The following is an 86,778-nucleotide window of genomic DNA, read 5'->3' on the forward strand; positions in this document are numbered from 1 at the left end:
ATCAGAAAAGTCATCTATACAACTAACTTAATCGAAAATCTTAATGGCAAGATTAGAAAGTACACCAAGAACAAATTATCGTTCCCAACCGATGATTCTGTGATGAAATCAGTATATTTAGCCGTTAGAGAGGCCACAAAGAAGTGGTCAATGCCTATCAGGGACTGGGGCATAATTTTAAATCAGTTCCTAATTATTTACAAAGAAAGGGTCAGGCTATAACAATAACCCAACCCAAGCTTAATTTACTTACACACTTCCTGAGACAGTGTCGCTCATTTTGGCTAAGCATCTATTATAATAAGAGGGTTATATAGTTTATTGCTATCTAACCCTCTTACTGTTCTATCATTTTATTTCAAACTCTATAGTGTTGAAGCCCTTACTCTACTTAGTGTTTCGGGTGTGATATTCAAATAGGAAGCGATATGTATTAGAGGTGCTCGCTTGATTACCTCTGGTTGAGTTTCGAGGAGTTTAATGTACTTCTCATTCGCAGTATTAAATCTCCATTCATATGCTTTTTGCTGTGAAACAATCAGTGAAAACTCCAAGACCTTTCGATAAAACATGTTTATTTCCCAGTCTTGTTTTGTCTGCTCTAATAAATCTTGGTAGGTTAGCTTATACATCTTAAGATCTTCTAGAGTTTCAGCAAAAATTGCGTTAGGCTTGCCCAATATTGTGCTTTCAAGGGAAAACACCAAGCATCCTTCGTATGAGAAGTGTTCGGTAATGCTTTTCCCATCTTTTATATAAACCTGTCTTAGTAGACCTTTGCCAACTAAATATAGATCCTTGCAAATTTCACCAACCGGCATAAAAGTATCACCTTTTTTGATTTTAATTGGTTCTACCAGTTGCATTAAGCGTCTTCTTGCCTGTACGCTCATCTCTTTGTATCTGGAGTTGGCAACCTTGTTTACTGTTTCTTCAAGAAGGATGTCATTAATCATAGTTTAAACTCTTTGAATTTGTTTTACCCCTTTTACCCCTTTTAGCTTTTTAATAAGAACGTTGAGCTTGCTTGTATCGCCTACCATGATAGTTAGGTTTCCCGAGAATAAACCATCGTGTGAGTCTATACCCATAGCTCGCAATAAGATGTTTGGCTCTTTGGATATAATTGAGGTTATATTAGTTACTATACCGATATCATCGTGACCTATAACTCTTAAGGTTATAGGATATTGTGTACCAATAGATTTTCCAGCCCACTGGGCTTTAATTATTCTATAGCCAAATCGGTTAAACAATTGATAGGCGTTAGGACAGTCCGTACGATGTACTTTGATTCCTCCAGATACCGTTATGAAACCGAATACTTCGTCTCCATATATTGGGTTGCAACATTTGGCGAGGCTATATTTAATTCCTTTTAGGTCTTGATCGATAACCAAAACATCTTCTCTTGGTGCTTTTTCGTCAAGTTGATACTGTAAATCGAAATTTTCAGCACTTCGATGTACTATCTCATCTGCTATACTTTCTTGCTTATGAAGCATCTCGTTATACTTTTCAATTACCTGATTGATATCGAGTGTTTCATTGGCTATGTCCTGTAAAAATAAGGTGTTAGTCTTGTAACCTAGCTTTTTGATAAGTCGCATCATCACCGACTCGTCATATTCTATTTTCCTATTTTTAAACTTGCGATTCAAAGTCTCTTTGGCAAACTCAACTTGCAAAGACTGATCTTCTTTGAGTGTCTTGCGTATCTTATTTTTAGCCTTTGAGGTAGTTACTATCTTGAGCCAATCTTGTTTGGGCTTCTGAGCATTGGATGTTAGTATTTCTACTTGATCTCCACTCGTTAGCTTTTGTCGGATTTGTACATTGCGTCCATTGACCTTAGCCCCAATACATTTACATCCTACATTGGAGTGAATATGAAAAGCAAAGTCAAGTACAGTTGCACCTTTAGGTAGTTTAAATAAATCCCCCTTAGGAGTGAAAACAAACATTTCATCGTCATATAGGTCCATTTTAAATTGGTCCATGACTTTCATAGAGTCGTTATTTTCTGAGCCTTCAAGAGCCTCACGAACGGAAGTTAACCAATCGTCTAAACCTGATTCACCCTTGACTCCTTTGTATCTCCAGTGAGCAGCAAGTCCGCGTTCAGCCACATCATCCATGCGCTGAGTTCTTATTTGTACCTCTACCCATTTACCTTGAGGCCCCATAACTGTGATGTGGAGCGACTCATAGCCATTGCTCTTGGGTATAGAAAGCCAATCACGCAACCTTTTAGGGTTGGGTTGATACATATCAGTAACAATGGAGTAGACTTGCCAGCAGTCTTGCTTTTCTTTAGCATATTCGGCATCTAAGATGATTCGAATAGCAAAGAGATCGTATATATTCTCAAAGGGTGTTTGCTGTTTCTTCATTTTATTCCAGATGGAATGAATGGTTTTCGTTCTCCCTTTTATTTCATATTTCAACCCTGTTCTAGCTAATGCCTCGTCAATGGGTTGAATAAATTCTGCAATATATTTATCACGTGAAGACTTGGTTTGGTTGAGCTTATCCCTAATGTCATAGTAAACTTCACTATCTCTATATTTCAAGGATAAGTCTTCAAGTTCTGATTTTAGTTTATAGAGGCCTAGTTTATGTGCCAGTGGGGCATAGAGATATGCAGCTTCAGTAGCTACTTGAAGGCGTCTGTCCAAATCATTCGTATCTCTAACCTCACGCATCACATTTACTCTATCGGCAATCATAATTAAGATTACACGCATATCCTCAGCAAATGATAGGAGTAAGTTTCTGAAATTTTCCGACTCAACCACAGGACTTTTATCGTATAGTTCGCTCGTTTTTACCAGACCATGGATAATCTTAGCTACATCTTCTCCATAATACTTTTCTACAACATCAAAGGTTATATAGCCTGATTTTACGGCATTATGCAATAATATACCGATTAGGCATGAGCCCTTAATCCCCACCTCTTCAGAAACAATGTAGGCTGTACGCATAGCGTGCAAAATTGGGTTCGCGTTAAAAGGAGTTCTTCTTAAAACTCCAGACTTTGCGATATTGATTAGTGTCTCTTTTAATCTTTTTACAGATTGTAGTGAAACACTATTACCAGCCGAAAGACGTAATTCCTTGTATAGACTAAGAAACTCTATGCGTTCTTCCGGGGTAAAAAAAGTAAGCTTTTCCATGATTATCTTTGCATTTTGATATGTCCGCTTGGTAAATTTAATCTTTTTAATTGGGTGCTCAACCTAAATTTAAAATTTAAATTTGTAGTTTTGGTTCTATCAACTATAAAAACACTTTAAATTATGATTAACACTCAAGATGAAATATTTTTAAGAAATAAAGGTATTTCTATGCACACCGTAAATAAGCAACTTGATCAATTTAAGTCAGGTTTCCCGTTGTTGAAAATTAGTCGTGCTGCTTCAGTTGACGATGGTATCCTTCAGTTAACTGAAAGTGAAATTAAGCATTACCAAGAAATTTGGAATAATTATGTAAACAACAAACACAGAATATCCAAATTTGTTCCTGCCTCGGGTGCGGCAAGTCGGATGTTTAAAGATCTATTCGAGTTCTTAGATGCATCTTACGATGTACCTCAATCTCAATTTGAATTGGAGTTTTTTGATAATATTGAACGGTTTTCATTCTATACTACTCTCAATGCGATCTTGCTTAAATACCTATATAAAGATATTCCCACTTTGAAAAAAGAGGGGCAGTTTAAACCCATTATTCAGTATCTACTGAACGAAGAAGGTTTAAACTATGGGCAGCTACCTAAAGGGTTACTATTGTTTCATAGATATGAAGATGGTGTGCGTACAGCTATTGAAGAACATCTTGTGGAGGGTGGACAGTATGCTAAAATGCATGATGCCGTTGTTAACCTTCACTTTACGGTTTCGGGTGAGCATAAAGAACTATTTGAAGCCTTACTTGATAGATTGGTCCCCAAATATGCGGAGAAGTTTCAGGTGAGCTACAATATTAGTTTCTCAGAGCAAAAAAGCAATACTGATACGATTGCTGTTGATCTAGAAAACCAACCTTTTAGGGTTGATGGTGAAATATTATTCCGTCCTGGAGGTCATGGTGCATTGATCGAAAATCTTAACGACTTAAGGAGCGAAGTTGTATTTATTAAAAATATAGATAATGTTGTTCCTGATCATCTTAAGCCTGCGACTCAGGTTTATAAGCAAGTTATCGCTGGTGTACTGGTGGAGCTGCAACAGCAAATATTTTCTTATCTGGAGCTTCTTGAAAGCGGTAAATACACCCATGAGCAGGTATTAGAAGTTTTGCAGTTTACGCAGAAAAGTTTGCACTGTAAAAACCCCGAAACAAAAGACTTAGACGATTCCGAATTGGTTATTTACTTGATCAGTAAGTTGAATCGTCCGATACGTGTTTGTGGAATGGTTATGAATGTTGGGGAGCCAGGTGGAGGACCCTTCTTTGCTTACAATAGTGACGGCACTGTATCACTTCAAATATTGGAAAGCTCGCAAATTGATATGAATAATGTTGATTATGTACGAATGTTTAATGAAGGCACCCATTTTAATCCTGTAGATTTGGTTTGTGGATTATATAATTATAAAGGTGACAAGTTTGATCTTCAAAAGTTCGTTGACCCTAAAACTGGCTTTATCTCTTTGAAGTCAAAAAATGGTGAGCCTCTTAAGGCACTTGAGTTACCAGGACTTTGGAATGGTGCAATGAGTGATTGGAATACTATCTTTGTAGAGGTTCCTCTAGCAACTTTTAATCCTGTAAAAACGGTAAACGACTTACAAAGAAAAGAGCATCAACCTGAAGTGAGACTTTAGTTGAGTTTTGTGTGATTTGATATTAAGCAGCAGTTTCAGAATACAGGAATTGTTGCTTAGTTATTCTTACTAATTTGTAAAGTAATAATAATCGAAACCTCTTTCGAAATATAGTAAGTAAAAGTGGTTTTAAATGAAACTATTTTGTTGGCAATTTTACAAAACTATCCAATATTCATAAAATAATAAGGAGTTATATAGTAGTCATATACGGTGGTGTTGTGCTACTTATACAGGGTTTAAAGTATAAAATACTAGAAATTTAACTTTCTTAATCATTTATAAGTGTAAGTTACGATTGGTTTCGTTTTATTGTTTATAGATTTGTAAATATGCATTACGTTAATGAACTCTATTGAATGGTGTTTGTTAGAATAATATTGTGTGCAATAACTAGAATATAATATAAAATGCTATGTCGAAATTAATAGGACGCATTTCTCAGGTGATAGGACCTGTTGTTGATGTTTATTTTAATATAGGAGAAGGGGAAGATGATAGCTTGCCTAGCATTCATGATGCGTTAGAAATTGAGCGTCCTGATGGTAAAACTCTTATTGTGGAGGTTCAACAACACATCGGAGAGAACACAGTAAGAACTGTGGCTATGGATACAACAGATGGTCTTCAAAGAGGGTTGCCAGTTAAAAATACGGGTAGACCTATAACAATGCCAATTGGTGATCAAACCAAAGGGCGTTTAATGAATGTTGTAGGTGCTTCTATTGATGGCTTACAAGCTTTAGGACGTAAAGGTGCTTATCCCATCCATCGTGACCCACCTAAGTTTGAAGATTTAACGACTGTACAAGAAGTTCTTTTTACAGGTATTAAAGTAATTGACTTATTACAGCCTTATTCTAAGGGTGGTAAGATCGGATTGTTTGGTGGTGCTGGTGTTGGTAAGACAGTTCTTATTATGGAGCTGATCAACAATATAGCAAAACGTCAAAATGGATTTTCGGTTTTCGCTGGTGTAGGTGAACGTACTCGTGAGGGTAATGACTTGCTTCGTGAAATGATTGAATCTGGCGTTATTCGTTATGGTGAAGAGTTTAAGAAAAGTATGGAAGAGGGACATTGGGACCTCTCTAAAGTAGATTATAAAGAGGTTGAAAAATCTCAAGCAACTCTGATCTTTGGTCAGATGAATGAACCTCCTGGCGCACGTTCTTCTGTGGCATTATCTGGTTTAACTGTTGCTGAAGCTTTTCGTGATATGGGTGGTAAGGACGGTGGTTCTCGAGATATCCTTTTCTTTATTGATAATATTTTCCGTTTTACTCAGGCAGGTTCTGAGGTGTCGGCTCTATTGGGTCGTATGCCTTCAGCTGTGGGATATCAACCTACTCTTGCTTCTGAAATGGGTGCTATGCAAGAGCGTATTGCTTCAACAAAGAGCGGTTCTATTACTTCGGTTCAGGCAGTGTACGTTCCTGCCGATGACTTGACTGACCCTGCTCCTGCAACAACATTTACTCACCTTGATGCTACCACAGTATTAAGTCGTAAGATTACTGAGATGGGTATCTATCCTGCGGTTGATCCTTTAGAGTCTTCTTCTCGTATTCTAGATCCACACATTGTTGGTAAAGAACACTACGAAACAGCTCAGCGTGTGAGTCAAATCCTTCAGCGTAATAAAGAACTTCAAGATATTATTTCTATCTTGGGTATGGATGAACTCTCTGATGAGGATAAACTTACCGTAACTCGAGCTCGTAAAGTTCAGCGATTCTTCTCACAGCCTTTCTCAGTTGCAGAACAGTTTACTGGTGTTCCTGGAGAGATCGTTTCTATTGAGGATACCATTAAAGGGTTTAATATGATTTTGGAGGGTGAAGTAGATTACCTACCTGAGTCAGCCTTTATGAATGTAGGTACCATAGAACAAGCTATCGAAAAAGGTGAACGCCTGATAGAAGAAGCTAAAAAATAATCCATTATGATGAAGTTGAGTATATTATCTCCCGAAAAAGAGCTCTTTAAGGGTGAGGTGAGAGAAGTCCACCTACCCGGAACTAAAGGGAACTTCATGATTTTAAATAATCATGCTCCAATCATCTCATCTTTGCATGAGGGTGTGGTTAAATATTTAACCACTGATGGGGTGGAGCATACTCTTGAAATCGAAGAGGGATTCGTTGAAGCACATAACAATATTATATCGGTATGTGTTTCTTAAGATAACTGAATATGAGAAAAATATTGGGTCTGAAATTAATCCTGTTTACAGCAGTGATTACAGGAATAGGTTGGCTTGCCTTGTCGTATTTTCAACCAGGTTTTAGCTTTAAATTATTTGTTACTGTTCCTCTGTTTTTAGGTCTTATAGAATCTGGTGTTATCCTATTTATTAATAAGTATCTTCAAAATAATGGAGAAGGTGCGGAGCGTTATGTCTTTATAAATAAACTTATTAAAGTTGCTTTATCTTTAGCATTCATTTTGATTGTATATATGAGATTAGGGCTTGATAAAACATTCGTTATCGTATTCGTAATATATTATTTTGCGTATATCGCATTTGAAAGTTGGCTCTTTATACGTTGTAACAGAGAGTTGATTCAAAAAACAGAGTAACATGAATAGATCAATAAAACATAGATATCGGCTTTTGTTTCTGACCGTATTATCACTTTTGTTTATACTTCCTCAAAAAGGAGTAGCACAAGACGATAAGCAGCAGTTGGATATGGAAGAAATTGTTTTCGGACATATGGGGGATTCTTACGAGTGGCATGTTGCTACGCTGGGCGAAAACCTAGAATTATCAATACCCCTACCGATTATAGTCTATAGCTCTACCACAGGTTGGAATATGTTTCTTTCTTCTAAGTTAGAGCATGGACAAACTTACAAGGGCTTTAAGATTTCAGAAAAAGGAACTGACCATCAAGATAAAATTGTTGAGAAGATTGATGGGATTTGGGTTAGGCCGACTCTCGATTTATCGCTGACTAAAATGGCCTTAGCTTTGATCTTAAATGCATTATTACTCGCAGTAATTGTGTTGGGGGTTGCAAGGTGGTATAAAAAACACGACCCTAAAAAGATTTCTCCAGGCGGCTTTACTGGTTTTATGGAGATGTTTATCATGATGGTTCATGATGATGTTATTAAAGATAGCGTTGGAGAGAATTATAAACGATTTGCTCCTTATTTGCTAACCGTATTTTTCTTCATCTTTCTGAGTAATGTTTTAAGTTTAGTACCCATTTTCCCTGCTGGGGTAAATGTAACAGGTAATATTGCTATTACAGCAGTTTTAGCTCTTTGTACGATGCTTGCTGTTAATCTGTTTGCCTCTAAGCACTATTGGAAAGAAGTTTTTTGGCCAGATGTTCCTATCTTGCTTAAAGCTCCAATTCCGCTGATTCCTCTTATTGAGTTTATGGGTATATTCACTAAGCCTTTTGCATTGATGATTCGTCTATTTGCAAATATGCTAGCGGGGCATATGGCTATTATTATTTTCGTTTGTTTGATTTTTATAGCAAACAGTATGGGAGCAGCTCTTCAAGGAGGCTTATCTGTGATCTCAATACTATTCACGCTATTTATGAATTTACTAGAACTCTTAGTTGCCTTTATACAAGCTTATGTATTCACGCTGTTATCAGCAGTTTTCATAGGTTTGGCCCAAGATGGGAAAAAGAAAAAGGCAAAAAACTAGTTATATATTAGAATTTACATATTTAAGAAAACTTAAAAATTAAGATTATGTTATTTCCTGTATTATTGGAAGCTGCAGCTTCTATTGGATTGGCTGAATTAGGCGCAGCACTAGGTGCTGGGCTTGCAGCTATTGGAGCTGGTATTGGTATTAGTAAAATTGGTGCTTCAGCAATGGATGCAATTGCACGCCAACCTGAAGTAGCGAGTACGATTCGTGCAAATATGATTATTGCAGCAGGTCTTGTAGAGGGTGTTGCTTTATTTGCACTTATTATTTGTTTCTTAATTTCTCTATAAATTTAACTTATGTCAATATTATTACCAGAAGTAGGACTCTTATTTTGGATGGTAATATCTTTTGGTATTGTTTTTGTAATTCTGGCAAAATATGGTTTTCCTGTTATTACCGACATGGTCGAAAAGAGGAAAAACTATATTGACGACTCTCTAAAGGTAGCTGAGGAAGCCAACGTTAAGTTGGTACAGCTACAAGATGAAGCATCGCGTATTGTGAACGAAGCTAACCGTGAACAAGGTCGTATTCTTCGTCAAGCTCAAGAAGAGAAAAACAGTATTATCCGAGAAGCTCGTAAAGAGGCTAAGATTTTAGCAGAACAAGAGCTTGAGGAAATTAAAGATCAAATTCAAAAAGAGAAAGATGAAGCTATTCGCTCAATTCGTAGACAAGTAGCTATTTTATCTGTAGATATTGCTGAGAAGGTTATCCGTCAAAACTTAGATACAGAGAAAGAGCAAATGAGTATGATTGATCGAATGCTTGATGAAGTGTTAGCTCATAAAAAATAATAGTAATGGAAGCAGGAGCAATATCAATGCGTTATGGCAAGGCCTTGTTTAATTATGCGATTGAACATAAATGTGAGGACAAAGTTTATGAAAATGCACTTGTCTTAGCTGATAATTTACTCAATCAACCTCGATTCAAACAAGTTTTAATAAGTCCTATCTTAGCAAGAAAAGAAAAGAAAAGTCTGATTATTGCTGCATCGGAAGGAAAAGATGAGATTTGTGATGAGTTCGAGCGTTTTGTTGATCTTGTATTAGAGCAACGACGTGAGGATTACTTGCAGTTTATGATGATGATGTATTTAGATCTTTATCGTAAGCATAAACACATCAGTATTGCTACGCTAATTACTGCTATTCCTGTGAGTAAGGCTATTGAAGACCGAGTAATCAGTTCCTCGTCACACTTGTTGCGAACAAAAATGGAGTTAAAAACTGTGGTAGACCCGAGTATTGAAGGTGGTTTCATATTCGATATCAATGATTATCGCTTAGACGCAAGTATTGCCACACAGTTGCGACGGGTTAAAAAGCAGTTTGTTGATAAGAATAGAAGAATCGTTTAATAGAAAATTAATATGTCTGATAATATAAGAGTGAGTGAGGTTTCCGAAGTTCTTCAAAGACAACTAGAAGGAATTGAAACTCGTATCCAGCTTGATGAAATTGGTACTATCCTACAAGTTAGTGATGGTGTAATACGTATTTATGGTCTTAGAAATGCTGAGGCTAACGAACTTCTAGAGCTTGAAAATGGTATTAAAGCCATTGTGATGAACCTTGAAGAAGATAATGTTGGTGCTGTACTTTTAGGGCCGACGGATCGTGTCAAAGAGGGCGATATTATTAAGCGAACTAAGAAAATTGCCTCAATCCATGTGGGTGAGGGTATGCTCGGTCGTGTGATAGATCCTCTAGGACAACCGCTAGATGGTAAAGGTCAAATTGGTGGCGAGTTATTCGAAATGCCTCTTGAGCGTAAAGCTCCAGGAGTTATTTATCGTCAACCCGTAACTGAGCCTCTTCAAACGGGTATCAAAGCAGTTGATGCAATGATACCTATTGGTAGGGGACAGCGTGAGTTGATTATTGGTGACCGCCAAACAGGAAAAACAGCTATTGCAATTGATGCAATCCTTAACCAACGAAGTGCATATGAAGCTGGTGAGCCAGTTTATTGTATCTACGTGGCCATAGGTCAGAAAGCATCTACTGTTGCTTCTATCGTTGAGACTCTCAGACGCCATAAAGCAATGGAGTACACCGTAATCGTTGCTGCTACTGCAGGTGAGCCTGCTGCACTGCAATACTATTCGGCTTTCTCTGGAGCTGCTATTGGTGAGTATTTCAGAGATACTGGTAGACATGCTTTGGTTGTTTATGATGATTTATCTAAGCAAGCTGTTGCTTACCGTGAGGTGTCGCTTATTTTGAGGAGGCCTTCAGGGCGTGAAGCTTATCCTGGTGATGTTTTCTATCTTCACTCTCGTCTTTTAGAGCGTGCAGCTAAGATTATTAATCAACAAGAGGTTGCTGAACAGATGAATGATCTTCCTGAAAGTCTTAAAGGTATTGTCAAAGGAGGTGGTTCGTTAACAGCTTTGCCTGTGATTGAAACTCAAGCAGGTGACGTATCGGCTTATATTCCGACCAACGTAATTTCGATTACTGATGGTCAGATCTTCTTGGATACTGATTTGTTTAACCAAGGAAATCGTCCAGCTATTAATGTAGGTATCTCTGTATCTCGTGTAGGAGGTAATGCTCAGATAAAATCAATGAAGGCTGTAGCTGGAACACTAAAAATTGACCAGGCACAATATCGTGAGTTAGAAGCGTTTTCCCAATTTAGTAGCGATATGGACCCTGTTACTGAAATGACACTGGATAGAGGTAAGAAGAATACAATGCTTCTTGTTCAGCCTCAATATGAGCCAATGGCCGTAGAAAATCAAATTGCAATTCTTTATTGTGGTATCCATAATCTTTTAAGAAACGTTCCATTCAACAAAGTAAATGAGTTTGAAGAGGCTTATTTGAGTGCGCTTGAACGTAATCATAGAGAAGATGTCCTTGATGTACTAAAATCGGGTGTTATTAACGATAAAGTTAAACGCACAATAGAAGAAACTGCTAAAATGATAGCGAGTCAATTCATTGAATAAACTTAATTAAGATATGGGATCATTACGCGAAGTAAAGAACAGAATCAGTTCAGTTAAGAATACTCGGAAGATAACATCTGCCATGCGCTTGGTGGCATCCTCTAAGTTGACCCGTGTTGAAGGAATCATAGCAAATATGGTTCCTTATCAGGTTAAGCTTGATGATATCGTTGGCAAGTTAATGGCTTCTGATGTATCTGTACAATCTCCTTTTATCCAGAGTAGGGAGATTAAGCGAATTGCTGTTGTTGTGATTTCCTCAAACACAACCTTGTGTGGAGGATTCAATAGTAATGTGGTTCGTGCAGTCAATAGCTTGTTTGCAAAGAGTACTATTGATCCCGACTCTATGCTTTTCTATCCAATTGGAAAGAAGATTGAAGAGTATATTCTTAAAAAAGGCTTGCCAGTTGCAGGTTCTTACCAAGAACTAGCCGACAAACCCAACTATAAGGGAATGCGGGAAATTGCTTATGAACTGATGCGAAAGTACAAGAATAAAGAAATTGATCAAGTACTTTTAATCTATCATCACTTCAAGAGTTTAGGTTCACAAGAGTTGACTGAAGAGATTTATCTACCTTTTGATATGGATAAATATAGACCAACAGAAGAGGTAGAAGTAGTAAATAGTGATTATATTATTGAGCCCAGTGAAGCAGAGCTAATTGCTGAATTACTACCAAAGGTGTTGAGTCAAAAACTATTTACAGTATTAATTGATTCTAATGCTTCAGAACATGCGGCTCGCTCATTAGCGATGAAATCAGCAACTGATAATGCTAATGATTTGATAGATGATTTAACTTTGCAATACAATAAATCACGTCAGCAGGCGATAACTAATGAATTGCTAGATATAGTTGGTGGAAGTATGAGATAAGTAACGCTAATTTATTAACTTTAATACTCAAAATGATAATGCAGATGAAAAGAAAATTTATAATCCCTGTTGTGATGTTAGTTTCTTTATTCTGGAGTTGTTCTTCGGGTAAAAAAACAGAAATTAGTCGAGCTTTAACAGCTAAGATAGACTCAGTAGAACCTTGTACTCAGCAATTATCGGTCTCCTATCCAGGTAAAATAAAAGCTTCATCTGATGTAAACTTAAGTTTCAGGGTTAGTGGCCCTTTGAAACACGTTTACGTCAATGTGGGAAGCAAAGTTCGTAAGGGCCAGCTATTGGCTGAGATTGATCCACGTGATTACGAGACTCAACTCTCAGCTACTCAAGCAGAATATGATAAAGTAAAAGGCGAAGCAGAGCGTATTATGGCTTTGTATGAAAAGAGAAGTGTCTCTAAAAATGATTACGACAAGGCCAAGTTCGGCCTTGAGCAAATAACAGCTAAGCTTAAAGCACATAAAGATGCTCTCTCAGACACAAAGCTATATGCTCCTTATGATGGTTTTATTCAGAAGAAGCTTTTTGATCGTGACGAAACTGTAGCTGCTGGAATGCCTATTGTGTCGATGATTAATAACAAAATGCCTGACATCGAAATTAATATTCCTTCCACAGAGTTTTATCAAAGAGACCTATTTGATACCTTCACATGCTCTGTTGATATTTTCCCTAATCAAACTTACAATTTAGTACTTAAAGGGATTACGCATAAAGCAAACTTAAACCAGCTTTATACTATGCGTTTCACTTTTGATGAATCTAACTACGCCAATCTGCCTACTGCAGGGATGACGGCTACGGTCAATATAAATAAAAAGACATCCGATTCTAATCTTACAATAATCCCGTTATCTGCTGTATTCAATTTGCCAGAGTCTCAAGAACCAATGGTTTGGATTTATGATCGTGATACCCAAACAGTGTCTCCTCGAGTGATTGAGCTCTCCGGGATTCAGCGTGATGGTAAAACGATTGTTTCCAAGGGGCTTACAGTTGGTGAGCAAGTTGTAGTCGCTGGTGTTCACTCCTTGAAAAAGGGCGATCGTGTGGTTCCTTTGCAACCCAATAGCAAAACTAATGTAGGAGGGCTATTATGATGGATTTAGGAAAATGGGCTTTAAACAACCGTTACCTAGTTCGTTTCCTTATCGCAATACTTGTCGTTGGTGGAATGAAAGCTTTCTATGATATGAGTAAGCTCGAAGATCCTGAGATTAAAGTTAAGGAAGCAATGGTAGTAACAGCTTATCCTGGGGCATCGGCCTATCAGGTTGAGCTAGAAGTCACAGATCTACTTGAGAAGAGTATTCGTACGATGAACTTTATCGACAATGTCAAGAGTAGATCACTAAATGACCTTTCAATTATAACCGTAGAGCTTTCCAAATTATTACCTGACGAGGAAGTAAACCAGTATTGGGATATTCTTCGCCGAAAGGTAGGGGATGTTCAAGGCAGTTTGCCTAGTGGGGCCATTCCTTCGGTTGTTAAAGATGACTTTGGTGATGTTTATGGAATGTTCTATGCCATAACTTCTGATGGAATTTCTGATTCTGAGTTGACGAAATACGTTAATATGATACAGCGAGAAGTTCAAGATATCGAAGGAGTTACTAGTGTTGAGGTTTTTGGACAGCAAGACGAATGTATCAATATTGAGCTTGTCGAAGACCGTATGGCAAATATGGGTGTTCATCCAACAGAAGTTTTATCTACACTCAACGGGCAAAACAAAACAGTTTACTCAGGCTATTTTGATGCAGGTGGACATCGTTTAAGAGTTTGGGTTGATGACAGATACCAATCGGTTGATGATATTGCTAACCTTATCATACAAGGCCACGAAGAAGATCAAGTGCGTTTGGGTGATATAGCAAGTGTCAGCATTGGGTTTGAAGATCCAGCACGCTATCAAATGCGGTATGACAAGCAAAAAGCTTACGGTATTGCTATTGCCGGAAGTTCCTCTTTTGATATTACTAAAGTAGGTGATGTTGTTGAGAAAAAGCTTGCCGAGCTTAAAGAAAATAGACTACCCGTAGGGATTGATTACCACCAAGTATTCAACCAGCCCGAACGTGTTAGTGAATCTTTAAATACTTTTCTACTCAATCTTCTTGAGTCAGTTATCATCGTTGTAGTTGTACTTATGTTTACCATGGGATTTCGTAGTGGAATCATTATTGGTACGAGTTTGCTAGTGATTGTTTTTGGGTCATTCTTAGTGCTCAATATGTTTGAAGGTACACTTCAACGCGTATCTTTAGCTGCATTTATTCTGGCTATGGGGATGCTGGTAGATAATGCGATCGTTATTACTGATGGAATCTTGGTAGATCTTCAAAATGGACTTGAGCGTAATAAAGCGTTAACTAGTATTGGGCAACGTACGTCTATGCCTTTGCTAGGTGCTACTCTAATCGCAATTCTAGCCTTCTTCCCTATATTTTTGTCGCCAGATACTGCTGGTGTTTATGTCCGTGACCTCTTTATTGTGTTGGCTGTTTCGCTATTAATTAGTTGGCTATTAGCACTTACTCAAGTTCCTTTGATGGCGAGTTGGATTCTTAAAAAGCCAAAAGGTTCTTCCGCCGACTCACTTAATAGTAAGCCTTATCAAATTCTACGTGCTGTAGTATTCTGGGGCTTAAAGCATCGACTTTTATCTGTGGGGATTAGTATAGTTCTTGTGGGCTTAAGTGTGTTTTGCTATCAGTTTTTACCACAATCTTTTTTCCCTGATATGAGCTATAATCAGCTCTACATCGAATATAAGATGCCGGAAGGCACTCAAAATAAAAAAGTATCAAGTGATCTAGCAGAGATTGAAGATTATTTATTGGCTCGTGATGAGGTAACACACGTAACAACAGCTCTGGGAGGTACACCTGCGAGATATAACTTAGTTCGTAGCATAGCTACGCCATCTTTATCGTATGGTGAGCTCATTGTTGACTTTGAAAGCCCTAAGCAGCTTGTTGATTCGATGTGGGTGATTCAGAATTACCTAACGGAACACTATCCTGATGCTTATGTAAGACTCAAAAGATACAATCTGATGTATCAACCTTATCCGATTGAAGCACAATTTACTGGCCCCGATCCTGCAGTGTTGAAGTCGTTGACTGACCAAGCTGAAGAGATTATGGTAAAGAGCAGTAAGAATATGCTTGTAAGGAACAGTTGGGAGCCTCAAACTCCAACGCTTATGGTAAAATATAATCAACCTGTAGCTCGTAATATCGGATTAACCCGTGAAGATATTTCTCTTTCGCTGCTTACCTCTACTGGAGGTTTACCTGTTGGATCATTCTATAAAGGAGACCAGCAAAAGAATATCTACATAAAAAGCACTGATAATAAGGGGAATCCGATTGAGGAGCTCAACAGCGTACCTGTTTTTAGTCTGCTACCTGCTATTCAAAACTTAACAACAAGTACTGTTCTTGAGTTCTTAAATGGTTCACTTTCCCAAGAAGATTTGTTGGCAGGTGCTTTACGCACTGTTCCACTCAATCAAGCTTCGGAGGGTATAAGTGTGATGTGGGAAGACCCCTTAGTTCTCAGATATAACGGACAGCGTGCACGAAGTGCGATGAGCAATCCTGTGCCTGGAGTTAGTGCCGATGAGGCAAGGCAAGATATCTTAGCGCAGGTTGAGGCTATTGAGCTTCCGGAGGGATATAATTTGATGTGGCAAGGCGAATATAAGGCAAGCACAGAGAGTATGAAATACCTTTTTGGTAACTTTCCTTTAGCTATTATTCTTATGATCGCTATTTTGATATTACTATTTAAAGACTTTAAGAAGCCACTTATTATATTCTGTTGTATGCCTTTGATTTCAATTGGTGTAATCTTTAGTGTGCTTTTGTCGGGTAAAGATTTTGGTTTCGTTGCCATTGTTGGAGCTTTGGGTCTAATTGGTATGATGATCAAAAATGGTATTATACTAATGGACGAAATATCACTCCAAATCAACGATGGTGTCGAGCCTGTTAAAGCCTTGCTTGATAGTTCAGCCTCTAGGTTTAGAGCTGTAATGATGGCTGCCTTGACTACAATACTGGGGATGATACCACTACTAAGTGACGATATGTTCGGCTCTTTAGCTGTAACTATCATGGGTGGTCTGTTAGTTGGAACACTAATTACATTGGTGTTTGTTCCGATTCTTTATGCCCTGTTTTTTAGAATTAAAGTCAATAAAGAAAATGAGTAAGATGAGATACATATCTATTTTATTATTGGTGTTTATCAGTTTGGGAGCTTCTGCACAGCAAAAGATATCCCTCTCTGATTGCAGAGAAATGGCTTTAAAGCATAATAAGCAAAATAGGGTTTCTGTTTTGCAGATTGATAAAGCCAGTCAAGATATTATAACCTATCGTTCAAAGTTCTTTCCTCATCTGTCTGCTGAAGGAAATTACCTATTCAACTCGAAAAAGTTGAAAGATGCCATCCCAAGTATGACAATTCCAACTTTAACTGGAACAACCCCTCACGTACCCAACGGTGGAGTTTTAATCACTCCCGACATACCGTTTAGTTTTAATCTAAACAACAGTTGGATGGCTGGGGTTATGCTTAAGCAGCCTTTATATACAGGAGGCAAAATCCGTTCTGCTTATAAAATGGCTAAACTAGGCAAAGAGATGTCAATCTTAAACCACAGTATGACGAATGCAGATGTTATCTATCAAACCGATCAAGCATACTGGACACTAATCAAGGTTGAAGAGATGCTACTTGTTGCTCAAAAATATAAAGAGGTTGTTGAGCACCTACTCAAAGATGTTGAGAATGGTTATGAGGTAGGCATGTTATCGAGAAATGAGATACTTAAAGTTAAAGTAAAGTTAAATGAAGCCAACTTGCAATATCGTAGAGCTGAAAATGCTGTAACTTTATCCAAAATGAATCTTTGTCATATCATAGGTCTTCCACTGCTCGAAGATATTGATATCTTAAATCAAGATATTAATCAAGTAACTTCTTATAAAGTTATTCATGACGTATACCTGCGTCCTGAATACCGTATTTTAAGTAAAAATCTTGAATTAAAGCAACAAGAGATTAAACTTACACGTGGTAGTTATTTGCCACAAGTAGGAGTTATGGGTGGTTGGAACTATTATGATGCGTTAAAATTTAATGACAACAAACTCTTTAAAGGTGGATCCTTTTCAGCGATGTTCTCAGTAAGCGTACCCTTATTTCAGTGGGGTGAAGGTATTAGTAAAGTCAGAGCCAAGAAGGTTGAACACCAAATGGCCGAATTACAACGTGATGATGCTACCGAGAAAATGATCCTTGAGATGACAATGGCTTTAAACGAGATTGATGAGTCTAAACTAGAGGTTGACATGACTAGTGAAGCACTGGTTCAGGCAGCAGAAAATCTCAAGATAAGCACCGAGCAATATGAGGTTGGTTTAGAGACCCTAACCGATCATATGGAAGCTCAAACACTTTGGCAAAAAGCTTGGGCACAGAATGTGGAATCTAAAGCTCAGTTACGACTCAATGAAACCAATTATCTGAAAGCATCAGGGCAACTTGAAATGAATGCAAAAAATTAAAATTATAGGCATAAGTATAAGTATACTGATAATCGTTTTATTGGTTACGATATACTTATGCTCTTTTTATGTAGGCTATGTTGCTCGTGATCGAACATATAGCTCCCTCTCAGATATCCCATACAATCGTGTAGGAGTGGTGCTTGGAACCTCAAAATCTCTTGTTTCGGGTGCACCCAATCCTTATTTTACTTATCGCATTGATGCAGCAGCAGCTCTTTACCATGCCGGAAAGATTGATCGCATTGTCATTAGTGGCGATAATCGCGAAAAATATTATAACGAACCTCTTGATATGAAAAAGGCATTGATAGCTCAGGGTGTACATCCTGAGCATCTTTATATTGATGCAGCAGGTTTGCGTACACTCGATTCTATTGTCCGTATGAACGAGATTTTCGGACAAGATCAGTTTACTGTTATTTCACAAAAATTCCATAATGAGCGAGCCATATTTTTGGCCAAATCGTACGGTCTTGATGTTGTTGGATACAATGCTCAAGACGTATCTCTATCCAAAGGACTTAAGGTTCAAGCCCGTGAGAAATTGGCTAGAGTAAAAGTGTTCTTAGATATTATTTTTAATAAGCAACCTAAACATTTGGGCGAGTCTATAGAGATTCGATAGATGGGATTAGGCTGATAGCATAGTTTGACAATGAGACAAGTAAATTACTATTTAAACATGCTCTTGTGCATGTTAGTATTACCAGCAATATTTATTGCTTGTGATAACCTCCCTAATCAGAGTGAAGAGATTGATCCAACTCCAGAGTTCTTGCCTTATGTGTCTGGCTACTCGGGTGGAATCCAGTCTATACATACTCCCATAACTATTGAGTTAGCCAATATCTACCCCGATGCTACTCCTGGTCAAATGATTAAACAGAATCTGTTTAGTTTTAAGCCAAGCATTGATGGTAAGGCTGTTTGGTTAGATGAGAAGACCATTCAGTTTACCCCTTCAGGTTTTCTTGATCCTAGTACCCAATATATTGTTAATTTCCACTTAGGTGAACTTTATGATGTGAGTCGAGATTTACAGCATTTTGAGTTTTCGTTTAGAACTCTGAAAGCTGATGCAAAGTTGAGTTTTATCGATTATATTCAGCCCAAAGCTGACGATAAAAAAGTATCACTAACCTTTAAGCTTGAGTTAAGCGATGCCTATGATATGGCTAAGCTCAATGAAGCTATAAAAATATCAAGCTCAACGGGAGACAAGCTAGCCTTTGAAATCAATTCAACATCACCCAACTCATATAATATTATAATTGATGATATAGAGAGACAAAAAGAGCCAAATGAGATTAATTTATCTATTGACGGGCCTTTAGTGGGGCTTCCCGAAAAGCTAAATTCATCATTTGTAGTACCCTCAGTGAGTGATTTTGAAGTTCTATATGCAGATAAGCATCGTTCAAACAGCAGTAAAGATATTGATGGTTATAAAGTAGTCTTTTCTGAGTCTCTTGATCCTAATCAAGCTTTTAATAGTTTTGTGATATTAAACAATCACGAGCACTTTGCAAGTCGAGTAGTCGATAACCAACTCTTTATATATAGTGATAATAATAAGTTGGACTCAGTTAAGCTACAGATTTTCCCACACTTAACATCAATTAATGGTAAAAAACTGGACCAAAAATCGACAATCGTTGTACAGTCTGATTTAATTACTCCCAAAGTAAATATAACGTCCAAGGGTTCAATCTTACCCGATAGCAAAGAGCAGGTTATATCTTTTACTGCGCAGGCTTTAGAATATGTAGATATACAAGTAGTTAAGGTCTATACGAACAATATTCTTGAGTTCTATCGCGATGCTTCCTTAATCCGAGAATCAATGCTTAAGCGTGCTGGCCGTTTAATCCTTAAAAACAGGATTAATTTAAAAGACTTGGCCTCTAAACCTCTCAATGAAGAACAAACTTTTAGCCTTGATTTAGCGCCACTTTTCAAGCAAGAGCCTGGTGCTCTTTATTATATTGCGCTATCATTTAAGCCCGAATATACCACATTACCTGAGTTTGCAAAGGAAAGAGCAAAGCTAGGTCTTACACAGGTAAACGAAAATTTAGAATTCAAAGAATCTTCATGGGATTCTCCATTCGATAGCTATGATTTATTACGTTTTTCTTTGCCTTACGTTTGGAGTGCTTATGATTGGAAACGTGTAAAAGACCCAACTCACGTAACATTCTATATGAATGATGTCAATGTATCTTCAACTACTAGTGTTTACTCTTCGTCGATAGGGCTAACTCTCAAGCAGAATGATGGAAATAAATTGTGGGTAGCTGTCAACGATATGCTCACTACTAAACCAATAATGCGCGCGAGAGTCAAAGTTTACTCTTACCAACTACAGTTATTGGCTGAGCTCTATACCGATAAAAATGGTTTTGCCGAAATAAGTCATAAAGGAGTTCCCTTTTTGGTTGTAGCGGAGTACGATCAAGATAAAACCTATCTACGTGTAGCAAAGGGTGAGCAACTCACTACTAGTCGCTTCGATGTGGGGGGAGTTATTCCAGAAAATGGAATGAAAGGTTTTGTCTATGGTGAACGTGGTGTCTGGAGACCTGGAGATGATATTCACTTGACTTTTGTGTTAGAAGATCGTGCCGGAAGACTCCCCAAGAATCATCCCGTGTCGCTTGAATTGTTTAACCCTAAAGGGCAGTTTTATACCAAGGTTTTAGCAACCAGTCACGAAAACGGCATGTACTACTTTAAGCTAAAGACGCAACAAGATGACCCTACGGGGACTTGGAATGCTTATGTACATCTTGGTGGTAGCACATTCCATAAGGCATTGATGATTGAAACCATTAAGCCCAATCGTCTAAAAGTTAATTTAGATATCGAGCAACCCGTATTGTTTACTGGCAAATATGCTCCAGCTAAACTCTCCTCGAATTGGTTAATGGGGGCACTTGCTTCGGATCTTAATGCTAAGATTGAGATGACGTTATCTGATTTTAGATCGGCATTCCCAGATTATGACAACTATCTATTCACCAATCTTAGTAAGAGGTTTAAACCAATTACCAAAACCTCACTGTTTGATGGGAAACTCAACAGCATGGGAGAGGTTAATTTATCTTTGTCGATACCTGCTGTTTCAAATGCGCCTGGAATGCTTAAAGCTCAAATCACGACAAGGGTTTACGAACCAGGTGGTGACTTTAGCATTTACACGCAAAGCATACCCGTTTCGCCTTACAGCTCTTATGTGGGTATGGCTTTAGATAATAAAAACTCGGATTATATCGAAACCGATTCACCCATTGTTTTTAATCTGATTTCTTTGGATGCTCAAGGCAAACCCTTGAGTGGAAAGAACCTTAGTTATGAAGTTTACAAACTGGGTTGGAGTTGGTGGTATGACCAAGAAAACTTGTGGACTAAGTACATAAACAATATGTCTGTGACTCCTCTACATAAAGGAAGTCTAAAATCTGATGCTCAAGGTAAAGCTAGTTTTAGCTTTCAGGAGAACTATCCTGACTATGGAAGCTTTTTGGTTTATGTTAGAGATGTAGATAGTGGCCATGCAGTGAGTCAAACTGTATATGTAGATTGGCCAAGTTGGAGAGGACGTGCATCACGTTCGAACCCCGGTGGTTCTACCTATTTAAGCTTTAGTCTCGATAAAGCTAAGTATGAAGTAGGTGATATGGTTGAGGTAACTCTACCCAACTCATCCAATGGACGTGCTTTAGTAACTATTGAGAACGGAAGTGATATTTTAATGCACGAATGGGTTGAAGTCCACGAAGGTATTGATACTAAATACCGCTTTAAGACGACCAAAGAGATGAGTCCGAATGCCTATGTTTTTGTAAGCTTGCTGCAACCACATGCTCAAACGGTCAATGATCTACCCATCCGTATGTATGGTGTAGAACCTCTAATTGTTAATGATGAGTCAACACGCTTGACTCCGAAACTAGAAATTCCTAAGGTTGTTGAGCCTGAGAAAACCTTTACCGTAAAGGTAAGCGAGCAGCATAAGAAACAAATGACTTATACCTTAGCTATTGTTGATGATGGTTTGCTTGACCTGACCTCTTTTAAAACTCCAAATCCGTGGAGTTACTTCTACAGTAAAGAGGCTTTGGGTATTCAAACTTGGGATATGTATGACGAAGTAATTGGTGCCTTAGGGGCAGTATATTCTCAAAAGTATCGTGTTGGGGGTGATGAAGTGCTCAATGCTACCGAGCCAAAAGCCAATCGTTTCAATCCTATTGTTAAATTCTACGGTCCGTTTACACTTCAAGCAGGTAAGACTGATAAACATGAGATCACTTTGCCTATGTATGTGGGTTCAGTTCGTGCCATGGTCGTTGCTTCTGATGGATCAGCCTTTGGTAGTGCTGAAGAAAATACTATAGTACGTTCTCCCTTGATGATAATCCCATCCTTACCTCGTGTACTAAGCATCGGAGACGAGGTTTTGGTGCCTATCAATGTATTTGCAATGGATGAGTCTGCCAAGAAAGTACAGGTTAAATTGTCAACCTCAGCCAATGTTAAAGTTGATGGGGCTAGCAGCCAGATACTCAACTTCGAGCAGACTGGAGATAAAATTGTTTACTTCAAACTTAAGGTCGGCAGTAAGACAGGGGTGGAGAAAATAAAAATAGAAGCCCAAAGTAATGCCTTCAAGGCTACCGAAGAGATTGAAATTGATGTGAGAAACCCTAATCCGATCTATACAAAAGTCGATGATGTGGTGCTTACTCAAAATCAAACAAAGCAGTTTGATTTCTATAATGCCACCAATGGTGCAGTATTAAAGAGTAATCTAGAAATCTCACGTTTGCCTGCTGTCAACTTGACCTCACGTTTTCAATACTTGTCTAGTTATCAGCACTCTTGTACTGAGCAAATCGTATCAAAGGCTTTGCCACTACTCTATGTTGAGTTTTTACAAACCATTGATAAAGATACACAGTCCTTAAACAAGCAGACTATTCAGCGAACTATACAAGAACTTTATAGTCGTCAGTTGAGTGACGGAAGCTTCGCTTACTGGCCTAATGAAAGCTCTTCGAACCCTTGGTCTACTGCCTATGCAGGGTTTTTCTTAACTAAGGCCAAAGAGATGGGGTATCAAGTCAATGCTAATGTTCTTAGTAGATGGAGTGGATACCTACTTAAGGTAGTACGTATGTGGAATCCATCGAATGCCAACTGGACCTACAGTAATTATATGCAAGCTTACAATTTATATGTACTTGCTGTGGCCAATCAAGCAGATCTGCCAGCTATGAATAGACTTAAAGAGTTCGAAGGAATGGATACGCAGAGTCGCTGGCTCTTGGCTTCGGCTTATGCTATTATAGGTAAGAAAGACATTGCAAATAAATTGGTGTTCAATGTTAAGGCAAACTTAAATTCTTACTATGCTAGCTATTATGGCTCTCAAATCAGAGACGTAGCTTTCATGCTGCAAGCTTTAGTTGCACTTGGTCAAGATGGTAAGGCTTTTGATATGGCAAAAAAATTGTCTACTCTGCTCAACGATCAAACCTATTATCAAACTCAATCTACTGCAATGGGAATTATAGCCTTAGCCGACTATGCTCGAGGTATGAAGCATCAGGGAATGGACTTTTCTATTCGCATAGGAAGTGATAAACCAGAGGATATTAAATCGGTACTGCCTTTATATTCACATTCAACGTTAGGAATAGAAACAGATAAAAAGATTGAAGTGAAGAATAATATTAGTGATGTGCTTCATACGCAGTTTGTGCAGATTATTCAACTTTACAACGATACACTACCTGCTATTCAAGATAAGGGATTGATGATGAATGTTGCTTATACTGACTTGCTAGGGAATAAGTTAGATATCAAAAATCTTAGTGTAGGGCAAGATCTATTAGCAAATATAACATTGAGCAATCCTACGTTGGAATCGTATCAGGATATTGCTCTTACTCATATCATTCCTGCTAGCTGGGAGGTTTATCAAGTAGTAGGTGAGCCCCGTGCTAACTCTCAAACCAATGTGAGCTTGCGTTATCAAGATGTGCGTGATGATCGTATTCTGTCTTACTTCGATCTGCCAGCTCAGCGTATCATAAGACTTAAAGTACGTCTTCATGTGACTTATGCTGGTGAATATACCCTGCCAGCCATCCAAGCATCATTGATGTATGATCCTGAGATATTTAGTAGAACTAAAGCTGAAACAATTATTGTCGAAAGATGATTAAACTAAACAAAGCATTTAAGAAGCCTAGAAAGTACCTTTGGTATTTTCTAGGCTTCTTATTCTTACTCTTTATCTTCTGTTTACCCAGTAAGTTATTCAACTCGCCTTACTCCACTGTTGTACTGGCTAAGGACGGGCAGATGCTTGGTGCGCGTATTGCTGCTGATGGCCAGTGGAGGTTTCCTTTGTCTGAGTCTATTCCTGAAAAACTGAAGACCTGTCTGGTTTATTTTGAAGATGAATACTTCTATTGGCATTGGGGAGTAAATCCCATCTCTATGGGCAAGGCTTTTATTCAAAACCTTAAAGCTCGAAAGGTGGTTCGTGGAGGAAGTACCCTGACGATGCAAACTATTCGACTTTCTAGACAAAAGCCTAGAACTATCCTCGAGAAGGTCATTGAATCTATCCTTGCTACACGATTAGAGTTTAGCTATTCTAAAGATGAAATACTCAATCTTTATGCTTCGCATGCTCCCTTTGGTGGTAATGTTGTGGGCTATACTGCTGCTGCTTGGCGATATTTTGGTCATACAGCGAGTTCTTTGTCGTGGGCAGAGGCGGCAACCTTAGCGGTGCTTCCTAATGCACCTTCAGCCATACATCTGGCTAAAGCACGTACACAACTGGAAACCAAAAGAAATGGACTTCTTAAAAAACTGTACGATGATCAGGTAATCGATGCGGATGAATACGAGCTTGCTTTAGCTGAGCCCTTGCCTTCTGCACCGTTAACATTGCCACAGATAGCTCCACACTTGGTAAGTAAGATTGCGATGTCAAGGCCTAGTCAAGAAGTTATAACCACCATTGATTTTGGGCTTCAACATCAAGTAGAGGAGTTGGTTAACAGTTGGAATAACCATTATAAGCAACACAATATCCACGATATTTCGGCTATTATTATCGATGTGCAGACCAGTGAGATTTTGGCCTATCATGGCAATTCGGGTTTCCAAACTGGTAGAGTGGGGAGTCAGGTTAATATCTTAGATGCTCCTCGAAGCACGGGTAGTATCTTAAAGCCTTTTCTTTTGGCTTCTATGCTCGATGAGGGAGAGTTACTCCCCAATCAGCTCTTGCCCGATGTGCCTATTAATATTAGTGGCTTTTCACCCCAAAATTTTAGTTTAACCTACGAAGGAGCTGTTCCTGCATCGCAAGCCATTATACGTTCATTAAATATTCCTTCGGTCTATATGCTTAAGGCCTATTCAGTTCCTAAATTTTATGAAAAACTCAAAGGGTATGGGCTATCGACCTTAAATAAGTCTTCGGGACACTATGGTTTATCCTTAATTCTGGGTGGTGCTGAAGCTAAACTTGCCGAGATTACAGCAGCGTATGTGAGGCTTGCTCAGTCGGCTCTCAGTTTAGAGTCGAAAGAGGTATATTTCTTGCAAGATGCTAAACCAATCACGCTGCCAAGCGTAGTCTCAAAAGGTGCTGCTTGGCAAACCTTAGATATTATTAAGGAGGTTTATCGCCCTGGTGAGGTAGCTTGGAAAATGATGGGCTCTATGCAAAACATAGCTTGGAAAACAGGTACGAGTCACGGTTTTCGTGACGGTTGGGCTGTTGGGGTAACTCCTCGATATGCAGTGGGAGTTTGGTTGGGCAATGCCACAGGTGAAGGTAATGCAGAGCTTGTTGGTACCCGAACAGCAGGGCCTGTACTGTTTGATCTCTTTAATATCTTGCCTAAGTCCGATTGGTTCGAACGGCCCAAAGAGAGTTTGGTGGAAGCTGAAATCTGTAGGCAGTCGGGTCATCTTAAGGGACGATTCTGTCAGGATGTAGATACCCTCCTTATTTTACCTAAAGGGATGCAAACTACCGCCTGCCCTTATCATCACCCAGTTTACTTAACAGCAGACGGAAAAAACAGGGTTTATACCTCTTGTGTTGAGGCTGAAAATGCTGTTGAGCAATCTTGGTTTACCCTGCCTCCTGTTTGGGAGTGGTATTATAAGAATTCTCATCCCGATTATCGGGTTCTACCGCCTTTTAAGGCTGGTTGCGGTGAAGATAGCAGGACACCCATGCAGTTTATCTACCCACAGCAAAATAGTAAGATTGTCTTGACAAGGCAACTTGATGGAAGTTTGGGAGGTCTAACCTTAGATTTAGCACATTCGGATGACCGTGCGATTGTTTTTTGGCATATGGATGGTGAATATCTAGATCAGACAGAACATATTCATAAGCTTACGCTCTCGCCTGGTGTAGGAGAGCACCAGCTAACTGTTGTCGACAATTATGGCAACACGGCGAGCATACGTTTTTATTCATCTATACTCAACGAATAAGTTCTTAGTCTTTGTATAACTTTCGACGAGTAAGTGAAGAGGCGTGCTTAGGGAATAAAAAGATTGGTAAGGTTGCACCTACTGCAAGCATAAAAATGGCAGTACTACTCACAAGCCCGTTGGTGAAAAATAGCTCTAAGTATTTGGCTCGCTCTACAGGCTCATCCATCGTTTGAAGGAACATCAAGAGTGAGAAAATAGCGTTATATGCAATTTTACCAGGGATCATCGGTAGCAAAGCTGGGATATAAAGCACAGTAATCGGGCAGTAGCATTTTTTGCCAAGCCATAAACTTCCAAAGCCAATTAGTGAAGAGGCGCAAAGTGATGCTGTCGAAATATCGAATCCGAAATAAGTCATCAAAGAGTAGCGTAAAGCATGACCTAGGGCAGCCAAAAGTGCTATATATTTGAATGCTCTTCGTGGCGGTCTTGATATGGCTCCAAAGCCTATACCTGCAATGGCTGCAAAAAATCCATCTATAACTATATCTGATACCATTGTCATAATAGTCCGTCGTTAATTAAGTAGAGTGTGAAAGATAAACCAGTGGCGATACAAATCACGATTAACACCGCTTCGGAAAGCCGAGAAAACCCCGTCAATGTATATCCTTCGACTACATCAATTACCCCGTTGATTAGCGGTACACCTGGCACCAAAAAAAGTACGCTTGTTGCAAGTGCTATGTCAGAGGTTATGTCGAATAGTAGAGAAGTAGAAGCAGCCAATGAGGCCACAAATGCTGTAATGATGCAGGTAATAAAGTGATTTACTTGTTTTGTTGTCAACTGTTGTTTAACAAAGAATCCTAAGATTGTCGAACAAAAGATTATCCCCATGGCATACCAATCTCCTCCAAATAGTTTGCAAAAAGAGGCATTTGCGCATCCTACTAATCCTAAAATTATTAAGGGAGACATCTTTGGGGAATCAAGAATAGTTTGGTACTTCTGTTTTATACTTTCAAAAGAGAGTTTTTTATCGTAAGCCTCCCAGCTGAGTCCGCTTAGCTCAGAGTTATACTCAAAGTCTATGGGTAGTTTGGGAATGTCGACTACTTCGCTATGGGTATTGTCATCGTTATCAGAGCTTGTCAAAATTATGCTTCGCTGAAATACGCCCAATGTGACATCTAAATCAAGTGCCTGCCCCAATCTTTTAGAGTTTCGTATTACACGTGAGGTATTTACACCGCAACCCATGAGCCGAGAAGCATATTCTGCTATAAACTCAGTTTTGGTACGCAACAAATCTTTCATTTTACTTTTGCTTAAAAGAGCTTTTATAGAAGTCGCAAAAGTACTAAAAGGAAGATATTCCTGCAATTTATAGCGGTTGAATATGTTGTGTTTCTTCAAGAATACGGGCTAATAGCGAGCCATTGATTGGGAGATTTAAAATGACTAGGGTGGAAATGTTTTTTGACTTACTCGGACTATGATTGGGAGTAAGTCGTTTGGGGTGGATAAGCTGGTTGCGACATCCTCTCATAAAGTGCGTAAGTTAAAATCATTGGCTTGGATAACGACTTTACTCAAGCCATCATTTTATAATAAAAAACTTAGACATGTATGAAAGCAGAATATTTAATCCTCAATGAGTTCTTTAAACAGTTCAAAATAGGTAAAGAGCTAAACAACTTCCTTAAGTCCATTCAAAAGCGTGCTACCCCAGAAAATGCTCGCAGGTGAGCTAGATGCTTATTTAGATTATATCATTCCCTACTAATGATTCTGTGATGAAATCAGTATATTTTGCTGTTAGGGAGGCCACAAAGAAATGGTCAGGCTATAACAATAACCCAACCCAAGCTTAATTTACTTACACACATGCATGCTGAGACAATGTCTTTTTTTTGCATGAAATTTATTAGTTCAGTGAGTCTTTTTTTGTGATAACTGAGTGCCATTGCCTCTCAGTTTATTTTTTCTTATTATCTTCATTTCTCTTTAAAATTTCATCTAAGAATTCTCCAGTCTTAAATTTCTTAATAATTTTGACCAATTCTTCTTTTTGTGGAGTATTTGGAAATTTCTCTAATCGACTCAAAATATTATCCAGATTTTGATATGTCGGTTGCATCTTTTTTTCATAATTAGTCTTTCTGCTAGCGTCAACTATATGTAAACACTTTGTGAAGAACTTCAGCACTTTAGGAAGTATAACTAAAAACCGCAAGGCTTTATCAAACTCCTTTATCGGGTTTAAATTGTGTAGCATATTATATACTCTTACAATTCCTTTATCAAGATGCACTGATAATTGTCTCTGAGCTCCACATTTATTAATTTCTTCTTGGAATATATTAAGTTCTTCAGTTAATGTACTAAACTCTTCATATGTGGATTTATTATTATCTTCTAATGCAATTGGATGAATATATTTCTTCCAGAACGAATCATCTTTATTGTTTTCAAATCCAAATAGTTTGTTAAAGCCTTCGTAAATAATTGTATTAATTTGTTTCAACGATAATTGCTTTTCTATGGTGTATTCAGAACTAATAAAAGCTCTGGTTGCAGATGCCAAATCAATATACAAGTATGTTAATTGAATAGCCGATTTACCAACTTGCATAAATTGAGATATAAAAAAACTCAAGTCTTGATCTATATCTTTCAAATGCTGATTTATTTTTGCAGGAAAACCTTGTTGCAAAGTAAACTGATCCAATCGCATAGAATTATTCTTGATTACTCCTTCTAAAGTAGCGTAAAGTGAATCTTTCTTATTTTGAAAAATATCAATATTTGAGAAAGGAAAAACATACTTTAAGACAGATTGTGTATCTATATGAATGTAAGCGTTATACTTTTCAATATATTTATGTACAAAAAAAGATATATTTTGGAGTAAATCTAAAAAGTGGATCATTCGTTGAGCCTCGGTCTCTTCACTTAATTCTGTAAGCATTTCATAAACAGATATAGGCTCAGGATCGTAATGGAAACTTAAATTACGTTGTTCATGATCTGTTATATTATTTTCTCCAAATTCTATAATCTGATTTTCTAAGTCCTTATAATCTTTTTCAAACTCTTGTTCTTGAATAATAGCTAGCAAAGGTTTGATTTTTGATATCCATAAAGATTTTTTTCTTTTATATCCATATAGATACTTATACCCTTCAAGAATTACACAGTTGATATATTTAATATTATATCGTTTTTCGGCAGGCAAATCTGCACGATGGCAAGCTCTTTGGAGAGATGATAATTCGATACTCATATATTGGAAATAGATATTAAGACTGAGTAATGCCTCCAATATTTTGTTTCTATCATTTTGTATATTAGTATCTAATGATTCCTTCCGCAGAATATTTATTTTGAGAATAGGAGAAAAATCTTCAATCACTTTTCCCATATTATAATACAATTTTTCTAAAGTTTCAGGAGATGCAGGCTGACTCATAATATTAAAAGATTTTAGCTATGTAAAACTGCCAATACAAAGATATATGTGCAATCTTTTTGCGTAGCATCTATTATTGGCGAATATATTCCAAAGATATTTTTATTTTCGGATTGTAATTCAATTAATAGATAAATATAATACTGAAAAATTATCTCTGAAGTTGCTAACTTTGTTCGGGTGTTAGTTAAGTCTAATAATCTTATTTTTGAATTATGAGTAAAAAATACAAATCTATGATGTAGTCTTTAAGCGCCAAGCTGTTGATCTAGCTAGTCAGCGAAAGAACAAATCAGAATTAGCTCGTGAGTTAGGTATTTCTGCATCGCTGTTGTATTAGTGGTGTAAAGAATTCAATTAATTTAGAGAGTCTAGCTTTCCTGGTAATGGACATTTAAAGCTGACTCCTTGCTCAACAACGAATTATGGAGTGAAATGCAGCTAATAAGTATATTGATGTTTGCTATTAAAGGAAGTAAAGCTTAAACACCCTTATTCAGCATCACCATCAAATCCATTAACTCACTTGTCTCATCAAACTGATACATTCCTTGCTTCGCTTCACTTTCAGAGAAGAACTGCACTTTGTCGGGTTCTAAGCTTGGGTGGCAGACCGTAAAGGGGACTGAGCCAGGTTGGTGAGTTTTGGTTGTAGTCGAAGTGATATGATCGGGTAGGAGAACGATTAGGGGAGGATTTGACCAGCCTTTTGTCTCTCTAAGAATTGGAGCTAAAACTTGTGCATCAATATCTTCTATGGTTTTAAGCTTAAGCTCTAAATTGCCTTCATGGCTTGCTTCGTCGGGAGCCTCTATATGCAACAACACAATATCATTGGTTTGTAAAGCTTGTATCGCGGCTTTAGCTTTACCTTGATAATTGGTATCTGCAAGCCCTGTTGCACCATCGACATTTATAATCTCAAATCCAGCAAGTTTACCAATGCCTTTAATAAGATCAACAGCTGAGATAACAGTACCTTTCTTTAGGGTTGGGTAGTTTGAGTTTAAAGTAGGTAGAGTTGAGGCTCCACCTGGTGCCCATAAGCTAATGGCATTGGCTGGCTTAAGCCCTCTGCTTATTCTAGCTTGGTTAATGGGGTGATTAGCTAGTACCGTTTGTGCCTGATCTATTAGTTGATTTAAGGTATAAATCAAGGATTTATCATCCTTGTCAGACGACTGGATGTATAGGCAGGATTTGTCGGCATCGATATGATTATGAGGTAAAATGCATTTCAGCATCCTGCTAAACTGATTTATTTTCAGAATATGACGATACGAATTACCAGTATAGAACTTAACAAACTCACTTTTTAACTCCACGTTTAGTGCATCAATTAAGACTTTTGCTTCAGCAGATGAAATATGGTCGGCGGTGAAGCTACTGATTTTATCATCTTCAAGTGTAATCAAATTACATCGCATGACCAGCTCCTCTTCATTAATGGTTATATCCATTTGTGCAGCTTCGAGAACAGATCGGGCAGGGTAGTGCTTATTTACATCGTAACCCAAGATAGAAAGACAGGCCACATCGCTACCGACTTCCCAACCTTCGGGAGTAGTTCTTAGGAGTCCATTTTGCCCCAAACGAGCTATAGTGTCAAGATTAGGCTTGAGAGCAACTTCTAATGGAGTTTGGTGATTAAGCAAAGCGATAGGTTCATCGGCCATTCCATCAGTAATAATTAGAAGTACACTCATAATCTAGGTTTCTTTTAGTTTCGTTTTTACTTACAAACTTCAAATATCTAAAATATTAATGTAAAACTAGATTATCTTTTCATTAATGAGCTCTAAAATAAAAGATTCTGCTTCTTATGTTTGCTAAAAGATGCTAACTTTGGGTTGTTATTGGTGCTTAACCTCATTTTGAGGATAAGGTTAAAAGAGAATTAGGTGTAAATCCTAAACAGATCCGCTGCTGTAAGCTTAGTAACAACGCTAAAAAACAGAAGTCACTCTCGAGTTTTGAGGGGAAGGCATTTTTAGTGTGAGTAAGTCAGAAAACCTGCCAATAATATCTTTTGTTTTTAAGAGCTCGAGAATTAGGCTTAAAAACTATGTTTTTATGTTGAATATATTCAACCCTAATCTTTGTAGCCAGTAAGTACAATTCATAATAGACATGAAGCGTTATAATATGGCAAACACAGTTACATTTGTATCTTTAGGTCCTGGTGACCCTAGTCTAATTACCTTAAAAGGACTAAAACAACTTCAAGAGGCAGACATAATTTATGCACCCTCCACGCAACTAAAAAGTGGGAAAGTATCTTCCCGTGCATACGACATCATAACCAGCTTGGGTATTGACTCAGCAAAGATTAAACTATTCAATGTTCCGATGAGCAAGAATAGAGATTTGGCTGTTAATGCCTATCAAGAAGTGTCTGAACTAATATATCAAGCCCACCTTGAGGGGTATCAGATTGCTATTTCTGCTGAAGGTGATGCTGGATTTTATTCCTCTAGCCATTATGTAACCGAATATCTTAAGCTTAAAAATATTGAGGTAGATAAAATCCCAGGTATTCCTGCGTTTATAGCTTCGGGTGCTTTAGCGCATCTACATATTGCCAAGCAAGAGGAGGAGTTACATGTTGTTCCTGGCATTCTCTCTTTAGCAGAGTTAACAGATAAATTAAATGCAGGGCATGCTGTTGTTGTTATGAAGGCTTCGCAATGTGAAGAGGTCATTAAGGCGGCAATAAAAGAGTTTCCTGAAACATCTTTTCATTACTTCGAGAATGTAGGATTACCTACTGAGTTTTACACTCAAGACACCTCGACTATTTTGGCGCGCTCTTTCCCTTACTTCTCTTTACTAATTATCAAAAACGAAGCAGAATGAGGAAATTAAGTCTATTCTTTGTTTTATTCTTGACCTTAGTTATCCAAAGCTGTTCTTTCTCCTCTAAGAATAATAAGGCTCAAACAGAAAATCCTGTTCAGGTCGACACCCTAGAAATTAAGTATGCTAAGGGTTTTAGTATTCGTGATTTTGGAGATTATAAGCTGGTAGATGTTCAAGACCCTTCGGGTGAGAACCAGCTTAAATATCATTATGCCTTAGTGCCCAGGGGGTCGAACCCCAAATTGCCCAGCGATTATATTAAGATTGAAACTCCCGTCAACAAGCTGATTTGTATGACCTCACTACAAATATCCAATTTCTACAAGCTAAACGCAGAAGATCGTATCGTAGGAATTACAAGTACACGCTTTTTGTTTAATCCTCAGATTAATGAGCAGCTTAAAGAGGGCAAAACCAAAAAAATAGGTATTGAAGGTGAGTTTGATGCTGAATTAGTTATGGCCTTGAATCCTGACTTGGTTTTAGTCTCACCATTTAAAAGAGGAGGCTACGAGTCCATTCGAAATTTAGACATTCCTCTCGTTAGTTTTTTGGGATATAAAGAAGTGTCACCTTTGGGGCAAGCTGAGTGGATTAAGTTTACAGCGGCACTTTTAGGAAAAGAGGAGCTGGCCAACAAAGAGTTTGATGAGATAGAAAAGAAATACTTAGCCTTGAAGGCTCAAGTGAAGGATCTTGAGAATCGCCCTACCGTATTGAGTGGTGAATTGCACTCTGGCAATTGGTATGTTGTGGGAGGAGAGAGCTATTTGGCTCAACTCTTTAGAGATGCTGGAGCACAATACTTCATGAAGAATAATAATGAATCGGGAGGCTATTACGTCGATTTCGAAACTGTATATTCTCAAGGTGCTAATGCTGATTTCTGGCGTATTGTCAACAGTCATAACGGAGATTACGACTATGAGGTGTTGGAGAAAACTGATGCCCGTTATACTGATTTCAAGGCTTTTAAAGACAAGAAGGTAGTTTATTGCAATTTAAGAGATGTACCCTTCTATGAGCAGACTCCAGTTGAGCCTGAAGTAGTTCTAGCGGATCTGATTAAGATTTTTTATCCTTCCGAGCTACCCAATCATAAGCCTGTGTATTACGATTTATTAACCCCAACAGATAAATGAAACAATTCAAACACTTCTATATCTTCTTATCCATCTTTGTTTTCATCTTTATTCTGTTTGGTTTGAATTTGACCTTGGGTACAATCTCAATTCCTTTGGGTTCAATTTGGGATATTCTGTTCGGTCGAGAGGTTGATTCAGAAATTGCAAAGAATATCATTTGGAAAACTAGATTTCCGCAAACCCTGACTGCCTTAGTTGCGGGAGCAGGATTATCAATTAGTGGACTTCAAATGCAAACGGTCTTTAGAAATCCTTTGGCAGGTCCTTCTGAGCTTGGAATTAGTTCAGGTGCGAGTTTAGGTGTAGCTTTTATTATTCTTCTTTCAGGGAATATTGGTGGTGTTGCTTTAAGCCGAATTGGCTTTATGGGGGAAGTTGCCGTATCGGTAGCTGCTATTATAGGAGCTCTTTTTGTGATGCTTATCATTGTTGGTATATCCCAAAGGGTGAAAGGGAATGTGATTCTACTTATTATTGGAGTGATGATAGGCTATATCGCCACAGCCATTATTGGTGTGTTAAAGTTTTTTAGTAACGACGAAGATGTTCGTGCTTATGTGATTTGGGGACTTGGGAGTTTCTCTAAGGTTTCCGAAGCTCAAGTATATACTTTCGTTACGTTAATGGCTATTCTTATCCCGCTCTCATTTTTACTGATTAAGTCTTTAAATTTGATGTTGTTAGGAGAGAGTTATGCTAAGAACTTAGGATTAAATATGAAGCGTTCTCGTTTTTGGACAATTTGTTGTTCGTGTGTAATCACAGCGATAGTAACTGCTTATTGTGGTCCTATTGTATTCTTAGGATTGGCTGTACCTCATCTTTGTAGGACATTATTCTCGAGCTCTGATCATCGTGTTCTTATGCCCGCTGTAACCCTAACTGGTGGAGCTTTAGCTTTGCTTTGTAACCTAATTGCTCGAATGCCTGGTTATGAGGGAGCCTTGCCCATCAACTCGGTAACTGCCCTTATCGGTGCACCGATTGTGATATCCGTATTGTTTGGTAAACGAAAAAATGCAAGTTATGAAGACTAAGAAACAAACCATTATACTTCAAGACCTATCTATTGGCTACTTAAGTAAAAAGAGTAAGAAGGTCGTTGCATCTGATTTATCTTGTTCGGTTTGGAGTGGTGAGCTTACTTGCTTAATCGGTTCGAATGGTGTAGGTAAATCGACCTTATTACGTACCTTATGTGCTTTTCAGCCCAAACTAGGGGGTAATGTTTTAATAAATGATAAGGATATATCTAGTTATAAAGAAAAAGAGTTAGCAAAACTCATTAGTGTGGTTTTAACTGAGCGATTTTCTATTCGAAACATGACTGCAAAAGAATTGATCAGTATGGGTAGAAGCCCTTATACTGGTTTTTGGGGGATGCTAGATGATAAGGATAATCAAATTATTGATGAGGCTATTCGTCTCGTTAAAATTGAAAAGTTATCCAATCGCCTAATTGATACTCTGAGTGATGGTGAGCGACAAAAATGTTTGATTGCTAAAGCTCTAGTCCAAGATACGCCAATTATTTTGCTTGACGAGCCTACAGCTTTTTTGGATTTTCCAAGTAAGGTTGAACTTATGCAACTTCTGCATCGCTTGTCGAGAGAGACCAATAAAACGATATTCTTATCTACACACGATTTGGAATTAGCGCTTCAAATTGCCGATAAAATTTGGTTAATGGACGAAAAGGCAGGTGTGCAGATGGGAACTCCCGAAGATTTAGCACTCAACAACCTAAAAAGCTTCTTTGCTCAGAAAGACATCATATTTGACCCAACTTCGGGACTCTTTAGAGTTGAAAATGATTATCAGCGTGAAATCCGATTGGAAGGTCATGGAGTCATCTACGCAATGATCCGTAAAGCACTTCTTCGTCATAAAATTTTAGCCAGCCGACAAACAGAATCTAAAATCTGCATCCGTGCTGAACAAGGGGATTTTAGAGTGTATAGGGATGAGAAATTATTGGATAGTGCTACGACTATCGAAGAGTTAATCGATATTATTAATAAGCTATGGTCCTAATTTTTGGAGGTACTACCGAGGGTAGAATCTGTGCTAAAGTCTGCGAAGAGGCAGGTAAGGTTTTCTATTACTCAACAAAATCAGCTTATCAACAAATTGAGCTGCATCATGGTGTGCGTGTAAGCGGTGGTATGAATGCTCAGCAAATGAAAGATTTTATCAGAGCACACGATATAAGGATGGTTATTGATGCTGCACATCCCTTTGCTGAAGAATTACATCGCAATATTGATTTGGCTACTCAGGCACTTGAAATCCCAGTGATTCGGTATGAGCGAGCCTATCCACAATCAGAATCTCATTTGGTTTGGTTTGATACTTATGCCGATGCTGTAGAATATCTCAATCGGCAGCAATTTAATAAGCTGTTGGCTTTAACGGGTGTAAATACCATCCAAAAATTAAAACCCTATTGGCAGAATCATAATACTTGGTTTAGGATCATCAATCGTAGTGAATCAAATGCTATTGCTAGGGACTTGGGCTTCCCCCAAGAGAAGATTATTTATTTTGATAAAGAGGATGATGAACTAGCGCTTTTGCATAATCTAAAGCCAGATGCAGTGATCACCAAAGAGAGTGGGGAATCGGGAGGTTTTCAAGAGAAAGTTGATGCTACTCGAGCGATGAATCTCCCACTATTGGTCGTTAGAAGACCAAAACTATCTTCTTTGTTCATTTCAGTTTACGGCATCTATGGCTTAAGGCGTACAATAGAGCAATTACTACCTTCGTATTTCGAACTTCGAATCGGTTTCACTACGGGTAGTTCGGCTACTGCGGCTACTAAGGCTGCATTACTTGCTCTAATTACTCAAACAGCGATGGATGAGGTTATAATTCATCTGCCTAGTGGAGAGCCTATCACTATTCCTACCCAGGTGACTTCAATCGGAGAGTCAGAAGCTTCGGCATTTGTGATTAAGGATGCTGGAGATGATCCCGATGTTACTCACGGCCATGCGATAGCCTCAACGGTAAGTTATACGGGGGAGCATAGTGGAGTTCGTTTTCTACAAGGTCAAGGTGTAGGAAAGGTTACCCTTCCAGGACTTGATATTCCTATTGGTGACCCCGCTATAAATAAGACGCCTCGACTCATGATACAGCATGAGATTCAAGAAGTTTTATTGGAGTGTGGTTTGAGCATTGATAGTGCCCAAGGTATTGATGTGAAAATATCCGTACCTGAAGGAGAGCAACTTGCTGAGAAAACATTTAATCCTCGCTTGGGAATTGTAGGTGGCATCTCTATCATAGGTACTTCTGGAGTAGTTAAACCTTTTTCTTCTGATGCCTTTATTGGTTCTATCCGACGAGAAATTCAAGTAGCCAAAGCCTTGAAGGTAACGCATATTGTATTCAATTCGGGAGCAAAGAGTGAGCGATATTTAAAGGAGCTTTATCCTGATTTTATTACCAATGCCTTTATTCAATATGGTAATTTTATTGGTGAGGCACTAAACCTTGCCCACGAAGAGGGGATTCAAGAGGTTACTTTGGGTGTAATGTTGGGTAAAGCAGTCAAATTGGCTGAGGGACATCTCAATACGCATAGCAAAGAGGTTGTGATGAATAAAGAGTTCATTCTGAATTTGGCTCAAGAGCTAAATTACAGTGATTGGGTGATAGAGGAAATCAAAAAAATGACTTTAGCCCGTCAGCTGTGGCAAATCATTCCAAGTGATGACCTAAGACTATTCCAATTATTACTGAAGCACTGCCAATTGGTATGTAAACCTCAATTCCCTAATGGTAAACTAAATATCTACTTGATTACCGAAAAAGGAGAGATAATAGGGGGTTAGAAACGATGATGAATAATCTGACCATACTCAGTCTTTAATTCGAAAGCTTCCTCTATTTTTATGTGCTCGAAATAGACATTGGCACATGAGCAGACTCCGCCGTGGGTGAATATAATTACATTTTCGTAGGGTTTTTCTCGTAGTTCATCGATAAATTCAGATACGCGTGCAAGCATTAATTTGAATGATTCGCCGTTGGGTACTGCTTTGCCAATCCAATCTTCTTCCCAAACCTTGAAATCTATTTCCCCCCATTCTTTCATCTCCCAATCACCGAAGTCTAGCTCTTTGAGTCGGTCATCAAAAGTAATCTCATCTTTGGCATCTATGCAATAATGAGCAAGCCTTTTGCATCGTGTGAGCGGACTAGCATAGACTTTATCAAACGGAATAGTCGACAACCCTTTTTTAACGATTTCTGCTTCTACCTCAAAAGTGGGTTTTAGTGGTACATCTGATTGGCCGTAACAAACACCTTTGGGCACATCGACTGCTGTATGTCTTATAAAGTAGATATTCATAGTTGATTATTTATGGTAATTAAGATACCTAAATATACCGATAATTCGCAGAGAAGGAACATTGCACCGCAAGAATCTCCTGTATAGCCTTGAATTCTTTTTTTCAGTAGCGCTACTATGAGTACAAAGATTGCTATAGGGAAAAGAATAATCCACCAGCTTTGATAAGGAATGATGAACATAAAAGGAAATAGTCCCAATGGATACACCAGTAATGCAGTTTTCCAGTTCATCTTATCGTAGACAACCTTAGCCTTACTGGTCTCTTGTGTACGAGCATAAGGCAGAACTTTATTAATATGCGAAGCAACGAGTTTAGCCAACGGATCTGATATAAATATCATAGCCATTGCCATATCAGTATCCACACTATAAAGACAGGAAAATAAGAGTATAAAGTAAATCACATGAGTAAGTACTCCGTAAGTTCCAATATGTGAGTCCTTCATAATCTCCAATACACGTGTTCTAGTGCTACCTCCTCCTAATCCATCCATGAAGTCGGATAGTCCATCTTCGTGTAAAGCACCCGTTATAAGTACTCTAGAGGCAATAGCTAAGATTATAGCGACCGAGTAAGGCAGAATCATACTCGTAAGCCCAAGAGTTAATGCCATGACTCCACCAGTCAGCCAACCAGCCAGAGGCCAATAATTGATGACCTGTTTAAAGTATTGTGAAGGTATATTGAAGCATTTTAATTTATAAAAAGGGAATCTAGTAAAAAACAGAAGTGATGCGGCAATCTCTTTTAGCATATCAAAAGTATTTTGTGACCTCTACAGTCTTAAATGAACTCATCTCATTAATCATACGCACAGCAGAATCTACGATTGGATAAGCACAAAGTGCACCAGTTCCTTCTCCTAAGCGAAAACCGAGATTAAGAATTGGACAAGCATTTAAAGCTTTTAATACCGTACGGTGACCTGTCTCATTTCCTTCGTGTCCGTATATGGCATAATGTAGGACATTCGGATTGATTTTCGAAGCCATTAACATACAATTCGTCATAATGAACCCATCTACTAAAATAACCATTTTATTTTGTGCCGCCTCTAACATTGCACCAACAGTCATTACCATTTCGTAACCACCAAAATACTGCATAACAGATAGAGCCGATCCATCTCCTGCGTAATTTTCGATTGCCCTAGATAAAACATCAAACTTATGGTCTAGGATATTCCCAGTATGATCACTTCCTGCACCTATACACTCCTTGAGTGGCACTCCTGTTAGGAGATGCATCCACAGTGCCGATGAAGAGGTATTTGTTATTCCCATTTCACCCAAGGCCAATATATTTGACCCTTTATCAAAGCACATCTTGGCGCACTCAGCTCCAAAACTAATTGCCTCATCCATTTCTTGGCTTGTCATGGCCGATTCGTAGAGATAGTTTTTAGTTTGCTTACTTATTTTATGCTGTATGAGCGAAGGATTGGTGAAGCTCAGATCATAGTTAATCCCTGCATCCACTACATATAACTCAAAGCCATGTTGGCGAGCCAAGAAATTGACACCTGCTCCACCAGACAAGAAGTTTAACAGCATTTGATAGGTTATCTCCTGTGGTGAAAGACTTATATTCTCTACTGCTACACCATGGTCAGCTGCAAAAACAAGGTGATGAGGTGAGCGAAGACTTGGGCTTAGCGTATTTTGTATCCAGCCTACTTGTAGGGCTAGGTCTTCGAGTTTACCGAGTGAGCCCAAAGGCTTAGTCAGGTTATTGATTTTATCTTGAAGTTGGGGAATGATTTTATCGTCTGGTTTCTTAATATTAAATTCCTTCATGTTTACTTTATTTTGACGGGTATGCCCGAGACCATTAGTGTGACTTCATCTGCTCTCTGAGCGATGTATTGGTTTAGCCAACCTTGGAGATCGGCGAATTTGCGTTGGATGGTATTTATTGACATTTCACCCATGCCAATTTCATTAGTGACAAAGATGAAATGGGCATCTTGCTGAGTCAATTTATCAAACTCAGCTTTGAGCCCTTCGAGCGATGCACTAACATCCGAATCTAGGTCGTAAAAAAAGTTTGTAGCCCATAGGGTAATGCAATCAATCAGTACAACTTGATTCGAAACATCGTGTGTGCTCATAAATTTCTCTTCTTCGATATTAATCCAAGATTGAGCAGCTCGATTGGCCTTATGTAAAGCTATACGTTGGCGATGCTCTTCGTCCCAAACTCTCGATGTAGCTAGGTAGATAGGTTTTTCTGCTAGAGATAAAGCCAACTTTTCGGCATGAGAACTTTTACCTGAACGTTGGCCTCCTGTGATTAAATGTATCTTTCTCATTTTCTGAATAGATGCTTAAATTGGTGAGCATAAAGTTTTGATAGTCCTTTGCGGTTATCAATGGCTTCACCCACAACAATCATTGTGGTTAATGTCAAATTATTCTCGTTAATAATCTTTGCTAAGTCTTTTAACTCCCCTCTAAAAATGCGTTGATCTTTCCATGTTAGCTTATAACATGCTGCTACAGGTGTGTTTTCAGGATAATGCTCTAGCAATTCATCTTGCACTTTTTGAGCAATAGTAGCACTCAAGAAGATACACATCGTACTCTGTGACTTGGCTAGCATATGAAGTTGCTCCTTTTCGGGCATTGGAGTTCTACCTTCACCACGAGTTAAGATGATTGTCTGAACTTTTTCGGGAATAGTAAACTGAGAGCGAAGCTCAGCAGCAGCAGCCTGAAAAGACGAAATGCCAGGAGTGATATGATATGACATATTATATTCATCGAAGAAAGCCATTTGCTCTTGGATAGCGCCATAGATACAAGGGTCACCCGTATGAAGTCTTACAACTAGTAGGTTGCGGTCATAGAATTCTTTCATGAGGTTGAACTGTTCTTCTAGGTTCATACTCGCCGAACTGCGTACTACAGCACTTGCTTTGGCATAGTGTGTGAGTTCTACTGGAACCAAGCTGCCAGCATAAAGAATTAAGTCAGCCTCTTCAAGAAAACGTTTTCCTTTTACCGATACGAGTTCCGGGTCACCAGGGCCTGCACCTACAATCTCAATATGTCCTTGTCGGATGGCTTTTCTGTCAATGGCTAGAGCAAATGTAAAATCGTTACCTTCCGAAAGCTTTCCTTTCTGTTTTCCTATTACAAGCAATCCGTCTTGAGCACTATTAATTGCTGAGGCTTCCGATACGCTAGGGGAGCTGGTTACCTCCTCCACTTTTTGAGAAGGGTTTGGTGTCTTAATATCCTTAAGTTCGTCAGCCGTATAGATATAAATAGGAAGATTGCCCAACTGTTGCGCTAAGTCTTTGAGTAGTACTTCGTCTCGCTTCAAGTCGATGGTTGATAGACTAGCAATTGATTCAATCGCAATATTATTGCTTGTAATGTAGTGCTTGATATAATCTGAAACTCCTGCTGGATTACACTCTTTGCGACAACCCATACCCAAATGGAATACTTTAGGATGATAATATATTGTTGGAACATCTGAGCTTTCGTACTTGAATGGTGATACAATGATAAGCAGTTCATAATGGCTCAAATCAATCTTATCCCATTGATAATAGATGTCAACGTGTTCTGGCTTGGTTCTTTCTAGGTGAACAGTTCCAGCATCTTTTGAGTCGATAAATAGGGCTGTTTTCTTCTTGTTTACAAATAGTGTTATTGGATGGTTGAGATGTTTGGCATTAGTCTTTAGAGTCCAGTTATACTTAGTACCGATGGTGTCTAAGGCCCAAACGTTTGTATTGTCGCTTTGGGTAGTTATGACAGGGTTAGCTCCTAGGATATGGGCTATTTGCTTAGTAAGGCCGTTAGCACCTCCTACATGTCCTGAAAGAAGCGAAACTATGTTTTTGCCCGTACTGTCCATGCAAAGAACTGCAGGGTCTGTATATTTATCTTGAATATGTGGTGCAATCAGGCGTACACAGATTCCTATCGCTCCGATAAAGATTAGTGAATCTGCTTCTTTAAAGCCAAACTCCACGATATCTTCGAGTGAATTCATAGAAGTGACACCCGTAAGTTTGTGTTTTGAATAGATGGCTGAACCTATTAAGCTCTGTTCTATAGTTTGTGCTAATGTTAGAGCTGATTCTGAGGTGAGAATAATAATGTGTTTCATTAATTCTATTTATTTGTGGCTTTCATCACGAGAATTGGATTGTATTCGTCTACTTGAATACTAACTTCTTCTGTAATCTGTAACCCTATATTTTTAATTGCTTGTTTAAATAAGTTTTGACTATCCAATGACACGGAGTTAAAAACAATGCAGGCGTTAGGTGCCATACGTTGTTTAACTAGCTCAAGAATTTCTATGAGTTTTCCTCCATGTCCACCAATAAATATGGCTTCGGGTGCAGGGATATCCGTTAAATCTTGTTGAGTGAAATCACCAATATAATAGTCGATGCCTGGTGTTCCCCATTTCTGACTATTCTTCTCAATAAGCTCTTCACCCTCTAGTCGTTGCTCAAAGGCGATGACTTTGAGGTGAGGAAACTGTAGTTTGGCTTCAATTGATACTGACCCAGTACAAAATCCAACATCCCAAAATACTGCTTTAGATCTTAGATCAAGCAGACTGAGCGAGAGCAATCGAATCGGCATCTTGGTAATCATATTTGCCCTATTATTGAGTAGATGGAACTCACTATTTGGTAGTCCAAAAGGTCGAGGACGAGTTTGCTTCTGTTGAAGTATTATATTGTTTGGGTAGCTAAACTCTTTGCCGACAACTTCTGCTATTGGCCATGTGCTAACCTTTTCACGCTCTTCATTGCCCAACAGTTCACCAACGACCATTTCATAGTTGTCGTACCCATAATCTAGCATTCGCTTTGCAATGGTCGAGGGTGTATGCGTTTTTCTATCGGTAAGTACACCCAAAAGAGGATACCCCGTAATGAGTGCTTCATCAAACTTATCCCAAGGACGACCTGTAAGCGAAACAATATGCATATCCTGATAGGGGAGCTTAAGTCGATGAGCCAAGAGTTGTAATGAATTAAAGCTTGGGTATACTTCGACTTCTGCCTCTGGAAACTCGCGGATAATTGTATTGGCTAGTCCGAAAAATAGTGGGTCACCAGAAGCAAAAACCACAAGTGTCTCATGGAGCTTATACTGTTCGAATACCTTAGCAAGAGGAACGGTAACCTCGATCCATTGGCCTGCTTCCGGAAGTAAATCGGTCATGATTTCTCTATGTCTTTTGCCTCCAGAGAAGATTATATTTTGACTAATGATGGACTTAACCTTACTTGTTAGTTCTTGCCTTTGGTTATCGTCGATGCCGATGATGTAAAACTTCATAATATACTGATATAAATTGCCAAAATTATAATTACTGATAAAGCCTCAACCCCTCGGTTGATTTTTAGTGCCTTTTGCATATCTAATGTTGTCAAACTTCGCGGGTTCTCTCCGATAAAGGGTTTCTCTACTAGTTTGCCATGATAGACATTTGGACCTCCAAATTGTGTGTCTAAGATTCCTGCTAATGCCGACTCGGGATAGCCCGAGTTAGGGCTTAAGTGATTTTTGCGATATTTCCTTACAAAGCCAATTAGGCTTAGCTTATTACTTACTAAAAGCATAAGTAGAGCAGTAATCCGAGCTGGAATATAGTTGACTATATCGTCGATATGAGCAGCCCAACAACCGAAGTCTTTATACTTTTCATTTTTATAGGCTATCATAGAGTCTTGCGTATTGATTATTTTGTAGGTTAGCATGCCTGGCAGACCTAGAAGGGCAAACCAAAAGAGTGGAGCAACAACTCCGTCGCTTAGATTCTCAGCAAGTGTTTCGAGTGCTCCTGTGCGGATTGCTTGAGGGGAGAGCTGTGAGGTGTCTCTACCAACGATTCTTGAGAGTTGCTTTCTGCCTTTATCAACCGATTCATCAGTTGCTTGGAAAACCATGCTAACCTCTTGGCAGAGTGTTTTACCTGCCAAACAATAAAAGACTCCAATTGCTGTTATAGCAAAAGTAAGGTAAGGACTGATTTTGGTCAGAAACTCCAAGGTAAAATAAGAAATTATAAAGCAACCAATACAAAGGCTAAGTGTAAGTATAGCACCTTTGAGTTTGCGACGATTTCCTTTATTGAGTTTTTTGTCTCCCCAAGCAATAAGCTTTCCAAAGCCTACTACGGGATGCGGTAGGTAAGCTGGATCACCAAGAATAAGGTCGAGTAACCAACCTAAAGCCAGTGGTAAAATCGTGAGTAAAAGTAGCGAGTTGGTTAAATCCATTTTTGAATCGCTTGAATTAGTTCTGTATTTGCCTCTTCTGTTTGTGAGGCTATTCTAAAGTGTTGAGGGGATAGCCCTCTGAAATTACTAGCATCTCGAATAAGGAATCCCTTCGAATCCAATAAATAAGTTTTTAGTTCAGATGCAGTTCTTGTTTCGTCTTTAATTCGGCAGAGAAAAAAATGCGTCTGAGAGCCTTGTACCTCTAACCCTTCTGTTTGTGATAGTTGTTCGTAAAGTCTTTTGGCTCGACTCATGTGGGTCGAAATATCCACTAAGTTGGTGTAGTGAGTTTCAAGAAACTTCCCAGCTTCTATAGCGAGCTGATTGACCGACCAAGGCATTTTATAGCTTTTAATCTTTTCAACTAGTCGAGCTGTAGCGCTAAAATAGCCTAACCTAAGTCCTGGAATAGCAAAGTGCTTTGTTAGAGAGTGTAGTAGGATTAAGTTATCATACTCAATAGCTTCAGATAAGCTAAAAAGCTCTTCACGACTAAATTGTTCGTAGGACTGGTCAATTATCAAAACTGTATTTTGATGAGCACTCAAGAAGCTACGGATTTCAGCCTTTTTATAAACCTTTCCTGTTGGGTTATTGGGGTTACATAGCCAAACCAATTCAGTATCGTAAGGTATATCAGTTAAATTGGTGTAGAAGCTAAGCGCATGACTATTAAGTCGGCAAGCATCTTCGTATTCGCTAAATGTTGGAATTACCACCGCAGTTCTAGATTCTCTAAAGCTTTGAGCAATCAGATAAATGGCTTCTGTCGCTCCATTGGTGACGCAAATATTCTGGGGTAGAACAGAGTTCTTTTGGGCAATCAAGTCTGCAAACGATGTCGCATCAGGCTCAGGATAGGAGTGTATCTGATTGATTTTTTCAATCAGATGCGCTCTCAGCTCAGAGAGATCTTGCAAAGTGTCTACATTCGAACTGAAATTACATTTTATTTCAGCCGATTGGTTGTATATATCATCACCGTGTCCTTGAATCATTTACTCAGTCTCCTTTAAAATTTTATACACTAGCTCCATATCGACATGTTTGCGTACATGAGCTGCCAATTTATCGTATTGTTGATTCTTGAAAGCTTCAATATCTAGGGGTTCAGCATTAAGCTTTTCGCTATAAGGAGCGAGTAGGTATTCGATTACAGATGAGTTGTCGAGAATCCCGTGAATATAGGTTCCAAAGCACTTCTCATTTAGAAAGTAGCCGTCAGTTGTGCCATCTAATTTGCGATTGACAGGCGAATCATTGGCTTCTTCTGTGGGGGAGGTAGTACCCATATGGATTTCGTACCCCTTGCAGTGTGCTTGGGTTTGATCTAGAAAATTAAACTCGACTTGTCGGGTAACCTTCTCATCTCCAAGTTCTGTTATAACCGGTAATAAGTTAAGTCCAGGGAAACGTTTAATCTCGCCTTCGACTTGATTGGTGTCACATACTTCTAAGCCCATCATCTGGTAGCCGCCACAAATTCCCACTACGGTGACTCCATTTTTATGTGCTTTTATGATACTTTGGGCTACGCCATTCTTTCGGATCTCGTAAAGGTCAGAAATAGTATTTTTAGTACCTGGTATTAAAATAATATCTGCCTTCTTAATCTCTTCGGTATTATTGGAGTAGAACAGGTGTACACGAGGATCTCTCTCCAAAACATTAAAGTCGGTGTAGTTGGATAGGTGTTTGAGTAAAACTACCACTATATTTATTTTTCCCTCAGTAGCCAAACGACTTTTTGTTTCCAACGTAACCGAATCTTCCTCTTCGATATGAATATCGGTATAGTGAGGAATTACACCTAGAACAGGAATCTTACATAAGTCTTCTATAATCTTGATTCCCGATTCAAAGAGTTTAATGTCTCCTCTGAACTTGTTAATAATAACACCTTTTAAATGTTTACGCTCTTGGGGAGTCATGAGCATGACTGTTCCGTAGATAGAAGCAAATACACCACCTCTATCTATATCGGCCACTAAGACAACAGCTGCATTGGCATGAATAGCCATAGACATATTTACTAAATCGACCTCACGCAGATTAATTTCTGCAATGCTACCAGCACCTTCCATAACGATGGGATTATAGTTTGTAGCGAGTCTGTCAAAAGCATCGTTTACAGCTTTACGTAGTTCTGATCGACCTTCTTTGCGGAAGTATGATTGGGCAGATTGATTGCCTGCTACTTTGCCATTAAGAACGAGTTGCGAACTCTTGTTCCCTGTTGGTTTAAGCAATATAGGGTTCATGTCAGTTTGACAAGGCACCACTGCGGCCTCAGCCTGTACTGCTTGTGCTCGGCCAATCTCTAATCCATCGGCAGTGATAAAAGAGTTTAAGGCCATGTTTTGTGCCTTAAATGGAGCTGGCCTATAGCCGTCTTGAAGGAATATCCGACAGAACGCTGTAGCAACAATACTCTTGCCTACATCACTTCCTGTACCTCCAAGCATGAATGGTCTTAGTTTTGAATCTTTTCTATCTGTCATTTTATACGTCTCTTCCTGGTCTAAGTTGTTCAGCATCGTCGTAAGTTAAAATGGAATTCACTAGCGTAGCGGCAAGATTGCTTCCTCCTTTTCTTCCCTCTACAATGAGTTTCGGAATTGAAGTGAAAGGTTTTACCATATGCTTCGACTCTTTTACGTTTACAAAGCCAACTGGAGCAGCGATAATGCCTGCTGGGGTAGCTTTTTCTAGTCGGATTAATCGACATAGTTCCATTAATGCAGTTGGTGCGTTTCCAAAAGCAAATAACGCGTTGGGATGTTCTTCAACTGCCAAACGGATGCCTGCCTGTGTTCGCGTAATTCCAAACTTGGTCGCTAGTTCTGCAACTCGTGGGTCATTGAGATAACACTTTACTTCCACACCTAGACGTTCTAAAGCTCCTTTTCTGACACCAGAGGTAACCATGGTAACATCGGTAATAATCTGTTTTATCTTTCCTGAGGCAAATTCGTGATATAGTTTTTCTACAGCTCCTTTATCTACCAATAGGATATTCTCCATATCGAAATCGGCTGTGGTATGAATGGCGTGCAGTAATGCCCATTTCTTATCAAGTGGAATATCTTTGTTTGCCAACTCACTTTCGATAGTTCTAAAACTCTCCATCATGATGCCTTGTCCAATTCCAACACCTTCAGTGGCTTTTTGATGGTAATATCCACGTGGAGTAATAATGTGGTTCTCGAAATTATAAGACTGTGAATTGCCAATAATAACGATAGTAAACATATCAATCTCTTCTACACTAAACTCGGCAAGCGTAGTTATTTTAATCTCTTGTTCTTCACGCCCAGCTTGACGAACATATCCTACAGGGGTATCAGCACTTCTTTCTTCAAGAAATAGCTCGACAAGACGTTGCAGTTGCCAATATCTTCCTTTGCTTTTAGGATTGTAGATTGCAGTCACAAAGTCCGCACTAGCAGCAGCAATAATTCTCTTTTCAATTGTTGCCCAAGGAGTAAGTAAGTCTGACATAGAGAGTACACAGAAGTCGTGACCAATAGGAGCACCCAAAAGTGCAGCTGCTTTCTGGAAAGCACTAATCCCTGGGATTGCTTCAATTTCTATATCACTGTTACGTTCCTTCTTCATTTCGTAGATTAGCGGAGTCATGCCATAAATTCCAGCATCTCCCGAACTAATCACACATACATTCTTGCCCGATTCAGCTTGAATGAATGCTTCCTCTGCTCGTTGACGCTCTTTACGCATGCCAGTGTCAATGCACTCGGTGCCTGGTCGAAGGACATGCTCTATAAACTGAAAGTAATATTTGTAGCCTACTACTACATCGGCAAGCTTTACAGCCTCTAATACAGCTGGAGTAATATCTTCTTTAGAGCCAGGGCCTATGCCGGCTATTATTATTTTTCCTGATGACATTTCTTCTTATTTCTTTTTGTTGTTAATTTTTCTTTTTAAGTATCGTACACTGAGCACAACTCCAGTACCACTGACGGCTATACATCCTAAAGATAATCCCCATACTACAATTGTCCAAAGAACGGGTCGATCCATAAGCCACTTAATATGTGCATAGTGGAAAGCATTGAATAGCCATTTCCGTACAACACGGTTATCATTCATGTGTTTAAAATAGCCTGTTTCGGGGCTAATGTAATATGAATCATTATCGGGACTTTCAACTTTAACCTTATAAACTGGTAGAGGAAGTTCTCTTTTCCAAGGTAGATAATACTCTTCGTAATTGTTAATTAATTCTATGGAAAATTTAGTCTCTGGCCCATGAATGCTTCTGATAGCTTGTTCAATAGTTGACTGCGATAAGTATAGTTTTTCAATTGTTTGGTTTGATGCATCGATATAAAGTTCAATATCGTCTACAACGATTTCGTAGTAGGGAGTGTCTTGGAAATAGTTCCACTTTAACTGTTTGATATTGGGATAGCTCGATATGATTTCTCTGTAGTCAAGTTTAAAGTCTATTGGGGAGATTGCTGTACCCTTAATCTTCTTGGTAATGTTTTGTTTGTTATGCGTCTTTACGAGCCATTGAGGGGTCTTTTGGAGTGCCATCATCCCACTAATCGACCAGCTTAGTAAAAATAGGCCAAATGCAAGCCCCAAAATATGGTGCCATTTGTAATTGAATTTAGCGTAAGGTGATTCTAGTTTCCCTTTGCGTTTATATCGTTTGATTAAAGCTCTTAGCCCTAAAATAATCCCTGATAACGTTGCCATAAAACAAAGTGTTGCCAAGATGGTGAGGGTTGAAATCCAAACATTCGTATGCTCACGTAGAGCTGGGATATAAAACTTGTGAGGTATGGAGCCTAGATAGGCCCAAACTCGCTGTGAGCGAGTTGTGAATTGTTGAACCTCTCCAGTCTTAGAGGAGAGGTAAAGTTGATGATCTTTAGCATCATCAAAGTGTATCTTGTAGAGCGGAAGCTCTTTAAGGTATTTGGTATACATCACCCAGATATCTCGCTTTTGTAGTGTGTCAATTTTAGCTATAGATGCCTTTGACCATTTAGCTGCAATGCGTTGAAGCTTATCGAGTGTTATGGATGCTGAAATAGGTTGCAGTATAGCACTTATATGCTCAACTCCCTTAGAAGAGGTCAGTGTAAATACGGTTTGATCTTGGTATTGATTGAGCTGCTGAAGTTTAGTTTTGTCGGATTGTGCAGCATTGATAACCTGAGAAATAGGGGGATATTTGTCAGCTTTTAAGATCTCTCGATTATGGTTTCTTTTATCCTTGTTTACATCTGGGAAAGAGTGGTAAACCAGTACCAAACCTGTTATAAACCACATTAGAAACAGTAGACTAACTACTGTTCCTAATAGGCTATGTGTACTATGTAATATTCTTTTTAGCATTGACTTACTTCATTACTTCTCCAGTGACTTCGTAGATTGCTTTCTTAGCTAAAATCTCTCTTTTCTTGTGATGAAGCATAAATTCTATATGGTCAAGATAAATATCTTGGATTCTTCTGTTTTCTCCTAAGCCTTGAAGCAGGGCACTGACATTGTATCCTTCGGCTTCAAGTTCTTCTTTCCACTCACCAGCGATATCGTTTTTAGCGTGGTCGCCTGCAACAAACATAAAAGGGATTAGTGTGACCTCCTTAGTTTTTAGTTCTTCTAGTTGATTTAGTGCATTCTTGAAAGTGGGATATCCTTCGATAGTACCCACGATGCAGTTCTTATGACCTTTGGCTTTGAGCATATAATCCATCATAGCATATTGTGCTGTAGTGGGGTCATAAGTTCCGTGACCAACGAATAAGTAAGCTTTGTTTGCATCAAGGTTTCGGGTAAGCACTTCTACTACTTTTTCGTAATCTTCGGGCTCATACAATAAGGGGTTACCAACTCTTATATCTTTAAACTGAGCCGATTTTGCTGCTACATTTTTATTGAGTGACTCCATCTCTACACCATCAATTATTTTGGTAGGCTGTAGTAAGACATGAGTATAACCTTGTTCGAGTAGTTCGTTTAGTAGTTGTTCGGGGTTATGTTTTACAATTCCTTTATCTCCAAGTCGTTTAATAATAATACGAGAAGTGTAGGCTTCGAAAAAGTCGAGTTTACTGTACTTGCTTTTAGCACGCTCGTTGAGAGCATCGATAGTCTTTACTCGTGTGTCGTTGTGAGTCGTGCCAAAGTGAACCATAACTAAAGCGGCTTTGTCGCCAGGCTTCATACCTTTAAAAAAATCGCTGTGATCATAGTTACCACCACCATGGGCATAGCTAAATGCAGATATAAACATTACTATAATACCCAGTATCGTTCTGTTCATAGTTAAGTTATTTGTTAAGTTTTAGTGTTAGGCTAGCAAAAAAAGATCTGCCTGGAGATGTTGTTGCATATCTCATTAGAAAAGGCTTTGTGTCTCTGAAATTGAAAACATTGTCAACTCCAACCGATAGTGTAGGCGTGAAATGCTTTATGCCTTTGATGGTATGTGTTGTGATTATGTTCCACAAGCTATAGGCTCTGGCATTCATGTTTTCGTAAAATGCACTTGACTGTAGGTGCCCATTGAAGTTTACATTCAGTTTGTATTTTTCCCAATGCTTGGCGTAATTCATATTAACCGATCCTGTGTGTCTGCTAGAACCATTTAGGTACTTATCTCTTACGTCAGGATTTTTACTTGGGTTCATATTACGTGCGTCCAAATAACTGTAATTAATACCTAGACTTAGATCACTGATTAATAGTGCTTGTATTCCCAAATCAAAACCCCGTGAACGTGCACGATTCAAGTTTTGATATTGGTAGTGATTTGAATCTCCCTCGTGAGGATATTGCTCATCAACACTCACACGTTGGATTATATCATCGATAAAGGTGATAAAGGTTGAGGCTGATATGGTGAAGTATTTATTAAAATACTCTGTGCTAAAAGTAAATGAGTTTGATTTCTCGGGCTTTAGGTTGGGGTTTGAATGGTTAACCGTGCCGCCACCCATACCTTCATTATTATAGTATAGCTCCATTAGGTCGGGAGCTCTAAAACCTCCAGCATACGATAGGCGCACATTAAAGTGTTCCCATGCATACATAGTCGATAAACTAGGAACGAATCTATTTTTAAACTCTTTGTGATGTAAAGCTCTAAAACCTGCAATAACTGAGAGAGATTTAAAAAACTTCATCTCATCTTGAGCATAGAGTGATAGGGTATAAGCAGACTTTGAATGATCTAGCTTTTCAGGATTTTTAAGGTAGTCGTTGGTGAAATTAATTCCTGTGCTCAGTTTATGGTTACCCAGTCTGAAAGCCCCCTTAAGGTCGGTATTACTATAGCGTTGGCGCTTGGATAGTGTAGACTCGCCTGCTAATATTTTTTTGTCGTCTTTGAAATAGTCTTTTTCATACTCATAATTATCGAAATAAGTATTCAGACTGATACTACCAAGCTTTTTGGGTAAACGGTAGATTGCTCCAGCACCAACATTATAGTCTTTGTAGTGCATATTGTATTTGTAGCTGGGCACCTGTTGTTTTCTCTTTTGCTTTTTGTTGTAATAAGTCCCTGTAGCATTAAACGTTAACTTAGGAATGGGAGTAAAGGTGAATTTTTGACGAACATTATCTGAGTAATATCCTGTTACAGCTTGTTTGTCTGTTGGTTTTACTTGTGGTGTTCCATCGCTATTCCACTTTTTAGTCCACTCGTATGGGCTAAGTTGCCAACCATCTGTTTGTCTGCGTTGGTAGCTAGTCTGAGAGGTGAATTTCTTGTTTTTTATCTCAACAACCGATGAACTGAAGAATTGGCCTTTGCGAGATATCTTATTTGTTGTTGTTACACTGATATCATCTGTGGGGTTTTGTGTAATGATATTGATTACACCTCCCATAGCTTCTGACCCATAAAGAGCCGAAGCCGATCCACGAACCACTTCAATACGTTTGATTTTACTCATGTCGAGTCGCTCAATATCGGTCTGACCACTGGTATCTCCATTAAGTTTATTACCATCAACAAGAATTAGGATGTTTCTACCACTAAATCCACTAGCTACAATACCATGGCTTTCACTATAGGTAATTGATGAGTTCATGTTGCGAAGAATATCTTCGAGTGAGGTACTTCCTGAGTTGATAATTTCTTTCTGTGTGAATACTTGGGTGTGGATAGGAGAGTCTTTGAGATAACTGTGAGTACCCGTTCCGGTAACTACGACCTCCGATAGTTTGAAGGGTTTGTCTAGTAGTGTGATTTTAAGGTTGTTTTTGTTCTTGATTTTGTCAATCTCAATGCTTGTGTCCATAGCGCTGAGGGCAAAGACTTTCAGAATTTGATTCTCGCTCTCTTTATAGTGGAGAATAAAAACGCCTTCTTCGTTGGATGTCGTACCAAAAGGAGTTCCTTCAATTGCAACTGTTGCATGACTGACTGGATAGCCTTTTTCGTTCTTCAAGGTGCCCTTGATTTGATTCTGTGCACATAATAGGTTTAATGAACTGCATAGAAATACAGTTATCACCAATAATGTCTTTTTCATTAGAGTTTTGTCTAAAAAGATGATTAATCTATCCTTAGCCACGAGGATAATTATTGTTTGTATGCTAGGCAGGTTTCCTGACTTGTTCCATTTAAAAAGCCTTCCCTTTCTGATTAGTGAAAAGTGGCAAAAGTTTCTTTTAAATGTTTTACTTGAACTTACAGTAGCGGGCACTGTTCCGGACTTTAACCGAATTCCCTTTTATGCTTAAATTGAAAAATTAAAACATCACCTAAGCGTAGCAAAGGTAGGAAAAAATTAAAATATAGTTAAACAATTATTTTTATTTTTTGACTAAGAAGATACCTTTGTAGAGAGTTTAGCACTATAATTAATGAAAACGCTCATGAGAAAGTCGAAATTTATGATTGCTGCTGCCAATTCGGGGGCAGGCAAAACAACCCTGACCTTAGGATTGCTCAAAGCATTGAGTGATATGGGTTTGAATGTACAGCCATTTAAGTGTGGTCCCGACTATATTGATACTCTTCTTCACACTTGGGCTTGTGAGAACCCTTCTATAAACTTAGATTTATTTATGTCTTCAACTGCTCATTTGAACCATCTATTTGCAAAGTATGGAGGTATGGCTGATGTTTCGGTTGTGGAAGGTGTTATGGGCTTGTTTGACGGTTATAATAAAATGGAGGGTAGTGCTGCTGCTGTGAGTAAGTCACTTGATCTTCCCGTCCTACTCGTTGTTAATGCGCAAGCTAGTGCTTATTCTGTTGCTGCTTTACTCTATGGATTTAAGAATTTTGATCCTCAAGTCAATGTAAAGGGAGTTATCTTTAATTGTGTAGGCTCTGAAAGTCATTATTCTTATCTGAAAGATGCTTGTCTTGATGTTGGCCTTGAACCTCTAGGATACTTGCCTAAGGATATTGAGTTTGAGATTCCTTCACGTCATTTAGGTCTGAATACTGAGGATAGAGAGAAGATAGATAACACATTGTCTCATCTTTCAACCAGAATCCGAGAGCAGATTAATATTGAACGTTTGTTGGAACTCACTCAAGTTGATGAGTTGCCCGTAATGAATCAAGAAGAACAGATCGAAGGTTCTGCACGTCTCAAAATAGCCGTGGCTAGGGATAGGGCATTCAGCTTTATGTATCATGAGAATATTGAGAGCTTCAAAAGCATAGGTGATGTTGAGTATTTTAGTCCACTTCAGGATACTAGTCTACCACAAGCCGACTTGGTTTATTTACCAGGAGGATATCCTGAGGTTTTTGCCGAAAAGTTGAGCCGAAATAGATCTATGCAGCAAAGTATTAGAAATTATGTCGAATGTGGAGGACGATTGCTGGCCGAATGTGGAGGTATGATGTACCTAACAAACTCGATAACCGATGAACAGGGTAGAAATTGGCCTATGGTTGGTTTATTCGACGCAGATTGCAGTATGGAGAAGATGAAACTCAGTTTAGGTTACCGTTACTTTGATTATAAGGATATACGTTTTTATGGGCATGAGTTTCACTACTCACAAATGGATAGTAGTAATGTAAGTAGCGAAGTGCAGCAATATGGAGCAAGGAATCAACCTGTTGTAACTAAATTAATGCGCTACAAAAATGTTATAGCAGGCTACACTCATCTCTACTGGGCTGACAAAGCTAACTGGCTATCTATATTTGATTAATCTTAATAATTTAATTTTATGGCAGTAAGAATATATACAAAAGGTGGTGATAAAGGAATGACGGGGCTTCACGGAGGACAGCGTGTTCCTAAAGACGATCTTCGGATTGAAACCATTGGTTCGCTCGATGAATTTAATAGTTTGCTGGGTGTAGTTCGTTCATTTATGAAAGAGGATGATGCTCGCCACGATATATTTTATCGAATTCAAAAAGAGTTGATGGTCGTGATGTCGTTAGTGGCTACTCGCTCTATTGATCGTGATAAGAATCCCAACAAATTCGATGAAACTATTGTACAATTTTGTGAGGCTAAAATTGATGAAATTGTAGAGGCTATGCCCGAGAATGAATATTTTGTTTTGCCTGGTGGTAATCTTATCTCTTCGCATCTGCATTGGGCTAGAACCGTTGTACGCAAGAGTGAACGACGAATGTGGACACTCAATAACGAAGATGAGTTACCTGAAATGGTTTTGAAATTTGTAAATCGATTATCAGACTTACTATTTGTTATGGCACGACAAGAGATGTTAAATTCTGGGCGAGATGAAGAGAAATGGCATAAATTTCTTTACAAAAAGAAGAGAAAATAGAGTTCGTAATTAGCTCGTACCAGTGATAGACAGTCTGATTAGCATGTTTGTTTACTCCTTAGGGTAGTAATTATGCTGTTTATATTTTTATAATACTATATATTAGCAAGAAGCAGTTTATTATGCTTTTATTTGTGCAGAAATATTATAAACAACGCGATTAGTTATTTTCAAGTTATGCGGAATAAGTACTTACTTTTTTGTGCGGTATATAGATATCAATCTCAGTTTGATAAAATAATAAAGAATGATGACGTAGTTCACCACTTCAGCAAACCAGTTGTGTTTACTGAAATGGCCATGCAAACAATGATTCGCAAACGGTTGGAATATAATTACGATGTTGTTGATGAAGAGTCCTGCTTTGTGTTTCTAGAAGACCTGAAAGCACAACGGCTGATTACTCAACCCTTCTTTTCAGTTCTAGTTGACCTTTGGCAGACTAAAAAAGACTTGACATTTCAGAAAGACATCTGTTTTGATGATCTATCTCTAACTGACTCTTACTTATTGAGTCAGATTCATCATTACGAACAAAACTTAGATGCTGATGATGAAGAGTTTTTCATGCAAGCCCTAAAAGATCAGTTAAACGATTTAGCAATTGATCCTGATGGTTTTTCTACAATGTTTAACATCTTAGATCAATATGCAGACTTAGTAAATATGGCTTATCCTTTTCTATATTGGGGCTATGATATAGCACGATTCATAGAGGTCATTCGAGAATCTTACGAAGTTGGCTATTTGACCAAAGAGCAAGCTAACGAGCAAATTGATGCTCTTGCTTATTCTGTGGAGAAGAAGTTTACAAGCTGGGAACAGTTTTTGGCAAGCTGTATCGTTGGAAAATGTTTTAAGAGTGGTGGAAAGCTTTTTAGTAATAATGACATTCTTAATATCAATGATTATGTAAAGAATATTTATGATTTGATTCAATCTCCTAATAATATTCTAATTAACTCGGGTATATGGCCCCATAGTAACCTCAATCAGCTTGCATTTAAACTCGAAAGATCGTTCGATCTAAAACCCAATAAGGTTGCTGATGTTCTATCCGAATATGGGGTAAATGTACAGATGAAGACAAAATCGGTTACGCTGGCTTATGAGAAGCTTTTTAAACCTCTAGAAGAGGCTGATTTAAGCTTAATGTTCGAAGGAGAGAAGCAAACAGAAGAGTTTCTTTTTGCGATCGCCGAAACAGACAGTGATGTGCTATTTTGGAAACGCTTTCACACGCTAAAAGAAGACTTCGAGCTGTTTTTTAGTAAAAATGAGATCCCTCTCTTTATCTTTGGCAACTTTTATCTAACCAATAAAGCTATGTATAATACTAAACGCGCTTTATTTAGGAAAAAACTAGTTGTCACCCCAATCAATGAACTCGAATATCGTATTGTTCCCCACATTGAAAGCTTTAGTTTTACACTCTATGTAAACTCTGTTAAGATGCTATTAATAAAGCTCTCTAAGTTTGCTGATGCATCGGTAAATCTGAATGCAGGTGATCGTTATGCTCTCGAACAACGATTTATTAAAGAGTGTAAGATTGTGAACGATATCCTCAATGGCATAAGAGTCAACTAGATTCCTTGACCTAATCTTGCTTTGGTTAATATGCTCTTTTGGCTTAAGTCGTCGTATGAGGGGTATATCTTATTTGTGGTTAAGAAAATATTTGATAGCTCTCTACTAGTTTTGATCCTTTTTCTCTTCTTGAGGAATTCTAAATGAAGAGTAGAAGTATAGGAATGCAGCTATACAGACTAGTAATATCCACTCATTATTATGGAAATAGAGCATTGAGCCACCAGCAGCTATTAAGAGAATAGTTGCTAAAAATTGTTGTCTAACAAGTCTTTTTATATTCTTATTATCCCCTGTATAGGGTGAGTTTAATTGTGCTAAAGCTTGTAGAGTTGCACCGATAGTTACTAAGTAGGGAGCATATTGCCAACGTGTAACTTGTAGGGCTACACCTACTAGTGTAAGCAAAGCTCCCAAATAGAATAAATAGGGTATGAGTTTCTTCATTTAATCTTCAAATACGTAGATGTCTTCGTTGGGTTTTTTCATAAAATAACGCTCACGAGCTATACGTTCAAGTACCTCAGGATTAGAATTTAACTCTTCAAGCAATTTTATGCTTTTGTCATTTTCGTCTTGATAATGCTTGATTTCTCTCTTTAGTTCAGCTATTTCTCGTTTGCATTGGAACTTCTTAATTAGATTGTTTTCATCTATAAATATAAGATGAATAGCGAAGATCCCCACTAATATGAAAATCTTAAACTTGCCTAATCTCGACCAAAAAGTAGAAAAATTACCCATGTCCAATAATCTAATTTCTGTTTTTACAAAGATATAATAAATATCTGCAAGGTAGGGAAAATAACCTTATAAAACTTAGCTTGTTATAGACCAATCCTCTCGGTTTTTATGTATATTTGTATAAATTCAATAAAGGAAAACTATCCATCATATGGAAAACTATTTAGTATCAGCCCGTAAGTATCGTCCTGCTACATTTGATACCGTTGTTGGTCAAGGGGCTTTAACAGAAACACTTAAAAATGCCATTGCTACCAATAAGCTGGCACATGCTTATCTGTTTTGTGGACCTCGAGGTGTTGGGAAAACCACTTGTGCACGTATATTTGCAAAGACTATTAATTGCTTAAATCTGACTCCTTCGGGTGAAGCGTGCAATAGCTGTGAGTCTTGTGTGGCTTTTAATGAGCAACGATCTTATAATATTCACGAACTGGATGCTGCCTCTAATAACTCTGTAGAAGATATTAGACAGTTAGTAGATATGGTGCGTATACCTCCTCAAATTGGTAAATACAAGGTTTATATCATTGATGAGGTGCATATGCTTTCAACAGCAGCTTTTAATGCGTTTCTTAAAACTCTTGAGGAACCCCCAGCACATGCAGTCTTTATTTTAGCAACTACTGAGAAACATAAGATATTACCTACTATACTTTCTCGCTGTCAGATCTATGATTTCAATCGAATAAGCGTTAAAGATATTGTAGACCATTTGATTGGTGTAGCCAAACAAGAAAATGTAACGGTAGAACCCGAAGCATTAAATGTTATAGCGCTCAAAGCGGATGGTGGGATGCGTGATGCACTCTCTATTTTTGATCAGACTGTGAGTTTTACTCGTGGTAATATTACATATAAGGCTGTTCTTGAGAATTTGAACGTTCTTGATTATGAATATTACTTTAGTCTGACTGATGCTTTCTTATCCAACGATGTTGTAAATTCTCTACTGTTGTATAATCAAATCTTAGAACAAGGATTTGAGGGTGGACAGTTTATTACTGGTTTAACGAGTCATTTCCGAGATTTACTAGTGAGTAAAGACGAGGTGTCGTTACCATTATTGCAAGTAGGGGCTAGCATTCGATCTCGTTATTTAGAGCAAGCCAAACGTTGTTCTTCAAAAATGCTATTTAGTGGAATGAAACTTTGCACCGAATGCGATTTAAACCTCAGAGTAAGTAAGAATAAGCGACTGCTGATTGAATTAACATTAATCCAGTTGGCTCAATTAACTCAAGAGGAAACCGAGGGAAGCAGGCCTTCGGGTCTAAAGAATAATATAAAACCAATAAATAAGGCTACTCAGGCTACAGAGTCTCAAGTACCTACTCAAACTCAAGGGGGAGTAACGAACGCTAGCAAAGCTGCAGAATTGCACGATACTAAAGTAAGTTATAATCCAGCTCCTATTACACCTCAAAAGGTTACCACTAGTTCAGCAAAAGATAAACCTGCTCACGATGGTGGAGTTGCCGACTTTCTTAAAGGTACAGGCCCTGCCAAACGCAAATTACCATCTGTAAAAGTGGGGGATTTGGGTGTTTCGATCAAGAGAGAGCAAAATAGACAGGCTATAGGTGAAACGTTAGTTGCTAATGCAGCAACTAAACAGGAAGCGAAAAACAGTTCGACTTTTAATGAATCAGACCTTAATTTTCAATGGCAATCGTATGCTAATCGTATGCCTATAGAGCAAAAAGCTTTTGCTGTACGTATGCAAGCTATGCGAGTAACCTTGTTGGATGCTCATAACTTTGAAATGGTTGTAGATAATGAATTAGTTGCTCGCGACTTTTCTGAGCTTCGCCCAAGTATTGAGTCTTTCATGCGGAAAGCACTTCAGAATGATTTTGTAACGATGCAAGTTAGGGTCAGTGAGGCCAATGAGAATAACAGGGCCTACAGCAGAACAGATAAATATCAACTAATGATTGAAAAGAATAAGTTTCTTAATGACTTTAGAAATGAGTTTGGTTTAGAATTCAATTAATCAAAGTTCTTATATAAAATGATAAAGGCATAATTTCAATCTTGAGATTATGCCTTTATGTTTTAAGTAATATATTCAAATCTTCAGAGAAACCTAATTCCTCTCTGATTCATGTCGCAATTTAGTCGTTGGTGTTATCTCTGATGTTTAGATCTTTTATCAAAAGTTCGGAGCTAAAGGCGTAGCTTTTTCTTCGCGTTTCGATTAAGGCATCCCATTGGTCTTTAAAGACAGACTCATTATCAACCTTAAAGTCTTCGGAACCAAACTCATCAATTCGATCTAGTAAAACAGCAATGGAGAGTTTGTTAATGTCCATGGCAGGCTGAAAGCCAATTAATTCAGCTTCTGTGCTGACAATAACCTCTGTAATAAGTTCTACCTCAAGTAGCGTGATTATAGTGCGATTAACCAGTCGGACTGGTATCTTATATTGAGCTGATATCTGATCAATAGTTAGAGCTTCTTCGTTGTTTTCGAAGCGTTTGCACAGAAGTGACATGATCGAAATAGCAATGAAGTCGCGGTATCGTCGGCTAACATTACGTGTGTCTTTGTTAAAGCTATAGAGTCGGATATTTTGTGAGGTGTAGGTTAGTTGAGCTCCAAATAAGCAAATTGTCCATGAGGTCTGAAGCCAAAGTAAGAATAGGGGAACAGCGGCAAAACTACCATAAATTGCGTTGTATTTAGAAACCCATACCTGACCACTTATATATACGATTTGGAAAATCTGATAAATTGTTCCAGCTAAGACACCTGCTGTTAAGGCATGTCTCAGTTTCACTTTGGTATTGGGCATGAATATGTATAGCCCTGTAAACATAAGCCAAGTAATAGCGAACGGAATGAGTTGGATGAAGAATTTAGATACTGCTCCAAGCAATACGTAATCACTAACTCCTGCCAATGTTGTTGTTATAAATATGGACGCACCAGCCGATGATATAATAAGAATAGGGAGTAATAAAAACATCGAAAAATAGTCTGTTACTTTTCGGTACATAGTTCTTGCCTTTTTTACTTGCCAAATTTGATTGAAGGTCTGCTCTATATTATTGAGCAAACTAACGACAGTCCAGAGTAACATAGCTAAACCTACCCCAATGAATACCCCTCCTTTGGTTTGCTTTAGATAGGAGTTGACGAAATCCAAGATTGCTGTAGCAGTTTCTGGCTGCCCATGAAAGCTGTGCATGAGTTGGTTCTCTAGGATAGAGTCGAACCCGAAGCCTTTGGCTATGGCAAATAGTATGGCTAAAATGGGAACAATGGCGAGTATTGTGCTGTAAGTTAGTGCAGAAGCTTTTGAACCTATACGGTCGTCAATAAATTGCAAGACGGTAATGTAGATAGTCTTGATGACATTGTATAGAGAAAATGTAGTCTTGGTTACTTCATTTTCAGTTATTCGCCAGATATCGACTGTTATAAACTGTATGAATTTGGATATTCTTTTGTGCATATAAAGGTCGTCGTCGTTAAACAAAAAAATAAAAAGCAGTTGGTCTATAAGCCGAGTTCTGTACCTTGCCGAAGCAAAGTGCTTGTCATTTATCTACGCATAATGTCACCATCATGCTCTAGCAGTCTACCCTTCGGCGTCGAGCGAGCAGCCCTCATAATGCCGGTATACATGACCTTGCAACTCCTCAGACGCACAGCGCGTATGTCACCATACTCCTGGTGAGCTCTTACCTCACCTTCTCACCCTTACCTACCGAAATAGGCGGTTATTTTCTTCTGCGTTACTTAACCCTCACGGATTACTTCCCGTTAGGAAGGAAGATGCTCTATGTTGCTCAGACTTTCCTCTTACACCAAAGATGCAAGCGACAAGCCGACCAACTGCTTTCTAATCTACAAAGCTAGTGGTTTTTTGCTAATAAATGGTCTAATGCCTATATTATCTATTGAAAGATTTTACCTCCACTCACTTAGAGCTCATCTAAATTACTATCTTTCTGAGAATCGTCTTATTCGGTTGCTCAATATAACTAATTGTTAGTGTTCCTATCCGATTTGATTCCTAATAGTCGTCTTAATACAGCTCAATTTGTATCCTATTAATAATGAACCTATCTTTGTGACATTATTCACTAATACATTATTAAAAATGCCAAATACGCCAAATTGCCCCAAGTGTCAATCAGCTAACACATATTTTGACGGAATGCTATTTATTTGTCCTGACTGTTTCCATGAATTTACTGAGAAAACTTCAGAGGTAGTCGAAGAGGTAGCAACAAAAGTTATTGATAGTAATGGTACAGAACTGCTCGATGGTGATGAAGTTACTGTCATCAAAGACCTGAAGGTTAAAGGCTCTTCTATGGTTGTGAAACGAGGAACTAGAGTTAAGGGTATCCGACTTTCTTCTGAAGATCCAACGCATATTGAAGGTAAGGTAGATGGTTCATCTATATATCTAATGACTTGTTTCCTGAAAAAGGGGTAAATCATATCTAAATAAAATAAGAGGAGAGATTATGTTAACATAATCTCTCCTTTTGTTTTATTCAACTCTCCAAGTTTAAAGTTGGTTTAACCTTTGTAATTGCTAAAGAAATTGATAAGAGTTCTAACTCCTGTTCCTGTACCACCAATGCCTTTATAGTCGACAGCACTTTCGTAGAATGCTGGTCCTGCAATATCAAGATGGATATAAGGATGTTTAGCAAAGTGCTCTAGAAATTTACCAGCGGTAATGGTTCCAGCAGATCTGCCTCCCACATTTTTCATGTCGGCGATTGATGATTTTAGCAGTTCTTTGTAATCATCCCAAAAAGGAAGTTGTACTAAGCGTTCGTGTACATTAGCACCAGCCTTTACCAAAGCATCAATTTTTGTTTGATCGGCATTTCCCATAACACAAGCAGCTTTGATTCCTGCTACAATTATGGCTGCTCCTGTTAGTGTAGCAGCATCAATGATTAATTCAGGATCAAATTGGTTGGCATAGGAAATAGCATCAGCCAAAATCACTCTACCTTCTGCATCTGTATTTAAGACTTCTACTGTTGTCCCGTCGAACATCTTAATAACATCACCAGGAGTATAAGCATTTTGACCTGGACGATTATCGGTTGCTGGAATGAATCCCATTAAGTGTACATCTAGTTTATTTAGTGCTGCACCATAGATTGCACCCACCATGCAAGCTGCTCCACCCATGTCGCTCTTCATCGAATCCATTGATCCGAGTGTTGGTTTAAGGCTTAGTCCACCTGTATCGTAAACAAGTCCTTTACCTACTAGGGCAATAGGCTTTTTATTGATTGGGTTTGTTGGTTTATATTCGATAACCGTAAAAGTAGGAGGGAGTACAGAGCCCATATTTACAGCAAGGAGTCCGCCCATACCAAGTTTTTCGATCTCTTGCTTTTGCATCACAGTCACTTTGAACTTAGCCTCTAACCCCAGCTTCTTAATCTCTTCTGATAGTTGTTCTGCTGTCAAATAACAAACAGGCTCGTTGACCATATCTCTAGCCCACGAAACGGCTTTGACCGTGTTATTAAGTTGGGTAACCTCGTCTTGTGAAATCTCTCCAAAAACAAGTACCTTATTCAAGGTGTATTCTAAATTCTCTTTGTCTTTAAAGTACTTCAAGAACTGATAGTTCGACAATAAAAAGCCTTCGATGGTAGCTAGTGTAGCTTCTCCATCTCCGATGAAAGTCATTTCGGTCGTTTTCTTGTCGAGTGCTTGACGGATATTGTATCCTGCAACACGCATCTTCTCTAAATCAGTACTCTCTTTTACAAAGAATATATATTGCTTACCTATTTTGCAGTAGTCGTAATCTAAATCTGAATCAAGTAGGCTTTGAGCCATTTCACGATAGTCTGAAGTTATATGTTCTACACCTTTAGAAGATGTAAGGATATAAGTCAAACTTTTTTTATAGTCTATCTCTTTTGATAATTGTAGCATAAGTAAAATCTATTATTAGTTTTGAATATATATATTTAAACAAGCATCCCTTTCTAATGTTTCAATGTTTCACTGCTTTTGTAAAACAAAATGAACTAAATTACTGTTAAAGTACCAATTATAGGATTTAATTTTTATTAATTTAACGTTACCTCACTACTTATCCTATATTTGATTATTACACTAAAACGGAACGATATGAAACATTCACTATTAGCCCTACTCTTTATGGTTGCGCCAATTTGCGTGTATGGGCAATATAATAATTACGATTTGAATAGTTATATCAATCCTGACTTCAAACGTAAATCATTGGATATTAATTTCAACTCCTCGGGTGATTTTGAGAAGAACAATCAGCTGAATAACAATAAGCTCAATGGTAATATGGCTTTTACCTACAATAATATAATAAGTAGTCGAAAGCTCCAAGAAAATATGAGTTTAGGGGTTTCTGGGTTGATATCAAACAATAAGAGTCAAAAGGAATTTTTTGACAAGTTGAGAAATAATATTGCTCAGCTAGATTTCAATCAAAAGGCACATTACTACTTCACAGCGAAGCACTTCTATGAGATCTCTCCTCGTGCTCAAGTGAAATATCAGTATGACAAGGCAACTTCCAACTCGTCCAAAGTGATTAATGCTCGTACGAACTCGTTTCGCACTGAGGTTGAAGTTGACTTAGGTTATGGTTTTGGGCGTATTGAGAATGTGACCGATGCTAGGCAAGCCATTTATATTCTTGAAGACTTGCAAGCTAAAGGCGTACTAAAGAAAACGTTGACCACCAATGAGATCAATGAACTTGCGCATCAGATGTCTATAATTAAGAATAAACGTCAGTTCGATGCTCGTGAAAAAGCAATTGACGAACTTACCTTTGTAAATAATTATCTAATTTCAGAAAACTATATTGACTCGGTAAATACTGCTGATTATTTCTTCTCGCTCAATGACCTTTGGGGTAATGGAGATAATGTAATGCGTGAAGCTGGCCATCGTTTTAAATTTGGTTTGGCTCCAACTTATATTTATCAAGGAGTTTCAAATAAGAATATTGAATTGGACGATGCACAAAATCAGTCGCATATCAATAAGAAAAACATAGATACCAAATGGGGTGGTACACTCTACATTGATTACGCCAAAGAGAAGCCTATCAACTTAAGGTTCCAGCGGTCATTTAACATTGGTGTTCGTAATGGCCTTTACAGGTGGCGTACACGTAAATCAAATGAGTTTCTGATGCATGCCTATACCAGATTGGCTTACGGATATTTCTTGGATACTCGTACCTATATTGAGGGGGCTTTTAATCAACATTTCTATTGGAATCATACTCCAGAAAGCCGTGTTGTACGTAAGTTAAATACCTTGTCTTCTGATTCATCATTAGATATAAAGGGCTATTATTTCCTTTCGGGTCAACTGAAAATGTTTGCTAGTTGCTCTTTGCTATATAGTTATTATAGAGAGATCGAGCCCAATGCTACGAATTATCATAAGTATCCACATACCAAGTTCGAATTTGGTATCCAATACTCTATTTTCTAAATAGTATCTAACTCAGTTATTAATAATAAAATTATTGATTATGACGTTTAATTTAGCACTTCACGGTTGGATGGTTATCAAGCTGATTGTAGGAATGTTTGGGGTTTTGTTTTTCCTTCGAATATCGGGTAAATCACAAATGTCACAAATGACCCCTACAGATGCTGTGAACTCCTTTGTGATCGGAGCAATTGTGGGAGGAATTATATACGCCCCCAATCTGTCTGTCTGGGATATGCTTTTTGCAATAACGGTTTGGACATTGATTAATCTAGTAATTCACTACCTCAGCAAGAAGCAGTTTTTTAATCGAATATTTCATGGCTCCGTTGTCTTTCTAGTTAAAGATGGTGAATTGGATGTTAAGGCTATGGAGAAATGTAAAATAGATATGGAGCAGCTTACGGGTAAACTTCGTGAGCAAAATATTTATAGTTTGCTCGATGTCCAAGATGTTCGTCTTGAGACGGATGGTCAGATTACGGCTTTTGAAAAGAAAGATGTTGTTCTTGGGTTTTTATTAGTGAGCAACGGGAACGTCCTCGAAGAGAATTTGAAAGATGCTGAGCGCGATGAAAAATGGTTACAGGATGAGATGACCAAACTAGGTTACGCCGACATGACTAAACTTTACTGTGTAGAATGGACTCCTGAGCGAGGTTTTTTTGTCGTTGATAAAGATGGTGCAAGCATTGACTTGGCTCCAAAACATGAAATCAAAGAATTAAAGAATGACCCTACGGTTTGAGTATATTAGTGAATCTTCAATCAATAAGGCTCCAGAACTATTAAAATTAGTCTGGAGCCTTGTTATTTGTAATATAGGAGCATTGTTTTATTCAAAAAAGATAACGCTTCTAAAATAAGATGAATTACTCAAATCTTCTTAGCCATTAACGTTTCAATCTCAGAGCTTATTTTGAATGGATTAGTCATCGGGGCAAATCTATCTACAACATTGCCTTTCTTATCAATTAGAAATTTCGTGAAGTTCCATTTAATAGCATTACCCAATAGGCCTTTGCTATTTTCTTTTAGATATTTGTAAAGAGGATCGGCATTCTGGCCATTCACATCAATTTTAGCAAAGGTCTTGAAAGTCGTTTTGTATTTCATCTCACAAAAATCTGCAAGCTCTTCATTTGTGCCTGGTGCTTGTGAGCCAAATTGGTTGCATGGAAAATCAAGGATCTCGAAGCCCAAATCTTTATATTTTAAATACAAATCCTGTAAGTCTTTATATTGTGGTGTAAACCCGCATTTTGTGGCAGTGTTTACAATCAATACTACTTTGCCTTTATATATATCAAGCGGAATATCATTCCCTTGAACATCTTTTACTGTGAAATCGTATATACTCATGTCTCTATTATTTAGTCTTTAGAAACCATATTCATTTTCAGGCTTCTAATGATTATAAAGCTAATCAAATTATTCTTCTTAGATAACCTTTATTCTCTGTTTCATCTAAAAGAGCACTAATGTCTGAGAAGTTAACTCCGAACACTGCACAGACAAATTTAGCATCATTTGTAAATTAAATTTTCTCCTCGGCTATCTTATGGCGTAGGTTATCTGTTTCTTTGTACTTGAATATAGGGGATATGATAACTAATACATTCCCCTGTTCACTAAACTATGTGGAATATCAGAAAATAACTAAACTATGGCTAGAGAATTATTTAAGCGATATATATGGTTGGTAGATACTATTAGCCAAGCTGAGGGGATTGATTATGAAACTATCAATGATAAATGGCTGCGAAGCAGTTTGTCAGATGGGAGTAGTTATCCGAAGAAAACCTTTCAAAATCACAAGAAATCTATTCAGGAAATTTTTGATATCAATATAGAGTGTGATTCCAAAGATGGCTACAAATATTATATCGAAAATATCGATGATTTAAAAGATAGCGGAACTAGAGATTTATTACTAAATGCATTTACCTTAAGTAACTTATTGAGTGAAAGTCGGAACCTTAAAAATAGGATTCATCTAGAAAATATCCCATCAGGACAAAAATACCTCACACCTATTATTGAGGCTATGCATCAAGATTCTTGCATTGAGATGACTTACCAAAGTTATTGGCGTGATTCGGCTGAGACCATTCAAATAGAGCCTTATTTCGTGAAGATTTTCAAACAACGTTGGTATGTGATTGCATATAATCGACAGAAGCAAGCAATGAGAATCTATGCTTTGGATCGCATTAGTAAGCTTAGTGTTTTAGCCGATAAATTCGAATTTCCAACAGACTTCGATCCCGATAAATATTTTCAAGATTGCTACGGCATCATTCACAATGATGAGATAGATGTCTGTACCGTTAAAATTAGAGTTAGCACTACTCAAGCACAATATCTCAGAGATTTGCCACTGCACAACTCACAAGAAGAAGAGGGGAAGGATGGCGATAGGTTTATCTTTAAATACTTTATCAAACCAAGCTTTGACTTTAAGAAAGAATTACTCTCGATCGGTGTTGAAGTAGAGGTCTTGCAACCTGAGTGGTTTAGGAATGAGGTAATGGAAGAGATTAATGAAATGAATAAATATTACAAATAAAAAACATGAGTACTAACAACGATAAAATACAGAATTTCTTATCTAAGCTATCTGTCATTGATTACAAATATAGAGTCTTAGAAGAGGGAGAAGAGCGATTTAATATCTTTACAGCTTTACACAAAGTCAATGATGAAGTTCGATTATTCTCTCGATTTCTTTCTGTATTACTTTCTCCTCAAGGAAGTCATAAGAGGAAGGATCAATTTCTAAAACTTTTCTTGGAAACTTTAGCCATAGAGGATTTCGATACTAAACAGTGTGAAGTGTATCCTACAGAGCAAAATAAATCGGAGTATAAAAACATTGATATTCTGATAATAAATAGAATACGTAAACAAGCTATAATAGTAGAGAATAAAATATGGGCTGGAGATTCTAATGGTTTTGAGTCGGGGCAACTTGAACGTTACTATAATCTTATACATCAAGAAGAGAATATACCCAAAGAGAATATTAAAGTTTTTTATTTATCACCTGATAAGAGAGAGCCTTCTGATGAAAGTTTGGGGGTATATAAAACTCTCGATAATATGAATGGTGCAACCATCGGTTATGGGTCAGAGATTTTGACTTGGTTAAATCTCTGCTTGAAAGAGTGTATTAGTACTCCATTTTTAAGGGAAAGTATTTTACAATTTATAGAACTAATAGAAGATATGACAAATAATAATAGTAAAATTGAGGAAAGATTGGAAATCAAAAACCTAATTGGATATTCAGTTGATAATATGAAAAGCGCCAAGCTGCTAACGGATAATTTCAAACATGTAAAATGGCATACTGTTTCGGAGTTTTGGAACGAATTAGCAGACGCTTTAAAATTAAAAGGATATGAAGTTATTTCTCAACCTACAGATAGCGATATAAGTAATACTACTCATTACGAGCCCTATAAGCATGGTTATGAATCGTCTAATGACTATGGTATAGATTTTAAATCTACTAATGGGTTGACATTATACGTTTGGAATGGAACAGGAGATTACTGGTTGTATTGGGGAGTTAAGAAATCAAAAGATGTGGAAGAGAAAATAATTTCTGCCATTAATATAAGTTCAAATTTATTTAAGCATACCGAAACTGATCTATGGAAAGAATTTAATCTCGAAGAGCATGAGAACATATTCTTCCCAGACTTCTCCTATGAAGGAACGTTTAATCTTATAGATAAAGATTACAGGACAAGAATAATTACAGAAAAACTAATTCCAGAAATTGACAACTTTGTGAGTAGTATTCAGACACCCTCTTATAAAGTGTTTTAGTCTTACCTATTTTATCTTAAACTGACTACTCTTTCTATCTTTATACCATTTAAGACTCATTTGAATGGTAAACAACAGAAGAATAACTGAGCAGGCAATCAGTACGGCACTGTGAGCATTTTCAAAAGCTAGTTTTGACTTGTCTTGGATTTCTAAACCTATTTCTCCTCCAACTTCATTGGCATAAACCAAGGCATCGTTGATCGAGTGGTAAACCTCTTTAGGAATCATCTTGCGTGCAACACTATCGAAAATCAGCGTTCTTGAGAAAACTTGTGAAAGCATAACTCCAAAGAAGGTAACTCCAAGACCAACACCCATTTCGTAGGCTATTGATTCCATCGAACCTGCTGCTCCAGCATTTTCGTCGTCTGCTCCCGACATAATCGAAAACGATGCAGCTAGCATAATGATACCTAGACCAAAACCTGCCATAAGCAGCCAAAACAACAGTGCAGCCGTGAGTTGAGCAAAGCCCATTTGGCTCATGACAAAGAACGAGACTGTCGAAATAGCTAAACCACTTACTATGATTTGCAGAATCCCAATTCTTCGCAGATAAGCTCCTAGTGCTCCCGAAAGAGCAAAAGCAAAGAAGAATGGTGCAATATATAGTGCAGTTTTTGTAGGTGACACCTCGTGTACCAATTGCAATTCTTGCGAAAGTAAAAGTTCGAATCCCGAACATATAGTCATGGGGATAAAAGTAAACAACATACCATATTTTACACGTGGCTTCTTCATCAATGTCCAATCGACTATACTATCGGATTTGCCCTTTTGAAGTTTGTAAAACAGATAGAGCAAGATAAGCCCAGCAGCTCCCGAAATGATCCCAAAACTCAGAGATTCGTCAAGTTTTGGGATGGTCTTAATACTATAAACTACCATAATAATCGCTACAATAAGTAGTATAGCATATTTCAACACCCATTTCTTAGTGGGGTCAGAAATGCTTTTGGGCAGTGCGAAAGCTACGAAGGGTAGTGCTAAAAGCAAAATTGGGATATTAATAAAGAAGATAGCTCTCCACGAAAAATAGTCAATAAGAAGACCTCCAAATAATGGGCCTATTGCAGCACCTCCGTTGGCAAAGATAACCCAAATCCCTAGTGCAATACCTCGTTGACGTTCGCTTTGGAAGGTTTGGCGTATTATAGCCAGCGTTGTGGGCATAATCATCGCTCCACCTGTAGCTAAAAGAATACGTGCAAAAATTAGGTGCATAGGGTGTTCAGAAAAACCTGCAGCTAGCGAAGCAATTGCAAAAATGAGTACGCCCGATAGCAATAACCTATGGTGCCCGATTTTATCACCCAATACTCCCATTGGAATAAGCAAACCTGCCATAAACAACGAATAAATATCAAGCATCCAAAGCACCTGTGTTCCACTCGCTTTGAGGTCGAGTGTAAGCGGAGGAATAGCCATATGCAAAACAGTAGAGTCAATTACTACGGGTACAAAACAGGTAATTAAAACAGCTAGGATAAACCATGGATTATTTAGAAACTTAGATCGGACTGACATTATAAGTTATTTTTTAGATTCAACATACTATTAGTCTATGCTAACATAGACTGGACGTGTTGCAAGATAACCTTTAATTGAATGCTGAAATTTGACAAAAGTCAAAAAGAGCTAGTGGTTTCCTTCTTGGTAGTAGGTCGGAGGGTACAAGTGAGTAAGTCATTTTATATTCACCCGTAGGAGTTTTGAAGAATAAATACTGTTAGAATGTAACCTCAATCCAACTATTATTATCAAAACAATCATAAATTGGGCAGAATACTTTGTTTATGATAATATTATTAATAGATTGCAATTCAGATTTAGAAATATAATGATTCAAAGAATACAAAATACGAATTGGTGGTGGAACTTACAATGTCAATATTGTGAGCGGAACTACCTGTGCTTATTTTAAAATGTAAATACTAATAAAATAAAATATACAAGGTCTATCGTACTCACGATAGGCCTTTTTTTATGCTTAAAAACGAACAGAGATGAAAAACTATGCAGTAGATTCAAGAGGATATTATGGTGATTTTGGTGGAGCTTATGTCCCCGAAGTGCTATACGAAAACATTAAAGAGCTTCAAGATAATTATTTGCGGATTATAGAGAGTGAGCCTTTTCAGTTGGCTTACCGCAAGCTTTTGCAGGATTATGTGGGCAGACCCTCACCACTTTATTTGGCCAAGAGGCTATCTGAAAAATACGGTTGCAAGGTATATCTCAAGCGTGAAGACCTCAACCATACAGGAGCTCACAAAATCAATAATACTATTGGGCAGATTCTTTTAGCACGTGAGCTAGGTAAAACTCGTATTATTGCTGAAACTGGTGCTGGTCAGCATGGTGTAGCTACGGCTACGGTTTGTGCTTTGATGGGTATGGAGTGTTTGGTTTATATGGGTGCCCTCGATGTAGAACGTCAGCGAGTGAATGTCGAAAAAATGCAGATGTTAGGAGCTACCGTAATCCCCGTAACTAGTGGCAATCAAACGCTCAAAGATGCAACCAATGAAGCCATAAGAGACTGGTGTTCACATCCTCAAGATACCTACTACATTATAGGTTCAACCGTAGGTCCTCATCCGTATCCCGATATGGTTGCTCGTTTGCAATCCATTATTAGTGAGGAGGCTAAGCGTCAATTATTGGAACACGAAGGTGTTGAGCTTCCCGATTACGTGATTGCTTGTGTAGGAGGGGGAAGTAATGCAGCAGGTATGATTTATCACTACTTAGACCACGAATCAGTACATGTCATTTTGGCGGAAGCCGCAGGGCTTGGTGTCGATACAGGTCAAACAGCTGCCACTATCCACTCGGGTAAATTGGGGATAATTCATGGCAGTAAAACGCTACTTATGCAAGATGAAGATGGACAAATAATAGAGCCCTATTCCATTTCGGCAGGTTTAGATTATCCAGGGATTGGACCACTTCATGCACATCTGGCCAAGGTTGGACGTTCGGAGGTTTTTGCTGTTACTGACGATCAGGCTATAGATGCTGCTTTTGAACTCACAGAGCTCGAGGGGATTATTCCAGCAATTGAGTCGGCACATGCTTTGGCTATTTTAAAAACAAAGAAATTCGCTCCTGATGACATCCTAGTCCTCTGTCTTTCGGGTCGTGGAGATAAAGACATTGAGACCTATCTGCAACTAAAAAACAAGAGATCATGAGAATACAGACAAAAGTAACACGCTTATTATCCGATTTGGAAACCCCTATAACCCTTTACCTGAAGATTAGAGATCTCTATGTTAGTTCGGCTCTATTGGAAAGTTCCGACTATAACTCGAGAGAAAACAGTTATTCTTTTATTGGGATTGAACCCGTTGCTAGTTACAAACTTCAGAACGGAAGAGCCGAAATTCTTCGAGGTCAAGATTCAGTGGTAGAGGAGATCTACGATTATGCCAAGACCAACTCGCTAGGAATACCCTTCTTGGACAGTTTTCAAGCGTTCCTAGATAGTTTTAAAATGGAAGGAGAGCAGCCCGAAAACAATGGACTCTTTGGCTATACCTCGCATGAGGCAATCCGCTATTTTAATCTATCTGGCGACTTTATTAGTCCTGACGATAATCAACCTCAAATCCCTGAGCTATACTATATCTTTTACCGTTTTGTTATTGTAATAAATCACCTAACCAATGAGCTGAGTATTATCGAAAATCAAGTCGAAGATACACCCAGTCGGACAGATCAATTAATCAACCAATTGGTCAATCAAGATATAATCAACTATCCATTTTCATCTGTTGGCTATGAGACCTCGGCGCTTACTGACCAAGAGCATGCGCAAATGGTGTCAGAGGGGATTGCACTTTGTAAGTCATCAGAGTTAGATCAGATTGTCTTATCTCGTAGCTTTTATCAGAATTTCCAAGGCGATGAATTCAATGTTTATCGTGCTTTACGTTCTATAAATCCTTCACCTTATCTTTTCTATTTCGACTTTGGTGCTTTCCGTATCTTTGGCTCTTCACCCGAAACACATTGTCGGATTACTAATGGACGAGCCGTGATTGACCCTATTGCAGGAACCTACCGCAGAACAGGTGATGAAAAACAGGATAACGAACTAGCTAAGCGTTTGCTTTCCGACCCCAAGGAACTAGAGGAGCATGATATGTTGGTGGAGTATGCTGAAGATGATTTAAAGAAAAACTGCTCCGACGTCAAAGTAGAGTTTTACAAAAATGTTCAGTTCTACTCACATGTTATCCATTTGGTTTCTAGGGTGAGTGGTGCTGTAAACTCTGAGGTTTCTGGTCTTAAAATATTCACCGACACCTTTCCTGCAGGAACCTTAGTGGGAAGCCCTAAAGTCAATGCATTAGATTATATCTCAAAACTCGAGACTCAGCAAAGAGGTTTTTATGGTGGATGTATTGGTTCGATTGGCTTTAATGGGAATATAAATCAAGCCATCACTATTCGAACGTTTTTGAGCTATAATAATACATTATACTATAGAGCAGGAGGTGGAATTACTGCTCAATCCAATGTCGATGATGAGGTAAACGAAGTGAAAAATAAGCTAGGTGCACTCAAGAAAGCTATTCTTTCTGCTAACGAATTAATTAAGTGAAATTATGAAACTATTATTGACTAAACTTTTTGAAAATCAGCAGTTAGACCGACAAGAAGCTTGTGCTGTGCTACAGGGTATAGGGCAAGATAAATACAATGCGGCACAAATAGCCGCTTTGATCAGTGTCTATATTATGCGTGGAATCAATATCGAAGAATTTTTGGGTTTCAGAGATGCGCTCTATCAGCTGGGTACCGATTTGACTGCTCTAAATGCGTATAAACCTCTAGATATTGTAGGGACGGGTGGAGATGGTAAAAATACATTTAATATCTCTACACTATCTTGCTTTGTCGTCGCTGCTGCTGGTTACAAAGTAGCCAAACATGGTAATTATGGTGCTAGCTCGGTTAGTGGATCCTCTACTGTAATGGAGCAACACGGAGTTAAATTCACTAATAATATTGGTGAATTAGAGCGTTCGCTTGATAAAGCTAACCTCTGTTTTCTTCATGCTCCTATGTTTAACGATGCCCTGAAGGTAGTTGCACCTATTCGAAGAGAGCTAGGAGTACGAACGTTCTTTAATATGCTGGGGCCTTTGGTTAATCCTATACGTAACCAACATGTGCTCTTGGGCGTGTTTAACCTTAAAATGCTACGAATGTATCAGTATATCTACCAAAACACGAACATAGACTTCTCTATAGTTCACTCTATCGATGGATATGATGAGATTTCTCTGACTGATAGCTTTAAGGTGGTAACTAAACTAGGGGAGCAGCTTTGTACTCCTAATCAACTTGGCTTTGAGCAATTAAATCAAACTTCAATATATGGTGGAGAAACTGTAGAACAAGCAGCAGCTATTTTTTCGGATGTCATACATAACCGTGCTACTTCGGCACAGAAAAATGTGGTGATTGCCAACGCAGGTTTTGCAATCCAGTTGGTAGATAAGCAAAAAACTATTGAAGAGTGCATTGGCTTGGCTCGAGAAACTATTGAGAGTGGTAAGTTGAAAGAGACGTATCGTCTATTTCTAGAACTAAACAGTTGAGATTATGAGTAATATATTAGACGAAATAATAGCAAAGAAGCGTGTAGAGGTTGCGAGTAGACAAAAAGAGGTTTCTTACGGTGAGCTAGAAAAGTTGGTTGACCCCATGCATAGAGGTTATTTTAAGGAGGCTTTGGAAAACTCTACTACTGGAATTATTGCAGAATTTAAAAGGCGGTCACCATCTCGTGATTGGATATTCAAGGAGGCTAAAGTTGAAGAGGTCATACCTCAATATGTTGAGGGTGGGGCAGCGGCAATTTCAGTATTGACCGATTATCCATTTTTTGGAGGAACACTTGCCGACTTCAAACAAGCAAGAGCTTTAACTAGTACCCCTTTGTTGCGTAAAGACTTTATGGTATCAGCCTATCAGATTCTTGAAGCTAAGGTACTTCAAGCCGATGCCGTGCTATTAATTGCTGCAGCATTGACCAAACAAGAGACTCTTACACTGGCAGAGCTAGCCAAATCATGCGAATTAGATACCTTGCTCGAAGTACACAACAAGGCAGAGCTTGACCACCTGAACCAATATATTGATGTGGTAGGGGTTAATAACAGAGACTTAAAATGCTTTGTAACTGATGTTGGAATCTCAGTGAACCTAGCCGATGCAATACCTCGCGAATTCCTGAAAATATCCGAGAGTGGACTCTCATCGGCTGGAACCCTAAAGGAGTTACGCGCCTTGGGATATCGAGGCTTTCTGATGGGAGAGAGCTTTATGGGAACTTCTGATCCAGGTTTAGCACTAACCAATTTAATTAAAGAACTATGTTGAAAGTTAAGGTTTGTGGAATGAAGTATGCTGACAATATAGAAGCGTTATCTCATTTGCAGGTAGACTATCTTGGGTTTATCTGCTATCCTAAATCACCGCGATATATTGATTTAAATAACGAAGTTCTAGCTCAAAACATGTCAAAGATAAACTCTTCAATCCAACGTGTTGGTGTATTTGTTAATACGAGCTTAGAAGATATTAAAGCGTCTGTTGAGCAGTATCATTTCGACTTGGTTCAGTTGCATGGGGGTGAATCACCTAGTTTCTGTAAGCAAGTTCAAAGCTTTATACCTGTGATAAAAGCTTTTAGTTTAGAAAGCAAAGAAGACTTGAAGTCAATAGCCGATTACGAGCGAGCTTGTAGTTATTTTTTATTTGATACAAAGACTACAGCTTACGGAGGATCGGGACGCAAGTTTAATTGGGATTTACTCGAAGCTTACAACGGCACTACACCTTTCCTACTTAGTGGTGGTATTGGTATCGGCGATGCTTACCGAATAAAAGAACTCAAGCATCCACTTTTGCTAGGGGTTGACCTGAATAGTCGGTTCGAAATCGAGCTTGGGCTCAAAAATATTAATCAATTAGAAACCTTTATAAAACAACTCAACGATGAATCGAATTAATATACTTTTTAGAAATAAGAAAAGCGATATCTTGTCTGTATACTTTACAGCTGGTTATCCAAAACCGGAATCTACTTTGCCTACCATTAAAGCTTTGGAGGCTGGGGGTGTTGATCTACTCGAAATTGGTATTCCTTTTTCAGACCCTATGGCCGATGGCCCCACTATTCAGCAGAGTAGCAAAATAGCACTCGATCAAGGCATGAGCTTGAAACTGCTATTCTCACAACTCAAAGATGTTCGAAAGGAGGTTTCAATTCCGTTAATCCTCATGGGTTATCTTAATCCAATCTTGCAATTTGGTTTTGAATCGTTTTGCGAGCATTGTCAGTCGGTTGGTATTGATGGTGTAATTATCCCTGACCTACCGTTCAACGAATATATTGAAGATTATAAGCTGGTTGCTGAGAAGTATAATATAAAGATTATTATGCTCATTACCCCTGCAACTTCGGAGTCACGGATTCGTCTGATCGACCAGAATACCGATGGGTTTATCTATGTGGTTTCTTCAACAGCTGTAACAGGTTCTCAAGATAAGTTTGGTGATCCCCTGCAAGACTACTTCAAGCGTGTAGATGCTATGGGTTTAAAGAATCCTAGACTGATTGGTTTTGGTATTTCAAATGCTCAGACACGAGAGGCCGCAAATCGTAATGCCCAAGGTGTCATTGTAGGTAGCAAGTTTATTCAGCTTCTGGGGCAAGAAGCCTCACCAGAAAAAGCTGTTTGTCGTTTGAAGCAGGATTTAGGAGTTTAATAAATTGATCTTATTTGCTAGTCGCGTTTTTGGCAAACTTACGGCGGATTCTGCTGAGTGTCTCTTGAGAAATAGCCAAGTACGAAGCGATTTGTCCCAGAGGAACACGCTGAAAGATATCAGGTGAACTGCTCAGAAGTTTTTCATAACGCTGGAGGGCTGTTTGGGTTTGAAGTGAGGCAACACGCTCTTCAAATTCCATACAGTACTCTTCGGATAGTTTTCGGCCAATGGTATTCATCTCTTCCGATTCCTTATATAGCTGATTGAAATCAGTATCTTTAACATAATAGATAGAAGAGTCTTCGAGGAGTTGAATGTTTTCGAATGATCGTATCTTGAAGAAGAAGGCCGAGCTAAAAGCTACTTGATTCTCTTTGCAGAACCAAGTCGTAACTTCTTTTCCTTCACGTTCGTAGTAGAAACGCATGATGCCCTTCTCGAGGATATACAAACCAGTCGTGAGTTGTCCTTTGAGGAGTAAATGTGCCCCTTTCGGTTTAGTACAGTGCTGAATTAACGGTAAAAGTAGCTTTTCTGTCTCAGTACTAATTGTTCCGTATTTTCTTAAGTTATCTATGAAAAAGTGGGGCATAGCTTATCTGCTTCTAGTTTAATGAACTCAAAAATACGACTTAATCTGATTAAAGCGAAGTAGATTAAGTCAAATCATTTGTCTCTCATTGCTTATGGATATAAAAAGAAGCCGTGTTCAATAATCACTTATTAAACACGGCTGTAAAAGTAATACCCGTATAATGTAATATGTAGATATTCAGAGGTTAAAAACAGTTTATTATATTGAATCGTAAATGTGGGTATTACATCAAAGCAAATCATCTAACTTAAGCCAGTGCAAACTATTAAGAAAATCAATAGTATCTCTGTCTTTAACCTATCTGCTAATTTATATAAAATAAATATATTTTTTGTACTATCTAGCCTCTAGTTTTTATGTTTAATAACACGCTCAGGCATAAATAATAAGCCACCAAAGCTTAATTTCCTTGGTGGCTTATTAATATGATTATATCTATCGAATTGAAATCCTTAATATTGTTCCGATTCGTTCGGGAAATCTTTGCTCTTTACATCACCAATATAGGCTTGAATTGCTCCAGTCATGACTTCTTCAAGGTTGGCATACCTGCGTAAGAACTTCGGTTTAAAGTCATTATTCATGCCTAACATGTCCTGAATAACCAAAACCTGTCCGTCAACACCACCTCCAGCACCAATACCAATAACAGGGATGTCGAGCTCTCTGCTTACACGCTCGGCTAGTTCGGCAGGGATCTTTTCGAGAACCAAAGCAAAACAGCCAGCTTCTTGAAGTAAGCGAGCATCACGGATTAATTTGTCTGCTTCTGCATCATCTTTAGCACGTAAACCGTAGTTTCCATATTTGTTAATTGATTGAGGCATTAAGCCTAAATGGCCCATCACGGGAATACTAGAGTTAACGATCTTTCTGACAGTCTCGATAATCTCTTCGCCTCCCTCAAGTTTTATAGCATCCACTCCAGTCTCTTTAATCATTCGGATAGCTGAAGCTACTCCTACAGAAGAGTCACCCTGATACGTACCAAATGGCATATCCAAAACAACTAGTGCTCTATTTACAGCACGTGTTACACATTTGCCATGATAAATCATCTCATCAAGTGTTATTGGGAGAGTTGTGCTATAGCCAGCCATGACATTGGCAGCAGAATCACCAACAAGTATAATCTCCATTCCTGAACGATCTACAATGCCTGCGGTAGTGTAGTCGTAAGCAGTAAGCATAGATATTTTTTCACCTGCTTGCTTCATTTCAGCAAGTGTGTGAGTCGTAATCTTTTTTTTGTTATCTGATATATAACCAGCCATAATAAATTAAATTAAATATGAGTCTGCTCTAAGCTAAGAACAGGTAATTCAAAATCATTCTTAAAGTTTAGGTTTATTCTGATACTACTCGACTTAAGATTTCGTGAATAGAAATCAACGAGGGGCTTTCTTATATAAGAAGAAAGCAATAAACATATAGACAATATTGGGAATCCACATAGCTAGTGCTGGAGAAACCATACCAGTTACAGCAAATGTAGCCGAAATGGTTTGGAACAGGATATACGAAAAGCTAAGTGCTAAACCTATTCCTAGATAGAGTCCCATCCCTTTTTTAGACTTTCTCGAAGATAGAGATGCCCCAATGATTGTGAGAATAAATGCAGCAAAAGACATGGCTATTCGCTTATGATATTCAATCTCATATTCTGTGGTGTTACCCAATCCTCTTCTCTTTTGCTTATCTATATAGGTGCTGAGTTCAGGATTAGTCATCATCTGTTGTTGATTCTTGAAGTCTAAGAAGTCGGAAGGCTCCATTGCAATGATTGTATCTAAACGAGCTCCACTGCTGACCTTTTCTTTCAACCCTTCAAATTGACGTAATGAATAATCTTTAATAGTCCACTTATTGACTGCAGTGGTGTCGTAGGTTATAGAGCGAGCAGTCAAGTGAGATACAAGCTTCTTATCTTCGAATTTGTCAAGAATAAAGCGATATCCCGTTTTATTATAATCAGAATAGCGGTCAATATAAGCTATTAATCCATCTTCAACATGTAATTGTATATTGCTCGCTGTAGTAGCTTTTCGCGGTTTGTAGTATATGTTTTCGAACTCCAACCTTGAGGCACTACCTTTAGGAATAACATAGCTACCAAGTATGAATGTTGAGAGTGCAATTACTCCTGCCGATATCATGTAGGGCCGTAGAAATCGTGTAAAACTCATACCCGTCGACAGCATTGCTATGATCTCAGAGTTCTCAGCAAGTTTCGAGGTGAAGAATATAACAGCAATAAATACGAATAAAGCACTAAATAGATTGGCAAAGTAGGGGATGAAGTTCATGTAATAATCAAAAATAATAGCACTCCAAGGGGCATTATTATTCATGAACCTATCCATACGCTCGGTAAAGTCGAATACCACAGCAATAGATATCACAAGTGTTATTGCGAAAAAGTATGTTCCTAGGAATTTCTTAATTATATACCAATCTAAGCGTGATAATAGTCTTTTCATCTTTCTGAGGCTTCTATAATCTTGTTGTAATTCTTTTTACCATCATAGGCTTCCAAGTTGAAAAGTCTCCAGCAATAATATGTTGACGTGCTTCATCAACCAGCCACAGATAGAATGCTAAATTATGAATAGAAGCTATCTGCATAGCTAATAGTTCTTTAGCATGAAAAAGGTGACGAAGATAGGCTTTAGAATATAAAGTATCAACAAAAGAGGCTCCATCGGCTTCGATTGGTGAGAAGTCGAATTCCCACTTCTTGTTTTTCATATTCATAGTGCCATCCTTAGTAAATAACATCCCATTTCTACCGTTACGTGTAGGCATAACGCAGTCAAACATATCAACACCACGTTCGATGGCTTCGAGTATGTTCTCGGGTGTACCAACACCCATAAGGTAGCGTGGCTTGTCAGTTGGAAGAATCTCATTAACAAGTTCAATCATTTCATACATCTTCTCCGCAGGTTCGCCTACAGCTAAGCCACCAATGGCGTTGCCGTCGGCTCCTTTTGATGCAATATATTCTGCTGAAGCTCTGCGTAGGTCTGGATATACACAACCTTGAACTATAGGAAAGAGTGCTTGCTCGTATCCGTACTTGGGTTGAGTTTCGTTAAATTGGGTAAAACAACGATCCAGCCAACGATGCGTTAACTCCATTGATTGTTTTGCATAATCGTAGGTTGCAGTACCAGGAGGACATTCGTCGAAAGCCATTATGATGTCTGCACCAATTGTTCGTTGGATGTCCATCACCTTTTCAGGGGTGAAGAAATGCTTACTTCCATCAATATGTGATCTAAATTCAACACCTTCTTCTGTAATCTTACGTATGCCAGCTAATGAGAAAACCTGAAACCCACCACTATCGGTAAGCATTGGCCCTGTAAAACTATTGAACTTATGCAAACCTCCAGCACGTTCTAAAACCTCTAAACCTGGTCTTAAGTAAAGGTGGTAGGTATTACCCAAAATGATTTGAGCCTTAATGTCATCAAGCAAATCAGTTGCTTGAACTCCTTTAACACTTCCTACTGTACCGACAGGCATGAATATAGGTGTTTGAATTTGACCGTGTGCAGTAGTTAATAGTCCTGCACGCGCATTGCTTTTGGAGTCTGTATATTGTAATTGAAAATCCATTAATTCTGTTTAAGCTATTATTTCTTATCTTCTTTCTCGACAGTAAGTTGGACTGGATTCTTTACTTGCTCATCGGTGAGGGCGATATCAAGTACTTCACGAATCTCACGTACAAAATGGAAAGTTAAGCCTTTAATATAAATATCTTGAATCTCTTCAATATCTTTTTTGTTGTCTTCACTTAAAATAATGTCCTTTATACCTGCACGCTTTGCAGCAAGTATCTTTTCTTTGATACCACCAACTGGCAAGACTCTTCCTCTGAGTGTGATTTCGCCTGTCATCGCTAAATTAGGTTTAATCTTGCGTTGAGTTAAGGCTGAAGCCAGGGAGGTTGCCATCGTGATTCCTGCTGAAGGACCATCTTTAGGGATAGCGCCTTCGGGCACGTGCACGTGGAAGTTCCAATTCTCAAAAACAGACTCGTCAATATTAATATCGGTAGCATGTGTTTTAATGTATTCTAGAGCTAGTACTGCCGACTCTTTCATTACATCACCTAAGTTTCCAGTAAGGGTGAGCTTGCCTCCCTTATCTTTGCTTTTGCTTAAACTTGTTTCTACGAATAAAATTTCACCACCAACAGCTGTCCAAGCAAGTCCTGTAACAACACCAGCATATTCATTACCTTGGTATTTGTCTCTTGAGAAGTAAGGTGCTCCAAGCAACTCTTTTAAGTCTTCTACTTTCACTTCAACTGGCTCAATCTTGTCTTCGGCAGCAAACTTAACTGCCACTTTACGTAAAATCTTACCAATAATCTTCTCTAGGTTACGCACACCGCTTTCTCTGGTATAGCTTTCAACTAAAGCTTCTAGCGTTTTTTTTGGTAGCTTAACATCGCCTTTTTTCATACCTGTGTTGGTAAGCAATTTGGGTAGGAGATGCTTGCGCGCTATTTCTACTTTTTCTTCTGTTATATATCCACTAACCTCAATAAGTTCCATACGGTCTAATAGAGGTTCTGGAATAGCATTGATATTATTAGCTGTAGCTATGAACATCACTTTAGATAAGTCGTAGTCGATATCTAAGTAATTATCATGGAAGGTTGAGTTCTGCTCTGGATCTAAAACCTCAAGCAATGCAGAAGCTGGATCACCCTGATTGGAGGATCCTAATTTATCAATTTCATCAAGAATAAATACAGGATTCGATGAACCTGCTTTAATCAAACTTTTGACGATACGTCCAGGCATTGCACCAATATAGGTACGACGGTGACCTCTAATTTCAGATTCGTCGTGAACCCCACCTAAAGACATACGGATGTATTTTCTTTTTAAGGCATCAGCAATTGAGCGTCCTAGTGAAGTTTTACCAACCCCAGGAGGGCCATAAAGACAGATAATTGGCGACTTCATATCTTGTTTTAGCTTAAGCACTGCAAGATGTTCGAGAATTCGCTCCTTAACTTTGTCTAGGCCATAGTGATCTCTGTTAAGGATTTTCTCTGCACTAGGTAGGTTATGGTTGTCTTTGGTAAACTCATTCCAAGGTAGGCTTAGCATGGTTTGAACATAGTTCATCTGGATACTAAAGTCGGGAGATTGTGTGTTAGTACGTTCTAATTTATCGACCTCTTTATTAAAGATTTCGTATACCTCATCACTCCACATTTTTTGCTCGCCTTTCTCGCGTAGCTCTTCAATTTCTTCTTCCTGGCTGTTGCTGCCAAGTTCATTCTGAATGGCTTTTATTTGTTGTTGCAGGAAATACTCTTTTTGTTGCTGATCAATATCTTCACGAGTTCTCATCTGAATTGAAGCTTTGATATCTGCAAGTTGTACTTCTCTGTTTAGGATACGTAGTAATTTGTTGGCACGCTCACGAAGAGAGTCTATCTGTAATAGCTGCATTTTCTCTTCCATAGGGAAAGGCAAATTAGTACAGATAAAGTTGATTAAAAACATCTGGTTGTTGATGTTCTTAATACCAAAAGCAGACTCAGGATTCATCGTGTCTGCAGTTCTTATATAACGGATTGTTAAATCCTTGCAAGTTTCAACCAATGCAATGTCTTCTTCGTTTTCTTTATCCAAAAGCACCTCATTCAATAGAGTAACTTCTCCCTTCAAATAAGGAGTCTCTTCAGTAATCGAATTTAATGTCATTCTGCGTACGCCTTGAAGAATTACCGTTACGGTTTGGTCGGGCATTTCAAGTGTACGAACGATTTTAGCAATGCAGCCAGTTTCGTATAGATCTTCAAACTTAGGTTGATCTGTTTGTGCTTTTTTCTGGCAAGCAACAGCAATATAGCCCTGATTTTGTTCAGCGTCTTTTACAAGTCGAAGTGAGGATGCTCTCCCTACAGCTACGGGTAAAAACACACCAGGGAACAAAACCATGTTGCGCAATGGTAATACGGGAATCGCTTGCTCGATTTCAATATCCATCATTTGCTCTTCACTTCCTTCGAAGTCGGCAATTAACGATAAGGTATTGCTTCCAGCGTCTTCCATCTCTTTCATATATATATTATCCATAATCAGTTCTTTAATTGTTATTATGTCACAATGGCAGACACAAAACGCCTGCAAAGTTAATCTATTCTTTATTAATTGTAATAAGATAAGGTACATATTATAAGCAAATAGGGTGCCAAAGTCTTATTAGTCTTAGTTTAAATACTAATTTTGCAATATTTAATTATTTAGCAAATTTATCATGGCAACTCCTTATTTTAGGTTTAAGCAATTTACTGTTTGGCACGATCGATGTGCAATGAAAGTTGGGACTGACGGGGTCTTGCTCGGTGCTATTGCACCTATATATAACAAATCAAATGTGCTTGATGTTGGTACGGGTTCAGGTTTAATTGCCTTAATGCTTGCGCAAAGAAACTCCACAGCTGAAATAACAGCTATCGAACTTGATGCTGATGCTGCCCAGCAGGCAAGAGAAAACTTTGATAAATCTCCATGGGCGACTCGTCTTACGCTTCATAACCTAAACTTTAAATACTTTAATCATCCTGATAAGTTTGATCTTATTGTATCGAATCCACCCTATTTTGTTAACTCTTTGCTTTCGCCTAGTATTGCTAAGAATGCTGCAAGGCATACCGAAGGTCTGAGCTTTACCGATTTGTTGTCAGGTGTTGCCAGGCTCTTGACTGATGAAGGAATAGCATGCTTCATCTTACCTATTGAAGCAAAAGATAATTTTACTGCAATTGCGCAATCTCTAAAACTCAATCTTACACGTTGTATTCAAATTCAAACTAATCTCGGAGGCAAAATAAGAAGAGTGATATTAGAGTTTCAATTTAAGGAGAGCGACCTAGTAGAGGAGGATTTACTAATTGAGATTGAGCGACATAAGTATAGTTCAGCATATATTGAACTTACCAAAGAGTTCTATTTAAATATGTGATAATAATATTTTGTTTAATTATTTCGCTTAAAAACTTTGCAGTAAATAAAATTACTTTTATCTTTGCAACGCTTTAGACAGGCAATTGTCTTTGAGCACGGGGTGTAGCGCAGCCCGGTTAGCGCACCTGCTTTGGGAGCAGGGGGTCCCAGGTTCGAATCCTGGTACCCCGACACAAAAGGAGCTTTAGAATATTCTAAAGCTCCTTTCCTTTTATAATCCTCTATTTACTAAATAGTTCGATTGTCATTCTTTCGTGATCCGTTTTACTCGCCCTTAGCCGCGTGAATTTCGATTTCAATTTTGATTTCGGGCATACCAAGTGCTGAGATATAGCCAATGGTCATTGATGGATAATTACTGCCAAATAAATCGTCCCATAGGGGATAGAAGACATTATCCCAGTCGATCTCTTCTATAGCCCAAATATTCACTTTAGTTACATTGTCGGCATCCAAATCTTGACTTTCTAAAACTGGAGTTCCAGTTTCATATATCTTTTATGACTGCACAATTAGATATCAAGAAAGGGATAAAAAGCTTTTTTAAAGTAGCTTAAAGTTAAACCTTTACGCAACTAAAAGTAAGGCTTTGCAACATTTAACTATTCAAATTCCTAGAATAATGCTTGTAATCAATATATTACTGAATCGCTTTGCGATATTTCGTTGTGTAATTAACTTGATACGAGGCTCAATTGACCAAATAATGCTTAAAATGCAGAGCCATTTTGAATTTAAAAAAGCAATACTAATCACTCATATTTGACTTATTATCCTTATATTTGCATACAACCACTCAATAATAGATGATTAAAGGAATCCCAACTATAGAAACACCCTCTTCTGTAATGTTAAAGATAGCAGAAGCAGTTAAAACGAGAAGATTAGAATTAAATCTTACTCAAAGTGCATTGGCAAAGCGTTCAGATATGTCTTTGTCGAGTTATCGACGTTTTGAAACAATGGGAGATATCTCGTTGAAAAGCTTGGTGCAGATTGCTTTTGCGTTGGATGCTACTGATGACTTTTTAGAGCTGTTTTCTAAAAAGCAATATACAAGTATTGATGATGTGGTAGCATCGTCGAAAGTAGAAACTAGACAAAGAGGTAGCAGAAATGAATGATATCAAAGTTTTAGAAGTAGCCTTGGCAGGGGAGAGAATAGGCAAACTAGCTCTTACACCTGAAAACCTATGCGCATTCGAATATGATGCAAACTATTTGCAAAATGGAGTGTCCATTTCGCCTTATTACTTACCTCTGAAAGCTCAAGTTTTTATAGCAAAGCGTGGCCCATTTGCAGGAAACTTTGGGGTATTTGATGATAGTTTGCCTGATGGTTGGGGGAATCTTATCTTGGATAGATACTTGAAAGAGAAAGGTATCAATCCTTATCAACTAACTATTTTGCAACGCCTTTCACTCATTGGTAAAGCTGGACGTGGAGCATTGGAATATTATCCAGACAATAGTGTTATAGAAGATGCTGACTACTTGGAACTAAACAAAATAGCAGAAGATGCTGAAAAACTTTTAAATTCAGATGAATATACTTCGGGTAGTTTAGAGGCACTTTACAGACATGGTGGCTCTTCGGGTGGAGCAAGGCCAAAAGTGTTTTTGAAAATAGACAATGAAGAGTGGATGGTAAAATTCAAAGCTGGCATCGTCCCAAAGAATGTGGGAGAAATAGAATATAACTATTCAGTGCTAGCTCGCCAATGTGGTTTGATAATGCCTGAAACAAAACTCTTTGAAGGAAAATACTTTGGAGTAAAACGATTTGATAGAGAGAATGGAATTAAGTGTCATGTGATTAGTGCAGCTGGTTTGGTAAATGCTGATTATAGATTGCCTAGCCTCGATTATGAAGGCTTGCTCACTATCTGCCTAAATCTTACTCGTGATATGGAGGAAGTTTATAAAATGTATCGCTTGATGGTTTTCAATGTGTTAATTGGCAACAAAGATGACCATGCCAAGAACTTTTCTTTCATCCTCAAACATAAGGAATGGAAACTTTCTCCTGCTTATGATATTTTACCCAATGAGGGCTTTAATGGTTATCATACTACGACAATTAATGGAAAGGGCAATCCAACTAAAGAGGATATTTTTGCTGTAGCGAAAAAAGTGGGATTGGATGTGAGTAAATGCAAATTGATTTATGAAGAAATTGCTGATAAAATAGTTTGTTTTAAGGACACCCTTTCATAAAGTGTGTAAGTTAAAATGATCGGCTTGGGTAACAACTTTACCTGAGCCGTTGTTTTATAATAAAAAACTTAGACATGTATGAAAACAGAAGATTTAATCCCCGATGAGTTCTTTAAACAGTTCAAAACAGGTGAAGAACTAAACAACTTCCTTAAGTCCATTCAAAAGC

Annotated in this window: 71 protein-coding genes, 1 tRNA gene, 1 other RNA gene and 2 riboswitches; of the genes, 41 read left to right on the forward strand and 32 right to left on the reverse strand. The window is 38.2% G+C overall.

The features are described from left to right. On the forward strand, positions 1-222 hold a 222-nt coding region (locus B091_RS11675; protein ID WP_026166367.1), incomplete at its 5' end, for a transposase. Positions 223-365: 143 nt separating this feature from the next. Here B091_RS11675 and B091_RS0103035 read toward each other — a convergent pair. Together B091_RS0103035 and B091_RS0103040 are read right to left on the reverse strand one after the other, a co-directional pair. Next, positions 366-956, reverse strand: coding sequence for a Crp/Fnr family transcriptional regulator (locus B091_RS0103035; protein ID WP_018108532.1), 591 nt, complete (start codon positions 954-956; stop codon positions 366-368). Between the two features lie 3 nt (positions 957-959). Then, the gene (locus B091_RS0103040) at positions 960-3,179 is read right to left on the reverse strand and encodes a RelA/SpoT family protein (protein ID WP_018108533.1); all 2,220 of its coding nucleotides are present in this window, start codon (positions 3,177-3,179) and stop codon (positions 960-962) included. A gap of 123 nt (positions 3,180-3,302) precedes the next feature. Here B091_RS0103040 and B091_RS0103045 point away from each other — a divergent pair, with 123 nt between their 5' ends. From B091_RS0103045 to pbpC, 16 genes are all read left to right on the forward strand, one after another. After that, positions 3,303-4,835: a DUF4301 family protein gene (locus B091_RS0103045; protein ID WP_018108534.1), complete on the forward strand. Its 1,533-nt coding sequence runs from the start codon at positions 3,303-3,305 to the stop codon at positions 4,833-4,835. Positions 4,836-5,250: 415 nt separating this feature from the next. Beyond that, positions 5,251-6,774 (forward strand): F0F1 ATP synthase subunit beta, encoded by a 1,524-nt coding sequence (gene atpD, locus B091_RS0103050; protein ID WP_018108535.1) that lies wholly within the window; start codon positions 5,251-5,253, stop codon positions 6,772-6,774. A gap of 6 nt (positions 6,775-6,780) precedes the next feature. Further along, positions 6,781-7,020: an ATP synthase F1 subunit epsilon gene (atpC, locus tag B091_RS0103055; RefSeq protein WP_018108536.1), complete on the forward strand. Its 240-nt coding sequence runs from the start codon at positions 6,781-6,783 to the stop codon at positions 7,018-7,020. Between the two features lie 11 nt (positions 7,021-7,031). Further along, on the forward strand, positions 7,032-7,418 hold the full coding sequence (locus B091_RS0103060; RefSeq protein WP_018108537.1) for a hypothetical protein: 387 nt from the start codon (positions 7,032-7,034) through the stop codon (positions 7,416-7,418). A 1-nt stretch (position 7,419) separates the two neighbouring features. Next, positions 7,420-8,511, forward strand: a complete 1,092-nt coding sequence (atpB, locus tag B091_RS0103065) for a F0F1 ATP synthase subunit A (protein WP_025069403.1) — start codon at positions 7,420-7,422, stop codon at positions 8,509-8,511. 47 nt (positions 8,512-8,558) lie between these two features. Beyond that, positions 8,559-8,810 (forward strand): ATP synthase F0 subunit C, encoded by a 252-nt coding sequence (atpE, locus tag B091_RS0103070; protein WP_018108539.1) that lies wholly within the window; start codon positions 8,559-8,561, stop codon positions 8,808-8,810. A 9-nt stretch (positions 8,811-8,819) separates the two neighbouring features. Beyond that, entirely contained in the window at positions 8,820-9,320 is a 501-nt protein-coding gene (atpF, locus tag B091_RS0103075; protein ID WP_018108540.1) for a F0F1 ATP synthase subunit B, read from the forward strand. 5 nt (positions 9,321-9,325) lie between these two features. After that, the gene (locus B091_RS0103080; RefSeq protein ID WP_018108541.1) at positions 9,326-9,886 is read left to right on the forward strand and encodes a F0F1 ATP synthase subunit delta; all 561 of its coding nucleotides are present in this window, start codon (positions 9,326-9,328) and stop codon (positions 9,884-9,886) included. A 12-nt stretch (positions 9,887-9,898) separates the two neighbouring features. Next, positions 9,899-11,485: a F0F1 ATP synthase subunit alpha gene (gene atpA / locus B091_RS0103085; RefSeq protein ID WP_018108542.1), complete on the forward strand. Its 1,587-nt coding sequence runs from the start codon at positions 9,899-9,901 to the stop codon at positions 11,483-11,485. A 13-nt stretch (positions 11,486-11,498) separates the two neighbouring features. Beyond that, positions 11,499-12,368, forward strand: coding sequence for a F0F1 ATP synthase subunit gamma (locus B091_RS0103090; RefSeq protein ID WP_018108543.1), 870 nt, complete (start codon positions 11,499-11,501; stop codon positions 12,366-12,368). A 44-nt stretch (positions 12,369-12,412) separates the two neighbouring features. Beyond that, entirely contained in the window at positions 12,413-13,489 is a 1,077-nt protein-coding gene (locus B091_RS0103095; RefSeq protein WP_025069404.1) for an efflux RND transporter periplasmic adaptor subunit, read from the forward strand. After that, positions 13,486-16,614 (forward strand): efflux RND transporter permease subunit, encoded by a 3,129-nt coding sequence (locus B091_RS0103100; protein ID WP_018108545.1) that lies wholly within the window; start codon positions 13,486-13,488, stop codon positions 16,612-16,614. The genes B091_RS0103095 and B091_RS0103100 overlap by 4 nt, the downstream gene beginning before the upstream one ends. After that, positions 16,607-17,974, forward strand: coding sequence for a TolC family protein (locus tag B091_RS0103105; RefSeq protein ID WP_238319413.1), 1,368 nt, complete (start codon positions 16,607-16,609; stop codon positions 17,972-17,974). The genes B091_RS0103100 and B091_RS0103105 overlap by 8 nt, the downstream gene beginning before the upstream one ends. Then, on the forward strand, positions 17,961-18,602 hold the full coding sequence (locus tag B091_RS0103110; RefSeq protein WP_018108547.1) for a SanA/YdcF family protein: 642 nt from the start codon (positions 17,961-17,963) through the stop codon (positions 18,600-18,602). The genes B091_RS0103105 and B091_RS0103110 overlap by 14 nt, the downstream gene beginning before the upstream one ends. Before the next feature lie 69 nt (positions 18,603-18,671). Beyond that, positions 18,672-24,206, forward strand: coding sequence for an alpha-2-macroglobulin family protein (locus B091_RS0103115; protein WP_018108548.1), 5,535 nt, complete (start codon positions 18,672-18,674; stop codon positions 24,204-24,206). Next, positions 24,203-26,518 (forward strand): penicillin-binding protein 1C, encoded by a 2,316-nt coding sequence (pbpC, locus tag B091_RS0103120; protein ID WP_018108549.1) that lies wholly within the window; start codon positions 24,203-24,205, stop codon positions 26,516-26,518. The genes B091_RS0103115 and pbpC overlap by 4 nt, the downstream gene beginning before the upstream one ends. A 4-nt stretch (positions 26,519-26,522) precedes the next feature. Here pbpC and B091_RS0103125 read toward each other — a convergent pair whose 3' ends face one another. The 4 genes from B091_RS0103125 to B091_RS0103145 all read right to left on the reverse strand — a co-directional run bounded on the left by B091_RS0103125 (position 26,523) and on the right by B091_RS0103145 (position 31,642). Beyond that, positions 26,523-27,026: a threonine/serine exporter family protein gene (locus B091_RS0103125; protein ID WP_018108550.1), complete on the reverse strand. Its 504-nt coding sequence runs from the start codon at positions 27,024-27,026 to the stop codon at positions 26,523-26,525. Next, complete coding sequence (locus B091_RS0103130) at positions 27,023-27,781, reverse strand: threonine/serine exporter family protein (protein WP_018108551.1); 759 nt, start codon at positions 27,779-27,781, stop codon at positions 27,023-27,025. Before B091_RS0103130 ends, B091_RS0103125 begins: the two co-directional genes overlap by 4 nt. A 661-nt stretch (positions 27,782-28,442) precedes the next feature. Next, the gene (locus B091_RS0103140; protein ID WP_018108553.1) at positions 28,443-29,936 is read right to left on the reverse strand and encodes a hypothetical protein; all 1,494 of its coding nucleotides are present in this window, start codon (positions 29,934-29,936) and stop codon (positions 28,443-28,445) included. 482 nt (positions 29,937-30,418) lie between these two features. Next, positions 30,419-31,642 carry a cofactor-independent phosphoglycerate mutase gene (locus tag B091_RS0103145; RefSeq protein ID WP_018108554.1) on the reverse strand — a complete coding sequence of 408 codons (1,224 nt, stop codon included), beginning with the start codon at positions 31,640-31,642 and terminating at the stop codon, positions 30,419-30,421. 134 nt (positions 31,643-31,776) lie between these two features. Next, positions 31,777-31,971: riboswitch (cobalamin riboswitch) on the forward strand. Between the two features lie 110 nt (positions 31,972-32,081). Between B091_RS0103145 and B091_RS0103150 the strand changes: the two genes are divergently transcribed. From B091_RS0103150 to cbiD, 5 genes are read left to right on the forward strand one after another with little or no spacing between them, the layout of a single operon-like run. Continuing rightward, positions 32,082-32,792: a precorrin-2 C(20)-methyltransferase gene (locus B091_RS0103150; protein WP_025069408.1), complete on the forward strand. Its 711-nt coding sequence runs from the start codon at positions 32,082-32,084 to the stop codon at positions 32,790-32,792. Next, a complete protein-coding gene (locus B091_RS0103155) occupies positions 32,789-33,937 on the forward strand; it encodes an ABC transporter substrate-binding protein (RefSeq protein WP_018108556.1) in 1,149 nt (382 codons plus the stop codon). The genes B091_RS0103150 and B091_RS0103155 overlap by 4 nt, the downstream gene beginning before the upstream one ends. Continuing rightward, the gene (locus B091_RS0103160; protein WP_018108557.1) at positions 33,934-34,977 is read left to right on the forward strand and encodes an iron ABC transporter permease; all 1,044 of its coding nucleotides are present in this window, start codon (positions 33,934-33,936) and stop codon (positions 34,975-34,977) included. Before B091_RS0103155 ends, B091_RS0103160 begins: the two co-directional genes overlap by 4 nt. Beyond that, positions 34,958-35,974, forward strand: coding sequence for an ABC transporter ATP-binding protein (locus B091_RS0103165; RefSeq protein ID WP_018108558.1), 1,017 nt, complete (start codon positions 34,958-34,960; stop codon positions 35,972-35,974). Before B091_RS0103160 ends, B091_RS0103165 begins: the two co-directional genes overlap by 20 nt. Then, the gene (gene cbiD / locus B091_RS0103170; RefSeq protein WP_018108559.1) at positions 35,965-37,782 is read left to right on the forward strand and encodes a cobalt-precorrin-5B (C(1))-methyltransferase CbiD; all 1,818 of its coding nucleotides are present in this window, start codon (positions 35,965-35,967) and stop codon (positions 37,780-37,782) included. Before B091_RS0103165 ends, cbiD begins: the two co-directional genes overlap by 10 nt. On the opposite strand, the gene cobC is transcribed toward cbiD, so the two are convergent. From cobC to B091_RS0103235, 13 genes are read right to left on the reverse strand one after another with little or no spacing between them, the layout of a single operon-like run. After that, positions 37,779-38,303, reverse strand: coding sequence for an alpha-ribazole phosphatase (cobC, locus tag B091_RS0103175; RefSeq protein WP_018108560.1), 525 nt, complete (start codon positions 38,301-38,303; stop codon positions 37,779-37,781). The two genes, cbiD and cobC, sit on opposite strands and share 4 nt — an antisense overlap. Beyond that, the gene (gene cobS / locus B091_RS0103180) at positions 38,300-39,061 is read right to left on the reverse strand and encodes an adenosylcobinamide-GDP ribazoletransferase (protein ID WP_018108561.1); all 762 of its coding nucleotides are present in this window, start codon (positions 39,059-39,061) and stop codon (positions 38,300-38,302) included. The genes cobC and cobS overlap by 4 nt, the downstream gene beginning before the upstream one ends. Position 39,062: 1 nt before the next feature. Then, complete coding sequence (gene cobT, locus B091_RS0103185; RefSeq protein WP_018108562.1) at positions 39,063-40,103, reverse strand: nicotinate-nucleotide--dimethylbenzimidazole phosphoribosyltransferase; 1,041 nt, start codon at positions 40,101-40,103, stop codon at positions 39,063-39,065. Between the two features lie 2 nt (positions 40,104-40,105). Then, a complete protein-coding gene (locus B091_RS0103190; protein WP_018108563.1) occupies positions 40,106-40,618 on the reverse strand; it encodes a bifunctional adenosylcobinamide kinase/adenosylcobinamide-phosphate guanylyltransferase in 513 nt (170 codons plus the stop codon). Next, positions 40,615-42,432 carry a precorrin-4 C(11)-methyltransferase gene (gene cobM / locus B091_RS0103195; protein ID WP_018108564.1) on the reverse strand — a complete coding sequence of 606 codons (1,818 nt, stop codon included), beginning with the start codon at positions 42,430-42,432 and terminating at the stop codon, positions 40,615-40,617. The genes B091_RS0103190 and cobM overlap by 4 nt, the downstream gene beginning before the upstream one ends. A 5-nt stretch (positions 42,433-42,437) precedes the next feature. Next, positions 42,438-43,625, reverse strand: coding sequence for a precorrin-6y C5,15-methyltransferase (decarboxylating) subunit CbiE (cbiE, locus tag B091_RS0103200; protein WP_018108565.1), 1,188 nt, complete (start codon positions 43,623-43,625; stop codon positions 42,438-42,440). Beyond that, positions 43,622-44,569, reverse strand: coding sequence for an adenosylcobinamide-phosphate synthase CbiB (gene cbiB, locus B091_RS0103205; protein WP_018108566.1), 948 nt, complete (start codon positions 44,567-44,569; stop codon positions 43,622-43,624). Before cbiB ends, cbiE begins: the two co-directional genes overlap by 4 nt. Further along, a complete protein-coding gene (locus B091_RS0103210; protein WP_018108567.1) occupies positions 44,560-45,570 on the reverse strand; it encodes a threonine-phosphate decarboxylase in 1,011 nt (336 codons plus the stop codon). The genes cbiB and B091_RS0103210 overlap by 10 nt, the downstream gene beginning before the upstream one ends. Continuing rightward, positions 45,571-47,109 carry a cobyric acid synthase gene (locus B091_RS0103215; protein ID WP_018108568.1) on the reverse strand — a complete coding sequence of 513 codons (1,539 nt, stop codon included), beginning with the start codon at positions 47,107-47,109 and terminating at the stop codon, positions 45,571-45,573. Next, positions 47,075-48,481 (reverse strand): precorrin-3B C(17)-methyltransferase, encoded by a 1,407-nt coding sequence (gene cobJ / locus B091_RS0103220; RefSeq protein ID WP_018108569.1) that lies wholly within the window; start codon positions 48,479-48,481, stop codon positions 47,075-47,077. The genes B091_RS0103215 and cobJ overlap by 35 nt, the downstream gene beginning before the upstream one ends. A gap of 6 nt (positions 48,482-48,487) precedes the next feature. Further along, complete coding sequence (locus B091_RS0103225) at positions 48,488-49,945, reverse strand: PepSY domain-containing protein (protein ID WP_026166301.1); 1,458 nt, start codon at positions 49,943-49,945, stop codon at positions 48,488-48,490. A gap of 4 nt (positions 49,946-49,949) precedes the next feature. Further along, complete coding sequence (locus B091_RS0103230) at positions 49,950-50,876, reverse strand: sirohydrochlorin cobaltochelatase (RefSeq protein ID WP_018108571.1); 927 nt, start codon at positions 50,874-50,876, stop codon at positions 49,950-49,952. Positions 50,877-50,883: 7 nt separating this feature from the next. Further along, entirely contained in the window at positions 50,884-53,094 is a 2,211-nt protein-coding gene (locus B091_RS0103235) for a TonB-dependent receptor (protein ID WP_018108572.1), read from the reverse strand. A 51-nt stretch (positions 53,095-53,145) separates the two neighbouring features. Beyond that, a riboswitch (cobalamin riboswitch) is annotated at positions 53,146-53,345 on the reverse strand. A gap of 95 nt (positions 53,346-53,440) precedes the next feature. Between B091_RS0103235 and B091_RS0103245 the strand changes: the two genes are divergently transcribed. The 3 genes from B091_RS0103245 to B091_RS0103255 all read left to right on the forward strand — a co-directional run bounded on the left by B091_RS0103245 (position 53,441) and on the right by B091_RS0103255 (position 56,926). Continuing rightward, on the forward strand, positions 53,441-54,742 hold the full coding sequence (locus tag B091_RS0103245; protein ID WP_025069410.1) for a cobyrinic acid a,c-diamide synthase CobB: 1,302 nt from the start codon (positions 53,441-53,443) through the stop codon (positions 54,740-54,742). An 18-nt stretch (positions 54,743-54,760) separates the two neighbouring features. Continuing rightward, complete coding sequence (locus B091_RS0103250; protein ID WP_018108575.1) at positions 54,761-55,336, forward strand: cob(I)yrinic acid a,c-diamide adenosyltransferase; 576 nt, start codon at positions 54,761-54,763, stop codon at positions 55,334-55,336. Positions 55,337-55,513: 177 nt separating this feature from the next. Beyond that, positions 55,514-56,926, forward strand: a complete 1,413-nt coding sequence (locus B091_RS0103255) for a DUF1266 domain-containing protein (protein ID WP_018108576.1) — start codon at positions 55,514-55,516, stop codon at positions 56,924-56,926. A 105-nt stretch (positions 56,927-57,031) separates the two neighbouring features. On the opposite strand, the gene B091_RS0103260 is transcribed toward B091_RS0103255, so the two are convergent. Together B091_RS0103260 and B091_RS0103265 are read right to left on the reverse strand one after the other, a co-directional pair. Beyond that, entirely contained in the window at positions 57,032-57,373 is a 342-nt protein-coding gene (locus B091_RS0103260) for a hypothetical protein (protein WP_018108577.1), read from the reverse strand. After that, positions 57,374-57,670 (reverse strand): FtsB family cell division protein, encoded by a 297-nt coding sequence (locus B091_RS0103265; protein ID WP_018108578.1) that lies wholly within the window; start codon positions 57,668-57,670, stop codon positions 57,374-57,376. Positions 57,671-57,821: 151 nt separating this feature from the next. Between B091_RS0103265 and B091_RS0103270 the strand changes: the two genes are divergently transcribed. After that, positions 57,822-59,666, forward strand: a complete 1,845-nt coding sequence (locus B091_RS0103270; protein ID WP_018108579.1) for a DNA polymerase III subunit gamma/tau — start codon at positions 57,822-57,824, stop codon at positions 59,664-59,666. A 121-nt stretch (positions 59,667-59,787) separates the two neighbouring features. Here the strand turns inward: B091_RS0103270 and B091_RS0103275 are convergent, their stop codons facing one another. Beyond that, entirely contained in the window at positions 59,788-61,131 is a 1,344-nt protein-coding gene (locus B091_RS0103275; protein ID WP_018108580.1) for a YihY/virulence factor BrkB family protein, read from the reverse strand. 31 nt (positions 61,132-61,162) lie between these two features. Then, an RNA gene (rnpB, locus tag B091_RS12310) (RNase P RNA component class A) lies at positions 61,163-61,518 on the reverse strand. 264 nt (positions 61,519-61,782) lie between these two features. Here rnpB and B091_RS0103280 point away from each other — a divergent pair. Continuing rightward, a complete protein-coding gene (locus B091_RS0103280; protein WP_018108581.1) occupies positions 61,783-62,124 on the forward strand; it encodes a zinc ribbon domain-containing protein YjdM in 342 nt (113 codons plus the stop codon). An 86-nt stretch (positions 62,125-62,210) separates the two neighbouring features. Here B091_RS0103280 and B091_RS0103285 read toward each other — a convergent pair whose 3' ends face one another. Then, on the reverse strand, positions 62,211-63,602 hold the full coding sequence (locus B091_RS0103285; protein ID WP_018108582.1) for a leucyl aminopeptidase family protein: 1,392 nt from the start codon (positions 63,600-63,602) through the stop codon (positions 62,211-62,213). A 198-nt stretch (positions 63,603-63,800) separates the two neighbouring features. Between B091_RS0103285 and B091_RS0103290 the strand changes: the two genes are divergently transcribed. Then, positions 63,801-65,159 carry a hypothetical protein gene (locus B091_RS0103290; RefSeq protein ID WP_018108583.1) on the forward strand — a complete coding sequence of 453 codons (1,359 nt, stop codon included), beginning with the start codon at positions 63,801-63,803 and terminating at the stop codon, positions 65,157-65,159. Positions 65,160-65,199: 40 nt separating this feature from the next. Then, positions 65,200-65,907 carry a DUF421 domain-containing protein gene (locus B091_RS0103295; protein ID WP_018108584.1) on the forward strand — a complete coding sequence of 236 codons (708 nt, stop codon included), beginning with the start codon at positions 65,200-65,202 and terminating at the stop codon, positions 65,905-65,907. 128 nt (positions 65,908-66,035) lie between these two features. Here B091_RS0103295 and B091_RS0103300 read toward each other — a convergent pair whose 3' ends face one another. Continuing rightward, a complete protein-coding gene (locus B091_RS0103300) occupies positions 66,036-66,521 on the reverse strand; it encodes a glutathione peroxidase (RefSeq protein ID WP_018108585.1) in 486 nt (161 codons plus the stop codon). A 304-nt stretch (positions 66,522-66,825) separates the two neighbouring features. On the opposite strand from B091_RS0103300, the gene B091_RS0103305 reads away from it, so the two are divergent. Further along, positions 66,826-67,728, forward strand: coding sequence for a helix-turn-helix transcriptional regulator (locus B091_RS0103305; RefSeq protein WP_018108586.1), 903 nt, complete (start codon positions 66,826-66,828; stop codon positions 67,726-67,728). Between the two features lie 5 nt (positions 67,729-67,733). After that, the gene (locus B091_RS0103310; RefSeq protein WP_018108587.1) at positions 67,734-68,996 is read left to right on the forward strand and encodes a PDDEXK-like family protein; all 1,263 of its coding nucleotides are present in this window, start codon (positions 67,734-67,736) and stop codon (positions 68,994-68,996) included. A gap of 6 nt (positions 68,997-69,002) precedes the next feature. Here the strand turns inward: B091_RS0103310 and B091_RS0103315 are convergent, their stop codons facing one another. Beyond that, the gene (locus B091_RS0103315) at positions 69,003-70,526 is read right to left on the reverse strand and encodes an MFS transporter (RefSeq protein ID WP_025069411.1); all 1,524 of its coding nucleotides are present in this window, start codon (positions 70,524-70,526) and stop codon (positions 69,003-69,005) included. 479 nt (positions 70,527-71,005) lie between these two features. Here B091_RS0103315 and trpB point away from each other — a divergent pair, with 479 nt between their 5' ends. The 6 genes from trpB to trpA are packed head-to-tail and all read left to right on the forward strand — an operon-like array spanning position 71,006 to position 76,790. After that, positions 71,006-72,196, forward strand: coding sequence for a tryptophan synthase subunit beta (trpB, locus tag B091_RS0103320; RefSeq protein ID WP_018108589.1), 1,191 nt, complete (start codon positions 71,006-71,008; stop codon positions 72,194-72,196). Further along, complete coding sequence (locus B091_RS0103325) at positions 72,193-73,611, forward strand: anthranilate synthase component I family protein (RefSeq protein WP_018108590.1); 1,419 nt, start codon at positions 72,193-72,195, stop codon at positions 73,609-73,611. The genes trpB and B091_RS0103325 overlap by 4 nt, the downstream gene beginning before the upstream one ends. A gap of 4 nt (positions 73,612-73,615) precedes the next feature. Then, a complete protein-coding gene (gene trpD / locus B091_RS0103330) occupies positions 73,616-74,614 on the forward strand; it encodes an anthranilate phosphoribosyltransferase (RefSeq protein ID WP_018108591.1) in 999 nt (332 codons plus the stop codon). Positions 74,615-74,618: 4 nt separating this feature from the next. Beyond that, a complete protein-coding gene (trpC, locus tag B091_RS0103335; protein WP_018108592.1) occupies positions 74,619-75,398 on the forward strand; it encodes an indole-3-glycerol phosphate synthase TrpC in 780 nt (259 codons plus the stop codon). Continuing rightward, complete coding sequence (locus tag B091_RS0103340) at positions 75,392-76,030, forward strand: phosphoribosylanthranilate isomerase (RefSeq protein ID WP_018108593.1); 639 nt, start codon at positions 75,392-75,394, stop codon at positions 76,028-76,030. Before trpC ends, B091_RS0103340 begins: the two co-directional genes overlap by 7 nt. Further along, positions 76,017-76,790 (forward strand): tryptophan synthase subunit alpha, encoded by a 774-nt coding sequence (gene trpA / locus B091_RS0103345; RefSeq protein WP_018108594.1) that lies wholly within the window; start codon positions 76,017-76,019, stop codon positions 76,788-76,790. Before B091_RS0103340 ends, trpA begins: the two co-directional genes overlap by 14 nt. Before the next feature lie 10 nt (positions 76,791-76,800). Here trpA and B091_RS0103350 read toward each other — a convergent pair whose 3' ends face one another. From B091_RS0103350 to lon, 5 genes are all read right to left on the reverse strand, one after another. Further along, positions 76,801-77,385, reverse strand: a complete 585-nt coding sequence (locus B091_RS0103350; protein ID WP_018108595.1) for a Crp/Fnr family transcriptional regulator — start codon at positions 77,383-77,385, stop codon at positions 76,801-76,803. A gap of 455 nt (positions 77,386-77,840) precedes the next feature. Further along, positions 77,841-78,662 carry a 3-methyl-2-oxobutanoate hydroxymethyltransferase gene (gene panB, locus B091_RS0103355; protein ID WP_018108596.1) on the reverse strand — a complete coding sequence of 274 codons (822 nt, stop codon included), beginning with the start codon at positions 78,660-78,662 and terminating at the stop codon, positions 77,841-77,843. Positions 78,663-78,776: 114 nt separating this feature from the next. Continuing rightward, positions 78,777-79,868: an LptF/LptG family permease gene (locus B091_RS0103360; protein WP_018108597.1), complete on the reverse strand. Its 1,092-nt coding sequence runs from the start codon at positions 79,866-79,868 to the stop codon at positions 78,777-78,779. Positions 79,869-79,881: 13 nt separating this feature from the next. Continuing rightward, positions 79,882-81,012 carry a tRNA guanosine(34) transglycosylase Tgt gene (gene tgt / locus B091_RS0103365; RefSeq protein WP_018108598.1) on the reverse strand — a complete coding sequence of 377 codons (1,131 nt, stop codon included), beginning with the start codon at positions 81,010-81,012 and terminating at the stop codon, positions 79,882-79,884. Between the two features lie 17 nt (positions 81,013-81,029). After that, complete coding sequence (lon, locus tag B091_RS0103370; protein WP_018108599.1) at positions 81,030-83,501, reverse strand: endopeptidase La; 2,472 nt, start codon at positions 83,499-83,501, stop codon at positions 81,030-81,032. 181 nt (positions 83,502-83,682) lie between these two features. On the opposite strand from lon, the gene B091_RS0103375 reads away from it, so the two are divergent. After that, positions 83,683-84,390, forward strand: a complete 708-nt coding sequence (locus tag B091_RS0103375; protein ID WP_018108600.1) for a tRNA1(Val) (adenine(37)-N6)-methyltransferase — start codon at positions 83,683-83,685, stop codon at positions 84,388-84,390. Between the two features lie 98 nt (positions 84,391-84,488). Continuing rightward, a tRNA-Pro gene (locus tag B091_RS0103380) sits at positions 84,489-84,563 on the forward strand. 93 nt (positions 84,564-84,656) lie between these two features. Here the strand turns inward: B091_RS0103380 and B091_RS11680 are convergent. Beyond that, positions 84,657-84,848 carry a hypothetical protein gene (locus tag B091_RS11680; RefSeq protein WP_018108601.1) on the reverse strand — a complete coding sequence of 64 codons (192 nt, stop codon included), beginning with the start codon at positions 84,846-84,848 and terminating at the stop codon, positions 84,657-84,659. A gap of 350 nt (positions 84,849-85,198) precedes the next feature. Here B091_RS11680 and B091_RS0103390 point away from each other — a divergent pair, with 350 nt between their 5' ends. Together B091_RS0103390 and B091_RS0103395 are read left to right on the forward strand one after the other, a co-directional pair. Further along, positions 85,199-85,516 carry a helix-turn-helix domain-containing protein gene (locus B091_RS0103390; RefSeq protein WP_018108602.1) on the forward strand — a complete coding sequence of 106 codons (318 nt, stop codon included), beginning with the start codon at positions 85,199-85,201 and terminating at the stop codon, positions 85,514-85,516. After that, positions 85,509-86,609 carry a type II toxin-antitoxin system HipA family toxin gene (locus B091_RS0103395; protein WP_018108603.1) on the forward strand — a complete coding sequence of 367 codons (1,101 nt, stop codon included), beginning with the start codon at positions 85,509-85,511 and terminating at the stop codon, positions 86,607-86,609. Before B091_RS0103390 ends, B091_RS0103395 begins: the two co-directional genes overlap by 8 nt. Positions 86,610-86,778: the final 169 nt, after the last annotated feature.

This window comes from Bacteroides propionicifaciens DSM 19291 = JCM 14649 (genome assembly GCF_000375405.1).
Taxonomy (GTDB): Bacteria; Bacteroidota; Bacteroidia; order Bacteroidales; family Bacteroidaceae; genus Bacteroides_E; species Bacteroides_E propionicifaciens.

Excerpts from the sequence above, each read along its gene's own strand:
- B091_RS0103035 (WP_018108532.1), bottom strand. The coding sequence starts at position 956 with ATGATTAATGACATCCTTCTTGAAGAAACAGTAAACAAGGTTGCCAAC.
- B091_RS0103040 (WP_018108533.1), bottom strand. The coding sequence starts at position 3,179 with ATGGAAAAGCTTACTTTTTTTACCCCGGAAGAACGCATAGAGTTTCTT.
- B091_RS0103045 (WP_018108534.1), top strand. The coding sequence starts at position 3,303 with ATGATTAACACTCAAGATGAAATATTTTTAAGAAATAAAGGTATTTCT.
- atpD (WP_018108535.1), top strand. The coding sequence starts at position 5,251 with ATGTCGAAATTAATAGGACGCATTTCTCAGGTGATAGGACCTGTTGTT.
- atpC (WP_018108536.1), top strand. The coding sequence starts at position 6,781 with ATGATGAAGTTGAGTATATTATCTCCCGAAAAAGAGCTCTTTAAGGGT.
- B091_RS0103060 (WP_018108537.1), top strand. The coding sequence starts at position 7,032 with ATGAGAAAAATATTGGGTCTGAAATTAATCCTGTTTACAGCAGTGATT.
- atpB (WP_025069403.1), top strand. The coding sequence starts at position 7,420 with ATGAATAGATCAATAAAACATAGATATCGGCTTTTGTTTCTGACCGTA.
- atpE (WP_018108539.1), top strand. The coding sequence starts at position 8,559 with ATGTTATTTCCTGTATTATTGGAAGCTGCAGCTTCTATTGGATTGGCT.
- atpF (WP_018108540.1), top strand. The coding sequence starts at position 8,820 with ATGTCAATATTATTACCAGAAGTAGGACTCTTATTTTGGATGGTAATA.
- B091_RS0103080 (WP_018108541.1), top strand. The coding sequence starts at position 9,326 with ATGGAAGCAGGAGCAATATCAATGCGTTATGGCAAGGCCTTGTTTAAT.
- atpA (WP_018108542.1), top strand. The coding sequence starts at position 9,899 with ATGTCTGATAATATAAGAGTGAGTGAGGTTTCCGAAGTTCTTCAAAGA.
- B091_RS0103090 (WP_018108543.1), top strand. The coding sequence starts at position 11,499 with ATGGGATCATTACGCGAAGTAAAGAACAGAATCAGTTCAGTTAAGAAT.
- B091_RS0103095 (WP_025069404.1), top strand. The coding sequence starts at position 12,413 with ATGAAAAGAAAATTTATAATCCCTGTTGTGATGTTAGTTTCTTTATTC.
- B091_RS0103100 (WP_018108545.1), top strand. The coding sequence starts at position 13,486 with ATGATGGATTTAGGAAAATGGGCTTTAAACAACCGTTACCTAGTTCGT.
- B091_RS0103105 (WP_238319413.1), top strand. The coding sequence starts at position 16,607 with ATGAGTAAGATGAGATACATATCTATTTTATTATTGGTGTTTATCAGT.
- B091_RS0103110 (WP_018108547.1), top strand. The coding sequence starts at position 17,961 with ATGCAAAAAATTAAAATTATAGGCATAAGTATAAGTATACTGATAATC.
- B091_RS0103115 (WP_018108548.1), top strand. The coding sequence starts at position 18,672 with ATGTTAGTATTACCAGCAATATTTATTGCTTGTGATAACCTCCCTAAT.
- pbpC (WP_018108549.1), top strand. The coding sequence starts at position 24,203 with ATGATTAAACTAAACAAAGCATTTAAGAAGCCTAGAAAGTACCTTTGG.
- B091_RS0103125 (WP_018108550.1), bottom strand. The coding sequence starts at position 27,026 with ATGACAATGGTATCAGATATAGTTATAGATGGATTTTTTGCAGCCATT.
- B091_RS0103130 (WP_018108551.1), bottom strand. The coding sequence starts at position 27,781 with ATGAAAGATTTGTTGCGTACCAAAACTGAGTTTATAGCAGAATATGCT.
- B091_RS0103140 (WP_018108553.1), bottom strand. The coding sequence starts at position 29,936 with ATGAGTCAGCCTGCATCTCCTGAAACTTTAGAAAAATTGTATTATAAT.
- B091_RS0103145 (WP_018108554.1), bottom strand. The coding sequence starts at position 31,642 with ATGAGTGTACTTCTAATTATTACTGATGGAATGGCCGATGAACCTATC.
- B091_RS0103150 (WP_025069408.1), top strand. The coding sequence starts at position 32,082 with ATGGCAAACACAGTTACATTTGTATCTTTAGGTCCTGGTGACCCTAGT.
- B091_RS0103155 (WP_018108556.1), top strand. The coding sequence starts at position 32,789 with ATGAGGAAATTAAGTCTATTCTTTGTTTTATTCTTGACCTTAGTTATC.
- B091_RS0103160 (WP_018108557.1), top strand. The coding sequence starts at position 33,934 with ATGAAACAATTCAAACACTTCTATATCTTCTTATCCATCTTTGTTTTC.
- B091_RS0103165 (WP_018108558.1), top strand. The coding sequence starts at position 34,958 with ATGCAAGTTATGAAGACTAAGAAACAAACCATTATACTTCAAGACCTA.
- cbiD (WP_018108559.1), top strand. The coding sequence starts at position 35,965 with ATGGTCCTAATTTTTGGAGGTACTACCGAGGGTAGAATCTGTGCTAAA.
- cobC (WP_018108560.1), bottom strand. The coding sequence starts at position 38,303 with ATGAATATCTACTTTATAAGACATACAGCAGTCGATGTGCCCAAAGGT.
- cobS (WP_018108561.1), bottom strand. The coding sequence starts at position 39,061 with ATGCTAAAAGAGATTGCCGCATCACTTCTGTTTTTTACTAGATTCCCT.
- cobT (WP_018108562.1), bottom strand. The coding sequence starts at position 40,103 with ATGAAGGAATTTAATATTAAGAAACCAGACGATAAAATCATTCCCCAA.
- B091_RS0103190 (WP_018108563.1), bottom strand. The coding sequence starts at position 40,618 with ATGAGAAAGATACATTTAATCACAGGAGGCCAACGTTCAGGTAAAAGT.
- cobM (WP_018108564.1), bottom strand. The coding sequence starts at position 42,432 with ATGAAACACATTATTATTCTCACCTCAGAATCAGCTCTAACATTAGCA.
- cbiE (WP_018108565.1), bottom strand. The coding sequence starts at position 43,625 with ATGAAGTTTTACATCATCGGCATCGACGATAACCAAAGGCAAGAACTA.
- cbiB (WP_018108566.1), bottom strand. The coding sequence starts at position 44,569 with ATGGATTTAACCAACTCGCTACTTTTACTCACGATTTTACCACTGGCT.
- B091_RS0103210 (WP_018108567.1), bottom strand. The coding sequence starts at position 45,570 with ATGATTCAAGGACACGGTGATGATATATACAACCAATCGGCTGAAATA.
- B091_RS0103215 (WP_018108568.1), bottom strand. The coding sequence starts at position 47,109 with ATGCTGAACAACTTAGACCAGGAAGAGACGTATAAAATGACAGATAGA.
- cobJ (WP_018108569.1), bottom strand. The coding sequence starts at position 48,481 with ATGTCATCAGGAAAAATAATAATAGCCGGCATAGGCCCTGGCTCTAAA.
- B091_RS0103225 (WP_026166301.1), bottom strand. The coding sequence starts at position 49,945 with ATGCTAAAAAGAATATTACATAGTACACATAGCCTATTAGGAACAGTA.
- B091_RS0103230 (WP_018108571.1), bottom strand. The coding sequence starts at position 50,876 with ATGAACAGAACGATACTGGGTATTATAGTAATGTTTATATCTGCATTT.
- B091_RS0103235 (WP_018108572.1), bottom strand. The coding sequence starts at position 53,094 with ATGAAAAAGACATTATTGGTGATAACTGTATTTCTATGCAGTTCATTA.
- B091_RS0103245 (WP_025069410.1), top strand. The coding sequence starts at position 53,441 with ATGAGAAAGTCGAAATTTATGATTGCTGCTGCCAATTCGGGGGCAGGC.
- B091_RS0103250 (WP_018108575.1), top strand. The coding sequence starts at position 54,761 with ATGGCAGTAAGAATATATACAAAAGGTGGTGATAAAGGAATGACGGGG.
- B091_RS0103255 (WP_018108576.1), top strand. The coding sequence starts at position 55,514 with ATGCGGAATAAGTACTTACTTTTTTGTGCGGTATATAGATATCAATCT.
- B091_RS0103260 (WP_018108577.1), bottom strand. The coding sequence starts at position 57,373 with ATGAAGAAACTCATACCCTATTTATTCTATTTGGGAGCTTTGCTTACA.
- B091_RS0103265 (WP_018108578.1), bottom strand. The coding sequence starts at position 57,670 with ATGGGTAATTTTTCTACTTTTTGGTCGAGATTAGGCAAGTTTAAGATT.
- B091_RS0103270 (WP_018108579.1), top strand. The coding sequence starts at position 57,822 with ATGGAAAACTATTTAGTATCAGCCCGTAAGTATCGTCCTGCTACATTT.
- B091_RS0103275 (WP_018108580.1), bottom strand. The coding sequence starts at position 61,131 with ATGCACAAAAGAATATCCAAATTCATACAGTTTATAACAGTCGATATC.
- B091_RS0103280 (WP_018108581.1), top strand. The coding sequence starts at position 61,783 with ATGCCAAATACGCCAAATTGCCCCAAGTGTCAATCAGCTAACACATAT.
- B091_RS0103285 (WP_018108582.1), bottom strand. The coding sequence starts at position 63,602 with ATGCTACAATTATCAAAAGAGATAGACTATAAAAAAAGTTTGACTTAT.
- B091_RS0103290 (WP_018108583.1), top strand. The coding sequence starts at position 63,801 with ATGAAACATTCACTATTAGCCCTACTCTTTATGGTTGCGCCAATTTGC.
- B091_RS0103295 (WP_018108584.1), top strand. The coding sequence starts at position 65,200 with ATGACGTTTAATTTAGCACTTCACGGTTGGATGGTTATCAAGCTGATT.
- B091_RS0103300 (WP_018108585.1), bottom strand. The coding sequence starts at position 66,521 with ATGAGTATATACGATTTCACAGTAAAAGATGTTCAAGGGAATGATATT.
- B091_RS0103305 (WP_018108586.1), top strand. The coding sequence starts at position 66,826 with ATGGCTAGAGAATTATTTAAGCGATATATATGGTTGGTAGATACTATT.
- B091_RS0103310 (WP_018108587.1), top strand. The coding sequence starts at position 67,734 with ATGAGTACTAACAACGATAAAATACAGAATTTCTTATCTAAGCTATCT.
- B091_RS0103315 (WP_025069411.1), bottom strand. The coding sequence starts at position 70,526 with ATGTCAGTCCGATCTAAGTTTCTAAATAATCCATGGTTTATCCTAGCT.
- trpB (WP_018108589.1), top strand. The coding sequence starts at position 71,006 with ATGAAAAACTATGCAGTAGATTCAAGAGGATATTATGGTGATTTTGGT.
- B091_RS0103325 (WP_018108590.1), top strand. The coding sequence starts at position 72,193 with ATGAGAATACAGACAAAAGTAACACGCTTATTATCCGATTTGGAAACC.
- trpD (WP_018108591.1), top strand. The coding sequence starts at position 73,616 with ATGAAACTATTATTGACTAAACTTTTTGAAAATCAGCAGTTAGACCGA.
- trpC (WP_018108592.1), top strand. The coding sequence starts at position 74,619 with ATGAGTAATATATTAGACGAAATAATAGCAAAGAAGCGTGTAGAGGTT.
- B091_RS0103340 (WP_018108593.1), top strand. The coding sequence starts at position 75,392 with ATGTTGAAAGTTAAGGTTTGTGGAATGAAGTATGCTGACAATATAGAA.
- trpA (WP_018108594.1), top strand. The coding sequence starts at position 76,017 with ATGAATCGAATTAATATACTTTTTAGAAATAAGAAAAGCGATATCTTG.
- B091_RS0103350 (WP_018108595.1), bottom strand. The coding sequence starts at position 77,385 with ATGCCCCACTTTTTCATAGATAACTTAAGAAAATACGGAACAATTAGT.
- panB (WP_018108596.1), bottom strand. The coding sequence starts at position 78,662 with ATGGCTGGTTATATATCAGATAACAAAAAAAAGATTACGACTCACACA.
- B091_RS0103360 (WP_018108597.1), bottom strand. The coding sequence starts at position 79,868 with ATGAAAAGACTATTATCACGCTTAGATTGGTATATAATTAAGAAATTC.
- tgt (WP_018108598.1), bottom strand. The coding sequence starts at position 81,012 with ATGGATTTTCAATTACAATATACAGACTCCAAAAGCAATGCGCGTGCA.
- lon (WP_018108599.1), bottom strand. The coding sequence starts at position 83,501 with ATGGATAATATATATATGAAAGAGATGGAAGACGCTGGAAGCAATACC.
- B091_RS0103375 (WP_018108600.1), top strand. The coding sequence starts at position 83,683 with ATGGCAACTCCTTATTTTAGGTTTAAGCAATTTACTGTTTGGCACGAT.
- B091_RS0103390 (WP_018108602.1), top strand. The coding sequence starts at position 85,199 with ATGATTAAAGGAATCCCAACTATAGAAACACCCTCTTCTGTAATGTTA.
- B091_RS0103395 (WP_018108603.1), top strand. The coding sequence starts at position 85,509 with ATGAATGATATCAAAGTTTTAGAAGTAGCCTTGGCAGGGGAGAGAATA.